Genomic DNA, 115,343 nt, shown 5'->3' on the forward strand with positions numbered 1-115,343 from the left:
TTTGGCTCCAAGGCCAGGGGCGACTCTCGGCCGGACTCTGATCTCGACGTACTCGTGGTCGTCACCGGTGATCGCGTGGGGGCTGAAGACCTGGCCATCGACATTGCGTTCGACATCAACGTCGCGAGCGATCTCTACATCCCGCCGCGCGTCGTCACCGCCGGTTCTCTGGCCGACCCGGTGTGGCGAACCACCCTCTTCGTTCAGACCGTCACCCGCGAGGGCCTACCGCTGTGACCCCAGAAGCCGGCGACATCGCTCGGCACAACACACAAATCCACACAGCCGCCGGTCGCACTTCAGGGTAGGCTCCTCCTCGAGAACGAGAGAGTAGGGTCCGTGGACAACATGGCCTGACGCTGGCTCAGCGACCGCAGAATCGCATCGAGTACCAAGTCCAGGTCTCTTCCTACATCCTCCGCCAGGAATCGCAGCACGAAGTAGCCGTTCTCCTGCAGCAACTGGTCCTTCCTGCGGTCTCGCCGGTAGGCCTCCGGATCTGCCAGGTGCTGGCCTCCGTCCAGCTCAACAGCGACGCGGGTCTCAGCGCTGAGCAAGTCGACTTCCAGCCGCCCCTGCCCGTCGAACGGAATCGGTAGGGACTCGTTCAGCGTGAACCGCCCCTTGGTCTCGATCAGCGTTTCCAACCGTCGGAACAGGAACTCCTCCGTGGCGCTGCGGGCGCGTTCGGCTCCTTCGGCATCCGGTGGCACGGCGCGCGCCGCATGCACGAACAGGCTTGCCAGCGGCACATCGACGCCGTCCCGCACAAGCCTCCGAACGCTGCCTGAGTAGTCGCGCTTCCAGACCGGGTCCGATGGCAGGACCACATCCGCCGGCCACCCCGGTATGGCGCTCGCCGGCAGGAGAATGGTGTAGCCGATCGCCTCATAGCCACGGCAGCGCCGGTCGAACATGCGCGCCAGCATCGGTACGTCCAGGTCCGCGTAGTCGTACACCCGGACCTCTCGCTTCCCGTCATAGAGGCGATGCAGGCGGCCGGAGTATTGCGCGATCGTCCCGCGCCATGAGACCGGCAACGTCAGAAACAGCGTGTCCAGCCGGGGATCATCGAATCCCTCCCCCACGTACTTGCCGGTTGCCAGAATGACGCGGGCGTCCTCGCGCGGAATGGCCTCCAACTGGCCCGCGAGAGCTTGCCGCTGCTTCTTGCCCATCCCCGCACGCAGGACCACCAAGTGCCGCACTTTCCCAACGAGCCCGCTTTCGAGGCGGTCGAGATGGTCGTTCCGCTCTGTCAACACGAGCGGCGACCGGCCGCTGTCCACCGACGCGACGATGTCGTCGCAAATGCGACGATTGCGAGAATCGTCATCGACCAATTCCTGGTAGATCGCCTGGAACTCCACACGCCTGTCGGGATCGGGACTCCTGCTCGACATGAAGGCCGTCGGCTGCACGAGGACGAAATGTTCAAAGGGGCGTGCCGCCGCCTGGGCTCTTGCGTTGTCCCGATAACGGACGGGCCCGCACTGCATGAAGATGATGGGATGGTGGCCGTCCTTCCGCGCAACTGTCGCTGACAGGCCCGCGACGAAACGCGCCTTGGCTTGTCGCGCCACCTGCTCGAAGCTGTGCGCCGACAGGTGATGGCACTCGTCGACGATCAGATGGCCGTACTCGGCCACGCGATCATCGACAACACCCTTCTTCACAAGGCTCTGAATGATCGCGACGTCGAGCAACCCGGTGGCTCGGCTTCGCCCGCCCCCAATGCGACCGATGGATTTCGCCGGCACATCAAGAAACGTCGAGAGCCGCTCGACCCACTGGTCCAGCAGTTGACGCCGGTGCACGAGCACGAGGGTGTTCACGCCCCGCTGGGCGATCAGCCAGGCACCGATGACCGTCTTGCCAAAGGCCGTGGTGGCGGCCAGGACGCCGGTCTCGTGGGCCAGCATCGCACGCGTTGCTGTCAGTTGCTCGGGTCGGAGTTCACCGTGAAAGCTCACATCCAACGGCCGACCGGCGTAGCGCTCGTCCCGAAGGACCGAACAAACGCCGAGGTCGGTCAGGGTCTGACGAACCTCGTCGAGGCACCCTCGCGGCAAGCCGATGTGGTGCGGATGGTCCTCTGCGCAGGCGATGATGCGTGGCTTGTCGTAGGTCGACAGGCGCATCGCCTGGGCTCTGTAGAACTCAGGATTCTGAAACGCCGCGAGACGCAGCAGCCGATTTCGGAGGCCGGGATGTAGACCGTCCTTGGCGATGTAGATCTGATTGCCAAGAACCAGTTCCAGGGTCTGCGGGAGTTCGCCGACGATTGGCGGCTCCTTGCGGCGGCGCGACGGAGGGGCTGTCCACGGCTCGTCTTCTCCCTCATCCTGTGGCGGCAGCCGCACGCCGAGGATGCGACCGCGCCGTTCGGCCTCCTGAACGATCCCCTCAATCTGTAGGCGGCCTATCCTACGCACGCGTGCGAGGAACGCCCATTGGTCGGCCCATGGCGCGAACGCGTCATCGAGGAAGACGCTGTTGCCCTGCTCGCGGGGTCGTTTCTAAAGGGGCAATGCGATCAGGTTGCCAAATCCCCCTTGCGGCATCGTGTCCTGGTTCGGAAAGAGACGCTCATACGAATCCAGTCCGATGTCGGGCCGGCGTTCCATGGTCTCGGTCAGAAGATGCGAGCCAAGCCGGCGGGCCAGCGCAGCAGGAACAGCGTCCTCGAAGAAGATCCATACGTGTCCGCCTCGTCCTGACCGAGAGCGTTCGAGTTCGGCGGGCACATCCAGCCGACGGCACGTGTCGAGGAACGCCGCAGCATCCTCGGACCAGCTGCCCTTGTCGAAGTCGAGGGCAAGGAAGACGCAGGTCTCATCCAGAAGGAGTGGGTAGACGCCCGCGACGAAGGGCTGGCCGTCGTCATCTTGACCAGACAAGTGCCAACGGATGACCTCATCGGTCACCGGAAGGAAGCGACGATGGGGGCACTCGGCGCACTTGATGCGGGGCTTCTCGCAGACGCCGCGCACCCACTCGCTCGCGCATGCGGGCGCATACCCGGCCTTGCCGGTCCTCCGGCTCTCGAATCGACGCGGGTATACGTCTTCGCGCCCGCGGAAGAGCGACCGGAAGAGCCCGATCTTCGCCTCCGATGAAGATCGGCGGTCGACCGATTGAGGGTCATCGCTCATCCCAGCGCCGTCGCCTCTCGCGATCCCCTCGCGGTAGATTCATGCCTTGAGCACCAGCCGCCCGAGCTTCTCTCAGTAGACCTCCCGCGAACCTTCACGCGGCAAACGGATTCCGGATCGTGAGGCGGCCGCCGATAACCTGGCCTGATTGCATATCCTCCGAGTAGAGCGTGCGGCAGTCCGCTTCAAGGGCAGTCGCGACGATGAGAGCGTCGTAGATGTGAAACCCATGGCGCACTGCCAGTCGGAGCGCTGCGTCATGCGTCTCTACGGTCATAGGGACCACTGATGGGCACAGGATCCTGAGCGCGCCCAGCGCGCGAGTAATGTCCTGCCACGTCATCTTAAGCTTGCGATGCGCAACTGAAGCCAGCTCATTCAAAACCTGGACGCTGACAATGCCACCCTGCTGGACCAGTGCCTCAGCAACCGGCGTCCGCACAGCGTCCTGCCCGATGGTGTACAGGAGGATGTTGGTATCGAGGAAGACCTTGTCGCTCATCGTTCGTTCGCCGATTCACGGTCGAACGTGAATCCCTCTGGGAGGGCGCGGCGCAGTCGCCGAAGGCGTTCAATGGCCCTTCCCGCCCGCCGGTCCCGACTCACGCCGAACGCCCGATCGCCCGCGACGACGATCTCGATCTGGTCGCCCTCCTTCAGTTCCAACGCCTCGACGACCGCTGCGGGCAGCCGAACGGCGAGACTGTTACCCCATTTCGCAACCTGCATGAGACGTCCTCCTCGAGTGGATATACACGGATCGAAGTATATCATTTCCGACACACTTCCTCTGTTTCGGCGGATCGACGGGAGTGGCGCTCGCGGCGCCCCCGATGCCCGGGTAGCTGACTCCCTCAGCGCTCCCGCCCGAGAAAGCCGTCGGACTGGCAGCGGTGGCAAGACGACCGGCCACCCGGTGTCCTCAGAGGGGGTCGGCCGGGTTATCCCCTTGGATGCCCGTCATCGTCGCCGGTGAGTTCTCGCTCGAGTTGGTCGAGCGGAGGGAGGGTCGCGAGAACAAGATAGACGCGGGCGTCCTTGGTCACAACGGTCGCGCCTCCTGGAGAATCCGGCGCCGAAGCAGCCAATACAGCCCGTCCTCCGTCACGACGTCGACCTTCCGTCCCAACAACCGCTCCAACTCCGCGACGAGCGCGGCAGGAAACCACGGGCTCGTCTCTTCGCCCGCCGAGACGAGCAGATCGATATCGCTGTGCTCGGTCGCCTCACCCCGCGCGACCCACCCAAATACCCGCACGTCGCGAGCGTTCTGTCGCTCGGCGATCCGGACGATCTCGTCGCGCTCCGTTTGGACGATCTCTGTCGTCGTCATCACGACCCCAACTACACGCCCTGCCGGGTCCAACCGCAGACGTTACGCACGCCGACGTCTTACGCCGAGATCCGGCGTCGCGTGCGGACCGGGTGCCTAAAGGACCCGTCCCGCCGCGCTTATCGGCGACGTGTGCTTCAGGGGCAAACGTGGAGACGCAAGCTCGCGTTTGGACCAATGTTTACGGGCCTGAATCGTCGCTTCGCGGCCGGAACCTTGAGACGGTGTCGGCCCTAGATCCTCGCCGAACCCGGCGCCAAACCGGATCAGGACCCGAGCCCGCCGCGTCAGGGAGAATGCCCTGAGCGATCGCCCGAAGGGCGCGAGTCGAAGGGCAAGACGCCAACAGCCGACTTCGTCTACGTCCTCCGCTGCAGTGACGGCACCCTCTACACCGGCTCGACCAACGACGTCAGCGAACGCGAAAATAGGCACAACGCCGGCCGTGGCGCGAAGTACACGGCGGCGCGCCGTCCAGTGCGAGTGGTGTACTCCGATATCCACGACTCCCGCTCGGCTGCCCAGAAACGCGAGGCGCAACTGAAACGCTGGACTCGTTCAAAGAAGGAAGCCCTCATTGCCGCGAACCCCAGGACGTTGCACCGCCTCGCCATGCGCCGCCAGCCCTGACCTCGACGGACACCTCAAGTCCGGCTCCGGCCGCTCCTCGACTGCGCTCGGGACGGTCCTGAGCAACGTCGAAGGACCGCGCCTTTGCGCAGCGGCACTTCTGAGACCTCACCGACGACATGTGCGGTCCGGATGGCCGAAGCGTGCTGAGGGCCCGTTGCGAACGAATTGACGTGCTATCATCGCCCGTCCGAATCGGGCTGCGCCGCATCCCGGATTCACATTCCTGTCATGCCGAAGTCCGAGCACAAGCGCCCCGTGTCGCGAGAGTCCCGATCCTCTCAGAACGCTGATGACAGCCCGCGCCCGTTCCTGAAATGGGCCGGCGGCAAGCGCCAGCTCCTGCCGCGCTTGCGGAGATTCTATCCGGATCAGTTCGGCAACTACTTCGAACCGTTCGTCGGAAGCGGCGCGGTCTTCTTCGACCTCCACGCTCGCGGTTTGCTGAAAGGGCGCGACGCACTCCTCATCGATAACAGTCAGGACCTGGTCGGTTGTTACCGCGCGGTTCGCGACCAGGCTGAGGTTCTCATTCGCGGTCTGAGAACACTGGCGAAGGAGCGTCAGAGCGACCCGGCCGTGCACTACTACGACGTAAGAGATCGCAGGTTCAATCCCATGCGTTCGCATCTCCGCGATCAGGAACCTCGGCCGCTCGCCGACGCCTACACCCCGGAGCTCGCGGCGATGCTCATCTACCTGAACCGTACCGGCTTCAACGGATTGTTCCGTCAGAACGCTCGTGGCGGCTTCAACGTGCCGGTTGGGCGGTACGTCAACCCTCGGATCTGCGATGCCGCCAATCTGCGCAACGCCGCGGCGGCACTTTCTCGTACGCGAACACGTATTCTTCTCGGCGACTTCTCGACGGTCCTGGGGCAGGCGAAGGTAGACGATTTCGTCTATTTCGATCCGCCATATGCACCGCTGAGCGCTACAGCATCCTTCACGTCCTACACCTCCGGCGGATTCGGAGAGGAGGAGCAGGTTCGCCTTCAGAAGGTGGTCATCGACCTCGCGAACCGAGGCTGCAAGGTCGTCCTCAGCAACTCCACGGCACCACTGATCGAGCGGCTCTACGAGCGTGATGAGACAGCTCGTCGAGCGGGACTGTCGGCCCATCGCGTCCCTGCCAGGCGTGCGATCAACTCGAAGGCTTCCGCGCGGGGACAGGTTCTTGAATACATCATCACGAACGTTCCCGAGCGCGGGGAGTAACGAGCGATGGCCGGAAAAGCGGCGGCCGTTGCGAACGGCGAAGAGAAGATCCCATCCACGATCCTGGACATCAACGCCTGGCCCATTCCCGGAATTCTCGTATTCGCTGGCGAGGGATTCTCCGCCCAGATGCGGTCCTACCTGTATTCGACCGGCAAGGCGGTCGGGTTCGAGGATCTGGAAGCGTGGCTGCGGCTCTTCTTCGGATTGCCCGACGCAGCATTGCCGCCGAACTGTGCACCCGAGGCGACCGCCTGACGGCGCACCCTGCGGTTCGGTCCTCGCGGCCGAACGATGGTCGCGACCGAGGACCAAGACCTTGTTCGCGACGAGCGCCTTGTTCCCGTGCGTGAGCGCGGCGCGCAACGCGGCGACGACACCAAGCTGCTCTCGGTGGTCCGGTGTCCGTCCGTGGACGGCGTCACCGCGGCGAGGTCAGACGCCGGGCCTCATGGTTCGCCACGACCCGTTGGTGTTCCAGGGCTTCGGCCCCCACACGATTCCGTCCTGTCGTTCGTGATTTCCGGATCGTTCCGGGTCTTCAATTCTCCGAACATCGGCCAGGCGGAACGCGGGCTTTGCTGGTTCCAGCACGGGAAAGCGCCCGCGACCGCGACCAGCGTCACGGCCGACGCCCGGACCATCGAACACGACAGCGTGGTCATGAGCGCCTCGGCACACGAACGATGGCCGACCTGCTGCGCAGCGGGCGCGACGACGGCAAGAGGTAGAATGAAGTGCTCGTCCGGTTGGCCAGGCGCCACAATGGTGGAATCATCATGACAAGAACGACTTGGGGATTGCGGTTGGCGATCGGAGCGATCGTCGTGGCGGCAGCATCAGCGGCGGTGCACGGACAGATACCGATGGAACGCGTCCTCCAGCGAGTGGCCATCCCGTCGAACGGCGGCCTCCGCGGCCTGGTCGACATCGTCGGATTCCCGCAGACCGCCGAACAGATGACGGCAATCGGCGGGATGTGCGAGCGCGCGGAGAAGGACGAACTCGCGGCCGTCAGGCAGCGATACGGATGGACGGAGGACGCGAAGCTGGTGGCCGGATGGAGCCCGCACGACGACTACATGTTGGCGGGCCGGGTCTACGCGCACATCGCGCGCTACATCAAGGCTCGAACGGTCATCCTGATCGGCAACGCCCATTGGTCGGAAGCCTTCGGCGTGCGCGGCAAACTCATTTTCGACGACTTCGAACGCTGGCGGGGCCCGTACGCGCCGGTCCGTGTCTCGTCGGCGCGCGCCGAGATCCTGGCGCACCTTCCGGCCTCGAGCCAGACCGTCAGCCGGCCGATCATGGAGACCGAGCATTCGCTGGAAGCCCTCATCCCGTTCCTGCAGTACTACAACCGCGATGTCGAGATCGTTCCGATCCTGGTCCCGTTCATGCCATGGAACGACCTCCACGCCCGGGCGGCCGAGCTGTCGCAGGCGCTGGCGGCGGTGATGGCCGCGCATCGCTGGACACTCGGGCAGGACGTCGCGGTGTTCGTGTCCGGCGACGGTCAGCACTACGGCGACTACGGGTGGAGCTACTACAACTACCATCCGTCCGGCTGTGACGGCGTGGGCTACGTCAAGGCCACCGAGCTCGATCAGCGCCTCGTGTCGAGCTACCTGGCTGGCGCCGTGAGCAGCGACAAACTGAAGGGGCTGTTCTCCGAACTCGTGAACCAGGAGGACATCGACCAGTACAAGGTCACCTGGTGCGGACGGTTTGCCGTCCCCTTCGGCGTCCAATTCGCCGGGCTGCTGACCGAGGCGGTCGAGCATCGAACGCTCACCGGCTATCCGTTGCGGGAAGGGACCAGCCTCTCGTTCCCGTGGCTGCCGCTCGAATCGATGAAACTCGGCCTGACGGGCGACGCCAACCTTCACCACTTCGTGACCTACCAGGCCGTCGGGTTCAAGTGACCCGACCCGGCCAGATTCGGTAAGATTGATGGGTACAGCCCCTAAAGGAGAACAGATGACCAGGCACGTACACCTCGCCGAGTGGGTGAACCAGGTAGCGGCGCTCTGCCAGCCGGACCAGGTTCGCTGGTGCGACGGCTCGCCCGAGGAATATCAGCTCATGCTCCGTCTCATGGTGCAGGCCGGCACGGCCATCTCCATGAACCACGTTCGTCCCAACAGCATCTTCGTTCGGTCCGATCCCGCGGACGTCGCGAGAGTCGAGGATCGGACTTACATCTGCGCGAAGCGCAAGGAAGACGCAGGCCCGACCAACAACTGGGCCGACCCCGAGGAAATGAAAGCGACGCTGTCCAAGCTGTTCGCCGGGTCGATGAAGGGACGCACGCTGTACGTGATCCCGTACAGCATGGGCCCCGTCGGCTCGCCCATCGCGAAGATCGGTGTCGAGTTGACCGACTCACCGTACGTCGTCGCGAACATGCACATCATGACGCGCGTCGGGTCGAAGGTCCTCGACGCGCTGGGCGAGAACGGTGAGTTCGTCAAGGGACTCCACTCGGTCGGTGCGCCGCTCACCGGGAACGACCCGGACTTGCCGTGGCCGTGCAGCGCCGACAACAAGTACATCTGCCACTTCCCGGACACGCGCGAAATCTGGTCGTTCGGCTCGGGCTACGGCGGCAACGCCCTCCTCGGCAAGAAGTGTCACGCGCTGCGCATCGCGTCGGTGCAGGCGCGCGACGAGGGCTGGCTCGCCGAGCACATGCTGATCCTGAAGCTGACGAGCCCGAAAGGCGAGGTGCGGTACGTGACGGGGGCCTTCCCCTCGGCGTGCGGCAAGACGAACCTGGCGATGCTCGTGCCCACGGTCCCCGGCTGGAAGGTCGAAACGATCGGCGACGACATCGCGTGGATGAAGTTCGGCCCGGACGGCCGGCTCTACGCCATCAACCCGGAGGCCGGGTTCTTCGGCGTCGCCCCCGGAACGAGCATGAAGTCGAATCCCAACGCCCTGCTCTCACTGAAGGCGAATTCGATCTTCACCAACTGCGCGATGACGCCTGACGGCGACGTCTGGTGGGAGTATCTGACCGACAAGGAGCCGCCAGAACTCATGGACTGGCTGCGGCGGCCCTGGCGTCCTGGAATCGGCCGGAAGGCCGCGCACCCGAACTCGCGCTTCACCGCACCAGCGAAGCAATGCCCGGTCATCGCACCGGAATGGGAAGACCCGAAGGGCGTGCCGATCTCGGCCATGCTGTTCGGCGGACGCCGCGCCACCGTAGTGCCGCTCGTCACCGAGGCGTTCAACTGGCAGCACGGCACGTTCCTCGGCTCGATCATGGGAAGCGAGACCACCGCGGCGGCCGCGGGCAAGGTGGGTCAACTGCGCCGCGACCCGTTCGCCATGCTGCCGTTCTGCGGCTACCACATGGGCGACTACTTCGCGCACTGGCTGAAGGTTGGCGCCAGCGCCGATCCGGCCGCGCTGCCTCGCCTCTACTACGTGAACTGGTTCCGCCAGGACGCCAACGGCCAGTTCCTGTGGCCGGGCTACGGCGACAACAGCCGGGTGTTGAAGTGGGTGTTCGAGCGCGTGACCGGGACGGGGCAGGCGGTGGACACACCGATTGGCTGCCTGCCCGCGCCGGGCGCTCTGGACCTCAGGAACCTCGACATCACGAAGGCCGCGATGGACATCTTGCTGAAGGTGGACGTCGACGGCTGGCTGGCTGAACTCCCGTCGATCAAGCAGCACTACGAGCGCTTCGGCGACCGCCTGCCCGCAGGCCTCATCGCCGAACTCGGTGCGCTCGAACAGCGGCTCGTCGCGGCGCGCGGGTAACGCGCACCGCGCACGCAGAACGAGGGGCGGAACTTTGCGAGTCGACCAACTCGCCTCGGTTTCGCCCCTTTCCTGTCTGCCCGCTGCCTACCCGCCCACCCGCCTGTTGTACTGCTCCTCGAGCCCCCGATAGTCGGTCTTGCCGGTCCCGAGAACCGGAATCGAATCAACGTGGATGATCTGGCGGATGTTGTAGAGCGGGCTCAGCCCGGCCGCTCGCAGGATCTGGTTGACCCCTTCGCGCGTCGCCTCCCGGCAGGTGAACAGCGCAATCTCCGGATTCTCAGCCGGCCCGACGGTCTCAACCGCAAGCACCGGACCTTCGTCCCGGGCAGTCGCGAGATGAGGGAGCAACACGGCCTCGATTGCCGGGAGCGAGATCATCTCACCGCCGAGCTTCACGAAGCGCTTGAGGCGGCCCTCGAAGAAGATCACCCCGTGCTCATCCTGCCGGACCAGGTCCCCCGTGCGATACCATGACCGCCCGTCCCACTCCACGAAGGGCGACTCGCCGCTGTAGTTCAGGTACCCGCTGAAGATGCTGGGGCCCCGGACCATGAGCATTCCGGTCTCGCCTGGCGCGACCGGCGTGCCCGACTCGAGCCCCAGCACGACGCCGTCCACTGTTGGCATCAACCGCCCAATGCTCCCAGGCACGGGTGCCTCCGGCCGGTTCGCCGACACGATCGGCGAACACTCGGTGATGCCATAGCCTTCCAGGATCGTGGCACCGGGACATTGAGCACGGAGCGCCTGGTAGACACCGTCCGAGCACTTCTCGGCCCCGGTCACCGCCAACCGCAGCGAGGACATCTGCTCGCGCGTGGCCGCCCGGACGATGCCGTGGAGGAAGGTCGGGGTGCCAACGAGCATGGTGACGCGATAGCCGGCAACCACGCGGGCGAGCACCGCCGCCTCGGTTGGATTCGGGTGATACACGGCTCTGAGACCGCTGCACAGCGGCAGGATCGTCGTGACGGTGATGCCGAACGAATGGAACGGCGGCAGCATCCCGATGATCACATCCCTCCGGTCCAGCGGGACGACCGAGAGGACGTCGCGCACGTTCGTCAGGATGTTCTCGTGGGTCAGCGGCACGGCCTTCGGCAGGCTCTCCGAGCCGCTCGTGAACAACACGACCGCCTGTTCCGGCGGCGGGGTTTCCCTGAGTGCGCCCCAACTGATGTAGCTTCGGACGAGCGCCGCGAGCTTCCGCCCCGTCGTGACCGTCGCTCGCAGATCCTCGGCGAAGAGGAACCGGCCGCCCAGCGCCGACAGATCGACGCCGGTGGCTTCGAGCTTCGAGAGCAGCGCCTTGGCGGTGATCACGCGTCCGACGCCCAGCAGGTCGAGGGCGTGGACGAGGTTGCGGGATCCGGTCGTCCAGTTGATCATCACGGGCGTCTTCCCGGCAAAGAGCACCGCCAGGTAGAAGAGGCCCGCACCAACCGACGCGGGGAGCATGATGCCGACGTACTGCCCCTGCAGATCGCGCAGGGCCGGCACGAGCACGAGCAGGCCGATGACGAGCTTGCGATACGTCGTCTCGCCGCTCGTCTGGTCCGCGAGGATCAGCTGTCCCGGCCCGCGCGCCGCCTGGTTCAGGAACACGTCGGTGATCGTCGCGCCGTCGGCAGCGGCCACCCGGTCCGTGCCGCCTGACGCCAGCCACGCCGCGCTGGCACGCCTCAGCTCCGACTCGATCGCCGAGGTGCCTTTTCCGGACGCGGCCAGCACGACGTCGCCCACCGTGACGAGGCTTTCGGGCGTGCCGACGGAGAACCCGAATTCCTTCTCGATCCACATCACCAGTTCCGCGGCGGCGAGGCTGTCGAGGCCGAGGTCCTGTGCAAGCCGATCGGTCAGGCCCAGGTCGGCGCGGCCGGTGAGCCGTGACAGTTCCTCGACCACGATCCGCCGCGTGCCCTCCGGCATCTGCTCCGGGTCACCGGCCATCCGCCGCACCTGCGGATCCGGCAGTTCGCGGGGTCCACTCTTCTCCCAGAAGCCGTAGGGCACGTAGGTATTCCTGGGCGCGCGGGCATTGTAGAACTCCTCCAGGTACCGGTTGATCGCCATGCGGTCCTGGTCGCGCGGAAAGTCCGCCGGTTCGACGAACTCGATGAGAACCGGCCGGCGCGGCATGAAGAGCACGCCGTTCAGCAGCAGGAGTTTCAGACCCCGCAACGCTGTGGCCACGGCATCCGGCATGCGCCCGTTGAAGGCGAGACTGAAGCTACTGCCCCACAGCCCTGTCTGGCGCACCAGCACGACGCGCGCGTCGGGGACCGCCTTGACGAGGATGTCGGTACCGCTGGCGGCCCGGATCTCCTCGAGGTAATGCTGGCGCAGGCGACCGGCCGGATAGAAGAGGAGGTTCTCGCCCGACCGAAGGCCGGCGATCGTGTCGTCGAGGGCACGAAGGGTGGCGTCCATCACCGACAGACCCTGGCGCTCCATGTTCGGGAGCACGCGGACACCGAACAGCCGCGCCAGCGCCCCGATGATCGGGCGCGAGACCTGATACTCGTCCCCGAGCGCACGCGGGTGAAAGCCCCGGTCCAGCACGACCATCAGGATGGCAGGATCGACCAGCGCGAGATGGCTGGGGAGAAACAGAACGGCGCGTGTGCCCTTCGCGCGCACCTGGTCGAGGCCGCGCACCTCGATTCTGTACCGCAGCGAGAAGAGCGCCCGCCCGATCAACGAGAGCAGCAGCCGCAGACCGTTCCGCACCATGGACATCCTCACCGGAACATGAAGGAGGGACCCGGGAAGATTACACCAATCGCTTGTGCATCAGGATCTCTGACGCGCCGTCGATGATGTAGTCGGGGAATTCGCCGACCTGGTGGTAGCCCTGCCGCTCGTAGAACCCGCGGGCGCGGGGATTGAAGGACGACACGCAGAGGAAGAAATGGCGGGCAGGCGGTGAGACGCGGCGCTCGCAGAACTCGAGCAGCGCGGCCCCGACGCCGCGACTGCGCCACGCGGGCGCGACGGCAATCGACGCCAGATACGGCGACCCGGCAAGTCCGCGCGGATGGACCACCGCGAACCCGCAGGGCTCACCAGGCGACTGAGTGGCACGGGCGTCCCGCCCGTGCACATCGCGAGCGACGATCACATCGACGTCGGACCTGTGGCAGACGGCGCGGCACTGCTCCAACCCTCGCCTCAGCGTCACCCACGGATCAGAGGCGGCCATCAACCGCGCGCACCACTCACGGTCCGCGTCGGTGGCCGCCGTCATCTCGAACGTTGCGCTCACTCCGTCTTCTTCTTGGCCCTGGGCTTGGCCGGGGCTTTCGCCTTCCGGTTGGGGCCGGCCGCCTTCCGCGCCCCGCCTGAGGCGCGGCGCCGCTTTGGCGCGGCATCGACCGGCGCAGCCTCGGCGTCCCCGACCACCGGCTCCGCCGAGGTCCCGGTCGTGGGACCGGTGGGTTCCGCATCGATGATGGGCAACTGCTCGGGCTCGAGCGGCAACCGGCCGGTGGATTCAGCCGTCGCGCTGCCCGTCACCACGCCCTCGCCCTCCTGATCGGCGACCGGAGACTCCCCGATCACCGCCTCCTGCACCGTCGCCGAGGACGCGGTCGCCGGGCGCTGCAAAACCGCCCCTGGGAACACGCGCAACACTCCCTGCCGGTCGCGTTCGAGGCGCAAGAGACCATCACGCTGACAGCCACGGAGCAGATCCAGGATGCCGCCGAACCCGTACCGGCGCTCGTCGAAGCCGGCTTCGGCCGCGCGAAGCAACTGCTTGACGTTGCGGACATACATCGGCCACCGCAGCGGCGTGGTGGCGTTCTCGATGACGCGCCGCAGCAGGGTGACGGCCTCGGCCTGCTGCGCCGCCAGCGCTTCGCCCGCACCGGGCACGTATGGTGGCGCTGCCGGCTCTGGCGCGCTCTCGTGAACGGGACGCTCCTCGGCCGGAGCTTCGTGCTCGGGCGGCGGGCGATGAGCGGCCGGTTGTTCCTGCGGCCGTTCGTGCTGGCGGTCGTGATGATGATCCTGGCGACGATCGTGGTGCCTCTCGGCCTGGCGTTCCGGCGCCGCCTGCGCGCCATCGGTCGTCTCGTCGGCCGGCTCGGGCTCCTTGATCTCGACGAGGAGGTTGCGCCCCGACTGGTTGAGACGCAACAGGCCCGCCTGCGCCAGCTTCTCGGCGAAGTCGCGGAACGAACCCGCCCCGTAGCTCTTCTCCGAGAACGTCGAGTCGAGTTGCAGCAGCGTGCTCTTCAGCAGCCCGAGTTGCGGGGTCACCTCGCGTTCCGACAGCACCTTGAGCGCCCGGCGGATCAGCGGGAACGCCCCGGTCACCGACTGCGTGCCCGACGACCGCCCGCGTTCCGGCTGACGTCGAGAGTGTCCAACGCTCACGAGGTTCTCGTACGCGATGAACTCGTGGCAGTTGCGCTGCAGGATGACGCTCGTGAACGCGCGACCGCCGACGACGATGACGGTCTTGTCGTACTGCTTGAGCTTCTCCACCAGGCTGAGGAAGTCGCTGTCGCCGCCGACGATCACGTAGGCATTGATGTGATCGTGGGTGAGCGCCATCTCGAGGGCGTCGAGGGCGAGGTTGATGTCCGCGCCGTTCTTGTCGCCGCCCGGCGTCAGGTTGCGCTGCACCATCTTGATGGCGTGCTGCGTGAGCAGTCGGCTGTAGTCGCCGGCGCGCGTCCAGTCGCCGTACGCCACCTTGGTCACCACCTCGCCTCGTTCCTTGATCGCTTCGAGGACGGTGCCGACGTCGAAGGCGACGCCGAGCGTGGTCTTGACGCCAATCTCGATGTTGTCGAAATCCACGAATACCGCAATCTTCAATCGTTCTTCCGTCACGTTCTCGTCCTCGCCCGTCGCGCCGGTTTCACGGCGGACCGCCCCGTTCTGCCGGCAACCGTCTGGCTGCATCCGGGCATTCGATACGGGGTGGCCCGGCGCGGAATCGCGCCGGCAATTATCGTGCTCCTCCCACTGAGCGCAGTCGGGACAGGGGCAGGCGTTGCAGGATTCAGCCGTCACGCACGCAGGCGGGGCACCGCAGGGCCCACCGGCCGGGACACGAAGCCCGGGTGCGCGCGTCGGCCAGCCGGCCGCTTGCATGCGCTACGCGGCCGGTCTGGGTTACAGGTTCCTCGATGCGGAGTGTCACCGGTAGAGCGCTAGTCCTGCTCCTCGTCCTCGGTACCACTCGCGCTGGTGGCGAAGTCGTCGAACTCGATGGCGGCTTCCTCGCCGTCGTCGATGTCCAACACCCGGCCGGTATTGCGCTCGGGAATGGGCCCGCGCGGACGCGCCTCGACCTTGGTCGGACGACGGGCTGGTCCCTTGCTGGTGCGACGCGGCGCCGGAGGCCCGAAGTTGCGCGCCGGCCGATCGCCGGACGCCGCCCCCCCCCCGTCGCCCATGGGCGCGGACGGCCGATAGGACATCGGAGGTCGCGGCCCCGCCGAACGATCTTCTCTGGCCCTGGCCTCGCTCACCGCGAGGTTGCGGCCCTTGAAGGGCTGCATGTTGAACCGGCGGATCACTTCTTCAGCGACCGCCCGGTCCGTGAACTCGACGAACGCAAACCCTCGTGGCCTTCCCGTCTCCCTGTCGAGCGGAAGCACTACCTCCGATGGAGGTGTGATCACGCCCAGATGGGCGCGTAACTCCGCGTCAGTCGTGTCGTAGGGAAGGTTTCCAATGAACAGACGGACAGCCAATCGTTCCTCTCGCATTGAACCAATTGTGGTCAGCACGCGCCGCACACGCGGCGCACCTCGTGCCCGGACGGGCACGGAACCAGCCCGACGGGCGGACGGATCCGGCAGTCATCATTGCAGAACTGCCCTATCCGGTTCAAGCATATACGGGAATTGGGCGCGCAAGGCGCTGCCCGTCCACGACCCCTCCGCCCCGGCGACGGCCTCCGGCGTCCCGGTGGCCACGACCCGCCCGCCGCCGTCGCCGCCCTCCGGTCCGAGGTCGATCACCCAGTCCGACGCCCGAACAACATCCAGGTTGTGCTCGACGACCACGACGGTGTGTCCCGCTTCGACCAGGCGGTCGAACACCTGCAGCAGCCGGCCCACGTCGTCGAAGTGCAGGCCGGTCGTCGGCTCGTCGAAGAGGAACAGCGTGGCACCGTTCGACTCCTTCATCAGCTCGGAGGCCAGCATCAGCCGCTGGCGCTCGCCGCCGGACAGCGTGTCGGCGCCCTGGCCGAGTCGAAGATAGCCAAGGCCCAACTCCTCGAGGAGAGCCAGCGGTTTCGCTATCGCCCCGTCCCGTGCGAAGAAGCGGTGCGCATCGCGCGCCGTCATGTCGAGCACGTCGGCAATCGACCGGTCCTGGTACCGGCAGGCGAGCGCCGCCGGCTGATACCGCTGTCCGCCGCAGTCGGCACAGGGCACCCAGACGTCGGGAAGGAAATCCATGCTGACGCGGATGCGGCCCGCTCCTTCACAGCGGTCACAGCGCCCGCCCTTCGTGTTCGTCGAGAAATCCTTCTTCAACAGCCCTGCCGCCCGCGCGTCGATCGAAGCCGCGAACAGCTCCCGAATGCGGTCGAACACGCCGAGCATCGTGGCGGGCATGCTGGACGAGGAAGCCGCCATCCACTCGCGGTTGGCCGACACCAGGCGGACGAAGCCGGCCACGTTGGTGACCGACGCCGGCGATGGCCTGGACTCGTCTCGTGCCCACAATCCGGGAGCCAGGACGTCGAAGACGAGCGTCGACTTGCCGCTGCCCGACACGCCCGTCACCGCGATCAGGCCGCCGGAGGGCACCTCGACTGCGACGTCCCTCAGATTGTGCGTGCTCGCATGGGCAATCGACACACCCGGTCCCAGCACGCGTCGGGAATCTCGGCTCGGCAAGCGATTCCCCATCGAGCCGGTGCGGAGGTACCGCCCGGTCAGCGACGCCTCGTTCGCGGCGACGTCCGCAGGCGAACCGGTTGCCACGATGCACCCGCCCTCCTCGCCAGCACCGGGTCCGAGGTCGATAACGTGGTCCGCCGCCCGGATCACATCGACGTCGTGTTCGACGACGATGACCGTGTTGCCGGCATCGCGGAGCGAGGCGACGAGACCGAGCAACCGCTCGGTGTCGCGGGAGTGAAGGCCGACCGTCGGCTCGTCGAGCACGTACGTGATACCCGTCAGCCCGGTCCCGACCTCGCTCGCCAGCCGGATACGCTGCGCCTCGCCTGCCGAGAGCGTCGAGGCCAGCCGGTCGAGCGAGAGGTAGCCGAGACCAGCGTCCCGCAACCGCCCCAACCGCGTGCGCACGTCGCGCGTCAGATCGGTCGTTGCCGGGCCGCCGTCGTAGGTTTCGAAGAATCTCAGGCTGTCGTCGGCGCTCAGGTGCTGCAACTCCGCGATGTTCCGGCCGGCCACTCGGACCGCCAGGCGATCCGCTTTCAGGCGCGCGCCACCGCACGCCGCGCACGGCACCGCGTGCATCAACGGCTCCATGGCTTCACCACGGTGGTCGGCATGCTTCCGCTCGTATTCCTGCCCGACGTAGTCGAGTAGCCCCAGCCACTTCGCGTGGAAGCGATGCACGCCGGCCCTGGCGCCGCGCCGGTAGCGCCACTCGACGTCGAACTCGCGGTCTCCGGCGCCTCGCAGGGCCACCTGTCGGGCGGTCTCGGACAGCGCGCTCCAGGCGACGCCGAAGTCGATCTCGAGCGCAACACCGGCGGCCCGCAGGATCGCCACGTGCTGCCCGTCACGGTCTCCGTAGAACCGGCCGGTGCGGTGGCCGTCCATGGCGCCGTCGAGCAGCGACCGGTCCGGGTGGGTGATGAGCCTCGCCGGATCGCATTCGGTGACCGTGCCAAGGCCCTTGCACGCCGCGCACGCGCCCTGTTCCGCGTTCGGGGAGAACATCGTCGCCGTCAGCGGCGACGGCCCGTGCCAGCCGCAGGCCGGGCAGCGCGCCTCCGGGATCGGTACCGCGCACGTCGGGCACTCGGCCGTACCAACGCGCGCGAACAGCAGCCGGTAGTAGTCGGCAATCTCGGTCATGGTCCCGACCGTGGACCGTGGGTTTCGCGACGCCACCCGCTGCCTGATCGCCACGGCTGGCGTCAGGCCGGACACCGACTCGAACGCGGCATCACCCGTCTTCTCGAGGAAGCGCCGCGCGTATGCCGAATAGCTCTCGGTGAAGCGATTTCGGCCTTCGGCGTAGATCGTGTCGAATGCGAGCGACGACTTGCCGCTGCCCGAGACTCCCGTGATCACGGTGAACCGACCGGCGGGGATCTCGACGTCCACCCGCTTCAGGTTGTGCGTGGTCACACCGGCAAAGCGAATCGGCTCGGCGGCGACCGCCACCGGGCGCTGCGGCAACACCAGGGTTGACGCCTTCGAACCGTCGCCGCTTCTGAGCGCCATTCCGGTGGCCGAGGCCTCACAGGCTGCCACCTCGTCGGGCGTCCCGACGGCGACAAGCCGTCCGCCGCGACGACCGCCGCCCGGGCCGAGGTCGATGACGCGGTCGGCGGCCCGAATGACATCGAGGTGATGCTCGATGGTCACAACGGTGTGGCCCCGGTCGACCAGTCCGGTGATCGCGGACAGCAACACCCTGATGTCGGCCTGATGCAACCCGGTCGTCGGCTCATCGAGCACATAGAGCGTGTGGCCGCGCCCCGGCCGCCCCAGCTCGGCCGCGAGCTTCACGCGCTGGGCCTCGCCGCCGGAGAGCGTGGTGGACGGCTGCCCGAGCCGCAAGTAGCCGAGGCCAAGTGCCCGCATGACCGCCAGGATGCGGGCTGCGCGCGGCTGGCCCGACAGAATCGTTCCCGCCTCCTCGAGGGTCATCTCGAGGACGTCGTGGATCGTATGGCCGCGGTAGGTGACCTCGAGCGTCTCGTCGTTGAAGCGTCGTCCCCCGCAGGCCTCGCACACGACATCCACCGGACCGAGGAAGTGCATGCCGACCTGCAGCACGCCTGCACCCTGGCACGTCTCGCAGCGTCCTCCCGCGACGTTGAACGAGAATCGTCCCTTGCCGAACCCGCGGGCGACGGCCTCGGGCACAGCGGCGAACAGATCGCGCACGACATCCGAGAGGCCCGTGTAGGTGGCCGGGTTGGACCGCGGCGTCCGGCCGATGGGCGACTGGTCGACGTCGATCACCTTGTCGATGCGCGTCCCGCCGCCGAGCCGTCCTTCCCGCCACTGCGCGAGCATCTCCTCGACGAGACTCGACTTCCCTGCACCGGACACACCGGTGACCACGTTGAGCGCACCGGCCAGGAACTCGACGTCAACGCCCTGGAGGTTGTGCCGCATCGCGCGAACCACACGCACGACCCCGGTTCCGGACCGTCGTGCGGCCGGCGGCACAATCCGTTCGACGCCGGTCAGGAAGTTCCTCGTGCGGCTCCGCGCATCGGCGTCGCCGATTCGATCGGCCGGCCCGGAGAACAGCAGTTCCCCGCCATGCTCGCCCGCGCCCGGCCCGATATCGATCAGCCAGTCGGCGCGGCGGAGCACCGCCGGATCGTGCTCGACCACGAGGACGGTATTCCCTCGATCGCGCAACGTCGTCAGCACGTCGAGCAGGCGATTCTCATCGCGCGGGTGAAGCCCAATCGACGGCTCGTCGAACACGTAGAGCACGCCGCGCAGCTCGGATCCGACCTGCGATGCCAGCCGGAGCCGCTGTGCCTCACCGCCGGACAGCGTCGTCGAACGGCGGTCGAGCGTCAGGTGACCGAGCCCGAGGCGGTCGAGCAGGCGGATGCGTGCCAGCATCTCGGCACGAACCGGCCCGCCGACCGGCGTCTCGCGCGCAGTGAACACGACCGACTCGAGGGCCGCCTGGAGTTCCTCGGCGGGGAGCGCCGCGAACTCGGCAATGTGCCGATCGCGGAATCGAACCGCCAGGGCCTCGGGGCGGAGGCGCGTGCCGCCACAGGCCCGACACTGGAGGCTCCTGACGAACCGCAGGATGTTCCGGTTCCGGCTGCGTTTCAGGATCTGCTCCATCACCGGGAGGATGCCCTTGTAGATGCCCTCCTCTCGTGGCCTGGCGGTGATGCCGCTCCATCGGAGGCGCGACTCGAGCGGGTGCTTGCCGTACGGAATGCGGATCCGGTCGGACCCGTCGAGCACCACGCGCCGCTGCTCGTCGGTGAGGGCTTGCCACGGAACGTCCACGCTGAATCCGTGCGCGCGACACACCTGGTCGAGCACGTCGATGGTCACCTGGGAGTAGATGACGTATCCGGTCGGCGTGGTGATGACCAGCGCACCCTCACGGATGCTGCGGGACGCGTCGCGGACGATCAGGTCGGGATCGAGCCGGTCCTCGACGCCAAGTCCCTGGCACACGGGACAGGCGCCAGACGGGGTGTTGAACGAGAAGAGCGCCCGGTCGGGACGAACGCCCTCGGGTGCGTCACCAAGGCGCGCGAACAGCAATCGGAGGTCGTCGTAGAGTCCGCTGAGCGTCCCCACCGTGGAACGCGGGTTGCGGAGGGTCGTCCGCTGGTCCACGGCTATCGCCGGTGAAACGCCCGCGATCGACCGGACGGACGGCCGCGCGATGCGGCCGAGGAACTGGCGCGCATACGAGGAGAACGTCTCGAGGTATCGGCGCTGGGCCTCCCGGCAGATCGTGTCGAAGGCCAGCGATGACTTGCCCGATCCCGACACCCCGGAGACGACGACCAGCGCATCGCGTGGGATATCGACGTCAACGGCCTTCAGGTTGTGCTCGCTCGCGCCGCGGACAGAGATCAGATCCACGCCGCCATTGTACCCGCGAGCCGGGCCGGGGCAGCCAGATCCAATCCGCCGATCCAACCCGGCGTGCCCGTCCACAGCGCCCCATGTTATGCTTCGCAGCCTCAGCGTTCCTACTCAGCACGAGGACATTTATGCATCGACTCCACCGCTCCCGGCGCATCGCGTTCGCAGCCCTGTTGGGACTGATCGTCGCCACCTCGGCACCCACCATTCGCGGAACCGTCGGCCAGGCAGCGCCTGCCGATGTCATCAACCGCGTCAAGGCGCAGTACGCGCCGGACACGCGACTGACCGTCTTCGACGTAAAGGCCGAGGCAAAGGGCAACGCGCTCGAAGTATCGGGCGACGTCGAGCAGACGGCCGCGAAGGACGCCATCCTGAAGGCGCTGCTCGAGGCCGGCTATGCCAACGTGGTCGAGAAGATCGCGGTGCTGCCCGATCCGGCGTTTGCCGCGAAGCCGCTTGGCATCGTCACGGTCAGCGTCGCGGTCATGAAGACCAAACCATCGCACGCGTCCGAACTCGGCAACCAGATGGTCATGGGAAGCCTGGTCAGGGTGCTCAAGAGGGAGAGCGGCTGGTACTTCGTGCAGTCGATGTCGGACCGCTATCTGGGCTGGATGGAGCCCGACCACGTCGCCTTCATGACGAAAGAGCGGGTGGACGCGTACCAGCAGGCGTCACACGCGATCGTCACGTCGTGGTTCACCGTCGTGCGCGAGCAGGCCGTAGACAATTCGCCGGTCGTCGCCGACCTGGTGATGGGCAACGTGCTCGAGACGACGGGCAAGAGCGGCACGTGGCAGGCCGTGACGCTTCCGGATGGACGAGCCGGGTTCGTGGACGGCGCGGCCGTCACCGACTATGCGACGTGGAAATCGTCGAGGGCGCTGACCGGCGAGAACATCGAGAAGACGGCCCGCCTGTTCACCGGCGTCCCCTACCTGTGGGGCGGGACCTCGCCCAAGGGGTTCGACTGCTCCGGTTTTGCGAAGACTGTCTTCCGGCTGAACGGCGTCGAGCTCCAGCGCGATGCCGATCAACAGTCGAACGCCGGCGAGGCCGTCGCCACGGACAACGACCTCGCGCAGCTTCGCAAGGGCGACCTGCTGTTCTTCGGCCCGCGCCCGGGCGTGGCCAGAATCACGCACGTCGGCATCTACCTCGGCGACAAGCGCTTCATTCACTGCGCGGGCATGGTGAAGCTCAACAGCTTCGATCCAGCCTCGCCGATCTACAGCGACACCCTCCTGAAGCGCCTCGTCAAGGTGCGGAGGATGGGGTAACGATCTCGGCCAGCGTGCGCTCGAGCGCGAGCGCCTTCGGAAACAGGATGTTGTTCTCCAGATGGACGTGGCGGTGCAGGTCCGCCTCGAAGGCCTGCAACTCCTGGTACGTCACCTTGAACGTCGTGCACGCGTCAGCCGGAAGGGTGTAGTCGCCGCTCAGCCGGCGGATGGTGGCCATCGTGTCGCCGGCCGACTGGTGCTCGGCCTCCATCATGCGGATGGGATTCGCCACGCTGCCAAAAGGAGCCGGCGAGGGTGCGGTCCGGACGCGCGCAGCCGCCGCCAACTGACCAATGTAGGGGAAGAGCATCCGCTCCTCCTTGAGCATGTGCTGTGCCATCTCGGCGGCAATCGCGGCAAACGCGGCGGCGATCTCCTTGACTTCCGGATGATGCCCGCCGTGAACGTCTGCCACTTTCCGCGTGTGTGCGCCAATCGTGTCGATCGCCTGGCGGACATAGGCGTGGTGGTTGCTGACGATGTAGTTGGCGAGGAAATCGAGGTCCCAGCTGTTGAACCTCGGGACGTCAACCTCCGATGCGAGGGCCTCCTCCAGGTCGGCCACGATCTGTCGCCCGTCGAGACCCTGCTCGCCGCACACATCGGCGATGGGTCGGTTGCCACCGCAGCAGAAGTCGATGCCGTGCTTCTCGAACACGGCCGCGGCGCGGAAGTCGTCGGCGACGATACTGCGGATGGTCGTCGTTGGGTCACTCAGCATGGGGGCCTCCTTTTCGGCCATACCACACGATCTTCCCGTCCTCGATCACGAGGATGTCCTGCAGCTCCATGGCCTTGATCGACCGCACGACCGTCTCGACGCGAAGCCCCGTCATGTCCGCCAGTTGCTGCCGCGTGAACGGCACGCGATAGGGATGGGCTGACAACGCCGGTTCGGTCGAGCGGAAGTACTCAATCAGGGTGCCGAGCCGATGCTCGGCCTCTTCGACGGCAATCTCCGCCAGCATCATCGACTTGTAAACGAGCCGGCCGCTGAGCACCTTCGTGAGCTGAAGATGGATCTCCGGGTGCTCGGCCAGGAGCCTGAGGAAGCCCTCGCGCGAGCACTTCCACACCGTGCTCTCATCGACGGCCACCGCGCCTGCCGGGTAGGGCACGTCGTTGAAGAACGGCGGCTCGCCGAAGCTCTGGCCGTCGGTGAACAGGCCCTGCACGAACTCGCGGCCATTCTCGTTGTAGCTCACCATCTTCACGCGGCCCGTCTGTACCTGGAAGAAACTGCTGGCGGTCGTCCCCTGGTCGAAGAGCGTCTCGCCCTTCTCGAGGTGCACGACCCGCGCACCGTACTGCAGCCACAACGTATCGGAAATCATGTGGTCAGGCATCACTGTAGGTGTCCGCGAGATCGCGTGGTTATGACGTGGATCAGGAAGATAACGATATCGTACGAGGTGCCGGAGGTGCTGGGGGTGCTGAAGGTGCTGAAGGTGCGAGTGCTGGGGGTGCTGAAGGTGCTGGGGGTGCTGAAGGTGCGAGTGCTGGGGGTGCTGAAGGTGCTGAAGGTGCTGAAGGTGAATCCCGGCCCTTGGAGCACCCACGGCAGTTGCCGCGTCCGGTCTATTTTTTCGCCACTCTCCCTACGTCATTCTTGACGGGTTTCACCGTCTTCAGAAACGCGAAGATCGACTCGAAGTCCTTGTCCGGCAGGTTCTGGAACTGGGCAATCGGCATGGGAGGTCGCATGACCTCACCCTTCGGGTTCACGCCGGTTCGCATGAGCTTCTTGAAGTCGGGGAGCGTCCACGAACCGATGCCTGTCTCCTTGTCAGGGGTGATGTTCCGCGACAGCGTGAGGCCCCACGGGCCGCGCCAGGCCGTCAGGAACATGTTGCTCGATACGCCGCCCACGACCTCGGGCGCCAGTGGGGCGTCGACGGGATGTCCGGCCAGGGCGCGCGACATGTCGTTCCCGCCGGTCGACAGTTTGGGCGTATGACAGTCGTGGCACCCGCCCAGCATGACGAGTTGCGCGCCCCGCGCAGCCGTCCCGGCCGGGGCGGACGCCTGAGGCTTGGGGGGCGGATAGGGATTCATCGGCGACTGCTGGGCCAGCGCCAGCGACGGGCATACGGCAACGACGACGGCCACCCACACGGGTGTCATTCTGCGAGACATAGGGGCTCTGCCTCCTTGGATGGGGTATCCAGCATGATTACCGCGAAATCCCATCCGTGCGCAAGCTGATCCATCGCCGAGTTCTCCGCTCGGCCGTCTTGACGTCCCCCAGGCCTTTCGGTACAACCGAGCGGTGCTCGTGCGCCCCACGCTGGACACCCGACGCCTTCCAGGCGCGGTGGGCAGCGGGAAGAAGCACCAGGTATAGTAAGATCGTTCGACGTATTGCCTGCGGTCCGCCCTTCGATGTCCGACCCCGGCAGTCGACATACGACCGACTTCCTCCCGTCAACCGTTCACGCGTCGGGTTTCATCCGTGGTCGCACTACTCCTCTTCCTGCAATTGCACCAGGCCGTCACCGGTACCCCGCCGAGAGGCCCCGTCGTCTCGACGACTCCACCACCTTCGGCCACCGCACCCATCCGTGGCGCCACGTCCGGACAGGGCCGGCCGACGGTCACGATCCCAAGGATAGACGCCACAATTGTCGTGGACGGCGTGTTGGACGAACCAGCGTGGTCGGAAGCCGCGCGTCTCGACGGTTTTTCCCAGTACCAGCCCGTGGACGGGCGCCCAGCCGAAGAGCAGACCGAAGTTCTCGTCTGGTATTCACCGACCGCGCTCCACTTCGGCATCATGGCGCACGACCGGGAACCCGGCGCCATCCGAGCCACTGTGGCGGATCGCGACAACCTCAGCCGCGACGACACGGTCACGGTCTACCTCGACACGTTCAACGATCGCCGCCGCGCGTTCTTCTTCACCGTCAACCCGCTCGGCATGCAGGAGGACGGTGTCCAGACCGAGGGCGCGTTCAACGCCGGAACGATGTTCGGCGGCACATCTGACAAGAATCCCGACTATCAATGGGATTCGAAGGGCCGCATCGTCGAGAACGGGTACGTGGTCGAGATCCGAATTCCGTTCAAGAGCCTGCGCTATCCGGGCAACGGACCGCAGCACTGGGGCCTGAACGTGCAGCGCAAGGTGCAGCGGACCGGCTACCAGGACACGTGGACGGACGTGCGGCGCGCGAGTTCGAGCTTCCTCGCGCAGGCTGGCGCCATCGACGGCTTGCACGACATGAAGCGGGGCGTGGTCACCGAGCTGCAGCCGTTCATCACCACGGCGAGCAACGGCTCGATCGCCGGCGGTGGGGAGTTCCGGCGCGACAAGACCGACTTCAACCCTGGCGCGAATCTCCGGTTCGGCTTCACGAACGTGTCGATCGACACGACCGTCAACCCCGACTTCAGCCAGGTGGAATCGGACGCCGGCCAGGTCACCGTCAACCAGCGCTTCGCCCTGTTCTTCGCGGAGAAGCGGCCGTTCTTCCTCGAGGGAATCGAGCTGTTCTCGACGCCGAATCAACTCGTCTACACCCGACAGATCGCGAGCCCGATTGCCGGCGGCAAGGTCACCGGCAAGTTCGGCCGGACCAACGTCGCCTTCCTCTCCGCCAAGGAGCGAGAGGACTCGAGCGGGGCCTGGTTCAACGTCGCACGCGTTCGTCACGACCTTGGGAGGAACTCCACGGTCGGGATCACGGTCACCGATCGCACCCAATCGAGCGACTACAACCGAGTCGCGGCCGCCGACTCGCGCATCGTCTTCGCAAAGCTGTACTACGTGCAGGGTCAAGTCGGCCAGTCGTGGACCCGTGACCGCGGCGTGGAACACGCTGCGCCGATCTGGCTGGCGGAGTTCGACCGCACGGGGCGCGCGTGGGGCTTCAACTACAAGCTGACCGGCGTCGGCCCCGGCTTCGTGTCGAGGTCCGGGTATGTGCCGCGCAACGACTACGTCGAGTTCCATGCGGCCAACCGGCTCTCGTGGTATGGGTCCCGGGGCGCCGCAATCGAACAGTTCACGGTCTTTTTCGGCCCTTCGCGCATCTGGCGCTACGACGAGTTCGGCCACCAGTCGGCGATCGAGGGGAACGAGAACGTCAACCTGATGTTCAACATCCGGGGCGGGTGGAGCCTGCGCGGGTCGCTCAGCCGGGATTTCGTCCGATTCGAACCGCGAGAGTACGCGGGCTATCAAGTTCGGGTGGGCGACATGCTGCGCCCGTGGACGACGCCGGGCGACCTGTCGGGGCTGTTCGGCGCCGGGCTCACGGTCACGACGCCCACCTTCAGGATGTTCAACGCCTCGGTCGAGACCAGGCGGCAGGCGGTCGCGATCTTCGAGGAGGCCTCGGAGGGGCGCCAGAGGAGCCTGACCGGGAGCCTGAGCCTCCGACCGAGCGGATCGATCCGGATCGACGGAAGCACCACGTACTCGACGATCACGCGCCAGCGCGACGACAGTGAGTTCGCACGGACGATCATCCCGCGGATCAAGGTCGAGTACCAGCCGCAGCGCGCGCTGTTCTTCCGGGTCGTGACTGAGTACCGATCGGAACGGCAAGCCCCACTGCTCGACCCTCGGACCGCCCACCCACTCGTCGTGGACGCCGCGTTGGCCGCGGCGATGCGGTCCGACGGCCTGCGCGTCGACTTCCTGGTGTCGTACGAACCGACACCTGGCACCGTCGCGTTTTTCGGTTACGGGAGTTCGCTTCGCTCCGACCGCGTGCTGAGCCTGTCTGATCTTCGCCGGCAGAACGACGGGCTGTTCCTGAAGCTCGCGTATCTGATTCGGCGCTGACCGGCAGGGACGGATCGAAACCGCGCCCTACTTCCCTGAACTCAGCACGGAAAGGGCAATCAAGGGGTTCTTCCCCCGACGCTCGACCGAGTAGCTCACGCCGCGCGGGATGATCGCGCACGCCCCGGCGTCGAGCGACTGCTCGTGCCCCTTCGCGCGCAGCACGCCTTCACCGGCAATCACGTACAGCACCTCGTCCACATCGTCGTGCACGCGGTCACGGATGGGCTCGCGCACCTGCAGCACCGTGGCCGTCGCGCCGGGCGCACGGCCGACGGTCGTCTCCTTCCTCGGATCGTTGCGACCGATGTAGTTCTTCTCGATCCAGTCGGGCAAGGCCAGGACATCGACCGTGGCGTCCGGATTCGGCGCGAACTTGGTGCCGGTGGGAGCCGGCACGGGCGCGGAAACGGGCGGCGGGACCGGCCGGGCAGGTGCCCGGCCGAGCGTCACGTCGACATGTGCTGGCGCACCGGGCTTGAGCGTCAGTTCCCGCTCCAGCGTCACGAAATCGTCGGCCTCGAACCGAAGGCGGTACGTGCCCGCGCGCAGCGTCTGAAGCGTGACCGACCCTTCACGTGCCGTCGTGCCCTCGCGCGACACGGGACCGGTCGCCATCACACGCACGCCGGGAATTGGCGTCCCCGAGGCATCCGTGACCGTGAGCGCGACCGTCAATCGTGCCGCGGGCGCCGGCACGGCAGCGTGAGTCTGCGGTGGCGGCGCGGGCGCCTGCACACCAGGTGTGGGCGTTTTCGCCGCAGGCGTCGGCTTGGGAGGCGTCTGCGCACGGACACCCAACGTTGCGGTTGCGACCAGTCCGAACACCAACAGCCCTGCGATTCGACTCATCATGTGCTCCGCGGTTGATACGGGCTCCTTCGTGAATTGTAGCCCGTTCGTCGGCGTGGGGCCGAAGTTTGGGGGCAAAGGGCCGTCCTCAGTCCTGTTCCAAGGTCATCCACGGTTGCGAAAAGGAGACATCGCGGCGTTTGGCACGGGTATTTCGCGGAATAGATGGGGGTTCCGGCTGGAATCGGTCTTGCTCCACCATTGGCGACCGTTCCCCGAAAGGCCTGATCATGACTTGCCAACTGCGTCGCTGGTCCGTGGCCCTGCTTGCGCTCGTCCCGGTGATTGCCGCCGCACAGCCGGTGCTGGCAGACCCGCCCACTCGAGTGGCACGGCTCAACTACGTCAAGGGGTCGGTCTCGTTCAGACCAGCCTCGCTCGACGACTGGGGGCCGGCGACGCTGAACTATCCGATCACCACCGGCGACCACCTGTGGACCGACACCGAGTCGTGGGCCGAAATGCACGTCGGATCCACCGCGATCCGCCTGGCGCCCAACACGGCATTCGCGGTCTTCGACCTCGACGACGAGATGACACAGGTCAGCCTGTCGGAAGGCTCGATGGATGTTCGAGTCCGGGACGTGGCGGGCTCCGCGTTCGAGATCGACACGCCGTCGGCGGCGATCTCGCTCGTTCGGCCGGGCGTCTACCGCGTGGACGTCGTCGGTGACGGTGGGACCGTGCGTGTGACGGTGCGGCGCGGGATCGCACAGATCACACCGGATGGTCCGGGCTTCTCAGTGTCCGAAGGACAGGAGGCCGCGATCTTCGCCGCCGGGGAACACGACATCTCGCGTGCGACGGCACCGGACAGCTGGGAGCGCTGGTGCCGCGGCCGGGACGACCGCGAGGACCGCGCGGCGTCGCTCCGCTACGTCTCGTACGAGATGACGGGCTACGAGGATCTCGACGACTACGGCTCGTGGCACTCGGAGCCCGACTACGGTTGGGTCTGGCAGCCCTCCGTCGTCAACACGGGGTGGGCACCGTACCGGACCGGCCAGTGGCGATGGGTGGAGCCGTGGGGCTGGAGCTGGGTCGATGAGGCGCCCTGGGGCTTCGCCCCGTTCCACTACGGGCGCTGGGCGTGCCTGCGAGGCAGCTGGATGTGGGTCCCCGGCGGCTATGTCGTGCGACCGGTCTACGCGCCTGCACTCGTGGCATTCGTTGGTGGCGATCACTGGGCGCTGTCGTTCGGTCTCGGCCGCGAGGGCCCGATCGGGTGGTTCCCGCTCGCACCAGGTGAAGTGTGGATGCCGCACTATCGCGCCAGCCGAGGCTACATCCGCGACCTGAACGTCACGAACGTCAACATCACGAACATCGACATTTCCAACTACGGGGTGTCGCGTGGTACGTACGTGAACCGCGCGATCGACGGCGCCGTCACCGCCGTTCCGCGAGAGGCCTTCGGCAGCGGCGTCGCGGTGGCTCGGCATGCCGTGGCCGTGGCGCCGCGCATGGCCATGACGAGCGACGTCATCGGCACCAGCGCGCTGGTCGTGCCGCGGGCCGAGAGCCTCGTCGGCCGCCATGGTTCGACGGTGCCGCGACCCGGACGCGCCGTGTTCGACCGCGCCGTGGTGGCGCGCACCGCTCCGCCACCAGCCCCGGTGCCCTTCCGGGAGCGCGAACGCTCGCTGCAGGCCAATGGCGGGCGCCCGCTCGACGAGGGGACCCTTGGGCGGCTTCGCGACAGCAGGCCCGGAAGCGCATCGGATTGGTCGCCCGTGCGGCTTGCCGGCCGCGGAGGCCGCCGCCCGGGTGAGAGCACGGGCGGAGAGTCGCCCGCGTCGTCACGCGTTGACACGCCGCCGGCGGCCAGCGCACCGGCGCCATCGGGCGGCGGTCTCGCCATGCCGCGATACGGCCAGCGCAGGCCGGTGGATGAGGATCGCGGGCAGCGCACCCAGCCCGGAAGCGGGGTGACGGTCGCTCCGAGATCCGAGGTCAACGATCGGCCGGACTGGGGGAGGCGGCGGGCGTCGGAGCCCGCCCCGGCGGCGACTCGCCCGACTGCTGACGCGGGGGCTGGGATCGCACTGCCGCGCTACGGGAGGCGATCGGATGACCGCCCGAGTGGTGAGGTCACGCCGCGGCCGAATGCTGACGGATGGCGGTCCGTGCCCGAGCCTGCGAGACCGCGGGTGAGCGAGCGACCGTCGGGCGGCGAGACCACGCAGCCCAACGCCAGCACGCCGCGCGCCACGCCCGACTTCGCGAGGCCCCGATTCGGCGACCGTCCGTCGCCGCAGCCCGAGAATCGTCCGTCGGGTGGCATCGCAGAACGTCCGCGCGGCGCCGACCGCCAGGCAGCCCCGCCGTCGTCTCAACAGCGTGGAGCTCAGGCGCCGACCACCGGCGGCCCGAAGGGCGGCGTCAGTCCGAAGGACGGAAGCAACCCGAAGGGCGGTGGCCGCGAGCGGCCCAAGGGCGGGGATTGACCCTATCTTGCGAAACTGACCGTTGCCGCCAGGAACTGCTCGATCTCAGCCGCCGTGTTGTAGTGGCTCCCCGAGAGCCTGATGAAGCTTGAGATCCCGAGCTGTCTGAGCATGGCGGCGAAGAACGGGTCGTGCCCTGGAGCATGCACACGAATCTGCGCGCGACGGTAGAGATCGCATCCGTCGGTCGACTCGATCCCCGCCAGGTTGAAGCCCACCAGCAGTGACTGCCTGCACAGGTCCTGTCCAATCCCGTACACCGTCACGTGGTCCATGGCCCTCAGGCCGGGGGTTGCGGCCGTCCCGTCCAACAGGAGCGCCAGCAGGCCGACCTGGTGTGCCTTGATCGCCTTCATGGCGGCGACGACGAGTTCGCGCCGGCCAGGTGCCTCGGTGAAGTGTCGACCGAGCCAGCACAGGTAGTCCACGACCGCCGACCACGCCGCGTAGGACTGGTGCTCGACGCCGCCGAGGTCCCAGCTCGTCGCGGGCTTCAGCGTGTACTTCCAGTGCGGCAGACAGGCGAGCCGGTCCGATGCGTGCGCGTAGCCGCAGCCCTTGACGCCGTAGTTCTTGTAAGGCGCGATGACGTAGGCGTCGGCGCCGATGTCCTCGACGTCGATCAAATCGGACGGCGAGTATTGGACGCCGTCGACCATGACGAACAGGTCCGGCTTGATCTTGCGAGCCTCGCGGATGATCGTCTTGACGTCGTACACCTCACCGGTCACGTTCGACGTGTGGGTCAGGACGAGGAAACACGTCTTCGCGTCTATCAGGTCGCAGATGGCGGCGAGTTCCACCGAGGCGGTCTCGCGATTCGGTTCGGCAATCCGCTCCTGCTTCCCGTACTTGGCCGAGAACTGGGAGAGGGCGCTGCGGACCGACGCGTGATCGAGGCCGGTCGTGACGACGTTGGTGCCGGGGATGGTCGAGAGGACCGCATCGGTAATACGGTAGATCACGTGGCTGCTGCTCCAGCCGGGGATCGTCTGTCCCGAACGGGCGCCGAAGAAGGTCATGAGGTCTTCGATGCCCTTGGCCGTCACGTCCACGGCGTGGCTCGACCCTGGATTCGCTCGGCCCTGCTGGTCGGGCAGGCACGTTTCCCGGGCCATGGCTTCGACGACGCGCGTCGGGCGGCAGGACCCGGAGGCGGCGTCGAAGAAGATGCGCTGACCCGAGTAGGGGTCCCAATCGACGTAGACGAACTGGTTCCGAATCTCGTCCATCAATGCGGGCGCGAAGAAGCCCAGTTCGCGAGCGGTACTCATCGTTCACCCTCCGTTGTGCGGCAGACCGACCCGATCGGGTGCTTATTGTATACGATATTTTTCTTCTGGCGCAAGCGTCCCGTCCCTCGCCACCGGAACGGCTCTCGCATCAGCGGTCCCGTTTCCGACATACACTACGCACGCCCCAGGAGACGCCTGCCCGTGTGGACCCAGACATTCGACCCTCTCGGGAACATCCTCGTCTCGGCGCTCGCAGCCGCGCTGCCGGTCGCCTTTCTCTTCTGGGCGTTGGCGGTGAGGAAGATGAAGGGCCATGTCGCCGGACTCTGCACGACCGGAATGGCCGTGCTCGTCGCCGTCGTCGTCTATCGCATGCCCGTCCATCTCGCCGCCGCCTCCACGCTGCAGGGCGCATTGTACGGCCTGTTCCCCATCGGCTGGATCGTGATTGCGGCCGTCTTCCTGTACCGCATCACGGTCGAGACCGGACAGTTCGAGGTGATCAAGAACTCAATCGCCTCGATCACCGAAGACCGTCGCCTCCAGGCGCTGCTCATCGCGTTCAGCTTTGGCGCGTTCCTCGAAGGAGCCGCCGGCTTCGGGACGCCGGTGGCCATATCCGCGGCCATGCTCGTCGGCCTCGGCTTCGAGCCGATCTACGCGGCCGGCCTGTGCCTGATTGCCAACACGGCCCCCGTCGCCTTCGGCGCGATCGGCACCCCGATCGTCGTGGCCGGGCAGGTCACAGGCATCGACGACCGGCTCATCTCCCAGATGGTCGGCCGTCAACTCCCGCTCCTGTCGGTGCTCATCCCGTTCTGGCTGGTGTTCACGATGTCGGGACGAAAGGGCGTCAGGGAGGTCTGGCCCGCCGCCCTCGTGTCCGGCGGCTCGTTCGCCATCGCGCAGTGGTGGACGTCCAACTACCTCGGCCCGCTGCTGCCCGACATCATCTCGTCGCTCTGCTCGATCGTGTGCCTCGTGCTGTTCCTCAGGTTCTGGAAGCCGAAACACGTGTTCCGCTTCGGCGATGAAGGGCGGGCACAGGTCGTCGCCGCCGATGGATTCGGACGCGTCCTGAAAGCCTGGAGTCCCTTCATCGTCCTCACGATCCTCGTAGGGGACTGGGGTATGAAGCCGGTGAAGGCGCTGCTGGAGCGGATGACGCTCGCGATTCCGTTTCCGTTGATTCACAACGCTGTGGCCGCGCCTGGCAGCGAAAGACCGCTCCCTGCCCTCTTCATGGTGAACTGGCTGTCGGCGACCGGCACCGTCATCCTGCTTGCGGCGGTGATCACCGTGATCATCACCCGCATGCGACCGGGCGACGCCGTGCGCCTCTTCGCGCGGACGGTCCGGTCGCTGTCGGCGCCGCTCGTCACGGTGGCCGCCGTTCTCGGTTTCGCCTACATCGGCAATTCCTCCGGCATGACGACGACGATGGGAATGGCGCTCGCCAGCACGGGAGCACTCTTCCCGCTGTTCTCGCCGCTGCTCGGCTGGCTGGGCGTGTTCATGACGGGGTCGGACACGTCCGCAAACGCCGTGTTCGGGCGCCTCCAGGCGGTGTCGGCCGAGCGGATTGGGGTGAGTCCGGTGCTGACGGTGGCGGCCAACTCGTCGGGAGGGGTGACGGGCAAGATGATCTCGCCCCAGTCGATTGCCGTGGCCTGCGCCGCAACCGGGCTCGTGGGTCACGAGGCCAGCCTCTTCCGATTCACCGTCCGGCACTCGCTGCTGCTGGTCGCGATCGTGGCCGTGATGACGTACCTCCAGGCCACGGTCTTCCGCTGGATGGTGCCGCCGGGCGGCGCTGCCGGCACGGTGGTCGCCGTCGCATCGAGCCACGCGGCGACGTCGGTACCAGGCTGGACCGCCCTTGGCGCCTCCGCGCTGGCCATCCTGGCCCTCGTGGCCGCCGTGCGGCGACGCTGACATGAGATCGTCGGGGCAGCCACAGGCACGCCTCGACGCGCGGGCCGCTCGAACCGACGACACTCGCCCGCGCTGGCGGCAGCCGCGCTACAGACTGTCGGGCGTCGCCGGCACCGAGGGGGTCGAAACCGACACGGAGGTCGAACCCGAGTCAGGCGTTGTCTCGGAACGGAACAGCCGCCGCGCGATGATCCGGGCGATCGTCGGGCTGTTGGCCGCCAGCAGCCGCACCCAGTCGAACGCGGTCGACTGGCGGAAGTAGATGCCCCGAAACAGGAGCCGCGACACCAGGAACATCATCTGGGCCGTGAAGTCCTTGTCGTGCGCCACGAGCCAGCGCTGCGTGTCCTTGAAGCGAGCCGAGGTGTAGGCGACGGTCCAGGCCCGGCGCACCTCGGCTTCGGCGGATGCCTGGGTGAAGTGCGTGGGCTCGTATGTCGACTTGAACGCCGTCGAACCGAGCCAGTGCTGCGGCCGGATCATCCGACCGGCCGCCATGAGCTTCTGGTACAGCGGGGTGGCAGGGTACGGTGTGAGCAGGCCGAACACCGGCAGCACCGGCGGCCACAACGCGATCTGCTCCCCGAGCGTCTCGGCCATACCCGGATGGTCGGTATCGAACCCGACGATGAACGAGGTGATGGCGTAGACGTCCTGCTGGGCCAGCCGCTCGAGCGTCCGCGCGTAGTGCTCGGGCCGGTTGAAGCCCTTGCGCACGCTCTTCAGGCTCTCCGGATTCACCGACTCGAGACCCATGAAGATGAAACGGCCGCCGCTCGCGCCAATCAGTTCGACCAGTTCCTCATCGTCGAGGAGATTGATGCTGATCTGCGCGATCCACGGCAGGCACGCGTCCTGTTCGATCATCTCCCGCAGGAGTGCCTTGAGACGGTCGCGGCGAATCGCGAAGTTGTCGTCGATGAAGAAGACGCTCAGGAGCGCATGGTCGCGGGCCGCCACCTCCTTCAGGGTCTTCAGTTCCGCGATGACGCTCTCGTTCGAGCGGAAACGAAGCTGCTGGCCGAAGAAACCCGTCACCGTGCAGAACTCGCAGCCGTACGGACAGCCACGGCTGGTTTCGACCGGCACGACATAGAGCTTCTGGAAGGGCACGTCGAGGCGCTTCAGGAGCCGGCGGATCGGGTCTGGCACGAATCGCATCAGGTTGAAGAGGCTCAGATCGGTGTGCTCCCAATCGTTTGCCTTGTAGTCCTCGAGCGTGGGCTTGCCGCCGTGACCGTCCGGACCGTAGACGTCCTTCAGGGTCCCGCGGGCGGCGTCCTCGACGACTTCGGGCCAGACGTCGTCCGCCTCGCCGAGGACGACCGAGTCCGCGCAGCGCGGGAGTTGATCCCGGCCCAGCGCTTCGTCGGGCACGCTCGTGACGTGGGGCCCGCCGAACACCACCGGCACGCCGGTCTCGGACCGGATCACGGTGGCCACCTGGTAGGCCTTCTCGGCCATCCGCGTCATGAAGCCCATGCCGACCAGGCCCACGCGCTCCTCGCGGATGAATCGCACGAGTTCATCCGCGCTGGTGGGCTGCGCGTTGCTGTCGATGATCGTGACGCGGTGACCCGCGGGCGTTCGTTCACGCAGGAGGAAGGGCCAGAGCTGCGGGACGAAATTGCGGGTGACGTGGTTGTCGGGAACGAACAGGAGAATGTGCATGGATCCGGACCCCTCGCGGCTATCTCCCAGAGAAGCGTCCGGACCAATAGCACCGAAAGCCTCTGCGTGCGCTGTGGCACAGTCAGGACAGTCGCATCGTTTTTGTGTCAGTGCAGTGTATCACTCTTGCGTCAAGGCGCCGGTACGGGATTGCCATGCGGCTCGGCGGTTCCTGCACGTCGCCACCCGCTCGACAGCGCGCCTGCTTGACACCAGCCGCAGCTCAGCACACGATGCGAGCGATGTCTTCGTCCGTGCGCGTGTTCGCTCCGGCCAGCGCCAGCAACCTCGGCCCTGGCTTCGATGTGCTCGGCCTCGCGTTGGAACGCCCTGGTGATGTCGTGGAGGCCGAATGGTCCGACGAGGCTGGAATCCAGATCGTCGAAGTGTCGGGTGAGGATGGCGCCCTCAGTCGGGACCCGCGCGAGAACGTGGCTGGCGTGGCAGCCACGTCGGTCCTCTCGCACCTGGTTGCCTCGGGTCATCCGCCCGCCGACTGTCGCGTGGGTATTCGCCTTCGTGTCCACAAACAGATGCCGCTCGCGAGCGGTCTCGGCAGTTCGGCGGCAAGCAGCGTCGCCGGCGCGATGGCCGTCAACGAACTGCTCGGCCGCCCTCTGGCCAGACGCGATCTTCTCGTCCACGCGCTGGCCGGTGAGCGGGCCGCGGCAGGCTCCACGCACGCGGACAACGTCGCCCCCAGCCTGCTCGGCGGCATCGTCCTGATTCGCGGCTACGACCCCCTCGAGATCGTGGACCTGCCCGTCCCCTCGGCGCTCCGCATCGTCGTGGTCCACCCGCATTGCCGAGTCGAGACATCGAAGGCCCGCGCCATGTTGCGCGGCCACGGGTTCCCCATCGAGCAGGTCGTCGCGAACCTCGGCAACGTCGGCGCGTTCGTGGCCGCGCTGTACCGCGAGGATCTCGAGTTGCTCGGCCGGAGCATCGACGATCGGATGGTCGAACCGCTGCGCATGCCGCTCGTGCCCGGGTATGGCGAGGTGAAAGCCGCCGCGACGAGGGCGGGGGCGCTCGGTTGCGCGATGTCGGGTTCCGGACCGTCGCTCTTCGCGTTCAGCGACAGCGACGTCACGGCTGCGCGCGTGGCCGCAGCCATGTGCGAGGCCTTCCGCGAGGCCGCGCGCCTCGAGAGCGAACACTACGTGGGCCGGGTCAACATCGCCGGAGCTGTGCTGATTGCAGAAACGTAGAACGACGGCATCGATTGTCCGTGCTTGGTCGTCGTCAACCGGTCGTGTGCGTCATGATCCTCGAAAGTACCCGTCACCAGTCGCCGCCAGTCACCTTTCGTGAAGCGGTGCTCCAGGGCCTCGCACCAGACGGCGGCCTGTATCTGCCGTCGGCCATCCCGCCGATCGATCCCGCCACGATCGACTCGTGGCGTGGCAGATCGCTCCAGGACACGGCCGTCGGCGCGCTCGGGCATCTGGTCGGCGACGAGTTCGATCGCACGGCGTTCGAGCGTCTCGTGCGCGACGCCTTCAGCTTCCCGGCGCCCACTGTCGGCGTGGCCGACGACATCTCGGTGCTCGAGCTGTTCCACGGGCCGACGCTGGCGTTCAAGGACTTTGGCGCCCGCTTTCTCGCCCGTGTGTTCGGCTACCTGCTGGCCGAGCGCGCCGATCGCGCGACGATTCTCGTGGCGACGTCAGGAGACACCGGCAGCGCGGTGGCGCAGGGCTTCTTCAACGTGCCGAACGTCGAGGTCGTCGTATTGTATCCGGCCGGCAAGGTGTCGTCGTTCCAGGAAGCGCAGATGGCGACGCTCGGCGGCAACGTGCGCGCCGTGCGGGTGTCCGGCACGTTCGACGACTGCCAGCGGCTCGTCAAGGAGGCCTTCCTCGACCGCGCGCTCGACTCGCTCCACCTCTCGTCCGCCAACTCGATCAACATCGGGAGGCTGCTGCCCCAGGCGATCTACTACTTCCGGAGCTGGCTGGAAACAACGACCCGTCACGGGGACGAGGTGGTCTTCGTCGTGCCGAGCGGCAATCTGGGGAACATCACCGCTGGCGTGATCGCCCAGCGTGCGGGCCTGCGTGTGGAACGGTTCGTCTCGGCGTGCAACGTGAACGAGGTGCTGCCCGAGTTCCTGCGGACCGGCGTCTACCGTGCGCGCCCGTCCATTGCCACCGTGTCGAACGCGATGGATGTCGGCGACCCGAGCAATTTCGCGCGCCTCCTGGCGCTTCACGACGGGTCGATCGATCGGCTGCGCGCGAACATCTGGGGAACGTCGGTGAGTGAGGCGGACACGCGGACGACGATGCGGGACACGTATCGACGAACCGGCTACGTGCTCGATCCTCACACCGCCGTCGGATTCGCGGCCGCTCGGCGCTTTCGTGGCGCGACCGGCAACACGCGGCCGACGGTGGTTCTTGCGACCGCGCATCCAAGCAAGTTCGCTCCGGCCATCCGCGAAGAACTCGGCTTCGAACCGCCGCTGCCTGACGCCTGGCGCGATTGGGCGTCCAAGCCGCTGCTGGCCGATGATCTGCCGGACGCCCGCTATCCGACGTTCCGGAGGTACTTGCTGGACCAGTGAGGAGCCGCGATTCCGGTCACTTCCTCTCGTACACCACCTTCCCGCCCGCAATCGTCATCGTGACCGTGAGATGGCGGATCTCCTCGGGCTTCACGCCGAATGGATCGGCCGAGAGCAGGGTCAGATCGGCGAGCTTCCCGACGGAGATCGACCCCTTCTCCTTCTCCTGGAACTCGGCATGGGCGGCGCCCACCGTGTACGCCTCAATCGACTGCGCAACACTCACCTTCTGTTCGGGCACCCATCCGCCGGGATGCTTGCCGTCGAGCGTGGCGCGCGTGACTGCGGCGTAGAGCGCCTGCAGCGGATCGAGCGGCGCCACCGGCCAATCCGTGCCGAAGGCCATCCGAACCTTGTGATCGAGGAACGACTTGAAGGGATACGTTGTCTTCGCGCGCTCCGGCCCGATCCGCTTCTCGGCCCACTTCCCATCGTCGATCGCGTGGTACGGCTGAACTGAGGCTATGACGCCGAGTTGCGCGTAGCGATCGAAGTCCTTCGGCGCGACGTGCTGCGAGTGCTCGATGCGCGGCCGGCGATCGCGCGGGCCGTTCACCCGCGCGACGTCGGCGAACAGGTCGAGCACCATGGAGATGGCCTGGTCGCCGATCGCGTGAATACACAACTGCTCGCCGGCCTTGTCGATGGCCAGCAACCGGGCTCGCATGTCATCGAGCGGCTGCATCTCGTCTGCCAGCAGGCCGCGCATGCCCGGGGCGTCGGCGTACGGCTCGAAGAAGTACGCGGTGGTCGAACCGAGCGACCCGTCGGCAAACCCTTTCGCGCCGGACACTCGGAGGAATGGGGACGGGCGCCTGGCCACCGGCCCCTGGCCGAGCTGTTTCGCCAGCGTCACCTCGGCAGGGACCGCGCGGATCCGGCTCGTCAACTCACCGTTCGCGGCGAGCGCCGCGTACAGGTCCACGTCGTCGGGATCGGGCCCCATGTCCTGCACGCTGGTCACGCCGAGCGACGCCATGTGCGCGAGCGCCAGCTTCAGCGTACGCAGGCGTCGCTCCTTGCTGGCGGGAGGGATCACCTTGAAGACGTAGCCCTGTGCGGCGTCCTTGAGCACACCCGTCGGGTTCCGCGCGGCGTCACGAACCACGAGGCCTCCCGGAGGATCTGGCGTCGCAGCCGTGACACCGGCCAACCGCAGTGCCGCCGAATTCGCCAGCGACATGTGCTCGTCGTAGCGGTTGACGAATACAGGGACGTCGCCAGTGACCGCGTCGATCATCTGTCGGGTCGGCAACGGTGCGCCCGGCCACTGTTGTTCGTCCCAGTTCCCGCCGAGCACCCACTCCCCGGCCGGCAGGGCCTTCGCCCGTTCGCCGATCCGGCGCCCGAACTCCTCCGGCGTGGCCGCGTCCTTGAGATCGACGCTCTCGAGTTGGGCGCCGCCGGTCATCAGGTGGATGTGCGCATCGTTGAACCCCGGCATGACGAAGCGCCCCACGGCATCCACCACCCGCGTGGCGGGGCCGATCAGGCGCTCGACCTCGATCGTGGATCCGACCGCGACGATCCGGCCGCCGCGGATCGCCACGGCCTCGGCCTCGGGCCTGGCCGGATCGACCGTCCAGACGCGCCCGTTGCGGACGACCAGGTCGGCCGGCGCCTCGCTGGATGTCCGTCCACACGACGTCACGGCCGCAGCCGCACACACCATCGACATCGCGCCAGCCATCGCCCACGCCTTTCGAACGACACAGGAAGAGTTCATTTCTGACTCCGTGGCCCCGGTGGTGAGCTGCGCTCACAAGAGCTCCGCGGATTATAATCCCCGCGGAGGTATCGATGAACGGTCGTTCCGCGCTCGCGCCTGTCGTGTGCCTGCTCGCGCTCGTCGTTGCCTGGCCGGTGCTGGCGCAGCCGCAGCCCGTCCGCGCGCGAGACGGGATGGTGGTGTCGCAGAACGAGATTGCGTCGCAGATTGGGGCGCAGGTGCTCCGTGACGGTGGGACGGCGATCGACGCGGCGGTGGCCGTCGGGTTCGCGCTGGCCGTGACGCACCCGACAGCCGGCAACATCGGTGGTGGCGGGTTCATCGTGTTCCGCCCGGCGGCTGGCCCCCCCGACGCGTACGATTTTCGCGAGATGGCCCCGGCCCGGGCGACGCCCACGATGTTCCTCGAGAACGGCAAGTACAGCGCGACGCTGCACCACGACAGCTACCTGTCGGTGGGTGTCCCCGGAACGGTCGCGGGACTCCATCTCGCGTGGAAGGATCACGGCAAGCTGCCGTGGAAGCGCCTCGTGGACCCGGCGGTGACGCTTGCGCGCGACGGCTTCCGGGTCACCGACGGCCTGGCCCGGTCGCTGCGATCGGTCCTGAAGGAGATGCAGCCGTACCCGGCTTCCGTCGCGCAGTTCTCGAAGGGCGGAGTGCCGTATGAGGCCGGCGACGTCCTGAAGCAGGGAGACCTCGCGCGGACGCTGCAGCGGATTGCGGATCAGGGTCCCTCCGGGTTCTATGAGGGCGAAACGGCTGGACTCATCGAGCGCGACATGGCCGCCCATGGAGGGCTCATCACCCGCGACGATCTGAAGGCGTACCAGCCGAGGAAGCGAATACCGCTCTCCGGCACCTACCGCGGCTACGACATCCTGTCGATGCCACCCATCAGTTCCGGCGGCACGGGTCTCATCGAGCAGCTGAACATCCTCGAGGGGTTCGACCTGAAGTCCGCTGGCTTCCGCTCAGCAGAGAGCGTGCATCTGATGGCCGAGGGCATGCGCCGTTCGTACGCCGACCGCGCGCGCTACCTTGGCGATCCGGACTTCAATCCCCGAATGCCCGTGACCGCGCTGCTGTCGAAAGAGCACGGCGCCGAGCTGCGGCGCACGATCTCGCGCGGCCACGCGTCGAAGTCGACGCCCACGAGCTTCGAATGGCCGGCCGAGAGCGACGAGACGACGCATCTGTCCATCGTGGACGCGCAGCGCAACGCCGTCTCGCTGACCTACACGCTCGAAGCCGGCTATGGCTCGAAGATCGTCGTGGAAGGCGCCGGATTCCTGCTGAACAACGAGATGGGCGATTTCAACGCCGGACCCGGCCTGACGACGGCGGACGGCCTCATCGGCACCGATCCGAACCTCGCGGCCCCGCGCAAGCGCATGCTGTCCAGCATGACGCCCACCATCGTGTCGAAGGACGGTCGGTTGTTCATGGTGACCGGCAGCCCCGGCGGCCGCACGATCATCAACACCGTGCTGCACACGGTCGTCAACGTGATTGACTACGGCATGAACGCGCAGGAGGCCGTCGATGCCCCGCGCTTCCACCATCAGTGGCTCCCCGATCGGATCGTGTACGAACGGTGGGGCCTGTCACCTGACACGGTGAAGCTGCTGCAGAACATGGGGCACACACTCGCGCCCACGACGGTTCAGGGTGTCGCCGAGGTGATCGTGGTCAACAAGGACGGCGTCCTGGAGGGAGCCTCGGACCGCCGCGCCTCGGACGGCGCCGCCGTGGGTGTGCAGAAATAGTCGACCACCAAGGCTCCCGAGGCCACCGACGTTTCCCGCATGGTCGTCGCGCCGCGTTCGCTGTGTCTCGGTGGCAGCCGTCCCTTGTCGTTCACGTCGTGACCTTCGTGATTCGCCGTTCAGTGTCGCCGGTAGCGGCGCAGTTCCGGCGTGAGACCCGCGATCCATCCGGTGGCCAGCAGTGAACCAATCCCGCCGGACACGACCGACACGACGGGTCCCCACCAGTTCGCCACCAGGCCGGCCTCGAGTTCGCCCAGCTGCGGACCGCCCATGAAGAACACCATGTTGACGCCGGTCATCCGGCCGCGCAGGTGATCGGGCGTCTCGAGCTGGCGCGCGAGGTTGCGGAGGACCATGCTGACGGTGTCGGCCGCACCGGTCACTGCAAGGCACGCGAAGGTGAGCCAGAAGCTGCGCGACAGACCGAAGACCACCGTCGCCGCGCCGTAGACGACCACGGCCCACAGCAGCGTCTCGCCCCGCCGATCGATCGCGTCCACGAGTCGCACCATGACCAGACCGGTCACGAGCGCGCCCACGGCCGGGGCGGCGTAGAGCAACCCGTAGCCATGCGCGCCGACCTGGAGCACGTCCTGCGCGAAGATCGGCAACAGGGCGGTGGCCGACGAGAAGAACGTCGCGAAGAAATCCAGGAGCATCGTCGATCGAATCATCGGCGACGAGAAGACGAAGCGCAGCCCGTCGAGAGCCGCGCGCAGACTGATGTCGCTCGTGCCCGCGCCAGTCGTCGACCGCACGTCGCGCATCATGACCAGGCCGACGATCACCGCGACGAACGATGCGGCGTTCAGCGCATAGGCCCACCCGACACCGAGCGCGCCGATTGCAAGGCCGGCCAGCGACGGTCCCGTGACGGAGGCCGCCTGGAACACGATCGTGTTGAGACTGAGCGCGTTCGGCAGATCCTCGCGGGGTACCAGGTTCGGTACGAGCGCCTGCCGGGCCGGCGCGTCGAAGGCGGCAGCCGCGGACGTCAGCGCCGCCAGCACGTAGATGGGCCACGGCGTCGACAGCCCCCTGAACGTCAGCCACGCCAACGTCGCCGCGAAGAGCGCCATGGTCGTCTGGGTGATGATCATGAGCCGGCGCCGGTCGAGCACATCGGCCACCACGCCGCTGAAGAGGGAGAGTACGATCACCGGAAGGATGCGGACCAGGCCCACGAGGCCAAGCGCGATCCCCTTGTGCTCCGGGCGGACCAGCAGCGACACGTGCCAGAGCAGCGCGGCCGTCTGCATCATCGTGCCGGAGACGGAAATCAACTGGCCGGTCCAGAGCAGCCGGAAGTTGCGGTGGCGGAGGGCATACGCGGAGGAGCGAGGCGGTGTCACGGGTCGATTGGTCCGACGGGCATCAGAGACCCTGCATCACCAGATCGAGAATCTCGGCCTCCACCTGGCCGTTCACGATCCTCAGCCGGGCGACGCTTGGCTGATGGTGAAACCGCCGGGGCCCCGCGGCTCCAGGATTCACGACGACGCGCGGTCCAGCCCGGTGGATGAGCGGACGATGCGTGTGGCCAAAGACGATGACGTCCGCCGTGTACCGCTCGAGAAGCCTGGCCGGCGTCGGGCTGCCCAATTCGTGGCCGTGGCTCACGTGGATGGTCACACCCCCCATCGTCTCGGAGAAGTGCGCCGAGAGCCCAGGATCGCCCGGCATGTCCGTATTGCCGTAGACCGCCTGCACCGGCGCGATCTTCGAGAGGATCGAGATGACCTCACGGCCGCCCACATCGCCGGCGTGGAAGATCACCTCGACCCCGTCCAGCGCGAGAAAGCACTCGGGGCGGACCAGGCCGTGCGTGTCGGAGATCAGGCCAATCGCGTGGATGGCGGCCATCCGCGTCCTTTCCGCTACTTCTTGACGGCTCCGGGCGCAGGCGCCGCTGGCTTCGCCACGAGTTCGATGTCCACGGTGATCGCCACCTCGTCACCGACCACGACGCCGCCAGTCTCGAGAGCGGCGTTGAAGGATACGCCGAAGTCCTTCCGATTGATCGTGGTCGATGCCGAGGCCCCAACGCGCTGGACGCCCATGGGGTCCTTGACGGGCGGTGTGGGTCCTTCGACGGCGAAGACGACCGGCTTGGTGACGCCGCGAATGGTCAGGTTTCCCGCCATGCGCAGCTTCCCCGGCCCGGCGGGCTCGATCTTCGTCGACTTGAACGTCAACGTCGGGTACTTCTCCACGTCGAAGAAGTCGGCGCTCTTCAGGTGCGCGTCGCGGCGCGGTTCGCGCGTGCTGATGGAGGCGGCGTCGATCGTGACATCGACGACGGCCGTCGAGAAGTCCTTGCCGTCCCACTGAACCGTGCCCGTGGTCTTGGTGAACTCGCCACGAACGTTCGACACCATCATGTGGCGAACCGAGAACTGCGCGGCGGTGTGCGGGGTGTCGACCTGCCAGGTCATCGGTTGCTGGGCCAGGACGGGGGCGGTGGTCAGGGCCAGCACGGCCAGTGTCTGCACGAATCTGCGGATCATCGTCTGCTCCTTGGTGCGCGTGTCGTCGAACGGATGTGCGGGACGAGGGCGGAAACCATCGCGCCGCGCGTCCAAGTCGATCATCTGCGCACGAACATGATCACTATACGTGTGATAACACCTATTGTCAACAACCCCGGCGTGCCGGCTCGAGCCGCGTGCTTCGCGACCGGTCCGCCGGCACCGACATCCCAGACTGCGCGAGGAGCCATGCGAGCGCGACCTGCGGCGGTGCCACGCCCCGTGCGGCGGTCAGTTCCACGACGCGATCGGCCACCTGGAAATCGGCGTCGCTGTCGTAGAGATTCTGGCTGACGCAAGGCGACAGATCCGTCAGAACGCCGGCGCCGGTTCGGACCACAGGCCCGCCCTCTCACTACGCGGCGACGGTCAGCGCGTAGACCGCCACGAGCGCACCCTCCGGATCCCGGACAACCGCGAACCGGCCGCGGCCCGGTACGTCGCCGGGGGGCGTCACGATGGCTCCGCCCAGACTCTCGACCTCGGCGGCCGTCTCCTCCGCGTTCACCACCTCCACGTACGGGAGCCAACATGCGTGGTCTGCGCGCGGCGTTGGCTGCATCATGCCTGCCACATCGCGGTCGCCGCTGCTGAAGATCCAGTACTGCCCATGCTCGCCCAGGTTCCGCTCGACTGCGGTCCAGCCGAACACGTCCGGGTAGAAGCGGAGAGCGTCGTGAGGGTCGGTGCTCAGCAGTTCGCACCAGCAGAAGTGACCTGGCCCCGAGACGTCGGGCGAAGCAGCCGCAGCGTCGGGCGCTCGCACGAGACCGAACCACGCACCCTGCGGGTCGGCGACAACAGCCGCCCGGCCGATACCCGCCGTCTCGGCCGGCGCGGCCACGACCGTTCCACCGGCGCGTCGAACCAACTCCAGCGCGTCGTCGAGATCCCGAACCGCCGCGTACGACAACCACCGAGCGGCCGACTCGACGTCCCCGGCGGGCGGCAGCAGAAGGGCCACATCGCCGCTGCCCGACCGAAAGGTGCCGGCACCATCGGCACCCAGATCGAATCCGTGTACGGTCCAGCCGAAGAGGCTTCCGTAGAAGGCGTGGGCGCCTGCGCGCCTGCTTGTGGCAAGGCTGTGCCACATGAAACGCCCGACAGGGCAACGAGACGTGTCGGCCACGGTGTTCCTCCTGGTCGGCACCAACGCAGGGATCGAGCAGTTCTATGTCGGCGGATCGTCCCTACGGCAGACAGGCAATCGCGTCGATCTCGACCCGGAGACCCGGGTGCGGCAGCGCCGCCACGGCCACGGTGGTTCGAGCCGGCCGGTGGTCGCCGAACACGCGGGCGTACACGGCGTTCATCGCCGCAAAGTCACGCATGTCCACGAGGAACACTCCGCAGCGCAGTACGTGCGACAGGTCGGTGCCGGCCGCTTCGAGAATTGCCCGGATGTTGCGGAAGACCTGCTCGGTCTGCGTTTCCACGTCGAGCCCGGCGAGTGCGCCGGTGGCGGGATCGGTGGCCCCCTGGCCAGACACGAAGACGAGGCGCTCGAACGCCACGGCCGGCGAGTAGGGCCCGACCGGCTTCGGCAGGCGGTCGGCCAGCACGGGGCGAGGCGAGGACGCGGCGGACATAGATGCTCCGAGGGGTTGGAAGAGATGAGCACTGGAAACGACGAAGGTCGAACGAAGAACCCAGCCGGATTCTCCGTTCGACGTCCCTCGTCGAGACCGATCCAAACGCGCGTTCAGCGGTTCGAGGCGAAGCTTCGCTAGAACCCCACTGTCAGCGACACGCCAAGCAGGTGGGCCTTGAAGCTGAACGTACCGTTGTTGTCCGCAGCCGTCGGCACCGCACCCTTGCCGGCCGTCGTCCGGCCTGCACGGTCCGGCTGGCCGAGGTACAGGTAGCCCACGTCGAACCGCGCACGCTTCGAGATCTGCGAGCCGAAGCCGACGGAGAACTCGCGCCGCGACCCTTCCGGCAGGTTCGGCGTCACGGTCTGATCCGGTGCGGCCCCGCCGTGAAGGTCGATGCCCGCGCGCAGCACGTTCTTCTTGCCCACGAGAATCTCGGTGCCGATGCGAACGCCGTGCGTGTCCTCGTAGCTCTCGAGGACCCCGCTCTTCAGATAGTCACCGTTGACCGGGAGCGTATCGAACGCGCGCCACCGGGTGAACTGGTAGTCGAGGAACAGCTTGGCCGTCGGCGTCACCTTGAACGCCACGCCTGCCACGAACTGGGCCGGCAGCGGAAGCGTCGTCGTCGCGTTCTGGTTGCTCAGCTTCCCGCCCGCCGCAAACTGGCCCTTGACCAGCGCGTCCAGCGGCGTGCCTGCCGGCGCGACGCCGGGGATCGACACCGGCAGCTTGTACTGCGTCCCGTCGGGCTTGACCGCCGAGATCTGCGTCGTGGTGATGGTCCCGTTGGTGACGTCGACCTTCTGCGGCGCGAGGAACCGCATGCCGATCGAGACCTTCTCGCTGGCCTTCATCAGCAGGCCCAGGTGGTAGCCGGCGTGCCACGCGTTTCCCTTGAGCTGGACATCCGCGAAATCGGTGCCCGCCCGGACGCCGAGCGCGGCGAACGTGCCGGCGCCAAACGCCTGCGTCGAGAGGTCCAGACGCTGACGGAGTTCGACGTTCAGGTACGAGAGGTCGATCCCGCCGCCCACAGACACATTCTCACTGAGCTTCACCGAGATGGTGGGCTGCAAGTAGACGCCCTGCACCACGCTCTTGTATCCGAGGAACCGGCCCTGTGACGACTCGGGCCAATCCGTCGTCAACCCGTACGGCGCGAACACCCCGAGGCCGACGGCGAACTTCTTGGCAAACGGCTTCGAGAAGTAGATGTTGGGCACCGGGTACCAGTGGTTGTTCAATGTGCTCACGGTGCCGTTCAGGGAGCCCCCGGACGAGTCCGTGAAAGTGCCGCGCGGGCCGATCAAGACGCCGCCGAGCGTGATCTGCGTCGCCTGCATCGACAGCGCCGCCGGATTGAAGAACGCGCCGGACCCGTCGGCACACGGATCGGCGACGCCCGCGCCGCTGCGCCCCATCATGCAGGCTCCCTGCTCGTACACCCCGTAGCCCTGCGCATACGCCGTGCCGCCGCCGACCAGCGCGCCCAGCAGGATGCCAAGCGCCACAATCGCTGAAACTCGGTACATCGGTACACTTCCTCCAATGCGGGGGCCACGCCTCATCTGAGCCAGTCAGAACAACTCTCCAGAACGCCCGGGAAAGGCTAGCATAGACCGGCAGAGCCCGAAAAGGGTTTCTGTGCGGGGGGCTGCCTCCCGTTTTGGTGCCATAATCTCCCGGGAAGGCACACCCGCCATCTGGATCGATGTCATGCACTCGCACACCCTGATTCCCGCCGCCGTCGTTCTCGCCGCGCTTGCCGTACTCCCGGCCTGTGCGGGTGACCGACAGGCGGGGAGCCCGGGCAAGCGGTTGGTCATCGCGGTCGTCCCCAAGGGCAGCGCGCACCAGCATTGGAAGGGCGTGCGGGCGGGCGCCCTCGCCGCGAGCCGAGAGATCGGTGTCGAGGTGATCTGGCAGGCCCCTGGGAAGGAAGACAGCAGCGAGGAGCAGATTCAGGTGGTGGACAGCCTCAGGAGCCGCGGCGTGTCAGGTATCCTGCTCGCCCCGCTCGATGAACGCGCGCTGCGCGCCCCGGTCGCCAACGCGGTCCACGCCGGCATCCCGGTCGCCTTGTTCGACTCCGGGCTCGACAGCCAGGACTACGTCAGCCTCATCGAGACCAACAACTACCAGGCCGGTCGGCTCGCCGGAGAACACCTCGCGCGGCTCCTCGACGGCAGGGGGCCGATCATGCTGCTGCGTGTGCGGGAGGGGTCGGCCAGCACGACGCAGCGCGAACAGGGATTCCTCGACGCGGTGGGGGCCTTCCCGGGCCTGCAGATCGTCAGTTCCAACCAGTATGCTGGCGCGACGACCGACGGCGCGTACACCGCCAGCCGCAACCTGTTGACGGTGCTGCGGGCGGGCGACGGGGGCGTGGCGGGCGTGTTCTGCGCGAACGAATCGGGCACGAGTGGGATGCTGCGTGCGCTGCAGGAGGCGAAGCTTGCCGGCCGGATCCGCTTCGTCGGGTTCGACGTCTCGGACGTGCACCTGCAGGGCCTGCGCGCCGGGCAGATCGACGCGCTCGTCGTGCAGGACCCCTTCCGGATGGGCTACTTGGGCGTCCGGATCCTCGCCCGCGCCATCGGTGGCGAGAAGGTCGAGAAACACGTGGACACCGGCGTCACCCTGGTCACCAGAGAGAACGTGGATCTCCCGGAACTCCAGCAGCGGCTCCACCCGGGAAGGTGACGACGGCAGCCAGGAGTCAGGAGCCAGCGTTCAGAAGGCCCGTGCGCCGGGACCCTTCAACGCTCGCCCGGGCCGTTCGGTCGTGATCTTCCCGTCAGTCACCACCGCGCGCCCGTTCACCAGGACGTGCCGCACACCCACCGAGTAGTGCATCGGGTCCTCGAACGTCGACACATCCCGGATCGCGGCGGGGTCGAAGATCGTGATGTCGGCCGCCATGCCCGGGCGAAGGATGCCGCGATCGTTCAGGTGCACGCGCGTGGCCGGCTGTGAAGTCATCTTGCGGACCGCTTCCTCGAGCCGGAGCACCTTCTCGTCGCGCACGTACTTGCCGAGGATCCGGGCGAATGTGCCGAATGCGCGCGGATGCGACCTCGACTCGGCCATCGGCCCGTCCTCTGCCTTCGCGCCGGAGTCGGTGTCGACGCTGACCAGCGGATGCCGGAGCGCCGCCACCACATCGTCCTCCCGCATGATCGATGTGACGACAGCCGTATTCCCCCGGTCGGCGATGACGAGATCGATCACGGCATCCCGCGGATCCGTGCCCATCTGCCGGGCAATCTGGGTCAGCGTCATGCCTTCGTACTTCCGAAGTGAAGGGTCGAGCACCGACGACACCATCACGCCGTCACCGCCACCCGATCCGTACCACTGGTTCTCCCAGCCCACCGCGTTCTCGTCGTCCATTTCCTTCTTGATTCGCTCGCGATCGGCCGGATTCTTGAGCCGGGACAACGTCTTCTCGAGACCACCCTCACGCGCCCACATCGGCAGGCACGAGTCGAGGCCGTTCGAGGCGCGCGTGTAGGGATACTGGTTGGCGGTGATGTCGAGGCCGCGCGCGCGGGCCGCCTCGATCCGCGCCAGCACCTGCGGCATCTTGCCCCAGTTCGCCTTGTAGGCCGTCTTCAGGTGCCAAATCTCGGCTGGGATCTTCGCGCGCTCCGCGATGGCGCACGTTTCATCGATCGCGTCGAAGATGCCGGCGCTCTCCGATCGAAGGTGCGTGAAGTAGACGCCCCCGTAGCGCGCGGCGACGCTGGCGAGCGCCACCAGTTCGTCGGTCGAGGCGTAGCGGTCGGGCATGTACTGCAGCGACGAACTCACGCCGAGCGCGCCGTCCTCCATCGCCTGGGCGACCAGCTTCTGCATCTGATCGAGTTCCGCGGGCGTCGCCGGTCGATTGTCCTTGCCGACGACATACGCGCGCAGGCCGCCTGCCCCGACGAACGTCGCGATGTTGATGGCCGGATGCGTGCGCTCGTTCAAGCGTTTGAAATACTCACCGAGCGTCCGCCAGTCCCACGCGACGTTGAAGTGCTTGAAGCCGTCGGCCTGATCCTCGAATAGCCGATCGTTGATCGGCGCAATCGACGTCCCCTCCCCCGTCACCTCCGTCGTCACGCCCTGGAGGATCTTGCTGGCTGCCCGGTTGTCCACGAGCACGTTGAACTCGGACTGCCCGAGCAGATCGATGAAGCCGGGAGCGACGACGAGGCCGGATGCGTCGATGCGCTTCGCGGTGGACGCCTGCGTCAGATCGCCAATCGCCGCGATTCGGTCGCCGCGGACGCCGACGTCGCCGAGATACCACGACGCGCCGGTGCCGTCGACGATGCGCCCGCCGGTGATGATCGCGTCGAAAGCCTGCACGCGCGGCGCCCGTGCCGTCAGGACCACGGCCAGGCCGGCGGTCAGGATTGCGGTCAGGCTCAGGCAGAGAACCGAGGAGAGTCGGAGCTGTGGAGACATGAGGGGGATTTTATAGCAGCGGCGACGAGTTCAGTGAGTGACCGTACCGGCGAGCGTGCGGTAGGCGTCGCAGACGCTCGCGAAGGCGCGGGCGAGGCGGGCGCGTTCCTGGTCGCCGGACCCGGGGTGGCGATCCGGGTGAAACTTGCGGGCAAGAGCCCTAAACGCGCTCTTGACCTCGGCGTCCGTGAAATCGGCGTGGAGCGACTGAGCTCCCATCCCGCGGAGGCAGTCGAGCGCCTGCTGCTCGGTGGCTGAAAGGTGCCGAACTGGCCGTCTGGGCGGTTGTGGCGGCTCGTATGCCGGAAACCAGGTCGGCCTACCCGGCTGAGAAGACAACCGGCCTGCGTCTGCGGTGAAACCGCTGAGGAAATCACCGAACAGGAACACCGGTTGCGGGCTCGGGCGCCATGATGCTGAGGGGGCGTTGGTGGTCCTTGGCGAAGACCAGGCGAAGCTGTCGTCATTCAGCTTCTCGTCGAGGATCCGTCCGAAGGTCACTCCAGCCCGCATGCCCTCCCAATCGGCCCTGCGGGTCCGAGCTTGAGCCGCGCATCGGCGTGATACCCTGTTCGCGAAAACCGTCGTGCTGGTTTGCATCGGTCATCCTCGTGACGACGGTGCCAGCTTCAGGAGGCGTGTGGTGGCAGGTCTCAACCTGGGCGTCGCCCGGTTCATCGGCAACCTCTTCGGCCGTCCGGCGTCGAGGCCAGCGCCCCCTCGGGAAAAGCCCAAAGGGTGGCTCAGCGAAGAAGAGGATAGCCTCGTACCGCCGCGTTCGGTCTGGATCGGCCCCGACGACCCGATCAGCCACTACTACCGGTGGGTCTGGGAGTATCTGGCTTATCTTACGCTCGTCGCCGAACTGGGGCGGCAGGAATCGGTGCTGGAGTTGGGGTGCGGACATGGGCGAACGAGCCGGGGGCTACTGTGCTACCTGCGAGCGCCCGGCAGCTACGCGGGCCTCGACGTCGATCGTGTCCGTGTCGAGGACGCCAAGGCGCGAATCGAGGCGCGCTGGCCGAATTTCCGGTACGTCTGGGCCGATGTCCGGAGCTCGAACTACAACCCCTCGGGGGCGGTGAACGCGGCCAATTACCGGTTTCCGTTCGACGACGCGGCCTTCGACGTCCTGTACGCGGCGTCGCTGTTCACGCACCTCCTGCCTGCCGAAACCGCGAATTACCTGCGCGAGAGCCGGCGCGTGATGAAACCGGGGGGGCGCTGTCTGTTCAGCGTGTTCCTGCTGGACCACTATCGCGGCCCGAAGACGACGATCTCGCCCATGTACGAGTTCGAGCACAGGCTCGAAGGACATCCCGGCGTCGCGACGCGCGATCCGAGATTCCCGGATGCCGCGGTCGCCTACAACCTCGAGACGTTGACGCGCATGGCTGATTCGGCTGGACTTCGCGTCGACCGCGTGCTGCCGGGTCTCTGGAGCGAGAGTCCGGGCATCGCGGTGAACGAACAGGATATGGTGCTGCTGCGGGCGAGGGACTAGCAGCGCACGGGCGAGACGCCCGTGCCACTCGCCATCCACGGCCATCTCTCGACCCGAGTGGGAGTCCTGCCAGACACGTCGAAGGGACTCAAATCCATCACCGCCATGCACGGGCCATCTCTCGACCCGAGTGGGACAGGCGTCTCGCCTGTCCGGGCCGCGCTCGCCTACCGCCTCCCGCCCACCACCGCGCGGAGTGCGCGCAGACGGATGTCCAGCTCTTCGGGCGTCATCGAGGCGTATTTTGGCGGCAGCAGTCGCCGGCTCGATGCCTCGAATACTGCCAGTAGTTCCATATAGTCGAGCAATTCCTGGTCCCGGCTCGGGAAATAGTCGGCCGCCGCGCGCGCGAGGTGGTCGGCCGTCACCTCCGCGTCCCCGCCCGCCTCCCGCGCGGCATCGTCGTTCGCCATGAGGATGACGGCTTCGACGTCCGCGTTGCTGTAGCCGACGAGTTTCTGGGAGAACTGCGCGCGGATCGGCGCGAGGTCCACCGAGGTCGTGATCTTGTTCTTCCGGAGGAGCGCGCGCGCCACCTGCTCGACTTCCTCCGCGGTCTGCGAGTAGAGGAACGGAATCTTCCGGTCGAGGCGGCCTGCACGCTTCAGATCGACGTCGAGCTTGTCGGGCCGGTTCGTCATCACGAGGAACAGGATGCGCCCCCGGTTCGACGTGTCCGACATGAACTCCTTGATCCTCGCGATGACACGCGACGAGGTGCCGCCATCGCCGTCGCCGTCCGTGTTGCCGAACGCGCGGTCCCCCTCGTCGATGATGACGACCACCTGGCCGATCGCTTTGATGACGGTCAGGATCTTCTCGAGGTTGCCCTCGGTCGCCCCCACCCACTTCGACCGGAAGTTCTTCAGCTTGATCGTCGTCAGGCCGCATTCCTTCGCAAACGCCTCGGCCACGAAGGTCTTGCCGGTGCCCATCGGACCGGTGAAGAGGATGCCCATCGGCACGCGGCTGGTGCGACCCTCGCGGATGTTGTCGGCAAGGACGAGGAGGTCCTTCTTCACCTCCTCCATGCCGCCCACGACCTCGAAGCCGTGCTCGGGCTCGACGAACTCGACGAGGCTGAAGCACTCACGCTCGAGGATCTCCCGCTTGCGGCGGGCAATCAGGCGGTCGGCCTCCTGGCGGGCAACGTCGGCTACCGACGCGGGTGAAGGCCCGGCCGGCCCGGGCGAGAGGATCGACGCCAGTTGAATCGCCTTGAGTCCGGCCGTTGTTTCCGCGTAACGGTCCACGTCCTTGTCGCTCAGTCTCGCGTCGGCCAGGCGTGCGGCTGCGCGCCGCGTCTCAAGGTCCGGCATCGGGATCTCGAGGACGCCGACCTTGGGATTGGAGATGATCTTCGGCGAGAGCTCGCTGAGGTTCTCGGTCACGAGCAGCACGACGTTGTCGCCCTTGTCGATTTCTGGCAGGAACGACCACCGCTGCAACGTGATGACCGCGCCGCGATCGCCATCGGCCTGGAACGCCGGGTCGCCGGCCGGTGCGATGGCCTCCGCGTACTCGAGGATCACCGCGACCTTCGACCCGCCAATCAGGACCCGCTCGAGCGCGGCCAGGGCTCTCGGTTTCTCGGTGGCGGTCAGCGCCTCGTCCAGCGCGCCGACACCCGGCTCCCGCCTGGCGAACCGAATGCCGGTCGCGAGGTTGTACACCGCGATCGTCTGACGCGTCTCCTTCAGCAGGACGTCGGTGAGGAAGTCGGTCAGCGTGAGCATCCGCTGTTCGTGCACCACGGCGTCGAACACGTTGCCGTGGAGGACGAACATCGACGCTTCGCCGCGCAGGTATCGGCGCCGCAGGTCCTCGGCCCAGGACGGGAGGAGACGCGTATCGCTCATGGCGGATCCCTAGAGAGTGCCCAGTACGGCCTCGGTCTCGAGGGCCGTCTGGCGAATCGACTCGACGCCGTCGAGGAGCTCGTTGAGCTGCCCCGAGAGCTGTTGGGGTGACTGCATCGTGACGATCTGGTCGGCAATGAGCTGGAAGGAATTCTCGATTAGATCGAGCTGCCCGCGCGCCACCTCGAGGTAGCGGCGGATTTCCTGCATCTTCTCGAGGCGCTTCAGGATGATGGCCAGGTTCTTCTTCGCGAGGTCGATGGTCGGCTCGCCGTCCTTCGCGAGCTTGATGTCCCGCTCGAGCCGCGAGCGGTCGGCGTCGAGCGAGACGACGTCCACCGACTGCAGGTACGACTCGTAGCGAGCGGAGGTGACCGCCATCTCGATGAACGCCTCCACGAGCTTGTCGGTCTTCTTCAACTCGGCGCGCAGCAGATCGCCCGTCAACGACGGGTTTTGCGCGGCCAATCGCTGGATCTCGGCTTGGCGGTAGGTCAGGTCCTCGACGCGCGTTCGTTCGCGTTCGCCGAGGCCCTGCACGCGCAGGGCGCGCTCGCGGTCCTCCGCGTCCCGCCTGAGTTGCTCGAACTTCGGGTCCCAGACGAACCGCTTGAGGAGCACCGAGTCGGCATTCACCAGCCAGATCGTCTCGAGGCCGAGGGTGGCGAGCGCCAGAATCGGGTTGACGGTCAGGACTGCCGCCCCCAGTCCGCCGACGAGCAGCGACAGGTTGAACGGGTTGACGAACGCCCACTTGTGGTAGGTCGGCTTGTCGGGCACGGCTGCCGGTGCCGGGGACGCGGGAGTCGCGGACACCGCCGCCGGCCGCCGGGCAGACGAAGGAATGGGCGGCGGATTCACACGCGATGCGGACGGCTTCGGCCGGTCGGGCGTCGGCATGGGCTCATTCTATGCGGGCTCGGTCGCCGGAGCGTAGAGCATCTCGAGGAGTTTCTTCTCCACGGCCCGGAACTCGTTCGACGACTTCAGGGCGATGTCCCGCACCTGGAAGAAGGGCACGTCCACGCGGTGCAGGATGCGCGCTGGCCGCGGAGAGAGCACGTAGACGGTGTCGGCCAGGTAGACGGCCTCCGACACGTCGTGGGTCACGAACAGGATCGTGTTGTCCTCGGTCCGCGAGACGTCGAGCAGCAGCCCCTGCATCTCCCACCGCGTGTAGGGATCGAGCGCGCCGAACGGCTCATCCATCAGGACGACGCGCGGCTTGTTGATGAGCGTTCGCGCGATCGCCACGCGCTGCTTCATCCCGCCCGACAGGTCCTTCGGGTAGCGGTCGGCGAACTCCTCCAGGCCGACCGCCTTCAGGTAGTGCGTGGACTGCCCGCGACGCTCGGCGCGCGGCACGCCCTGGAGCCGCAGGCCGTACTCGACGTTCTCACGCACGGTCAGCCAGCCGAACGAGGTGTACGCCTGGAACACCATGCCGCGGTCGCGCCCAACCTCGTCGACCCTCTTGCCTTCCAGTTGCACCTCGCCCGAAGTCGGCGCCAGCAGGCCGGCCACGGCCTTCAGGATCGTGGACTTGCCGCAGCCCGAAGGCCCAAGGAACACGACAATCTCGCCGCAGCCCGGCTTGTCGTGCACGTCGAGCGAGACGTCGCGCACGGCCTCGGTGCGGCGTCCTCCCCGATCGATGTAGGTGATGCACAGCTTGTCGAGACGGAGCTTCACGGCCAATTCGCTCATGCGGCCTTCTCCCGCCAGCGGAACAAGATGCTGGCACCGGCGCGAATCAGGCCGTCGGTGGCGAGGCCGATGCCGCCAATCACCAGCAGGCCGGCAAACGACCAGGATGCCTTCTGGTGGGTCCGCGCCAACTCGACCATGTAGCCCAGGCCGTGTTCGGGATTGACCGCTTCGGCGAGGATCACGTAGGTCCACGAGATCGCGTTCATCACCCGGAACGAGTCGAAGATCTCCGGCAGCGCCGCCGGCAGCAGCACCGTTCGCACCGCCTGCCACTTCGTCGCGCCGAGCGTCAGCGCCGTCTGGACCAGTTCCTCCGGCACCGCGCGGATTGCCGTGACCACGACGGGGAGGAGGTAGACGAAGACGCCCAGGAACAGGAAGGCGACCTTCTGGGACTCGTAGATCCCGAACCAGAGGATCAGCAGTGGAATGAACGCGGAGATCGGCATGTAGCGCAGCGGCGCCATGATGGGCTCGAAGATCCGATTGACCGGCTCGAACGCGCCCATCAGGATGCCGAGCGGCAGCGCCAGCGCGGACGCCAGCGCGAATGCGACCAGGATGCGCCTGGTCGACACCCAGATCGCCTGCCCGAGGTCGTACTGCAGGAACAGTTGCAGCGTCCCGCGCACGACCTCGCTCGGCGAGGGTAGGAAGTCAGCCGGGGCCAGTTGGCCGTACGAGATGACGCACCAGGCTCCGAGCACCAGGGTCGGTGCCACGAAGCCCAGGACGACCGCCAGCGGCCGCGGCAACGGTGCGCGGAGGGAGAACAAGTCGGAACGCTTCATCAGGACTCAGCATCCAGGAGCCAGGAGCCAGGAGTCAGGAGGCGCCCCTCCATCCCGACTCCTGAATCCTGCGTTCTTCGTGATCACTGCGAGGCCAGCACCACCTTGATGTCGGTGCGGCGGTTCAACTGGCGTCCGGTCTCGGTCGCGTTCGGAGCCACCGGGTTCGCCGAGCCGTGGCCGATCGTCTGGAAGCGGGTCGCCTGGATGTTCGGGAAATTCTTGAGCACGTAGTTCTTCACCGCCAACGCCCGCCGCTCGGACAGCGTCATGTTGGCCGTCGGCGACCCGGTCGAGTCGGTGTTCCCTTCGACTCGCAGGTACGTATTCCCGAACGACGTCATCGTCTCGCCCAGCGCGTCGAGTACGAAGTACGACCCCGCCATGATCTCGTCCGATCCCGGCGTGAAGTGGACCTGGATCTCCTTGTTGATGATCGCGCGGTCCTGCGGTGACGCCGGCTTGGCGGCCAGTTTCGGCTCCTCGACCTTCTGGCCGGGATACATCACGGCCAGTGACGAGATGAACCTCGTGTCTGCCCAGTCCCTGCCGGATACCGGCCGCGTCACCAGGCCCTTCTTCCGCCAGATCACGAAGGCCGTGTCGAACAGCGTGTCGTAGTGGGCCTTGCCGCCCGTGAGGCCGTAGAATTGCGCGTTGTCCGCGTACGGCGTCAGCTTGAGACCCGACAACATGCCGGAGACCGTGTCGTTGTCGAGCTTCAGCGCGCGGCCGACGAGCGCGTACGACGAGGCGGGGTCGCGCTTGATCGCCTCGATGCCCTCGAACCATCCCTGGACGAAATCACGCACCGTCCCCGGCGCCTGGTCGATGAGCTGCTGGCGTGCGACCAGCGTGTCGGCGATGATGTTGGTTGCCGCGGTCGTCGACACGAGGACATGCGCCTCGTCGCCACGAGCCGTCACTGCCGCCGACAGATCCGGCTCCCACGTCACCGCCGCGTCCACCTGCCGGGCCTTGAACATCGCGGCTGCGGCCGGCGCGTCCTGCGTGAAGATGATGTTCTTCTCCACGACGTTGCGGTCCTCGGACGACAGGCCGGACTGCGCCAGCAGGTACAGCAGCAGGAAGTGCGACGGCGTGAACTGCGTGCACGCCACCTTCCGCCCCTTCAGATCCTCGATCGATTTCAGGGTCGCGAGCGAGACGATGCCGTCACCGCCGCGCGACCAGTCCTGCATGATGACCGACTTGGCCTTCTGCCCCTGCTCCTCGAGAATCGACGCCTCGCGGGCCCAGTTGTCCACCGTATCCCACATGATGTCGATGTCGCCCTTGCGGAACGCCGCCAGCTTGGCGGCCGGGTCCTCGAGCAGCACGAACTTCACGTCGAGACCGAACTTCTTCTTGTAGGCAGACGCCGGATTGGGGTCCATGCCGCCGTTGAACACGATGCCCGGCGAATGGCCGGCCCACGTGTTGATGCCGACAACCAGCGGACGCGACAGCTTTCCGCCAGTTGCCAGGCTCGTCGCGGTGACGCCCGTCGATCCGATGCCCCGTTCGGGATCGGCCGGTGCGTTCTTGAGCGCGTCGAAGTCGCTCGCCGCCGTCTTGTCCGCCTGCGTGGCCGCCGGTTTGTCGCCCACGGCCCATTGCTTCACGTCGGCACCCTTGTAGTGCCAGAACGCGTACCCGACGACCGCCACCACCACCACCGTGACGAACAACTTCGCAAAAGGCGTGAGTTTCATGGCTCGCTCCTTGTTCCTGGCTCCTGCCTAGAGCGTCTTCTGCCCTGCGGCTGCCTGCGCGGCGGCGCGCTTCGCCTTCATCTCGGCGAGTTGCTGCTTGGCCTGCGCCTCGCCGACCTGAGATCGGACGGCCGCCAGCTTCGAATCGAGCGTGGACTCGGACAGTTCCTTGCCCAGGTTGGCTTCGGCAATGGTGTTCTTGATGTGCTGACGCACGTTGTCGAGCGCCTTGACCTCGGCATCGACCGACAGACCGTCGAGCTGCTCCTGAATCTTGATGCGCGCCTGCGCCGACTGCATCTTGGCGAGCATCGACTCGCGTTCGGCCTGGAGCTTCCGGATCTCGGCCTGGACGCTGACGAGCGACGACTTCGCGCCGTCCGCATCCCGCTGCGCGGTGTCCATCTCCGCCCGCAGGTCGGCAACCTCGGTGGCGAGCTGGTTCTTCTTCTGGAGCAGGATCAGCGCCACATCGTCCTGGTTCGTGTCCATCGCGACGCCAAGTTCGGCGTCGGTCTGCGTCAGTTCCTTGGTGGCCTTCTGGTAGCGCTCGCTCGTATCCTCGCGGCGACGGATGATCGCGGCGGTGGCCGCCTTCAGCCTCGAGTACTTCTCGACCATCGAGTTGATCGCGTTCTCGTAGGCGATCTCCGGATGTTCCTTCTCCACGTCGGAAATCCAGATTGAGAGAAACCCCTTCCAGAGGTTTCCGAGACGCGCAAAGAATCCTGCTCCTGCCACGTCAACCCCCTTGATTGGACGGACACATCGGCGATCAGTAGGTACTACGAAGGCCCGCCGCGGGAGTTCCGAGGCGGACAGCATCCTGCTACGGCGTCTAGGCGGACCCCGGCGACGACGGATCGTGGAGGCGCGGGGAGGCCTGCACCACGCGCGCCACCGCCTCCTGGCCGAAGAACTCCAGAACCCGCTGGATGTCCAGCTTCCTGGCATTGCAGGCGACCGTGACGCCCTGCTGCTGGGTGACCTGCTCCTCCATCCGCGTCTTCAGCTTCTTGATTTCGTCCTCGAATTGCGCGATGCGGTGGTTCGACTCCTCGAGCACGCGCTCGGTGTCGCCGGCATTCTTGCGAATGTAGCCTTCGAGCGCCTGGATCTCGGCAACGCCAGCTTCGATGATGTTGTCGATCGGCACACCGAACGCCTTGAGGGAGGCCTCGACGATCTGTTTCTTGACCGGCACGGGTGTCTCGGCCGGCAGACTGCCAAGCAAGTCCCGGGCCTTGCCGACACGCTCCCGCTCGACCGCGTCGATGCCGGCGGCATCGAACACCTCGTCGAACGCCACGTCACCGCCCTTCGGCGCGGGCGGCTCGTTCTTGAAGAACACTGGCGCCGGCTGTTCGGCGGCTGCGGACGCTATTACGGAGGCGTCGGCGTCAGCGGCGCCCGAGGAGGCCGCCGCCGTGGTCTCGGCCGGCTCGCCGTCCTGCACGATGAACCAGCCGAGGACGGTGGAGCCCCAGTTCTTCTTGTCGGTCATGGGTGAACCTCGCGGCGCGTGCTCAGCGGGAATCGAACCGCCGAATGATAGCACCCCTGGCCCCGGGGCGCTTGTCCGGCGGCGCAGCAACCTTGGGCGGCCATTCAACACGGAGTGCACCGCGACTCCTCTCCGCCGTCCCGCCTACTTGATGTACTGCCCGTACCACGCCAGGATCCGGTTCAGACGGTCCAGCAAGTGCTTCTCCTCACGCAGTCCGTGCCCTTCGCGTGGGTAGACGACGAAGTCGGCGGCGACGCCGTATCGTTTGAGACCCCGATAGAGCTGCTGGCTCTGGCCAATCGGGTCGGTGGTATCGGCCTCCCCTTGAAGAATCAGGCTCGGCGTCCTGGCGTTCTTGATGTAGGTAATCGGCGAGCACTTGATGAAGCCTTCGAGCTTCTCGTACGGCGTCCCGAAGAACCACTCGTCGTACGCCGATCCGTTCTCGGTTCCAAACTCGCTGGCGAGGTCCGACAGTCCCGCACCGATGACCGCCGCCTGGAACCGCGCCGTCTGCGTGATCGCCCATGCCGACATGTAGCCACCGTACGACCAGCCGCCGATGCCGAGGCGCTTCGGGTCGGCGATGCCGCGGGCGATGAGATCGTCCACGCCGGCCATCAGGTCCTTGAAATCGCCGCCGCCCCAGTCGGCGCGGTTCGATTCGACGAAGCGATGACCGTAGCCGACCGAGCCCCGAATGTTCGGGTAGAACACGGCGTAGCCGCGCGCCGCGAGCAACTGTCCCCAGGGCTCGAAGGCGTTGCTCCAGCGGCCGGTCGGACCGCCGTGGATTAGCACGATGAGCGGGAGTTTCACGCCGGCGCCGACGTTGGCCGGCTTCAGGAGGGCGGCTTCGATGTCGAGGCCGTCGAAGCTCCGGTAGCGGTAGAACTCCGGCTCGAGCGGAGCCGGCCGATTCCAGTCGGTGTTCACGCTGGTCAGCACCTCTGGCCGGGCCGTCCCCCTGGCGTGCCAGATTTCGGGCGCATCGACAGCCGTCTCGCCGACGAACCAGATGTCGTCGTCGCGAGCCGCGAAGGCCCCCCGGTTCATCTCGACCGCCGGGGCGGAGGTGACATGGCCCTGTCGATCGACGACGGCGTAACGCGTGCGGAAACCATCGGCGAACAGTACGTTCAGGGATCCGTCCTTCCGCCAGGCGTACCCCATCACCGGCCTGTCGACCGAAAGGGTGACATTCCGGGGCGCCGACACGCCGGCCTCGAGCACATACAGGTCGTGCGCATCAGGACCATCGACGCGCGCACCGACCCACGCGAGCGTCTTCCCGTCTGGAGACAGGCGGACCTGCGCGACGGGCCCCTTCGGCGCGGCCAGCGGCGTCAGCGCGCCGCCGGCGGCAGGGATGGAGAGGATCCGATCGGTGTTCTGGTCCACCTCGGGACGATCGGTCGCCACGACGATCAGTCGCTCGCCGTCCGGAGCCCAGCGCGCATCGCCGATCGCCCACGCCCCGGAGGTCAACTGCGTGACCGCGCGGGACTCCCGCACGATGACCCACAACCGTGCGCGTTTCTCGTCCTTGTCGACGACGCGTGCATCGTCTTTGTCCTTCTCGCGCTTCTCCTCGGCATCGGTGCGGGGTTCCTGCGCGAGGAAGGCCAGTCGCTGGCCGTCTGGAGCCCAATCGAACGCCTGGACACTGTTCTTCCCGCCGGTGAGCTTCGTCGCTTCGCCGCCATCGGCTGGCAGGAGGTGGATCTGCGTGCCACCCTCCCGGTCGGACAGGAAGGCGATCGTCTTCCCGTCGGGCGACCATCGAGGAGAACTGGCGCCTTTCGGCGAGTACGTCATCCGTCGAAGCTGGCGCGACGCCAGTCCGAGCATCCAGATGTCCCGCGGCCGGGTATTGCCCTTTGGCGGTTCGGTCACGACGAACACCAGGCGGGAGAGGTCGGGTGAGAGTTGCAGGTCGGAAATCTGCCGCCCGCCGAGGGTCTGCTCGGGTGTGAGCGGAACCGCTGCGACGGCCGGCGTCTGCAGGGCAGCCACCAAGGAAAGCACGAGAAGGACGGACATCGACACCCCCAATGACCTAGAAGACCTCCCGATCGTCGAGCACCATGTCGGCCCGGAACCACCACCGCGGCTGGTAGCCGACGTACACCGGCACTTCCGTCAGCGCGCCCTCGATGCCGCACGCGATCGTGAACGCTTCCTTCCACGACGCCTTGCGGTCGCGCAGTTCGAACTCGGATTGCAGCAAACGCGGATAGGTTCGCGCGCCGAACGTGGCGCTCGTCAGCACCTCGGAGGACGCGCGCGTCAAATCGTACTGCTTGCCGTAGTAGGCATAGGGCACGCTCTTGCGGCCCGGCGCGCGGCGGTCGCGCTTGTAACTCTCGACTGCGTCGTGCAGCAGTTCTGCCAGGCCGATCAGGAAACCGGGACGCCCGCCAGCCGGCACGGCAGTCGTCTTGTGGCGCGGCGGGCCAGGGGATTTCACGAGCGCGTCGTAGAGCGCGTCGAGCTCGCGGTACGAGTAATCGCGCGTCACCTGGGTCATCGTGACAGTCGCCACCGACTCGGTCGCGGTGTTTCTCGACTGGATCATCTTGAAGACCACGCCCCCCTTCGCCTCGTTCGACACGTGCGACTTCGCCTCGTCCAGGGAATCCTCGTCGCTCTTCTTCATGATCCCGAGGATCGCCGTCTCGCCGCCCTTCGTCTCCTCCAGGATGAATCCCCAGCGGTTGACCTGGCGCGGCGCGCGCGCCGGGTCCGAACCGATGAGCAGGTCGTAGCCGACCGCCCCGTCCTCGCCCCGTCGCCACCTCATCCTGGCGCCGCCCACGTTGTCCTTGCCAATCCAGAAGAGCAGCAGCGGGCGGATCTTGGCCGACATCCGGTAGCGGTGCTCGGTCACGACCGGCACGAAACCCTGCAACGGGACGACGGGGAGCTGTCCGACCGCGTCGAACTCGCCGGCCGCGCCGGGGCTGTGGCCGACCACTGGAGTGGCGGCGCCGATCAGCAGACCGACGACCACGGCGGTTCCAAGACCGACGATGGGCGCAACATGTCGATGGGGTGACATCGCTTGGATTATACCCGTCACTTGCGCGCCAGCAGCCGGGTGGGCTACCCTTCGACACGGTTGTGTTGCCCCGGTCGCTCCGCATCAGGAGTCTCTGGAAGAAGCGAGACACCGAAAGACACGTGACATCCGCGCGCTTTCGCCGCATCGGGCGCCTGTTTGCCGTGCTGCTGCTCGCATGGACAGCAGCCGACATCTGCGATTTCGGTCTCTGCCGGCACGACCGCGAGCCGATTGCGCCGGCCGTCCCCGCGGGGCCGCACGGCGCCCGCACGGTCACGGCCTGGGCACCGGACACCGGCGCACCGTCTGACGCGGCGGACCTTGGTGAAGACTGCTTCTGCTGTTCGCCGTACGTCGATGTCCAGACGCGCGTCGCGATCACGGTCACCTACTCGTTCGCGTGGAAAGTCGCCTTCGACCTCGCGGCGCGGCCAGACGTGGCCGCGTCACGTCTCTATCACCCGCCGCTCGCCTAGACTCACCGAGCACACACGCCCCCGCTCCGGCCCGCCGGCCGATTGGCCGCGCTGAATCTTCGGCATCCTGCCCCCAGGTAGTCCGTACAGTCATGCGCACACTGACCGTTCCCTGTATCTGCCTGATCGCATACGTGTCGTTCTCCGGCACCGCACGGGCCCAGGCCGGCGATATCCCGTCGCGGCTCTCGCTGGCTGACGCGCTTGCCCTCGCCGAGCAACGCAACCCGGCCCTGGCATCGGCCCGCCAGCAGGCGGCCATCGCCGACGCCGGAGCGATTGCGGCTCGACAATGGCTGAACCCGGTCTTCAACCTGGCCGGAGCGAAGTACCGCCCTGGTGAGCCTACGGGCACGAGTTTCCTGAACCAGCAGGAGCTCAGCGTCCAGATCGAGCAGCAGTTGGAAACCGCTGGACGCCGCCGGTGGCGGTCGGCCGTGGCCGCTGCGGCACAGGGCGCAAGCCGATCGGGCATTGAGGATCAGCGCCGACAACTGCGCCTCGAGGTACAGCGCGCCTACTTCCAGCTGGTGCTGGCCCGCCTCGATGCCGACGCGGCCGCGACCTCGCTCGCCGACATCGACAAGGTGATCGCGCTCAACCGCTCGCGCTACCAGCAGGGCGAGATTTCCGGCGGTGAACTGCGGCGGCTGGAGGTCGAACGCCTGAAGTTCACCGACGACGTGCTGGCGGCGGAACTGGAGAGCCGACACGCCAGGAGCGCGGTGCTGGCGCTCCTCGGGGCTCGCCGGCTGGATCTGCCGATCGAGCCGAGCGACGGCCTGGTTGCCAGCGACGGCACGGCGGCCGGCCTGCCGGCCGGGAGCGGCACGTCTCTCGATGTCGAGGCGATTGCCGCCCAGGCCCTGTCGGGCCGCCCCGACCTCGTCAGCGCCCGCCAGGATCAGTCGCGCAGCCGGGCTGAACTCGGGCTGCAGCGCGCCATCCGGACGCCCAACGTGTCAGTGGGCGCCGGCCTGCTCCGAGACTTCGGTGTGAACGGGCTGATGTGGAACGTCACTGTCCCGCTTACGCTGTTCGACCGCAACCTGGCCGGCATCACGCGCGCCGAGGCCGAGGCACGCCTTGCCGACAGCCGAGTGCGCGAGCGGGAGCTGGCGGTCTCGCTCGACGTGCAGCAGGCAGTCGATCTCGTCGAGATCAGCCGCCGGCGCGTCGAATACCTCGAGCGCGAGTATGTGAAGAAGGCCCGCGAAGCGCGCGACGCGGTGCTCGCCGCCTACCGATCCGGCGAAACCCCCCTGCTCGATTTCCTCGACGCCCAGCGCGTCTATCGCGACGTGCTCCGCGCCTACAACCGAGCGCTGTTCGATCATCGACTCAGCCTCATCCAACTCGAAGCCGCCGTCGGGACCGCTCCCGGAGGACCGCATTCATGATCCGCCGCTTCTCGTTGCTCCTGTTTCTGCTCTTGGTGGCCGGCTGCGGGCCTGGTGCCGCGCCTCCGGCCGAGCGCACCGCGACGCCACCGGCTGAAGCCGCGCGGCGCGGCGCACCGCGCGAGCTGCGCGTGGCCGGCGACCTGCAGAAGAAATGGGGGCTCGTCACAGGACCTGTCGCGCGGCTCTCGGTATCGGGCGCGCTGACGCTTCCTGGCGTGATCGCGCTCAACCAGCAGCGCACCGCGCAGATTTCGTCGGTCCTCGAGGGCAAGGTGACGTCGATCGGTGCCGATCTCGGGGATCGCGTGCAGAAGAACCAGGTGATGCTGGTGCTGCACTCGCCCGCCTTCGCCCAGGCGCAGACGGCCTTCCTGCAGGCCGCAGCCCGGCGGACGGTGGCACGGCGCGAGCTCGACCGCGCCAGGGAACTTCTGAAGGACGAGGCGATCCAACAGAAGGAATTCCTGCGGCGGCAGGCGGAGTACGAGGCAACCGTCACCGAGTACGGCCTCGCCGAGTCCCAGTTGCACTCGTTCGGGTGGGATCACCCGCAGCTCGACGGACTGTTGCAGCGCGCCGCGCGCGTCACGGGCGATCTCTCCGATCTCGTCGAACCTCTGCTGAAGATCCGCGCGCCGATCGACGGCCGCGTCATCGTCCGTGACGTCGTCGTCGGCGAACACGTGCACCCGGACAAGCTCCTGTTCACGGTGTCGGAACTGTCCACGCTCTGGGCGGTGCTCGATGCCCGCGAGAAGGATCTCCCGGCCTTGGTCGCGGGCGCGCACGTATCGATCGCCACGGAGGTCTACCCGGACCGCCGATTCGAGGGCCGGGTATCGCGGATCGGCGATGTCGTGGACGAGAAACTGCGGACCATCAAGGTGAGGGTAGAGGTGCCGAACCCGGGTGTGTTGCTGAAGCCGAACATGTTCGTGCAGGCCACGCTCGACGGGCGCCGCGGCACGCGCGAGGTGCTCGGGGTGCCCGAAGACGCGATCCAGACCGTGGAGGGCGAGCCCACGGTGTTCGTCGTGTCGCCCGATCGCGGGTTCGCCATGAGACCGGTGGCCCTGGGCGATCGCGTCGGCGCCCAGCGCGTGATCGCCCGAGGCCTCGACGGCACGGAAACCATCGTCATCACCGGCGCGTTCAACCTGAAGGCCGAACTCCTGAAGAGTTCCTTCGCCGGCGAATGATCCCGGGGCGCGGAGCCCGGAATCCGGTGCCGACAGTCTCGAGCCGAAAGCCCAGAGCCTTCCTATGCTCGAACGTCTGATGCTCTTCTCGCTGCGAAACCGGCTTCTCGTCGGTCTCGCGCTCGTCCTCGTCGTCGCGGTCGGATCGTGGGCCGTCGCGACCATTCCGATCGACGCATTCCCGGACGTCACCAACATCCAGGTGGAGGTCGTCAGCACCGCGCCAGGCCTGTCGCCGCTCGAGATCGAACGCGCGATCACCTACCCAATCGAGTCGGCGATGCGCGGCCTGCCCGGGCTCGTCACGATGCGCTCGGTGACCAAGTACGGCATCTCCGTCGTCACGCTCGTGTTCCGCGATGACGTCAACATCTACTTCGCACGACAGCAGGTGTTCGAGCGGTTGGGCGAGATCAGCCGAAAAGTGCCCGAAGGCGTCGAGACAACGATGGGGCCGATCGCGACGGCCATGGGCGAGATCTATCAGTACACGCTCGAGCAGTCCAAACCGGGTGACACCGGCCCGGCCGTCCCTGGGAGCGAGGCTGCCGCAGGCGAAACCGTCCGCCTGACGAAGCTGCGGACACTGCAGGATTGGGTTGTGGCGCCGTTGCTCAAGGGCGTGACGGGCGTGACGGAGGTGAACTCGTTCGGCGGCTACATCCAGCAGTTCGAGGTGCTGGTCAATCCCGATCGTCTGCTGAAGTACGACCTCTCGGTCGAGACCGTGCGCGCCGCGATCCAGAGAAACAACGCCAATGTGGGCGGCAGCGTCGTCACCCGCGGATCGGAGGAGTACATCATCCGCGGCGTCGGGATGATCCGGTCCGAGGCCGACATTCGGTCGATCGTCCTGCGATCGCAGGGCGGCAGCGGCGTATTCGTCGGCGACGTGGCCGACGTTCGCATCGGCCATGCCGTGCGTCAGGGCGCCTCCCTCAAGGACGGGCGGGGCGAGGCCGTGGGCGGAATCGTGCTGATGCTGCGCGGTGAGAACAGCCGCAACGTGGTGGCCGCGGTCGAGGCGAAGGTCCAGGAGATCAACGGGAGCCACGTCCTGCCCGAGGGGACGAGGCTCGTCCCGTTCTACCGGCGGTCGCCGATTGTCGAGGCCAGCACGAGAACCGTCCTGAAGGCGCTCTTCGAAGGGTCGATTCTGGTCATCGCGGTCCTGGTGCTGTTGCTCCGCAGCGTGCGTGGCGCATTCGTCGTCATCCTCGCGCTGCCGCTGTCGATCCTGCTCACGTTCACCGTTCTGCGCGTCGCCGGCATCAACGCCAACCTGATGTCGCTCGGCGGCCTGGCGATTTCGATCGGGATGATCATCGACGCCACGATCATCCAGGTGGAGAACGTGCAGCGCCGGCTCGGCCGGAATGGATCGGCCGGCGGGCGGAATGGACGGCTGACCACGGTGCTGGCCGCCGCGATGGAGGTACGGAAGCCGAGCATCCTCGGCGAACTCATCATCGCGCTGACCTTCGTACCGATCATCACGCTCGAGGGCCTCGAGGGAAAGATGTTCTCCCCGCTGGCCTTCACGGTCGCGCTCGCGCTGCTCGCCTCGCTTCTCCTGTCCATCTTCATCATTCCGGTGCTGTGCCTCGTCGTGCTCCGCGCGGAGACGAAGGAGAGCCCGGTGCTGCACGCGATCCAGCGTGTCTACCTGCCGACGCTGCACTGGACGATCGGGCACCGTGCGGCGGTGATGGCGATCGGCGGCGCGATGGTCGTCGGTGCGCTCGCGCTCGTGCCGCGGCTCGGCACCGAGTTCCTGCCGATCATGGACGAAGGCGCGTTCGACATGGACGTGCAGATGCTGCCGGGTGTCTCCCTCGAGAAGGCACTCGAGACGACCATGGAGCTCGAACGCCGGCTGATGCGGTTTCCCGAGATGGACACCGTCGTCTCGCGAACCGGCCAGACCGGCGTGGCCATCGAGGCCCGCGGAGTGGACAAGACCGGCTTTGTCGGCGCGCTCAAACCACGCGCCGAGTGGCGGACCGCGCGGTCGCGGGAGGAACTTGCGGACAAGATGCGCGGTGCGCTGGCCGACATCCCGGGCATGGTCATCAGCTTCAGCCAGCCGATCCAATGCCGCATCGACGAACTCGTGGCCGGCACCCGCGCCCAGGTGATCGTGAAGCTGTTCGGCAACGACCTGACCGTACTCAAGCGGAAGGCCGGCGACATCGCTCGAGTGCTCGGGCAGGTTCGGGGAGCGACGGATCTCAGCGAGGAGAGGGTGGCCGGCCAGCCGTACCTGACCGTGTCGGTCGACCGCGAACGGATGGCGCGGTACGGCGTCAACGCCGCGGACGTGCTTGGATTGATCGAGACCGCCATCGGCGGCAAGCCCGTATCGCAGGTGTACCTCGAGAATCAGGTCTGCGACATCGCGATCAGGTTTCCTGAGGAGCAGCGACGGTCGGTCGAGGGTCTCTCGAGTCTCCTCATCGACGCCCCTGGCGGCGCGCGCCTGCCGTTGAGTCAACTGGCCAAGGTCGAGATCCAGGAAGGCCCGGCCCAGATCTCCCGCGAGAACGGCCAGCGGCGAATTGGCGTCGAGGTCAATGTGACGGGCCGGGATATCGGCAGCTTCGTGGCAGAGGCCCAGAAACGATTGAAGGCGCACGTGGCGCTGCCGGCTGGCTATTACCTGACGTGGGGCGGCCAATTCGAGAACCAGCAGCAGGCGATGCGCCGGCTGGGGATCATCGCGCCTGCGGTCGCGGCGCTGATCTTCGTCCTGCTGCTCGTCACCTTTGGCAGCGTGCGGTCGGCTTTCCTGGTGATCTTCAACCTGCCGTTCGCGCTGGCGGGCGGGGTGTTCGCGCTGTGGCTGTCGGGGCTCTATCTCTCCGTTCCGGCCTCGGTGGGGTTCATCGTGCTGTTCGGCGTGGCCGTCCTCAACGGCGTCGTGCTGATCTCGTCGATCGCCCAGTTCCGGGCCGATGGGGTCCCCCTGGGCCAGGCGGTGCTGGCGGGGTGCGAGTCGCGGCTGCGGCCCGTACTCATGACCGCGGCGATTGCCGTCTTCAGCCTGCTGCCGATGGTGTTCGCGACCGGGCCCGGTGCCGAGGTCCAGCGCCCGCTCGCGGTTGTCGTGGTGGGCGGACTGATCACGTCCACGCTGCTGACGCTGCTCGTGCTGCCGGCGGTGTACGGGTGGGTCGAGCGAAACGACGGGTGAATCGGGAAAGATGAAGAGGTGACACTCTCCATGTCACCTCTTCCACGCCTTCCCGGATCGCGGGTGATCAGGCGCGCGGCGCCTCGATCCCGGGGCACGGGAAGCCGGCGCAGAAGTCCCGGACCTCGGTCGCCACGCGGTCGAGTTCGGCCTCGTTGGCGACGTTCTCCGCGACACGGTTGAACCATGCCGCGATCTTCGCCATGTCCGGGTCCTTCATCCCGCGCGAGGTTACCGACGGCGTGCCGAGGCGGAGGCCGCTGGGGTCGAACGGCTTGCGCGGATCCCCAGGTACGGTGTTGTAGTTGCACTCGAGGCCGGCTCGGTCGAGGGCTCGCGCGTAAGCCTTGCCGGTCATGCCGCGTGGTGTGACGTCCATCAGAATCAGGTGGTTGTCCGTGCCGCCAGAGATCAGCTTGAAGCCGTACCCGGCAAGCCCCTCGGCGAGCGCCCGCGCGTTGTTCACGATCTGATGCGCGTAGGCCTTGAACGCGTCCGTCGAGGCTTCCTTCAATGCCACGGCAATCCCCGCCGTCGTGTGATTGTGCGGGCCGCCCTGCAGGCCGGGGAAGACGGCCTTGTCGATCGCCTTGGCCATCTCCTGCGTGCACAGCAGCATGGCACCGCGCGGACCGCGCAGCGACTTGTGCGTCGTCGTCGAGACGACGTGGGCGTGCGGGACGGGCGTGGGGTGAGCCCCGCCAGCCACGAGTCCGGCGATGTGGGCCATGTCCACGAGCAGGTGCGCCCCGACCTCGTCGGCGATCGCGCGCATTGCAGCGAAGTCGATGATCCGGGGATACGCGGTCGCGCCGGCGATGATCAGTTTGGGCCGTTCCTTCACCGCCAACTCGCGCACCTGGTCGTACTCGATGAGGCCGGTCTCGATGTTGACGCCGTACTGCACGCTGCGGAAGAACGCGCCGGTGATCGACACGTTCCACCCGTGCGTCAGGTGGCCGCCGTGAGGCAGCGCCATGCCCATGACGGTGTCGCCCGGCTTGAGCAGCGCGAAATAGACCGCGAGGTTCGCGGGCGAACCGGAGTACGGCTGGACGTTCGCGTGATCCGCCGCGAAGAGCGCCTTCGCCCTCTGGATTGCCAACTGCTCGAGGGGATCGACAAACTGCTGGCCCTCGTAGTAACGCTTGCCGGCGTAGCCTTCCGAATACTTGTTGGTGAAGATGCTGCCCGTCGCATCGAGCACCGCGCGGGACGCATAGTTCTCGGACGGAATCAGGCGGATCTTGTCGAACTCGCGGCGCTCTTCGGCCGCGACGAGCGCCGCCACTTCCGGGTCGGCCTGGGCCAGATGCGGATCGATCATAAACGCTCCAGGAAAAGAAAAGGTGCCGACGGGCAACTCGATGAGGGCTGAGAGGGCTCCCTCATCATCGTCCGCCCGTCGGCACCTGGTCAAGATCAGTCGGAACTGACGCCCTCAGTCGGAACTGACGCGGTCAGTCGGACTGACAGGCGACATCGACCAGCATCATCGACCGACCCGCATCGCCGACTGACAACCATCATCGACTGACAAGCAACACCGACTGATTTGCGTCAGCTCCGTTCCGTGAACAGTCCCTTGAACCATCGTTCGAACCGGACATCGACGTGATCGAACGCGGCCGTCGGGACCGGATGCACTTCCGCCGCCGTGGCGTTCGCGATCTTCTCCTCGAGCGGGAACCGACTCGCGTCCCAAATCGCATCCGGCTCCTGGCTACCGACCGCGACGTGGCGGTAGATCGGCGCCACGCGTCGGATCTCGTCGAACACCTCCGCCGGGCTCCCGTACGGCATCTTGAACCGCAGTCCCATCTTCGCCGCCAGCGCCGTGATGATCTGCCACGTCTGGTATCCGCTCCGCGGCGGGATCGCCCGGCCCAGCAACTGCACTCGCCGCTCGGAGTTCGTCACCGTCCCGGACGTCTCCGGTGTGCTGCTCATCGGCAGCACCACGTGCGCCGCCTGTGCGGTCTTGGTCGGGAACAGATCCGCCACAACGAGGAACTCGACCGCCTCGAGACCGGCGCGGATGTCGTCCGGCAGGTCGGCGGCACCGAGCGGATCCTCGCCCAACACGACCGCGACCTTGATCTTCTTGTCGGCAAGCAACCGCGCGACGTCCGCCTCGCCAGTGTCCAGGTCACGGAGCGCCACGCTCCAGCTCTTCTCCAGGTCCTCGACGACCGCCTGGTCGGTAATCGACCGATAGCCCGGATACCACGCCGGATGCGCACCCATGTCGAGGAGGCCCTGCATGTTGGCCTTCTCGTGCATGGGCAGCACCAGGCATCCGAGGGTTCGGGCCGCTGCCGCGAGCGAACGCGTATCGTCGAGATGGCGCACGCCCCGGTAGTCGCGGTTGAAGATCAGCACCTTCCGCTGGCTGCCGGAGAGGATTGCGGCTGCCTCCCGGATCGCCTCGATGGTCACGCCGGCCTTCTCAGCCACCTGCGCGGGCGTGAGCGAGGTGACAGCGCCGGTGGCCTCCAGCCGTGCCGCCGGGTCCTGACCGGCACTCCGCACGCTCTCGGCCACGATGGCCTGCAGGACGAGCGTCTGCGCGTCGGGGGCGCACTGCAGGAACAGTTCCGAGCACTGTGCGGTGCGGTTGTCGGTCGGTCCGATGTACACCAGTCGTGCGCCGTTCCTGATCGCACGCTTCGCGATCAGATCGACGACGAAGTGCTCTGCGTCGAGATCCGAGTTCACCACGAGGATGGCCTGGGCCTGCGCCACGTCGGGATACGTCGCGGTGGCAAGCACGTCGGGCGCGAACAGGTCACGGTTCACCAGGTGGCTGAACGACGTGACGTTGTGCGTCTTGAGCGCCACCCGCGCGAACTTCTGCGCGAGGTAGATCTCCTCGTTCGTCATGCGCGGCGAGACGAACACCGCCATCTCGCGTCCCGCGTACTGCCGCGACAACTCCTTCAGCCGTTGGCCAGCATGCGCGAGCGCTTCGTCCACCGACGTCTCAACGACGGGGTGGCCGTTGCGCACTCGCGCCGTCGACAGGCGGTCCTTGTCGTGCACGTAGTTGAAGCCGAACCGTCCCTTCCGGCAGTGATTGCCGAAGGTCACCTCGTTCCGCTCGTTGCGGGACACCTTCACCAGCGTGTCGCCGAAGGCGTCGTAGTCAATCCGGCAGCCGACGCCACAGTAATGGCACACGCTCCCGGTCGACTCGGTCCTCCACGGACCCGGCTTCGCCAGCGGCAGCCGCTGCTCGATGGCGCCGGTCGGGCAGGTGCCGATGCACAGCCCGCAGGACACGCACTCGGTGTCGAGCAGCGACCCGCCGAGCGCGGGAGCCACGACCGTGCCGAATCCCCTGTTGATGAACCCGTAGGCACTGACGCCGACGACATCACTGCAGATGCGGACGCATCGACCGCACAGGATGCACTTGTTCGCGTCGAGCTCGATGAGCGGATGCGAGCTGTCGCGTTCGTGCTGCCGGGCCTCGCCGAGGAAGTGCTTGACGTCCACGCCGTAGTCGGTCGCGTATTTGCGCAGGTCGCAGTCGAACAGCGCCACGCACCCGCACTCCAGGCAGCGGGTCGTCTCTTCGCGCATGTCGTCGGTCGAGTATCCGAGTTCGACCTCCATGAAGGTCTTCACGCGCTGATCGACCGGGATCAGCGGCATATGGCGCTTCGGCTTCTCTTCCTTGGAGCGGAGGTCGTTGATCGTGATCTTCGAGAACACATCTTTCCGGCTGAGGAAGGCCTCGGGCTCGGGCCGTGCCTTTCCCTCGCGGATGTAGGTGTCGATGGCGTAGGCGGCCTTCCGGCCGGCCGCGATCGCTTCGATCGCCGTGGCGGCGCCGGTGACGACGTCACCGCCCGAGAAAACGCCGTCCGCGGTCGTCTCGAACGTCTTGTCGTTGACCTGCACCGTCTGCCAGCGCGTGAGGCCGAGCGCTTCGCCCTCCGGCAGGAAGCCGGGCACCTTGCCGTCCACGAGGTCCGTGACGGTCGTGCTCTGGCCAATCGCCGCGATGACGAAGTCGCATGGCACGAGGAACTCGGACCCCCGGATCGGCTTCGGGCTGCGGCGGCCGGACGCGTCTGGCTCGCCGAGTTCCATCCGCTGGCACTCGACGGCGGTGAGCCGTCCGTCGGCGTCGGTCACCACCCTGGTCGGCGCGTTGAGCAATTCCAGCTTCACGCCTTCCTCGACGGCGTCGCGAATCTCGGCATCGTTGGCCGGCATCTCGGCGCGCGTGCGTCGATAGAGGATCTTCACCTCGGCCACGCCGAGCCGCAGCGCGGTCCGTGCGCAGTCGATCGCGGTGTTGCCGCCCCCGACGACGCAGACCGTGCCGTGGATGTCGATCTTGCGCCGCAGGCCGAAGTTCTTGAGGAACTCGATGCCCGAGAGCACCCCGGACGCGTCCTCGTTCTGCACGCGCATCAGCGAGCTGCGCCAGGCGCCGATACCCAGGAAGACGGCCTCGAAGCCCTGCTGCTTGAGGCTGGCGATCGTGAAGTCCTTGCCGAGCGTCGTGTTCGTCTTGAGCGTCGCACCGAGGCCGAGAATCTGGGCGATCTCGAGGTCGAGTACGTCCTTCGGGAGGCGGTACTCGGGGATCCCGTAGCGGAGCATGCCGCCCGGCTCCGGCTGGCCCTCGAAGATCTCGCAGGTGTAGCCCTTCGTCGAGAGGTAGTACGCGGCCGACAGGCCGGCGGGGCCGGCACCGACGATCGCGACCTTGCGGCCGTTCTTTGGTGCGACGTCCGGCCGGAACGCCTCCGGGCTGTTCAAGTCGAGGTCACTGATGTAGCGCTTGATGTAGTCGATGCCGACGGCCTCGTCGAGCAGCGTCCGGCGGCAGCCCTTCACCTCGCACGGACGCGTGCAGACGCGGCCGCACACCGACGGCAGCGGGTTGGCCTGCTTGATGAGCGCGATCGCGTCCCTGTACTTGCCGATGGCCGCCAGCGCGATGTAGCCCTGGATGTCGATACCGGCCGGGCACGAGATCTGGCACGGCCCGACGCAGTCGGCGTAGTGATCGGAGAGCAGGAGTTCCAGCGCGGCCTTCCGCGACTGCCTGACCTCGGCGTTGTTCGTTTCGACGACCATGCCGCTCATGACTCTGGTCGAGCAGGCGGGCATGAGCGACCTCGCCCCCTTCACCTTCACCACGCAGACGAAACACGACGCAAACGGCTCGAGCTGCGCGTCGTCGCAGAGCGTGGGAATGGTCTCGATGCCGTGCTGGCGCGCCACCTGGAGAATCGTCTGGCTGCCGTCTGCCATCACCCGCTTGCCGTCGATTTCAAGCTTCACAAGGGACATATGGGTCAGTCCTTCGCAATCGCACCGAGATTGCAGGCTTTGTAGCACTCGCCGCACACCGTGCACTTCGACTGGTCGATGACGTGCACCTTCTTGCGTTCGCCAGTGATGGCGCCCGCCGCGCAGGCCTTCAGGCACAGCATGCAGCCGCTGCAGTCATCGGTGATCGTGTAGGTCAGCAACTTCTGGCAGTGGTGGGACGGGCACTTCTTGTTCGTGATGTGTGCCTCGTACTCCGACCGGAAGTACTTCAGCGTCGTGAGCACCGGGTTGGGGGCCGTCTGGCCGAGGCCGCAGAGCGACGAGTTCTTGACGCGAGCCGCCAGGTCCTCGAGCAACTCGATGTCGCCATCCCGCCCGTCGCCCTCCGTGATGCGCGTCAACACCTCGAGCATGCGCTTGGTGCCGATGCGACAGAACGTGCACTTGCCGCACGATTCGCGCTGCGTGAACTCGAGGAAGAACCGGGCGACGTCCACCATGCAGGTGGTCTCGTCCATCACGACGAGGCCGCCCGACCCCATGATGGCCCCCGTCCTGTTGATCGACTCGTAATCGATCACCGTGTCCTGGAGCTGGGCCGGAATGCAGCCGCCCGACGGCCCGCCCATCTGCACCGCCTTGAACCTGCGGTCATCGCGGATGCCGCCGCAGATGTCGTAGACGATCTCGCGGATCGAGATCCCCATCGGCACCTCGACCAGGCCGCCGTGCCGGATCTTGCCGGCCATCGCGAACACCTTGGTGCCCTTGCTGTTCGACGTACCGAGCGAGTTGAACGCCTTCGCACCGTTCATCACGATCCAGGGCACGTTGGCGAACGTCTCGACGTTGTTGATCGACGTCGGCTTCTCCCACAGCCCCTTGGTGGCAGGGAACGGCGGGCGGACGCGCGGCATGCCGCGCTTGCCCTCGATCGACATCATGAGCGCCGTCTCCTCACCGCACACGAACGCGCCGGCGCCCTCCTTCAGCTTGATGTGGAAGGCGTGCGTGCTGCCGAGGATGCCGTCGCCGAGGAAACCGCGCTCCATGGCCTGCGCAATGGCGATGTTCAGCCGGTCGATGGCTTTCGGGTACTCGGCGCGCACGTAGATGTAGCCGTGGTCGGCGCCAATCGCGAAGCCGGCAATCACCATGCCTTCGATCACCGAGTGCGGATCGCTTTCGAGCACCGAGCGGTCCATGAACGCACCCGGGTCGCCCTCGTCGGCGTTGCAGATGATGTACTTCTGCGTGCCGGCCGCCATGCGCGTGAAGCGCCATTTCATCCCGGTGAGAAACCCTGCGCCGCCCCGGCCGCGCAGCCCCGATTCGATCATCATGTTGACGAGCGCATCGGGGTTCTTGGCGTCGAGCACCTGCTGCAGCCCGCGATAGCCGCCCACCTTGATGTATTCGTCGATCGACTCGGGGTCGATGTTCCCGCAGTTACGCAGAACGATCCGCTGCTGGCGGCCGAGGTAGGCGTGGTCGCTGCCCTTGCCGCTGCTCGTCCAGACGAGCCAGTCGGCGATTGGCGCGCCCTGGCCCACGTGCTCGTCGATCAGGCGGCCGACCTTGTCGGGGCTGATGTGCCCGTACAGATAGCGCTCGCCGTCGCCGTTGCTGATCTCGACGAGCGGCTCCTGGTAACACATGCCGACGCAGCCGGTCTTCAGCAGCTCGGGGGCGTCCGCCAGATCGGTCAACTTGGCTTCGAGCGCCCGGTAGGTGTCCTCGGCGCCAGCCGCGATCCCGCACGTGGAAAGGCCAACCGTCACCCGCGTCATGAGCGCTCCCCCTTCTGGTATTTCTTCACGACCTTCACGGCGGCCGACGGGCTGAGGTTGCCGTAGGTCGCGTTGCTGATCATCAGCACCGGCGCGAGCGAACAGCAGCCGAGGCAGGAGACGGTCTCGATGCTGAACAGCCGATCGGCGGTCGTCTCGCCGTTCGGGATGCCGAGGTGCTTCTCGACGGCCTGGCTCACTTCCACCGCCCCGCTCACGTGGCACGCGGTCCCGTGGCACACGCGCAGCAGGTGCTTGCCGACCGGCTTCAGCCGGAACTGCGCGTAGAAGGTGGCCACGCCGTAGATCTGCGAGAGCGGGATCCCGGAGACCTTGTGGATCTCCTCGAGCCGCTCACGGCGCAAGTAGCCGTCCTCGGTTTGCGCCTCCTGGAGGAGCGGGATGAGCCGCCCTTCCTCGCCGACGAAGTGCTGGTTCTTGAAGTTGTAACGCCGGTGGGTCTGCATGATGACTCCCGTGGTGCCACGTGCGCGTGCCGCGAACCGATTGGACCGGGGCTAGTCGTGAGGGATCTTGAACATTCGGTTGAGCAGGTCGATCATCTCGTCGAGATCGCCGAACCCGCCGAGCGCGTGGCCGCGGCAGCCGCGCCGCCCGCAGAACTCGATCGAGCCACCGCCCGCGAGGTTGAGTGAGGCCATCGACGCGTCGCACAGCTTGCACCGACTGTCGATCGTCAGGCTGCGCTCGCACGTGGGACAGCTGAACTCGGTGACATCCCCGTCACCGATCGGAAGGTCGGTCTCGATGTTGTAGTCGCCGAACATCGCACTCAGGCGAACCACGCCTTCCTGCTGCGTCCCAGCCACCCGGGCGCCCAGGACGACGTGCTCCCCATCTGTGAGCGCAGCCTGGCAGTTCGGACAGCGGACATCGAGCAGGAGCAGCTGCTGGCTCATGACGCTGGGCCTCCGGCCCCAAGAGTGTCGTGGGGCGAGGAAATCGAGAGTCTGGCGGCTGGATCGTATCGATCCCGAGGGGCAGGACGAGTCTACCAACAAGTTGTCGCGGCCGACAAGCTAGGCTATAGCGATTGCTTAACAGTAGACGCTGCCCTCTGACGGCGAGCCACCGGTCATTTCTTTCTCAGTTGTTCCAGCGTCTTCTTCAGCGACTCCAGCCGCAGGCCTGCCTCGCCCAGCTTGCCTTCCGCCGTGAGCCGTTGGTAGTCGGCCAGATCCTTGGCTGCCTGGTCGATCAACGCCTGCACGTCGGGTGCCGCCGCCGCGACAGTCGGGGCCGGGGCCGGTGGCGGGACTGCGCCCGCTCCCGAGGTCCCGCCCCTCGTCGGCACACTGGCAGCGGTCGCGGCCGCCTCGCCGAACAAGCTGGCCATCGCGACATCGAACGTGGGACCGTAGCCGAGGCTGTCCTGCAGCGCGAGCACGACGAGGCGCAGCTGCGGCATCGGGCTGCGCTCGGCCTGGAGGTAGATCGGCTTCGCGTACAGCAAGGCGCGGCCGATCGGGATGACGAGCAGACTGCCCCGCCGCACGTGGGACCCCTGCTGGTTCCACAGCGTCAGCTGCGATGAGAGTTGCGGGTTCTGGTCGATGCGGGCCTCGACCTGCAGCGGTCCGTCGATCAAGCGTGTCTTCGGGAAATCGTAGACGCGCGCCGTGCCATACGCCGCACCGTCGCTCCGCCCCGCGATCCAACCGATCAGGTTGTTCCGGTTCGACGGGGTGAACGGCAGGATCTCAACGAACTCGAGGTCCCGCTCACCGGGCAGGCGCATGAGAACGAAGTTCGGATCGAGCGGGCGCGTCACCTGCTCCCGGTCCTCGCTGAGCGTCACCTCGCTCGCCACGCTCCACAGATCCTCGCGGTTGTAGAACACCTCCGGATCCCGCATGTGGTACAGGCTGAATGCGGCCGCCTGGGCCTTGAGCAGCAATTCCGGGTACCGCACGTGGGCGCGCAGATCCGCCGGCATGCGGCTGGCGTCGGTGAACAGCGATGGGAACACCCGCCGGTATGCCGCGATGATCGGGTCGGTCGGATCGAACACGTAGAACGTCACGGTCCCGTCGTAGGCATCCACCACCACCTTGACGCTGTTGCGGAGGTAGCTGATCTGGAGGTCGCCAAGGCGGTAGTGGCGGGCGTAGGGGAACATGTCGGAGGCGGTGAATCCGTCCAACATCCAGTAGAGTCGGCCATCCCCGCCCACGACGACGAACGGATCCGGATCGAAGGTCAGGAACGGCGCGAGCGCGCGGACGCGTTCCCGGACGTTCCGGCGCATGAGGAGCCGGCTCTCGGGCGTGATGTCGTCGCTGAACGGCAGCTTCGACAGTTCCCCGGTACCGGCGTGCGCCGCGAGCAGCAGGCGCCGGCCGAACGAACCGATCGGAATGCCGCCCTTGCCCTCGTACGAGGTGTAGTTGTTGCTCTCGCCCTGCGGGTAGTTGAACTCCTTCTGCCGCGTGCAGACGTAGACGTCGGTGTTGGTCGCCTGACCGAAGTAGATCTCCGGACGCGTCACCTTGATCTCGGGCGCGGTGCTCTGCACCGGCATGTTGCTCAGCACGAGTTCCGGCAACCCTTCGGGCGTGAACCCGTTCACCGTATTCATCGTCACGCCGTAGCCGTGGGTGTAAATCAGCTTCTCGTTGATCCAGTTGCGGCTGCTCTCGGGCAGCTTCTCGAGACTCAGCTCGCGGGCCGCCACCATCATCTGCCGCACCTCGCCTCCGATGCGGTAGCGGTCGATGTCGATGTCCGGGAAGTCGTAGTAGGTCCGGATCTCCTGGATCTGCCGGAGTGTGTCCTGCAGCGCACGCCAGTCCCACAGCCGGATGTTCTGGACCGTCGCCGAGTTGTCCGCAAGGTCCACCGCCGCCGTCCCGCTCTCGGCGGGGAACGGGCGCTGCTCGAGATGATCGAGGTCGAAGGCGCGCCGCGTGAACTCGATGTTGTGTTCGATGTACGGACGCTCGCGCACCAACTGGTTTGGCTTCACGATGAAGCCCGTGACGTACCACGACACGATGGTCAGCCCCACGTAGACGACGACCGCCGGCGCCACGGCGGCGATCACGACGACGAGCCGGCGCGGGCCGACGGCGTTGTAGACGGCAATCGCGGCGCCGACGACCAGGGCGAGCGCCACGAACAGCAGGCCGGGAATCAGGATGTGCGCGTCCGAGTACCCGACGCCGGAGAAGATCGTGTGGTCTTCGAACAACTGGTCGTACCGCATCAGATAGACGCGCCACGCCAGGACCATCAACACGAACGCCACCGCGAACGACACGGCGCGGAAGCCGCGGCGTGGCGCGGTCACATCGAACAGCGATGCCTCGTCGGGCGCGCCGGACAGCACCAGCGAGATGATCGAGGCGATGAGCACCACGAAACCAATCGTCGTGAGCCACGTGGCCAGCAGCTGCCAGACGGGCAACGTGAACAGGTAGAACGCAACCGGCCGGCCGAAAATCGGATCGGCAACCGAGGCAACACCAGCGGCCGCCTGTCCGTGGTGGTAGAGCGCGAACGTGTTCCACTCGGCCATCATGCCCGACGCGGCGCCGAGCGCGACGACGAGCGAGACGATCCAGGTGACCGCGCGGATGACGGGATCCAGCGAGAAGGACACTGGCTGGCCGTTGACGAACAGCGTCTGTGCGCTCAGCCGGGGAGGGCGCAGCAGGCGCAGAGCGAGGAAGAGGATGGCGAACGTCGCCAGGCCGAAGCCGGTGAACAGAACGGCCTTCAGCTCGAGCGTCCGCCAGAACACGTCCGAGTAGCCGAGCGACCCGAACCAGAGGGACTCGACGTACCACGACAGCATGGTACGGCCGCCCAGGAACAGCAGCACCACGATGGCGAGGAGCGCCAGGCGTGCGTGGCGCAGCCGCCGGCCGCCGGATCCGCCGAACAACAGACTGGAACGTCTTCCGGCGTCTGGAATCTCCATACAGCTCCCCCCGGCGGGGGAGTGTAGCATCCTTCCCCTTCTTTCTCGGCAGGTCTCCGGTTTTGTCGCCTACAGCGCGAACCGGTCGATGGCCGCCGCCACGCCGGCTTCGTCGTGGCCGAGCGTCACGTGCCAGCCGCGCTGCTTCAGCTCTTCCACGGCGTTACCCATCACCACGGGCAGCCCGGCGAACTCCAGCATCTCGCGGTCGTTGAAGTTGTCGCCAATCGCCATCACCTCGCCGGAGGTCAGTCCACGGCTGGCCACCCACTCGGCCAGCGTCGCGCCCTTCGTGCAACCGCCGCGGTTCACGTCCACCAGGGAGAAGTCCCGCGATTCGTACTCGGTGACGGCGATGGCCACCTCGCCGCCGACGGCCAGGGCCCGGACGGTGTCGACCAGTTCCCGCATGCGGAGGACGGTGCCCGAATACATCACCTGGATCGGGTCCTCGGTGAGGGCGGCCTCGAGCGGGATCGACTCGACGATGAAGTCGCGGTTCCGGTCGAAGTAGGAACGACGGTGGGGATCGCTCAGATCGAGGCGCTCGTGCACGACCTGCGCTGAGCGCGGGCGATCGAAGACGAGCGCCGTCGCCTCGCGGAACGCGGCCGTGCCCTCGACCACGATCCTGGCGGTGGCCGCCGGCAGGAGGTGCCGCGCGAGCGTCTCGCCGTTGTGCGCCTTCACGATCGCCCCGCCACTGACGATGAGGGTGAGCGGCGCGTCGATCGCGTCGATGACCGGCCGCGCGAAATCGAATCGCCGGCCGGTCACGAGCGCCACCTCGATTCCGCGGTCCGTCGCCCGCCGGATCGCGTCCCGGTTCGCCTCCGGAACGCGCCACTGGCTGTCCAGGAGCGTGCCGTCGACATCGAGGGCGATGAACCGAATCACTTCATGCCCGCCGCGAACCGGGTCCATGGCTTTGTCGGCATGTCGCGCAGCAGGCCCTTCATCCAGCCGTACTCCGGATGCTGCTGGAGGAACGCATCGGCTTTGAAGTCGGGCGCGCACTGATGGCCCATCGCCGCCCACAGCTGCATCGACGCCGCCATGGTCCCGTCGGCAACCTTCGATTGCACCGTGCCGCCGGGGAAGTAGGGCGGGTAGTTCCACTCGGGGATGCCGCGCGGCGAACCGTCCACGACACCGCACAGCGACCGTTCGTTCGGACCGTCCTTCTTCTCGATGACGTCATACTTGTCGGCCTCGAACTGTTTGGCCACCTCGATGTCGATCCTGCCCTTGAACTGCGCCATGAGCTGTTCCCAGCGCACGCGGCGGGCGTTCGGCGAGCTGTCCTTCTTCTTCGTATCGAACGTCGTCTCGGCCTTGATGAGCTTCGCGTCCACCGGGAAGTTCGCGCCCACGAAGTACCCGTCCTTCGTCCGGCGAAGGCTGTGTTCCTTCAGGCCCAGCTCGAACAGCGCAATCTCACCCGTCTTGTTGTCGGCCAGCAGCCAGTCGTTCGCGTAGCCGCCGTTGTTCCCGTCCAGCATGATCCGGACGTAGTCGTCGATCGAGTTGCTGTACTGCATCGCCTTGCGCGCCCGCATGAACTCGGGGACGCCGTTCGGATCGAATCCCTCGAAGCCCGTGATCGTCGTCTCGGTGATCATGATCCCGTTCGAGTTGATCCCGAAGTCGTCGTCGCTGACGATGACACCGGGCAGGCCGTCCATCAGGATCCGGTTCCCCTTCTCGGGCTTGAGGTCGAAGACGATCTGCCACCTGGAGCCGATCGCGTAATTCGTCCAGTTGTTGTGGGCGATGACGATCTTGCCGTCCTTCGTGTAGCTGCCCGTCGCCACGAACGCACTGCAGTTACCTGGCGCCTTCTGCGTGGGCGACTTGCCCTGCTGCTTCTCGAGCCACGGCACGTAGTAGTCGGGCAGTTCTTCGATGGCGTTGAGCGCGATGACGTCCCAGCGGTCTGCCTTGACGCCCTTGGCGGCGAGACCCGCGACGATGCCGTCGATCTCCTGCTGGTACTCGGCGTCCATCCTCGGCCAGAGCATCTGCTCACCGGCCTGGCGGTAGAACGCCCAGTCCCTTTTGGTCTGGTGCTCCGTGAAGGCGCGGAAGACGCGCAGCAGGTCCGCCGTTTCGGCGGCGAGCAGATACCCGTGCTGGAAGCCGAGCGTCGCCGGATTGCCCTCGAGGTGCACGAAGATCCAGCCATTCTGTTCGTCGAGGCGGTAGCTTCCCGTCAGCCGGGTATCGGGCTGCGCCGTCGCGGCGGGAGGCTGGGGCGGCTTGTCGCTGGCCGGCTGCGGGCCGCGGCACGCTGACAGCACCAGGCCGATGAGCACGAACGGAAGAACCAGCGCGGAACGTCGCCTCACAACACACCTCCCAGAAGGAGTCGGGACCATTTTCCGGGAATCATGACAGAACTGTGAGAAGAATGCCTCATCACGAGAAAATCGTCCCGACCCCAATTCTGGCCAGCCTCAGTCCGCCGGGTGCGGGTAGAATCGTGGCGTCATGAGCGGGCTGCGCCGCATTCTCCACGTGGACATGGACGCCTTTTTCGCGTCCATCGAGCAGCGCGACGATCCCACCCTGCGCGGACGCCCCGTGGCCGTGGGCCGCGACCCGTCCGAGCGGGGTGTTGTGGCGGCCGCCAGCTATGAGGCGCGCCGGTTCGGCGTCCACTCCGCCATGCCCACCGCCCACGCGCTGCGGCTCTGCCCCGCGCTCGTTGTCGTGCCTCCCGACTTCACGCGCTACCGTTCGGTGTCCGCGCTGATCCAGGAGATCTTCCGGTCGGTCACGCCGCTCGTCGAACCGCTCTCGCTCGACGAAGCCTACCTGGACGTCACCGAGAACGCGTGGCAGGAACCGCTCGGCATGAACGTGGCACGACGCATCAAGGACTGTATCCGCGAGTCCACCCGGCTGACCGCGTCGGCGGGCGTCGCACCGAACAAGTTCCTCGCGAAAGTCGCGTCCGGCTGGAAGAAGCCCGACGGCCTGACGGTCGTGGCGCCCGAGCGCGTCGAGAGCTTCCTGCGCGATCTGCCCGTGGACGCACTGTGGGGAGTGGGCCCGGTCACGGCGCGTCGCCTTCGTGCCATCGGCATCGAGAAGACCGTGCAGCTGCGCGTGGTCGATCGGGCGGCGCTGCAGCAGGCGGTCGGCAGTGCCGCCGACTGGCTGATTCAGCTCGCGCACGGCGTCGACGATCGTCCGGTCGAACCGAACCAGCCGTCGAAGTCGTCGGGGACGGAGAACACGTATTCGCAGGACCTTCAGGACATCGGCCGCATCCGGTCCGAAATCGATCAGATGGCACGGGAAGGCGCCGGGTGGCTGGAGCGCGAGAACCTTTACGCCCGCACGGTGACGATCAAAGTGCGGTATTCGGACTTCACCACGATCACGCGCAGCCACTCGGCGTGGCCGGCGACCCGCGAACCGGATCTGATCGCAGGCCGGGCGCTCGACCTGCTCGACCGGACGGAGGCGGGCCAGCGCCCAGTGCGTCTGCTGGGCGCCAGCGTTCACAACCTCGAAGACTCCCCCGCCGAGGCCCCGTCACGCCGTCGCATCCGGCCGCTGCCGCTCTTCGACAACCTGCCGGACGATTCGATGGCGGACGGGTAGAGACACTCCGCTGCCTGCGCGGTGTCCGTCTACTTCTTCACGGGCGGCTTCGGCGGCGGCGGCACGGGGATGACGGGCTTCGGCTTCGGCGCGCCGAAGCGCACCCGCAGGCCACCGCCCACCTGGAACCCGCCCGCATCCACCGGCACCGACACGCCCTGGCCCGTCGCATCCTTCACGGTGAACGTGGCCGACGCGCGCGCATAGCGGACGAGTCCGCCCGCGCCGATGTTCGGCGTGAAGAAGTAGCCGACGTCGGCCCCGAGATTGAACCCCCAGGCCGTCTGCGACGCGTCGGTCGTGTTGCCTCGCACCGAGTTGACGACGTCGTACGGATAGACGTCGGTGAACCCCACCGACCCGGCGAGCGTCTGTTTCACACTGAAGACCGACGGCCCGCCGGACACCAGCAGCAGCATCTTCGGCGACAGCGGAATACCCCACGTGCCGACCAGGTGAATGCCGGTCTCGCTGTGCGACGCCTCGAACTCCCCGGCCAGCGTCCGGGCTCTGTTGAGATAGAGCGGGTTCGGGAGCGACCCGGCAATCGTCGCCGGGACCGAGTGGGACACGGCCGTGACCGCCGCTCCGACCGCCAGGTTCCGCCAGACGCGATAGCCGCCGTTCACGTCGACCCCGGGGCCGTTCTTCGCCGGGTAGCCGATGCTGGCCGAGGCGCCCTCGGCGAAATACGTCCAGGACATTCGTTGATCAATCGCCGAACTGCCGCCCTGATACAGGCCGTTGACGCCGAAATATCCCATGTCCAGCCAGTCGCCCGGCTTCGGCGCCGGCTTCCGCGCCGCGGCCGGGGCCCCCGGCTTGGCCGGCTGGCTGCCCGTCCGCGCGCTCACCGTCGGCGCCGCGCCCGGCTGCATCTCCACGAGCGACGCGAGCACGTAGCCTTCCTTCTTCGTCTGCGGATCCCGCACCTTGTACCAGTCGCGGTTCACGTCGAGCACATCGAGCAGGCGGCCCGCTTCCAGTTGCTGGACGGCGGCCGCCGTCTGGCTCGCGGCGGCGCGCAACACCGCTCCCCCGACCTTGACCTTCACGGTGGCGGCTCCCGCAGGAATCGCCAGCAGCAAGACGAGCACGAACACGAAAGACGCTCTCTTCAGCATGGCATTCCTCCTAGAACACGCCCACGGCCGACCACGCCTGCGTGACCGCCCGCTCGGCAGCGCTCCCCGCCCCGTAGAGGCTGGTCGCCGTCGAGATGGTTTTCGCGCGCGCCAGGCTGAACGTCGCATTCGAGGGAAGCGTCGTGAAGCCCTTGAAGAAGATCTTCTCGATCTGCTCCCGGTTCGCCGCGCCCACGCCCTGCACCGCCAGGCCGGACGTCTTGTTCGTCCCACCCTCGATGGCCAGGTAGAACGCGTGGCTCGCAATCGTCGAGTTCGTGTGCACGCCGCCGTTGTCCGACGTCCCCGTGTAGCGCTTCGTGAAGTGGTCGGGGTCGCCGAAAATCGACGGATCGGCGAGGCTGCGGAGGCCCGCCCGGCTGCCGGGTTTGTACGGGGACGGCTTGAACGCGTCCTCGCCCTCGAGATAGTCCGCCTGGAGCACGCCGTTGCCTGGCGACTGGAAGTAGAACTCCGTGCCGGTTCCCATGATGTCGGAGAACGCCTCATTGAGCGCTCCGGACTCGTTCCGATAGATCAGCCGGGAGGTCAGGCCCGTCACGCCGTGCGAGATTTCGTGGGCGACGATGTCGAGCGCCGCGGCGAAGTAGTCCACCGACTGGCCTTCGGGCACCGTGTAGTAGTTGCTCGGCAACCCTTCGCCCAGCACCATCAGGTCCTCGAAGTTCGCCCCGCACGACCCGCAGAAGAATGCGTTGAGCAGGTAGGTCCCCGTCTGGTCCGACGTGTACTTCGCGATGTCCGCGCGCCTCGCCGGGTGCACCATCGTGTAGATGGGACGCGAATACTGGTAGCCGTGCCGCTTGTAGTAGTAGTCGATCGTGTACCCCACGTAGGTATGCCCGTCGACGACGACGCTGTCGGTCCAGGTCGAGGCCGTGTTGACGGCGATGTCGCCGGTGACCAATGGGGTGATGCCCTCCGCGATGAGATCCGCCCGGGCCACGTCGCCCTTGATGTCGTAGCTCCTGATCGCGACCGGACGCATCTGATCCCACGCCTGGAACGTCGTGCCCTGCTGGGTGACGCTCAGCTTCTTCAGGTCGCCAAGCACACCGTTGCCGGTGACCCCTGTCGCGGTCTGGGTCTGCAAGTCGTTGTACTCCAGCTCGACCACGCCGGTCTGCGCGTTGATGAACAGGACCGGTCGCTTCTGGTTGTGGAACGCGGTGAGCCGGTAGGTGAGGACGAAGGACCCGTCGTCGCGCGGCAGGATCGTCAGCGCGGGTCTCAGCCGACCGGACGTTGGGATACCGGTCTGGCGCGTGAAGATGCTGACCGCCTCGGCCTCGCTGAGTTTCGGCGTCGTATCCAGAGCCGTCACGGTATAGAGATTGGTGGTCACCGAGAGCGTCAGCTTGCCATCCGTCTCACGGATCGCTTCCCCGCCGAAGACCGAGACATTCTGGAAGTACTGGTCGTATCGCTCGTGCCGATGCCCCGGCACGGTCGAGTCGTCCTGCACCACGCGGAGCCGCAGTTCGTGCTCCCGCTCCATGGCCGTCAGGCGGTCGTCCCACTCTCGGAGCGCCCGTCCGCCATCGGCAACGACACGCACCGCTCCCCCGCGGCCCGGTTGATCGGAACGCGCGGTCACGAAGACACCGAGCGCGATGACCAGCGTCAGTGCCACGGTCACGACGCAACTGATTCTACTCATGAGAACCTGTGACTCCATTCTGACCGAACGGTCCACGTCCAGTCGCCGGTCATTCTAATCCGGATCGCCGTTCCGTTCACTCGGGTTGGGGGAAGGAGCGTTGCACGAAAAGAGCGACGGTCACTTCGTTCCGGCGCGGAGTCCTGTCGGACAACTCACGCCGGTGCCGCCCAGACCGCAGTACCCGCCGGGGTTCTTGGCGAGGTATTGCTGGTGGTAGTCCTCGGCGTAGTAGAACTCCGGCGCCGGCGCGATCTCGGTGGTGATGGCCGCATGGCCCGCCTCCGACAGGCGGCGCTGGTAGGCGTCGCGCGAGGCCGTCGCGGCCCGGAACTGCCCGTCGTCGAAGGCGAAGATTGCGGACCGGTACTGCGTGCCGATGTCGTGGCCCTGCCGCATGCCCTGCGTCGGATCGTGATTCTCCCAGAACGTGCGGAGCACGTCTTCGTACGTCACTCGGGATGGATCGAACACGACGAGCACGACCTCGGCGTGACCGGTGCCTCCGCTGCACACCTCGCGGTACGTGGGATTCGGCGTGAACCCGCCGGCGTAGCCCACGGCGGTCGTCACCACGCCCGGCAGTTGCCAGAACTTCCGTTCTGCGCCCCAGAAGCAACCCATGCCGAGGAGCGCCCGCGCGGAGCCCGCCGGAAACGGTGGACGGAGGCCTGCGCCGTTGACGAAGTGTGCCTCCGGCACTTCCATCGGCTCCGATCGGCCGGGCAGCGCCTCGCCCGGCGTCGGCATCCGCAGTTTCATCGATTCCAGTCCCACGGTCTTCTCCCTGCCGGCCCACTTCTGATGATAGCAAAGACCGGACGGCCGCTCTCGATTGACAGGACAGGCCGGGCGTGGTTTCATCAGCCATCCGTATGGATCAGCCTCCCCCGCCTGCCGTGGAGCGCCTGCTGGCGGCCATCCGCAAGAGCGGAGACTTCCCCGCCATGGCCCGGAGCATCGGCCTCATCAGCACGCTCACCGCGTCTGAAGCCACATCTTCCGGCCTGCTCGCCGACACGATCCTGCAGGACTACGGCCTGACCCAGAAGGTCCTGCGGCTCGTCAATACGGCGGCGTTCGCGCAGTACGACGAGGTGACGACGATCACCCGCGCGGTGCTGCTGATGGGATTCGACCGCGTCCGCAGCGTCGCGACCGGCCTGATGCTCTTCGAGCACCTGGCCAAGCACGCGCGCACGGCCAATCTGGCCGACGTCATGAACATGTCCTTCTACAGCGCGGTCCTCAGCCGGAACATCGCGGAGGACTCGGGCTTCGCGGATGGCGAGGAAGCGTTCATCAGCGCGCTGTTCCACAAACTCGGGCGGATCCTGGTCGCGTTCTATCTCCCGAAGGAATTCGCCGAGATCCAGGCGGGCGAGGCCGGAAAGGAACCGGCGACGATCCGGAGCGTGCTGGGGCTGTCGTACGAAGCGATGGGCATCGCCGTGGCGCAGGGTCTGAACCTGCCGGCGAAGCTCACGGAGAGCATGGTACGCGTGCCAGGCGATGCGTCCAGTCGCGTGCTGAGCCCGGGGGAACGCCTCGGCTGCCTGGCGACGCTGGCGAACGACATCACCGAAGTCCTGGCTGCGGATGCCGATCCGCACTTCAAGCAGGCCGAGATCGAACGCCTGGTCGGCTCCTACGCCAAGGTGGTCAAGATCGGCAAGAAGATGGGCGACCTCATCGCCCGGTCGGTCAAGGAACTCAAGGAGTCGTCCTCGACCTTCAAGCTCGAGTTGCCGGGCAGCCGGTTCATCGCGGGGTTCGGGGAGATGCGCGCCAAGTCGGTCGTCTCGGCGGCCGGGCGCGCCGCGGGCTTTGCCGAAGCGTCGAGCGCCGGCGCGCTCGTGCCCGATGAGTCCGAGGACCCGTCCGGCTTGGTGGCTGGCCCGATGCAGCCTGAGACGATCCTCACCAAGGGCCTCCACGAAATCACCTCTCTGCTCGTCGCCGAATACACGCTGGACGATGTGCTGCGCGTGGTGCTCGAGACGATCTACCGTGCGCTTGGCGTCGAGAGAACGCGTGTGTACTTCCTGCTGAAGGATCCGTCGTTGTCCGTGGCGCGGTTCCGGTTCGGGTTCGGCCAGTCGGCCACCGAGATGAAGGGCTGGTTCGAGATTCCGATCTCCGGAAGCGAGGATCTGTTCAGTCTTGCGCTCACCGAGCAGAAGGACATCGTAGTCAAGGATGCGACGGCCATGGAGGTGCTGGCCGCGCTGCCCGATTGGTATACGCGCAACGGCGTCGCCGATCGCTATCTGGTGCTGCTGCCCCTGGTCGTCGATCAGAAGTCCGTCGGCCTCTTCTACGTGGACGGCGAGAAGGAAGTGCTGCCTCTGCTGACGCCGCCCGTGCTCAATTACCTGAAGGTGCTGCGCGGCCAGGTCGTCCTGGCCATCAGGCAGAAGGCCACCCGCGCCCCGGGACGACGGTAATCCGGCCCGGCACCCCACCACCATGAGCACCTTCGGCATCGTCGGCACCGCGCGCACCCCTGGCACCCCCAGCACCTTCGGCACCGTCCGCACCTCCAGCACCCCCAGCACCCCCAGCACCTTCGGCACCGTCCGCACCCCCAGCACCCCCAGCACCTTCGGCACCTCCAGCACCTGATTCCCATGTCCCTCCGCCTGCTGGTCATCGGTGACATCGCCTGGGATGTGCTCGTGCGGCCCGTCGCGGACTTCGTGTGGGGTGCGGACGTCTACGGGTCCGTGGACCTCCTGCCGGGAGGATCGTCGGCCAACGTGGCAGTGTGGGCGCACAGGCTGGGTGCGCACGTGACGCTGGTCGGCAAGGTCGGCCACGACCGCATGGGACAACTGATGCGGGGCCATCTCGAGGACGAAGGGGTTGCGGAGCGCGTGGCGATGGTCCACGGCGAGACCACGCGCATCGGCGTCATCGTCCGGCCCGACGGGGAGCATGCGTTCGTCACCGATCACACGCACCCGCTCCATGTCGAGGCGACCGATCTGCCGCTCGCGATGCTCGACCGCACCGATGTCGTCTTCCTGAACGGCTACTCGGTGTTCATGGCGCGGTCGGCGTCCTTCGCCAGACCGCTGTTCGACGAGGCGCGGAGGCGCGACATCCCGGTGGCGTTCGATCCCTCATCCGCCAGCCTGATCGGCGTGTACGGCGCCGCCCGCCTGCTCGACGAACTCGGCGCGCTCGACGTCCTCCTCGCCAACGAGGACGAAGCCCGCGCACTGGCGCCTGGCCAGCCGGCCGTGTCACTCCTGTCGCGGGCGCGGCTCGTCGTGATCAAGCAGGGCGGCCTGGGCGCGACCGCGATCGGGGCGACCGGCACCACCACGGCGCCTGCCGAGTCGATCAGCGCGGTGGACACGACGGGCGCCGGCGACGCGTTCGACGCCGCGTTCCTCGTGGAGTACGGGCAGCACGGAAACCTCGACGTGGCTCTCGCCGCCGCCAACCATCTCGGCGCCCGCGTCGCCTCGCGCCTCGGCGCCCAGACGTTGTAGCGTTCGCCGTCATCCAACACAGAGATCGCGGAGGATCGCCGTTGAATACGCCTCGGCGGGCTCTGCGCGCTCTGTGTCGAATCCTCCGATCACTCGTATCGCAGCGCTTCGATCGGGTCGAGGCGGGAGGCGCGGAGGGCGGGCCAGAGACCGCTGATCAGGCCGGTCACCGAGAGGATGGTGGTTGCCGTGACGAGAATCGCCGGGGAGAGGATCAGGTGGATGTCGGTCGAGCGAGACGCGTCGCCGATCAGGCTCGCGATGAACGGCAGGACACCGACCGCTTTCACGATCGCGCAGGAGAGCACGATGCCGGCCAGGCCGCCGGCGAATGTGATGGCGATGCCTTCGAACAGGAACTGCGCGAGGATGTGGCCGCGGCGCGCGCCGAGCGCCTTGCGGACACCGATCTCGCGGGTCCGCTCCTGCACCGACACCAGCATGATGTTCATCACGCCGACCCCGCCAATCATGAGCGTCAGCGTCCCGATGAACAGCAGGACGACCATGAGGCCTCCCGCCATGCCGTCGACGATGGCCATGATATCGGCGCTCGAGTCGATGCGCAGCGCCCGCTCGTCGCGTGCGTCGAACCGGTGCCGCAGCGCCAGCACCTCGCGGACCTGCTTCTCGGCGATGTTCTGCTGATCCGGCCGGACGGCCTGGTACACGAGATAGTCGAGGTACTCCTGCGCGAACATCGACTTCATCGTCGTGTGCGGGATGAACACGGACATCGAGTCGGGCCAGAAGTACGACGACAGCTGGGCCTTCTGCGCGAGCACGCCGACGACCTCGAACGACAGCCCGCCGATGCGGATGACCTGCCCGACCGGCGGGATGTTGCTGAACAGCTTCTTTGCAACATCCGTCCCGACGAACGCCACGCGGCGGTGCTTCTCGCAATCCTCGTCGTTGATGAACCGGCCGTTACCCGCCGTCTCCGAGCGCATCACGCCATACTCCGGCGCCACGCCGCGCACGCCGGCCGTCGTCGATCGCGTCCCATAGATGAGCGGCAGCGACTCGAGGTACTCGGGGCTCGCGTACTTGACCGTGCCGAGTTCGCGCAACGCCTCGACGTCTTCCACCTTCAGGAAGATCCGGCGTCCGGCCCGCTCGCCGCCCACCTGTGTGCTCGTCTGGCCGCCGCGCATCCGCGCGGTGCCGTCCGAGATTGCGTTCCGGAACCCGACGACGAGCGCGGTTCGGAAACCCTGCCCGTACGCCATCAGGATGACGACGGTGACGATGCCCCAGGCGATGCCGAGCATGGTGAGGCCGGCGCGAAACCGGTGGTCGCGAATCGCCGCCGCCGCCTGGAGCATAACTTCCTTGAGGAGCATCGGATCTCTCTCGCCCTACATCTCGTACCGCAGCGCCTCGATCGGCGTCAGCGCCGCCGCGCGCCGCGCCGGATACGTGGACGCCGCGACGCCAATCAGCGTCAGCACGCCGATGGCCAGGACCGTGGTCTGCCAGGTCGTCACCATCCCGGAGAAGCGTTCGGGCATCGGCGCCAGGTTGACCAGCGCACACAGCCCGTATCCGACCGCGTACCCCATGACGCCGCTCAACAGCGTCAACGAAAAGCCCTCGCTGAAGAACTGCCACTGCACATTCCGCGAGGTGGCGCCTGTCGCCTTTCGGATCCCGATTTCTCTCGTGCGCTCCTTCACGGCCACCAGCATGATGTTCATGACACCGATGCCGCCGAGCGCGAGCGTGATGAGGCTGACCCACACGAAGAAGGTGTGCATCGCCCCGATCATCTTCCCGAACATCACCGACTCGATGGCGGTGTTCCACATCGAGAGCGCTTCGGGGTCGCCCGGATCGAAACCGTGGCGCGGCCCGAGCACCGACCGGATGTCGGTTTCGACCGGACCCTGTGCCTCGAGGCCGAGAAACCCGCCGATGCCCTCCCGTTCGAGCCACTCCTGCAGCTGCCTGGCCACCTCGGCGCGCGGCGCGGCGATGATGGCCGACAGCGAGTCCGCGGTGCTGCCGTTCGTCGTCATCGGGAAGTCGGCGCGCGCGGCTTCGTACGGGAGGAAGAGCCGTTCGTTGTCGGCACCGGTGTAGTTCGAGTCCTGGTCCTTCTTCCGGATGCGCCCGATCACGGTATACGGGATGCCGTTCAGGCTGAGTTCACTGCCCACCGGGTCGCGCTCGGCGAACAGCTGCCGGGAGGCCTCCGACCCGATGACCAGCACGCGGCGTCCCTCGTGACAGTCCATCTCGGAGATGAGGCGCCCGCGGTCCACCTCGATCGTCCGCATCCGCTGAAACGACGGCCAGATACCGCTCAATTGGAGCGTGCTCGCGTTGAAGGGACTCTTCGCCTTCACCGCACCGCGCATCAGCTCCGGTGACACGTCCTCGAGCAGCCGCGAGCGTTCGGCCAGCAGGCGAACGTCCTGGATATCGAGACGAATCGTCCGGCCGGCGCGCGCGCCACCCGCCTGCATCGCCGTCCGGCCGTTCCGGATGATGACGACGTTCCTGCCGAGTTCCTCGAGGACGTGCTGGTTTCCGCGCTGGAACCCTTCGCCGACCGCCGACAGCAGCACGATGGAGATCACGCCCCACATGATCCCGAACATCGTGAGGAAGCTGCGCAGCTTGTTGGCTGCCAGGTTCGACCAGGTCTGACGAAGGAGTTCCATATGGACTCGGGCTTTCGACTCTGTGCCGGACGAGGACCGACGGACCCTGCGTTACTGCAGGATCACGCGATCCCCGGCCGCGAGCCCCTTGACCACCTCGGTCCTGGTACCGTTGCTGACGCCGAGCGTCACGGCCACGCGCTCGCGACCGGTCTTCGTGCCGGCGGCAACCTTCTCGGCGTACGCATTCCGCTTGGCGTCGTAGATCACGGCGCGCTCGGGCACGATGAGCGTGCGCTTGTGCTCCTCGAGGACGATCTCCGCGTTCGCCGTCATGTTGGCGCGCAGTTCGCCCGACCCGTTGTCGATCGACACCCGCACCTCGAAGTTCACGACGTTGTCCTTCTCGACGCCCATCGGGGCGATCTGCGTGACCTTCCCCTCGAACTGGCGATCCTTGAACGTCTCCACCTTGATGCGCGCCGGCTGTCCGAGGCGGACCAGGCCGATGTCCGCCTCGTCCACCTTGCCCTTGACGTACACCCTGCCGATGTCGCCCAGCACCATCACGAGCGTGGCCGAGGAGCCGAGGTTGAGGATCGAAGACACGGGGCTGCCGATCTCGATGTCCCGCGACAGGACCGTGCCGTTGATGGGCGACCTGATGGTCGCGTTGGTCAACTCCTCTTCCGTCCGGTCCACCGTCGCCTGCGCCTGCGCGACGGTGGCCCGCGCCTGGGCGACGCGAGCCTCGCTCACGCCGAGCTGCGACTTCGCGGCCGCCTGCTTGTTGGACGCCTGGTCCAGCGCGTTTCTCGCATCGTCCAGATTCTGCGGTGAGATGAGTTTCTCGCGGGCGAGTTGGTCGGCACGCTCCAGGTTGCGTTTGGCGAACAGCACCTCGGGGCCGGCTGCCTCGATCCGGTTCTTCGCGAGCTCCGCCTCGGCAGCCTTCAGATTGGCCTGCGCGCCGGTGAGCGCGGCACGCGACTCGCGGAGCCGGGCGGCCAGGTTGTCGCGGTCCAGCTCGGCCAGGATTTGCCCCTCGCGCACGACATTGCCGACCTCGACCTTCAGTTCCTTGATGATGCCGTTCGCCTTCGACTTGATCTCGACCTTGGTAATCGGCTCGACCTTGCCGGTTGCGACAACCGACCGCGCGAGATCGCCGCGCTCCACGGTCGCGAGACGGGCAGGATCGACTGCGGTCGCCGGACGGGCGAGAACCGTGTACCCGAACGTGCCGACAATGCCGAGCGTGACCACGATCACGCCAATCCACACCACCCTGCGTCGCTTTGGCATCGCCATACCCGGAACCTCCCGCAAGCGCAGGCGGCCTGCGCCGTGAAACACACGCGTCCGCTCTGCTTCTCCATACGCACGCGGCGAGAACAGGGTTCCATTTCCGTGCCCGCGTGGCAGCCGGGCCCGCGGCGTGGTAAGGTAGTGGGTATAACTCACAATTGAGAGCTCGCCGGGGGCCATCGCGGTCCGCCGGCCCAGGGCTCGTTCAGGAGATGGTGTCAGGATGGCGAAGAGCAGCAACGGGAGCAGCACCAACGGAGAACCCAAGGCCCGCCGTGCGCCGGAACGACGGCGAAGCACCAAACCCACCGCGAAGGCGGCCTCCCAGGCGCCCGACATGGCGCGATCGCAGGAACCGAGTGGCCAGCCGATCGAAAGCCCGGCGAGATCCCTGGAAGGTGTCGGGCACACGCCTGCTCCGGAAGAGGTTCGCCGGCGAGCGTACGACATCTACGTCCGGCGCGGACAGGGAGACGGGCGGGACCTGGACGATTGGTACGAAGCCGAACGCCAGCTGATGGAACGCCGACACCACTAAACGGTCCGCGGACTCCCTTTTGCCCGCAGGAGTAGCACCGGCATCCGAACGCGATGGCGGACGTGGTCTACGGTCTGCCCGTGGATCACGTCGCTCACGCCGCGGTGGCCGTGTGTCGCCATCGCAATCAAATCGACGCTCTTCTCCTCGGCGACGCGGCAGATCTCCTTCGCCGGATCGCCCATGGCCAGCAGCGCGTCCACCTCGAGGCCCTCGGCCGTGAGCTGTGCCTGCACGCGCCCGAGGTACGCGCGGTCCTCCTGCATCTCCTCGGATTCGCGCAAGTTCAGCTCGTCGTAGTGGCGCGCCGCCCATCCGTCCGCCACGTGCACGAGCAGCAGCCGCGCCCCGGTCAGTTTCGCAAGCGGCGCCACGTGCTCGACGATTGTCTGATCGGCGTCCGAGTTCTCGATTGCCACGAGGATGTGTCGGTACATCTAGAACCACCCTCTCACGGTTTCCCACAACAGCCAGGCGTTCAGCAGGGTGATCAGGGCGGCGCACGGCCACGCAATCAGCTTCAACCATGGGCCAATCGCCAGCTTCCCCATGCGGCGCCGGTCGCTCACGAACAGGATCAGCGGGATCACGGCAAACGGCAACTGCAGACTGAGGATGACCTGGCTGAAGATCAGCAGGCTCCCGCTGGCGCGCTCGCCGAAGAGGATGACCGTCATCAACGCCGGAATGATGGCCACCAGCCGCGTGATCAGCCGCCGCAGCCAGGGCCGCATGCGGAAGTTGAGAAACCCTTCCATCACGATCTGTCCGGCCAGCGTGCCGGTCAGCGTTGCGTTCTGCCCGGAGAACAGCAGCGCGAGCGCGAACACCGTGGAGGCCACCGTCGTGCCGAGCAGCGGCGTCAGCAGCTTGTAGGCGTCAGAGATGTCCGCTACGTGCTCGTAGCCGGTTCCGTGGAACGTCGCGGCGGCGACGACGAGGATCGCGCCGTTGATGAACAGCGCCGAGGTGAGCGCGACCGTCGAGTCGAGGCTCGCGAACGAGACCGCCTCGCCCCGGCTCTCCTGCGAATCGCCATACTGGCGCGTCTGCACGATCGACGAGTGCAGGTACAAATTGTGCGGCATCACCGTCGCGCCGAGGATCCCGACGGCAATGTAGAGCATCTCCCGGTCCCGAAACAGCTGCGTCGTCGGCAGGAGGCCTCGGGCGACCGCGACGAGATCCGGCTTCGAGAAGAACAGCTCGACCGCGAAGGCCCCGGCGATGCCGGCGATGAGCAGCACGACGAGGCCCTCGACGTATCGGAAGCGATGGTGCTGGAGGTAGAGAACGATCAGGACGTCGGCCGACGTGAGACAGACGCCGACCGCCAGCGGGAGGCCGAACAGCAGGTTCAGCGCGATGGCCGAGCCGATGACCTCGGCGAGGTCCGTCGCCGCAATCGCAATCTCGGCCAGGCCCCACAGCAGCAGCGTCGTCCGGCGGCTGAAGTGGTCGCGGCAGGCCTGCGCGAGGTCGCGGCCGCTCGCGATGCCGAGGCGGGCGGCGAGCGCCTGCAGCAGGATCGCGAGGAGGTTCGAGGCGAAGACGACGCAGAGCAGCGCGTAGCCGAAGCGGGCGCCGCCGGCGATGTCGGTCGCCCAGTTGCCGGGGTCCATGTAACCAACGGCGACCAGGTAGCCCGGACCCGAGAACGCCAGCAACTTCCGCCAGAAACCCGCACCAGCGGGAACGGCGATCGTGCCATGCACTTCCGGCAGGCTGACCTCGCCTGCTGAGACGTGCGACGTCAGTGGACGGTCGCCAGGAGAGGGAGAGGAGGCCACCCCGGCATTTTCGCACCGATCGGGGCGTGGAGCGAGGGAACTGGAGACAGGAGCCAGGAGGCGGGAGGCAGCAGTCAGAACGCGCCGCTGCTCGACCCACGGCTGCAAGCGCGCCAGCGAGGTTGTGGTGCGCGCCCCCGTTCCGAGGATGGAGTTCGAGAGCACGCTCGAATGCGGCGATGACCTCGTGCGGCCTGCCGGTCAGGGCGAGCAGGCCAACGACGACACCGGCACGGCGGCCGAAACGCCTCGTCGCCTCGACGGTCATCAACGCGCACGACAGCGCCCCGACGAGCGCCCAATCGGCCGTGCTATCATGACGACGGCGTGCGCCCGTAGCTCAGTTGGATAGAGCGTCGGCCTTCGAAGCCGCAGGTCGGGGGTTCGAGCCCCTCCGGGCGCACCAACCTTCGCTCATGGCTGCACGCGAAGGCGGACTCCCAACCCAAGGGTCATCCACTGCGGCGGTAGCCCTGCCTTGGTCGTCCTCCCCGTTTCTGACGGATTCGAGTTGTCCCGATGGGCTGCCGTGGCTGAGGCACGGAGCCTCCCGATTCGAGACGACCGCCACCAGGTGGATGATCCTCCCGTCGTCCGAGTTGCTGGCGCAAGCGCTGTTTCTCGGGCCTCTACGCGTTCTTCCGTGGCCTCAACTTGTCCGGCGAGACCAGGCGGCGTAAGGACAGCAGCGACTGGTCACCATCGAGGTGACCGCGCCAGCGGCCGAGAACGGCGTGGAATAGAGGCCCATGGGCAGCAGGTCATAGGCCGGCAGGGTTCGTCGTGCAGCGGGAGAAACGTGTCGAACGTCGCAGCGGCAGCTTTGCGCTTCTTCTCGCCCGGGTCCAGGCCGTGAGCGAGATCGCCGAGCACCTGGCGCGCCAGCTCACGAGCGGCCGCAGGAGTCAGCACGGTCCTCGATCCGAGCGTGTACCATCGTCCGTGACCGAGCAGCGCGCAATAGCTGTGCCTGGCGGCTCGCGTGCGTGGCCAGGTGACCAGCGGCGTGAGGCGTGAGGCGAGTAGGCGTGCTCGCAAGAGCGCGGGCGGCCGCCGGGCGCGGCGGCCGCCCCACCACAGATGGAGTCGCAGACTGCCGTCCAGTCCGCGGCGCACCGGAGTGCGTGATGGAACAGGAGGTGGTGAAGTGGGGTCGTCAGCCCTCGAGGGTCTTGATCTTGGCTTCCGTCCCACCCGCCTTGATGGCCACCTTCACCGCGTCTTCCATGGGGTCCTTGAAGGGCACCTCAATGCGTAGCAATCCGTTCACGTAGGTCGCTTCGGCCTTGTCAGGCTTCACCGGCCAGCCCAACGCCAATGCCGACACGTACTCGATGTCCCTGGCCGGCGCCAACAAATAGACGCTGTCTGCGAGAATCTTCACATCGATGGTCTCCGTTGGCGCTCCTGGGATGGCGAACTCCACGATCAGCTTGTGCTGCACACCGTCGGCGTACGCAACGGTATCAGGCGCAACCTTCATTCGTTCTACCTGCATCTCGACACCCTCCTTTTGCCCCTCTGTCCCCTTCAACCACCACGAGAATCCGACATGTCAGTAACCTACCAGCCGCGACGAGGCGCGTCTGTTCAAATACGTACACTCGTTCTCCACGGTGACACCCGTTTGATCTGCAGCCGCACGAGCCAGAACGCGCGGGAGAGTCCGGACGGCCAGGCACAACATCTCGCGGGTGTCATCGTCGTCTTCCACGACGAGCACGCGCAGCGGCGGTCGATACGCTCTGAACATGGCCCTGAGGCGACACCACGCACTGCGTGCTCCCGTCGAGCGTCTTCACGTCGTTGAGCCCGTCCGTCGCGCCGGACTCCAATCCCGGCAGGGCTTGCTGATGCCAGCCGGTCTGCCCGATAGCGGATGAGAAACTCAGGATGAGCAGCAAAGCCATCGACAGTAAGGCCGGAACCGTCGGCGCCAACTCAAATGCCTCGTCGGCCGGGAGCTTGTCTGGCAGAATGGCGTCCGGAGGTACGGCGTCCCCGCTCTCGCCAATGGAAACACCCGACCGCCAGGAAATCCGGCTACTGTTCGACGACTACCTGCGGATGTACGCCGGGCGCGACGATCGCCTCACGACCTACTTCAGCCAGGATTTCTCCGGCTTCACGGGTGGAGGGGATTTCCTGGTCAAGGACAGGGAACAGTGGGTTGCGATCACTCGGCAGGACTTCGCCCAGGTCAAGGATCCACTCCGGATTGAACTCAAGGACGTGGCCATCCAGGTGCTGGCCGACACCCTCGGTGTCGCGACCGGCTTCTTCGCGATCCACCTGCCGATCGAAGACCACATCCTGTCGCGAGAGACCGCGCGCCTCGTGCTGATCTTCCGCAAGGAGGAAGGCGGATGGAAGATCTCGCACAGCAGCATCTCGATTCCGTACCACCTGGTTCGCGAGGGCGAAGTCTATCCGCTGAAGGAGCTGGTGGATCGCAATCGGTTCCTGGAGGAAGTGGTTGCGGACCGGACGACGAAGCTGTCCGAGGCCAACGATCAACTGCGCCGGACGAATGACGATCTGACGAGAGAGATTGCGGAGCGCCAGCAGACGGCCGAGGCACTGCAGAGAAGCGAGGAACGGTACCGCTCCGTCGTCAACGCCTCCCCCGACGACATCACGATTACGGATGCCGAGGGCCGCATCCTCATGGCGTCGCCCACGGCATATGGGATGTTCGGCGGTGACCCGACCGACGAGTTCCGCGGGCGTCCGCTCACCGACTTCATCGTCCCCGCAGATCGACAGCGCGCACTGGGCCAGGTCGCGCAGAAGCGCCAGGGCGTCGTCACCGGCCCGAGCGAATACCGCGGCCTGCGCCTCGACGGAAGCACCTTCGATATCGAGGTGAACAGCGAGTTCATCGGTGACGCTGCCGGATCGCCCACGGGCATGGTCGTGATTGTCCGAGACATCACGGGGCGCAAGCAGGCGGAAGCGGAAAAGGAACACCTGCAGGCGATCAACCGACAACTCCAGAAGGCGGACAGCCTTGGCCGCCTCGCCGGGGCCATCGCTCACCACTTCAACAACCAACTCGGAGCCGTGATCGGGAACCTGGACCTGGCCATCAGGGACCTCGATGACGGAGCGAACCCGCGCGCGGAGCTCGCAGAAGCGTTGACGGCATCCCACAAGGCCGCGGAGATGAGCGGCCTGATGCTGACCTACCTGGGTCAGTCATTCGACAAACGTGAAGCGCTCGACCTGTCCGAGACCTGCCGCCGGAGCCTGCCCATTCTTCGAGCGGCCATGCCGGCAGGAGTGGCGCTCGAATCCGACCTGCCCATGCCGGGCCCGGTCGTCGTCGGGAACGCGAACCAGGTGCAGCGGATGCTGACCAACCTGGCCGCCAACGCATGGGAAGCCATCGGTGCGAGCCCGGGCGCGATCCGCCTGAGCGTGAAGACGGTGTCCGCCGAGGTCATCCCACCCACCCATCGTGTTCCGCCGGACTGGCAGCCGCAGGACAACGCGTATGCGTGCATCGAGGTGACGGACACGGGCTGCGGCATCGAGGACAAGGACATCGAGACGCTGTTCGATCCGTTCTTCTCCAGCAAGTTCACCGGACGAGGGATGGGCCTCGCGGTGGTCCTGGGGATTGCGCGCACCTACGGCGGTGTCGTCATCGTGGAGAGCGAACCGGGTAGGGGCAGCACGTTCCGCGTGTGCCTCCCGGCGTCGATTTAGCCGGCCCGTGACGCCGGCTTCATCCGGCGGTTACATGCGCCGGCTATTGTGTGATCACGGGCGCACGGATAGAGCCTGGTCAGTCGCGTCGGGAGCATCCTCCTGCGCGCCGCGGACACGGGCCCCTCTGAGCCGGGGCCCGGAGAGTACTCCAAGAGTCACACCTACATCGCTCGCCTCGACGACGACGCAGGGCCCGAGGGAGCAGGTGCACCGACCACACCTCAACGCCGAGACCTGTCGAGCGCGGCGGCCGTCCAGCAGTTGCCCGGCATGTGGCTCATCGCCGGCGTCTCGGTCGGACTGATCGCTGTCGCGGGCGAGGAGGAACGCCCGCTCGTCGCCGAACGCCTGCAACACTTCCCGCACCACCGGCAGACAGGTGACGATCTCGTCGAAGTCGGCCAGGTCTTCGAGGAGCACGCGCGCCGGCACGCAAGAGGGACACGGCACCGGACGGGTGTGGCTCCCCAATCGACGTGCTCGGTTGAACGGGACGGGGCATAGTCGTCGGGTAACAATGGTGACAATAGACACTCCCTGCGGCGACTTTGCACGGGGTGGCAGCAGGAATCGCTTGCAGAACCACGTGTTTCCGCTGGTGCGCAAGTTGCGTTGCTCACCGTGACGCATTCCTTCACCGTTCTCGCTGGGTGGTGCCTGAGAACCGGCGTCCAAGCCATGAGGGCTCGTTCCTGCGCTCTGGAGCCTACCGGCTGCTCAGCCCGCCCGCCGCCCGCAAGGGATTCCGGCGCCTATCTCACCCGACAAGATGGAGGATTGAATCATGCGCATCTTCCGTTCCGGCGTGAGCGTCATCGCGCTTGGGGTGGCGACCGTCGGCCTGGCGGTGGCCTGCTCGTGCCCGGCCGCAGCCGACCCCATCAACCTGGCCCTGAACCCAACTGCTACGGGGCTTCCGAGCCCGCTCGAATCTGACGCGGGGTGGGGAGGCGGAGGTGGATGGGCCGGCGGTCCGTGGGAAATCGTCGATGGCCAGCGAGGATACCCCGAGTGGTACCACGGCTTGGCACTTCCGTGGGATGGCGGGCAGCACCAGGCGACGATCGCGCTGGCCTCATCGTCCTGGTTCAACGAAGTCATCATCTGGCATCACAGCTACTATCCCGTCACCAACCCGTTCCTCGATTACTGGGATGGCACGGCGTGGAATCCGATCAGCTACACGCGGCTGCTGGGCTCACAGCAGGCGCTGGGGTCGCTGTCGGACATCTACTCCTTCGACGCGGTGCTCGGCAGCAAGGTGCGGTGGACGGTTCCGGCGGGCGCGGCTTTCTGTTCGGGATGTCCAAACCACGCATGGATATACGAGTTCGAGGTATACGAGGCCCAGCCGGTCCCCGAACCGGCATCCCTCATGCTGCTGGGAACCGGCTTGATCGGCTCGGCAATGGCTGTCCGCCGTCGCCGCCGGCACGAGTAGCGGGAGTGGGCCAAAGGCATGTGATGGCGCAGGCTTCCTCGCAGGCACGGTATCCGGGTCTGCGCGCCGGCACGCCACAGGGACACGGCACCGGGCGTGTGCCCTGGCCGATCAGCGACAGCACGAAACTGCTGACGCTGTGGCCGTCCTATTCGGGTCCCGCAACTCGGTTCCGTGGAGGTGCTCGTCAAGATCGTCCAGCGGAAGCGCGCGCGGAAATCCGGATGCGTTCCGGCGCCCAAGCTCGGCGGCGTCGGTGACGGTGCCGCGAATCTCACTGCCTGCGGGTGTGAGGACGGCCACGCGCGCGCGCGCCCGCCACGGTGCCGCCGCTCGGGTCCAGGATCAGCCCGGTGAGGCCACCCGGCGCCGAGATGCTGGCGGACGTCGGGATGGCGAGGACGGCCGACAGGAGAATCGCCACCAGGGCAGCCACGAGTGGGTTCCACTGGGGGCGCATACCGGTCTCCCCGCTTACTCCAGCCCAACGAGCCGCGCGGGCTTCAACGTCCACAGGGCGCCCACGTCCCGGCGCGGCCGGCCCTTGGGGAACATCTCGGCGGCGGAGGAGAACATGTAGTTCATTCCGGTCGTCAGGCTCCGGCCTGGTTCGGGGGCTGCCAGCGCCTCGACCATCAGACGGAGGAACTGGCTGGCGTTGAGCCGGAGCGCACCGACGGTCACCCACGTCGGCACCACGTTGTCGGGCACCGGCTTCCAGGCCTGGTCGTTCAGCGCCTCCGCCAGCCCTGACGCCGCGGCGGCCACTTCGCGCACGGCCACCGTCCGTCCGAGCGGTCCAAGGTCGTCGGTCATCTCGAGCGGGCCGTAGACATGCTGCAGCGTGACCGACGGGGGCCACGCGCCGTCGCGATGCCACGTTGCAAGCGCCGTCGCCAGCATCTGGAACATGTCCGCCAGAGAGAAGTACTCATCGCCGGCACGTGCCGTGAATGGTGGATAGTTCCCGGCCCTGCTCCATTCCGTCAGCAGATCGTTGGCCGCCGTCCGCAGGATCTCGAGCGACACCGACGCGCCGACGCGCGTCGGTGCCGCGTGTTTCAGATCCGCCATGGCGATGAACCGGCTGCCTGGGTTGGCGGGGAAGAACGAACCGGCCAGCCACTCGAGGACGGCATCCTCCCGTTTGAATGCCGCGTCGATTTCCTCGCGCGACTGCAGGCCATCCTGCCCCAGGTGGGCCGATTTCGGATTGTCATACGCCCACTCGATGGGCGTCGTGTAGCGCCCGCCGCCGAAACCGGGCTTGAGATAGACGTCGCTGTGAGCCAGCTGGACACGGATGACGTGTGGCCGCGAGCGATCGAGACCGTCGAGGATCTTCTGCAGCGCCTCCGGCCCCTGGTTGGCCACGACGACCTTCACGGGCGCCCCACTCGTGTTCGACAGGCGAAGCACGTTGTCCATCCAGAACAGCTCGGGCGCCGAGGTGGGCGCGGGACTCATCAATCTGCCGACGGTCGCGGCCGAGACGCCGTATCCATGGAGCAGCCGTGCCGCGTACACCGTGTTCTCCGGCACACCGGGCAGGATGGCGTCGACCGCGGAGCGGTGGACGTGGTGGACGATCTCCGAGTCACCCCCAATCTCCTGGCTCACGCCAGATACGTACGCCAGCCGTCCGAACACCTCTGCGGTTCGCATGACGCCGCCGGAGCGATCTGGATCGGGCAGCCCGGTGACGGGATCCTTGTACTCCGTCAGGAACCACTCGGCCGCCTGGCTGCGCGCCAGCCACCGTTCCGCGCCGGTCGTTGCCCTCCTCATGTTCGGCCTGGGCCACGTCAGGAAGGTCGGTTCCTGGGCGCCGTCGTAGCCCATTTCGATCAGGCCCGCCCTGGCCGACTCGCGCACCCGGGTCAGCAGACCGTTCGCCTGGTCCCTGGTCTGCAGCGCCTCGCTCGTCGTACCGGAGAACAGCATCAGGCAGGTGGGTCGGACGCCGGGATGCTGCTGGCGCAGCCTGCGCATCGTATCCAGCGTGCGCTGCAGACGCTCCTCGCTGATCTCGATGTTCAGATGATCTTCGATCGTGCTGAACAGCGAGATGTAGACCGGCTGCTTCGACTCCGGGCCGTTGGCAGCCGGCGAGGTCGTGCCGCCGGTCGTCCCGGTGCCGAGCATCGGCAGCGCCACCGCGAGGAACACCGCCGCAAGATATCCGCTCATACGTTGATCCCGGCTCAGAAGCTCACCCGCAGCGCCAGCTGAACCTGCCTTGGCGCCTTCGCCGCGAAGATCCGACTGAATGTGGCGGGCTCGTCCACGTAGAGTTCCGGCAGCTCGTAGTTCGCCCGGTTGAACAGGTTGAAGACCTGCGCCTCGAGCGTGAGTTCGCTGCGATTGCCAAGCCGGAACCTGCGCGCCAGCGACAGGTCCACCGATGCGTAGCCAGGGCCACGGAGGATGTTGCGTCCTGCGTTCCCGAAGGTGGCGGGCTCCGGCACGGCGAGCGCGCTCGTGTTGAACCAGCGGTCCGCGGTCGGATCGGAGGTCGCCGGATCGCCGACCAGGTTGGGATGATCCGAGCCGCTCTGCTGACCGGTGTTGCCCGTGTTGCTGTTGTCGAACCGCAGGAGCGGAGTGAACGGCTGCCCCGACTGCAGCGTGACGATGCCGCGCAGTTCGGTGTGACGCGTGATGATGCTGCCCGACGGCAGTTGGCAAATGAACGACGCCGAGAAGCGGTGCCGGATGTCGAAGTTCGACGGCCCCCACTGCGCGGCCATGTTCCGGCTGTCCTGCGGGAAGTTCGGGTCTCCCTTCGTGCCCAGGAACGACGAGCCGTCGTCCATCGACCTGGAGAGCGTGTAGGCGGCAGATACCGCCACACCGCTCGTCATGGGGCGGCTGAACAGCACCTGGAGGGAGTGGAACGTGGAACGACCAGCGCTCTCGATGAAGAAGATGCTTCCGTACTCCGGGTATGGCCGCCGGTCCTGCACGTCGCCCGTGCCCGGCCTCGGCTGATTCAGGTCGCGCGGCCGAATCAGGTGGCTGCCCTTCGAGCCTGCATAGCTGACGGTCGCGGTTCCGACCGACCCGAGCTGGCGCTGGACGCCGACATTCCAGTGTTGCATGACCGACGTCGTCAGATCCGGGCTCAGCGTGCTGAGCGACGGAGGCGGCGCGAATCCCCCGGTTGAGGGGAACGGGTTGGCGAGGGTCAGGAGCGAGAACTGCGTCGGGAAGTAGACCCTGAGCGTGAACTGCGGTGGGTTGAAGTACTGTGCGGAGTTCACTTCGAACATGCCCGAGTCGTAGTACACGCCGTAGCCCCCTCTCACCACCAGGCCGGCGCCAGGACTCCAGGCGATGCCGACCCGCGGCGCGACGTTGTTCCAGTCCGGCTGGACGCCCGAAGGCGAGATCGAGCCGCTGCCCACTGGGATCACCGTGCCCGTTGCAGGATCGAAGCTGGACATGTGGTTCGCCGGGTCGACGGAGGGGGTGTTGTACTCGTAGCGCACGCCGAGGTTCAACGTGAGATCAGGACGGATCTTCCAGTCGTCCTGCACGTAGGCGCTGTAGGCCGTGGTGCGCAACTGCAGCGTGTTGTCGGCCCTCGACTGCATGCCGAAGGACGGCAGGCCGAGCAGGAGGTCGCTGATGCCAGTGCCCGAGACAAAGCCGGAGAATGTCAGCGATCCTCGCGCCAGCATGTCCAGGTTGCCGTCGAGCCTCTGGTGACGGATCTCCGCGCCGAGCCGCCATAGATGTCTTCCGCGGTCGAGCGAGAGACTCTGGGCCAGCTGGAGGGTGGTGGTGTGCCGCCGGATGGGCAGGGTGATGGCGTCCCCGACCTTCGAGAACCCCGCGATCGTGATGGTCGGGTAGCCGAAGTCACGCTCGGGCACCTGCAACCAGTTCACCCCCCACAGCCGCCCGACGTCCACTCCCGCGTGCTCGGAGAGAATCTCCCGCGAGTACCGGTTGAACCCGAACCGCGTCGAACTGAACGCGTGGCTGCCGAGGACGTGCTGGTACTGCAGAAGCGCGTTGTGCGCGGGATCCCTGTAGGAGTTGCCGAAGCCGGACACCGTGTCCGTGTCTTCCGCGTATGGGTCGAAGGCGTCCACCATGCCCCTGTTGTAGCGCACGGTCAACTGCCCGGCGTTCGACAACCGGTGGTCCACCCGGATCGCCATCTGGTCCTGGTCTTCACGGACGGGCGCGTCGTGCACGTAGTTTCCGGAGAGGCCGGCCCGGTTGGCCCGCGGAAACAGATCCAGCACCTTGAGCGCGACCGGATCGATCCGGCCGGTCGGAATGATGTTGCCGGCGTAGGGCTGTCGCGTAAAGGGATCGATGACGGGCGTGGCCAATTCTGACAGGTTGCCGCTCCGCTGCAGGTCGGTCGGGACCGTCGACAGGCGCGTGGCCGTGCGCCGTTCGCGCAGGCGGTCGACGTTGGCGAAGACGAACGTGCGGTTTCGCAGGAGGGGCCCACCGACGCTGAAGCCGAACTGATTGCGTTCGAACACCGGCTTGTCCGGCGCGGTATCGAACACGTTGCGGGCGTTCAACGCCTGGTTGCGGAAGTACTCGTAGGCCGTCACGTCGAATCGGTTGGTGCCACTCCTCGTGATGACGTTCACCTGGCCGGACGCGCTCCGTCCGTACTCGGCGCTGTAGCTGTTCGTGGCGATCTTGAATTCCTGGATGCTGTCCACGGGAGGCTGGACCACGAAGCGGTTCACGTAGGGGTCGTTGTTGTCCACGCCGTCGAGCAGGAAGTTGTTGTACTCCTCGCGACCCCCGTTGGCGTGCATCGCAAACGAGCCGCGCGACGACAACTCGGAGCCCTCGGCGGGTGGATTGACCCCGGAGGTGAGCATCGCCAGTTGCAGGAAATCGCGGCGGTTGATGGGCAGTGCCTGGATGCGCCGCTGGTCGAGGATGCTGCCCAGTTCGGCCGACTCCGCTTGCATCGGCTCGAGGGGCGCGGTCACCAGGACGGTTTGGGCGATGCCCGCGAGGGGCAGGTGGAAGTCCACCCGGACCTGGCTGTTGACCGCCAGCGGCACCTGCGCGCGATGGATCCGTTCGAGCCCCTGCGCCGCCGCGGAAACGTCATAGGCCGCCGGCGGCAACTCAGCGAAGCGATACAAACCGGCGTTGTCGGTCGTGGTGGTGCGGGCGACGGCGTGAAGGTTGTCTGAAACCGACACCTCAGCATTGGCGATCAGCCGTCCGCTGGGGTCGAACACGTAGCCGCTGATGATCCCCGTGGTCACCTGGGCCCGGGCAACGACGCCGGCGCCGAGGACGAGCAGCAGCGCCAAAGAGACAGTCTTCGTGCGTGCCATTGGTCCCATGACATCCCCCTGGTTGTTCTGCTGCTACTTCTTCTCGTTCTCCTTCGGCTGTTCCTTGTTCAGGCGAACCTTTCCGGTCCACGAGTGGCCGTGGTCGTCGACCGACACGTCACCTTCCATCCGCTCGGCACCGACGGTGAGACTGAACCGGTAGGCCGCATCCTCGCCGGAGACCTCAAAGGCGAGCGTGGCGCCTTCGTACTTGACGTTCGTGATGGGCACCTGTCCCTCGCCGGGCCAGGCGAAGCCGGTGACACCCTTCGTTGTGTCCTCCAGCTTGAACGACACTTGAATGGGAGAGTAGGAGACAGCCGTCCTGATTTCTCCCGCCCATTGGCCCGACACCCGTACCTGGGGTAGCGGGACCTTGTCCTGCGCCATCGACGCCCACGAGGCACACGCGATCAGCACGATCACGGCAACGCCGGACTTCATGCGCATCGGTATCCTCCCCCGGGGACCGGGTTCAGTGATGCTCAGATAGCGGCTGGCCGGGTCCGGCATCCGCCGGAGCCCGGCCAGAGTTCAGCCTGAGACGATCGTCATCGAAACGGCGGTGCTACCGCAGCGCCCGTGGGAGAGCCGACACCTGGTTGGACTGACACAACTCGGTTTCGCCCAGCGTCGTCGGCCGGACCACGTAGTAGTAGGTCGTGCCGTTCACCACCGTGGCGTCGAAGAACACCGTCTGCGTCGCAATCGCGACCGCGATCTTGCTGTAGGGTCCTCCATTGACCGTCGATCGGTAGACGTTGTAGTGATCCGCGCCCGTCAGCGTCCAGGTCAACTGCACGAGTTTCGACTTGGCCGACGCCTTCAGGTTCGTGATGCACGCCACGCACGCCGGGTCGGTGGCGGACTTCACGTACACATACCCGGACGCCGTGCTCGACAGGTTTGGCTGGCCACTGCTCGGGTACGCCGTCGCGGTCGTATCGGTCACCTTGAGCTGGACCAGGTAATTGCCAGGCCCCTTCGCCGTGAACCAGGCCGTCACGTCGGGCTTGATGCCAATCGCGTCGCCGAACGCCGTGCCGAGGTTCCACGTGAACTGGTTCGGATTGGCGTAGATGGTATCTGCCGGCTGCCCGGGCTCGCTCTTGCCCTCGTCCGGGTTCACCGACTTCGAGCCGTCGAGGAACCAGGGCTTGGCACCCGGGCAGAGGTTGTAGGGACCGCCGGCATTGGCCGTCGGCGCCAGCGGCGGAATCGACACGATGACGGTCAGGATCGAGGAAGCCGTTGCCGGCGTGCCCGCGTTGTCGGTGACCTGGAGCGTCACCGGATAGGTGCCCAGCGCTGCCCAGGTGTGGGTCACGATCGGGCCGTGCAGCTCGAAGATCCCGTCGCCGTCGATGTCCCAGTCCCACTGAACAATGGTCTTTGCGACATCCTGGTGGAACGAGCCGGTTCCGTCGAGCGTCACGATGGCGCCGGCGACCGCCGGGTTCGGCGTGGCCACCGCGACCGCCACCGGAGCGCCGCCGGCAAACACCGTGCGGTTCAGCATGATGATCGCCGACGCGGTCTCGAACCGGTACTGGTTGCCGTCATTGTTGTGGCCGTACCAGTAGCCCCACGTCGTGTTCTGATCGTTGACGAGCGTCCTCGCGATCCCATCGGTCGGGGCGCCCTTGGACGTCTCGGCACCGTACCAGTCGATGTCAGGGACACCCGCCGTCGCCGAGTGCAGCATCTTGATGCCGTACGGGGTCGTGTCACTCGCGTCCCGGCTGCAGGCCGCCGGTGTGGGGCACGGGTGCAGCAACAGGGACTTCACGAACGAGAACAGGCCGTAGTAGTAGTCCTTCACGGCGACCGTCGCACCACCCGAGTTGCCGAAGTTGTTGCGCATCCACGTCTCGACGTTGTCCCACATCGGGTTGCCGCGGCCGACGCCGTCCATCACCATCTGGACCATGCCCGATGGGGTGACCGCGTACGGGCCCCACGGGTAGTAGCCCGCGCTGGTGTACCCGAACCCGTGCCCGTCGTAGCTGTACTGCAGCCAGACCTTGTTCCATTCCTTCACCAGTGGTGAGATGTTGACCGGCCCAGGAGGTGTGTGCTCGGTCCCCCACTCACGGAGTGCGGGAATGATGGAGATCGCGGCCCACTGGCTGGGCGAGTTGTCCGGGGCTTCGCCGCAGCTGTACCGCCAGCCACCGCCTTGTGGGCTGTTCCTGTACTGACAGTTGACGTACCCGTCCACCAGGTCCTGGACGACGTTGACGTAGGTCATGCCATCGAGGGCGGCCGGCCCGGCCTGGACGACGGCGTTTGGCGTGCCGCTGCTCACGATCGCATCGACGAAGAACCCACCCTGATAGAACGGGTAGCTCTGGTTGACGTAGATGGCCTTGGTGTTGCCGTTTCCATCAGGACTGAACGTGCCCTTGGGGTTGGTGATGGATGCGGGGATGGCACTGCCCGTCAGGCAGTAGAAGAGCTGGCGCATTCCGCGAGCCACGGTTTCCACGTACGGATTGTCCGGGTCTCCGTTCTCCAGGTGGCCGTTCACCTCGAACGCATTCACGTTGGCGGCCCAGATCGTGTAGTAGCCCGAGAACGCCGCCCCGCCGAACCTGGATCGGTCCCACGCCCCAAGTTCGCTCTCCTTGTGTGACGTTGGATCGACGTAGTGGTAGCGGTATTGCTCCTTGTGGAGTTCCCACAGTCCCTCGTCGATGGCCACGTTCACCTCGACGGACAGGGACTTCGTCTGGAGCTTGACGTAGTACGGTTTGCTGGCCGACTCGCCGGTCGTGGTGTTCTGGATGGTCAGACGGGCCGTGAACACCGTGCCGATCGTGCCGGCATACGTGTGGGTGGCTTCGACGACGTACATGTCGCTGACCGTTCCGGTCGCCACCGGCGTCCCGTCGCCGTAGTCCCAGGTCCACGCGATGTTGGCTCCCTGGACGCTGGACGTGCCCTTGAGTTTGACTGCTTTTCCAGGATAGGTGTCGTGCGGGACCAGCGAGTTGCTGGCGACCCAAGGCACGACCTTGACGCCCGGTGGGGCCGCCTGCGCCGGCGCAGCCAGACCCGCACCGACCAGGGCGATGGCCAGAAGCAGGATGAGTCCCATCGACCGACGGTTGTGAGCTCGGTCGCTGTGCATGTTGTCTCCTCCTCGGCTCGAGCAGAGGCGGTCAACGCGAATTGTGAGCGGCGGCCTCGTTGGGACGACACGACGCGACGAAGCAGACGGCCGCCTCGCATTGGCGACCCTGCTTCGCCGCGTCCGTGGAACTGCGGCAGGGCGGGTGCTGGGGCACCCGTTCCTGCGAGCATCCGACTGACTACTTCTTCTTGCGCCGCCCGAGGCGCGCAAGACCGATCAGGCCCGTGCCGACGAGCAGCATCGTGCTCGGTTCGGGTACGACGCCGGGACCGGTTTCGACGATGTCCAGGGTGCTCGAGTAGTAGATGTCCTGGCCCTGGGTGCCGGCCGGCAGCGGATCGTGCTGGTTCAAGAAGAAGGCTGATGCCGGCAGGGTCTCGCCGATGTGGAACGTCAAGACGGCGCGGTGGTCCGCGTCGAGAGAGAAGTTCCACCCCAACGCCATCGCCACGTCGAATAATCCAGGTGAGCCCACGTGGTTTGTGTTGTCGAGGGCGCCAGCCGTGATGTTCGGGTACAAGCTACTGAGCGGCACGCAGTGGTCCCACACCAAGGGGTCGCATCCGGGCACATCCATCTGATATGACTGCCCGGCCACTGGCGCTCCGTGAACCACTCCCCACTCGTTGTCCCACGGGTTGTTGTCACCGGTGATGTCGTGGTCGAAGTACCCGATGAGCGAGTAGTTACCGGGGGTGCTCAGCGACACGACGATCGTGCCGAGTCCGGTCCCGAAGTCGAATCCAGCCGCGTTGACGTTGCCTGGGAGGATCGGGTTGCCGATCGCGTCGTAGGTCGCGCTGTTGATCTTGAGGATCCAGTCATTGAGTCGGATCGTGTCGGCTGACGCCGCCGACGCGCCGAACCCAAGAACCAGGACCGCGCACAAGACGAGAACGAGTTTCCTCATATGAGTCTTCCTCCAAGTCGAGGATGGCTGCCGACAAACGACTGCGCCGGCCGATTGCCGCGAGGCACGGGCCGGCCGTCCTCTGCACGTCGGCGCCAAAGGCGGTGCGCGGCCAGTCCATTCCATGGACAAACGGCCTCCGCTCGAGGGGAGTGGTGTTCCTATGGGTTCGGCCGACTAGATGGACGACGAACGCCGAACGGCGAACGCCAACGACGCGACCGTGGAGAGAAACAGGCAGACCGCACGCGCGGATACGAGCGCTCGACCCCATTGCGGCGGCGGCTGCCACGCGGGGCTCGTGAACCTCGACTCCAAGGCGTCCGCCGGGATGGACGCGCCAGGGATCGGGCCTCGCGAGCGACTCCGAACGTCAAGCTGAAGCAAGAGTCCAACCAGGCGGGCCGCTGGACACCCGTATTTCGTATGTTTCAGTGTCTTCAAGTAGATACAGTGCAATTGGTGCGCAGCGAAAGAAACTGAAATCACCCCTCAGGTTGACTTTCTTGGCAGATTCTGCCGAGAGGCTGAATTCGCTACCGCGTCAGCGTGACGACCGCACGGTCATTCAGGGTCGAGCCAGCCGCCAGACGGCATCGGCGATCCACCAGGCGCCGACCAGGCGGAAGACCCAGAGCGTGCGGCCGATGCCGAGCAGGGCCAAGTTGTGGCTCGGGAAGGGGCAGCGAAGGGGACGACGAAGAACGGCGCGGAATGACGAGGCGGCGCGGGCGTGCGACGTGCATTCGGTGGAGCGAATCGGAGGCACCGCGAAACTCCCCGACAAGGTGGACCTGATCGATTCCGACGGCATGTTCCGGGGAGCCACGATGTGCTTCGACAGTGCCCGCCAGCCGATCTGGATCGTCAAGCACGAGGGGCCGGCAAACGAGCTTCGCGGCGTCTTGGCGTCCGCCTTTGTCGGTGAGGTCCTCTGGACCGGCCAGCTGAAGTCCATCCGGGTCGACCCGAAGACCGGAGATGGCCGGCTCGAGTTGATGCTGCCGTAAGCTGGAGCTCTTCCGAAGGGGATGATTCTGATCGATGCGGCCGAGGCCCAGGTTCTCCCAGTTGGACTTCGGCACGAACAGCAGCGCCTGGATGGCGAACGGCGCGTCGGCGGGCTACGGTGCCAGCACCCGCTCGAGCAGTTCGTTGAGCCTCGCCAGCATCGCCCGCGGATCGTCGAGAAGCCCCGCCGCCACCAGCGCGTTGTCGAGCAACTGCTGCGCCACCTTCACCGCCAGGACGTTGTCCGACCCGCGCATCTTCTGCAGCCCGACGATGATCGGGTGGCGGGGGTTGACTTCGAGATCCTGCTTGGCGTCAGGCACCTCGTCCTTGTCCTTCTGCACCGCCCTCAGCATCCGCCTCATCCCGCTGGTCATCATGCGATCCGCGTCGACGACCACCGCGGGGCTGTTCACGAGGCGCTTGGACGGCCGTACGGCGCCGACGCGGTCGGCGAGCGTCTCCTTGAGCCACCCGGCGAGTGCCTCGGCATCGAAGTCCGAGAGCCCCACGCCGGCGACGAGCGGATCCGCCACGGCGAGGTCGGCCTTCTCGGCAGCCCGCAGTGGCTTCCTGTCGAATTCGTGGAGGTGCTCCATCACGAACTCGTCGATCGGATCCTGGAGGAACAACACCTCGTAGCCGCGTGACTGGAAGACCTCGAAGTAGGGGCTGCTCTCGGCCGCCTCGCGGCTCGGCGCCAGCAGATAATAGACGTCCTTCTGATCGCCCCGCATCCGCTTCACGTAATCGGCCAGCGAGGTGAGCGTGCCCTTCGGTTGCGCGGACGATTCGAAGCGGAGGAGCCTGCCGAGCACCTCCCGGTGCACGAAGTCGGTGGCCACGCCCTCCTTGAGGAAGCGCGCGTACTGCGCGTAGAAGCTCTCGTAGAGCGCGGCCTCCTTCTCGGCGGTCTCGTCGAGGAACTTCAGGAACCGCCCCGTCAGCACCTTGTTGATCTTCTCCAGCAGGGCGCTATCCTGCATCGTCTCGCGCGAGATGTTGAGCGGCAGATCCTCGCTGTCGACCACGCCCTTCAGGAAGCGGAGCCATTCGGGGAAGAGATTCGGCGCGTGGTCCTGGATCAGCACCTTGCGGCAATACAGGTTCACGCCGGGCTCGGTGCGGCCGAGGCCCAGGTTCTCCCAGTTGCTCTTCGGCACGAACAGCAGCGCCTGGATGGCGAGCGGCGCGTCGGCGGTGAAGTGCAACCGGAGCACCGGGTCTTCGTGATCGTGGCCGACGTACTGGTAGAAGGCGTTGTAGTCGGCGTCGGGGACGTCGCCCTTGTTCCGGGCCCAGATGGCCTGAATCGTGTTGAGGCGAGAGCCGTTCAGTTCGATCGGGAACTGGATGAAGCTCGAATAGCGCTCGACGATGCGCCTCGTCGTATCGGTCCGGGCGAACTCCTTCGCATCGTCCTTGAGATGAACGACGACCTGTGTGCCGCGCGACAGATCGGCGGCCGGCTCGATCTCGAAGCCCCCGGCGTTCTCGCTGGTCCAGCGCCAGCCCTGCTCGTCGGGCAGGGACGATCGGGTGAGGACCACCACCTTGGTGGCGACCATGAACGCCGAGTAGAAGCCGACGCCGAACTGTCCGATGAGACGCGCATCGGGACGCTGATTGTCGGCCAGTTGCTTGAGGAACGCCTTCGTCCCCGAGTGCGCGATCGTGCCCAGGTTCTCCACCAGGTCGCCGTGCGTCATGCCGATGCCAGTGTCGGCAATGGTGATGGTGCCCGCCTTGTCATCGGTGGTCACCGAGATCGCGGAGCTGACATCGGGTTGGAACACCGTGCTCCCCGACGTCTGGAGGAACCGGAGTTTCTCGCACGCGTCCGCCGCATTGGACACGAGTTCGCGGATGAAAATCTCCCGGTCGGTGTAGAGGGAGTGGATGACGATGTCGAGCAGTTGCGAGATTTCGGCTTGGAAGTGATGTCGTTCGCTCATGGTTCAGTGATTGGCAAGAGTGGGCTGACCCGGCTGTTGCAAGGCGCGCAGGTACTCCTTGCAGGCGAGGCGCGCGCGAACGAGGTCGCCGTGCTCGAGCTTCAGCGATTGGGCGATGCGGCTGATCTCGTTGTCCTCGACCCCGGTAATCGACTGGAGGGACATACCGTATCGTCTCACAGGGCCGGGGCGACACAACAGGAGATACGTCCCGTTCGCCGTCGGCGCCCACCGTCACGCGCCCCGTTTCGATCACGAGCGGCGAGCCGCCCTGTGACGCTGCTCTGGGCGGCCACGAGTCCAGGGCCCGACCGCTTTCAGTCATCCACGGCCGAGCGCGTTGATTGCGGCGAGGTCGGCGAACAGGCGGGCCGGTTGTTCCCACCGCGCGCCACCGCGTGGCTCGAACCGACCGGGCGGGTGTGCGCCGGCCACCAGCCGACGGCCGTCGTCGAGCGAGCCGATCGTCCCCGCCGAGATGGCCTGCACCAGCAGGTTCCCGGTGGCGGTGGCCTCCACGGGCCCGGCGAGCACGTCACGTCCGGACGCATCGGCCGTTGCCTGATTCAGGTAGCCGTTCATCGACCCGCCGCCGACGACGTGAATGCCCGGAACGGGCCGACCCGTCACGCGCTCGATGGTTGCGACCGCCGCCGCATAGCGGAGGGCGAGCGAATCGAGGATCACCTTTGTCAGCCGCACCGGGTCGTCGACGTCGTCCTGCCCGGTCGCCGCGAGCGAGGTGCGGATCGCGCGCACCATGCTGCCTGGCGCAAAGAAGCGCTGGTCGTCCGGGAAGATGACGCCGGCGAAATCCGATACTCGAGCAACGGCTGCGATGAGCGCCGTCAAATCGTGCCCCCGGCCTTCTGCGGCCCATTCGCGCCGACACGACTCGAGCAACCACAGGCCCATCACGTTTGTCAGCAGGCGCACGCTCCCGAACACGCCGGCTTCGTTCGTCAGGCCTGCCTCGGATGCCTCCGCGGTCAGAAGCGGCGCATCCCGTTCCACGCCGACCAGCGACCAGGTGCCGGACGAGATGTATGCCCAGCCCGGAGCGAGCGGCGTGCCCGCGACGGCGCTGGCCGTGTCGTGCGTGCCGGGCGCCACCACGGCGGCGGGTGCGACGCCCAGCCCGTCGCAGAGTTCCGGCCGAAGTGTGCCAATGGCGGTCCCGGCATCCACGACGTCCGACATCAGGCCGCGCGGCAGGCTCAACCGATCGAAGAGCTGGTCGTCCCAGCAGCGAGTACCGGCAGCGAGCAACTGGGTGGTGGATCCGTTCGTCCGCTCCGTGACGATCGACCCGCACAGTTCGTGATGACAGAAGTCGGGGATGAGGAGGAGGTGGCGTGCACGCTCCGGCAGCCCGTCCCGCACGTGTGCCCGGAGCTGGTACAGGGTGTTGAACGGGAGAGACTGGATACCGGTGCGCGCGAAGAGTTCGTCACGCGGCACGGCGGTGAAGACCGAGTCCATCGCACCGGACGTTCGTTCGTCGCGGTAGCAGACCGGCTCTTCCACGAGGCGGCCGGCCTCGTCGAGGAGGGCGTAGTCAACGCCCCACGAGTCGACGCCGACCGAGGTGATCGGTGCGCCCGTCGACGCGGCCGCGTCGTGCGCGAGCCGGAGGCCCATGCGGATCCCGTCAATCAGGCCCGCGACGTCCCACCGCAGATGCCCGTCGACGCGGCGTGGAGCATAGTGGAAGCGGTGCACCTCGCTGACGTGGAAGCCCGTGGCATCCGCACCGCCAATCAGGGCCCGTCCGCTGCCGGCCCCGAGGTCGATCGCGACATGCCGAGCGCCGTGTGTGCCGATTGGATGCGCAACGCCCACAAATGCTCTCCGCGGCTACCTCGGTGGTCGCGGCGGTTGGCCGGCGACGAGCGCCTCGCGCGCGCCGATGCCGGGCGCGTCTTCCTCCGCCGCGCCTTCATGCACACGCATCCGGAACGCTTTGCGAATCACCCTTCACTCCCCTCCGGGCGCGCTCGGGCGCGGGAGCCGAATTCGACGAACCGGAGGACGCGGGGCCGAACGGTGCCCCCCACGATAACTCAGGGCCAGAACGGGATCCAGCGTGCACGTCGCGCGCAGGGAGTTTCACCGTCCGAAACACTCTGCAGACCGCCGGAGCGGGAGCTGCCGATGACGAATCGCCTTCCAGCAAGCCGGCCAGCGCCACGCCGGCGATCGCACCATCGAGTACGCCGCACCGCCCGACGTGATGCCGCTCACGCTCGACATCCATCCTGCCGGCCACTCCTCGTGCTGGCTCCAGGAAGACGATGGGATGAGCCCCGAGTATCAGAGGCAGGTCGTTGCGCAGACCGAACTCACCGCCGACCTGCGGCCGGGTGCGTTGACGATCGAGGTGCACGCGCCCACCGTGCCCTTCCACGTCGATTCGCGGGCGGTCGATCGGTGGTGACCGTTTACGGGTGTGCGCCCAGGTAGTTCCCGTAGCCGACGACGATT

General features: G+C 66.7%; 90 protein-coding genes and 1 tRNA gene (1 of these 91 running past the window's edge). 28 read left to right on the top strand and 63 right to left on the bottom strand.

Going from position 1 to position 115,343, the window contains the following annotated elements:
- Nucleotides 1-237 (top strand): nucleotidyltransferase domain-containing protein (locus tag VGK32_08035; GenBank protein ID HEY3381702.1); only part of this gene is annotated, 237 nt, incomplete at its 5' end.
- A gap of 62 nt (nucleotides 238-299) precedes the next feature.
- Here VGK32_08035 and VGK32_08040 read toward each other — a convergent pair.
- From VGK32_08040 to VGK32_08060, 5 genes are all read right to left on the bottom strand, one after another.
- A complete protein-coding gene (locus tag VGK32_08040) occupies nucleotides 300-2,435 on the bottom strand; it encodes a DEAD/DEAH box helicase family protein (protein ID HEY3381703.1) in 2,136 nt (711 codons plus the stop codon).
- Nucleotides 2,436-2,519: 84 nt separating this feature from the next.
- The gene (locus tag VGK32_08045; GenBank protein ID HEY3381704.1) at nucleotides 2,520-2,993 is read right to left on the bottom strand and encodes a hypothetical protein; all 474 of its coding nucleotides are present in this window, start codon (nucleotides 2,991-2,993) and stop codon (nucleotides 2,520-2,522) included.
- A 256-nt stretch (nucleotides 2,994-3,249) separates the two neighbouring features.
- On the bottom strand, nucleotides 3,250-3,657 hold the full coding sequence (locus tag VGK32_08050; protein ID HEY3381705.1) for a PIN domain-containing protein: 408 nt from the start codon (nucleotides 3,655-3,657) through the stop codon (nucleotides 3,250-3,252).
- Entirely contained in the window at nucleotides 3,654-3,884 is a 231-nt protein-coding gene (locus VGK32_08055; protein ID HEY3381706.1) for an AbrB/MazE/SpoVT family DNA-binding domain-containing protein, read from the bottom strand. The genes VGK32_08050 and VGK32_08055 overlap by 4 nt, the downstream gene beginning before the upstream one ends.
- 313 nt (nucleotides 3,885-4,197) lie before the next feature.
- Nucleotides 4,198-4,488 (bottom strand): nucleotidyltransferase family protein, encoded by a 291-nt coding sequence (locus tag VGK32_08060; GenBank protein HEY3381707.1) that lies wholly within the window; start codon nucleotides 4,486-4,488, stop codon nucleotides 4,198-4,200.
- A gap of 861 nt (nucleotides 4,489-5,349) precedes the next feature.
- Here VGK32_08060 and VGK32_08065 point away from each other — a divergent pair.
- The 4 genes from VGK32_08065 (at nucleotide 5,350) to VGK32_08080 (ending at nucleotide 10,113) form a co-directional block, all read left to right on the top strand.
- Entirely contained in the window at nucleotides 5,350-6,336 is a 987-nt protein-coding gene (locus VGK32_08065) for a Dam family site-specific DNA-(adenine-N6)-methyltransferase (protein HEY3381708.1), read from the top strand.
- A 6-nt stretch (nucleotides 6,337-6,342) separates the two neighbouring features.
- Nucleotides 6,343-6,594 carry a hypothetical protein gene (locus VGK32_08070; protein HEY3381709.1) on the top strand — a complete coding sequence of 84 codons (252 nt, stop codon included), beginning with the start codon at nucleotides 6,343-6,345 and terminating at the stop codon, nucleotides 6,592-6,594.
- A gap of 521 nt (nucleotides 6,595-7,115) precedes the next feature.
- On the top strand, nucleotides 7,116-8,264 hold the full coding sequence (gene amrB / locus VGK32_08075; GenBank protein ID HEY3381710.1) for an AmmeMemoRadiSam system protein B: 1,149 nt from the start codon (nucleotides 7,116-7,118) through the stop codon (nucleotides 8,262-8,264).
- Nucleotides 8,265-8,319: 55 nt separating this feature from the next.
- Nucleotides 8,320-10,113, top strand: coding sequence for a phosphoenolpyruvate carboxykinase (GTP) (locus VGK32_08080; GenBank protein HEY3381711.1), 1,794 nt, complete (start codon nucleotides 8,320-8,322; stop codon nucleotides 10,111-10,113).
- Between the two features lie 87 nt (nucleotides 10,114-10,200).
- Here VGK32_08080 and VGK32_08085 read toward each other — a convergent pair whose 3' ends face one another.
- From VGK32_08085 to uvrA, 5 genes are all read right to left on the bottom strand, one after another.
- Entirely contained in the window at nucleotides 10,201-12,852 is a 2,652-nt protein-coding gene (locus VGK32_08085; GenBank protein HEY3381712.1) for an AMP-binding protein, read from the bottom strand.
- 40 nt (nucleotides 12,853-12,892) lie between these two features.
- Nucleotides 12,893-13,384 (bottom strand): N-acetyltransferase, encoded by a 492-nt coding sequence (locus VGK32_08090; GenBank protein ID HEY3381713.1) that lies wholly within the window; start codon nucleotides 13,382-13,384, stop codon nucleotides 12,893-12,895.
- Nucleotides 13,381-15,033 carry an NYN domain-containing protein gene (locus VGK32_08095; protein ID HEY3381714.1) on the bottom strand — a complete coding sequence of 551 codons (1,653 nt, stop codon included), beginning with the start codon at nucleotides 15,031-15,033 and terminating at the stop codon, nucleotides 13,381-13,383. The genes VGK32_08090 and VGK32_08095 overlap by 4 nt, the downstream gene beginning before the upstream one ends.
- Before the next feature lie 251 nt (nucleotides 15,034-15,284).
- Entirely contained in the window at nucleotides 15,285-15,830 is a 546-nt protein-coding gene (locus VGK32_08100) for a hypothetical protein (protein ID HEY3381715.1), read from the bottom strand.
- Between the two features lie 111 nt (nucleotides 15,831-15,941).
- Complete coding sequence (uvrA, locus tag VGK32_08105) at nucleotides 15,942-20,879, bottom strand: excinuclease ABC subunit UvrA (GenBank protein ID HEY3381716.1); 4,938 nt, start codon at nucleotides 20,877-20,879, stop codon at nucleotides 15,942-15,944.
- Between the two features lie 131 nt (nucleotides 20,880-21,010).
- Between uvrA and VGK32_08110 the strand changes: the two genes are divergently transcribed.
- A complete protein-coding gene (locus VGK32_08110) occupies nucleotides 21,011-22,165 on the top strand; it encodes an NlpC/P60 family protein (protein ID HEY3381717.1) in 1,155 nt (384 codons plus the stop codon).
- Here the strand turns inward: VGK32_08110 and ric are convergent.
- Nucleotides 22,143-22,889 carry an iron-sulfur cluster repair di-iron protein gene (ric, locus tag VGK32_08115; GenBank protein HEY3381718.1) on the bottom strand — a complete coding sequence of 249 codons (747 nt, stop codon included), beginning with the start codon at nucleotides 22,887-22,889 and terminating at the stop codon, nucleotides 22,143-22,145. The two genes, VGK32_08110 and ric, sit on opposite strands and share 23 nt — an antisense overlap.
- On the bottom strand, nucleotides 22,879-23,502 hold the full coding sequence (locus tag VGK32_08120) for a Crp/Fnr family transcriptional regulator (GenBank protein HEY3381719.1): 624 nt from the start codon (nucleotides 23,500-23,502) through the stop codon (nucleotides 22,879-22,881). The genes ric and VGK32_08120 overlap by 11 nt, the downstream gene beginning before the upstream one ends.
- Nucleotides 23,503-23,544: 42 nt before the next feature.
- Here VGK32_08120 and VGK32_08125 point away from each other — a divergent pair, with 42 nt between their 5' ends.
- The gene (locus VGK32_08125; protein HEY3381720.1) at nucleotides 23,545-23,781 is read left to right on the top strand and encodes a hypothetical protein; all 237 of its coding nucleotides are present in this window, start codon (nucleotides 23,545-23,547) and stop codon (nucleotides 23,779-23,781) included.
- Here the strand turns inward: VGK32_08125 and VGK32_08130 are convergent.
- On the bottom strand, nucleotides 23,747-24,304 hold the full coding sequence (locus VGK32_08130; GenBank protein HEY3381721.1) for a hypothetical protein: 558 nt from the start codon (nucleotides 24,302-24,304) through the stop codon (nucleotides 23,747-23,749). The genes VGK32_08125 and VGK32_08130 overlap by 35 nt on opposite strands.
- Nucleotides 24,305-24,803: 499 nt before the next feature.
- On the opposite strand from VGK32_08130, the gene VGK32_08135 reads away from it, so the two are divergent.
- The gene (locus VGK32_08135; GenBank protein ID HEY3381722.1) at nucleotides 24,804-26,957 is read left to right on the top strand and encodes a DUF5916 domain-containing protein; all 2,154 of its coding nucleotides are present in this window, start codon (nucleotides 24,804-24,806) and stop codon (nucleotides 26,955-26,957) included.
- Between the two features lie 27 nt (nucleotides 26,958-26,984).
- Here VGK32_08135 and VGK32_08140 read toward each other — a convergent pair whose 3' ends face one another.
- Complete coding sequence (locus VGK32_08140; GenBank protein ID HEY3381723.1) at nucleotides 26,985-27,812, bottom strand: carboxypeptidase regulatory-like domain-containing protein; 828 nt, start codon at nucleotides 27,810-27,812, stop codon at nucleotides 26,985-26,987.
- A gap of 227 nt (nucleotides 27,813-28,039) precedes the next feature.
- Here VGK32_08140 and VGK32_08145 point away from each other — a divergent pair, with 227 nt between their 5' ends.
- Nucleotides 28,040-30,256: a DUF6600 domain-containing protein gene (locus VGK32_08145; GenBank protein ID HEY3381724.1), complete on the top strand. Its 2,217-nt coding sequence runs from the start codon at nucleotides 28,040-28,042 to the stop codon at nucleotides 30,254-30,256.
- Nucleotides 30,257-30,258: 2 nt separating this feature from the next.
- Here VGK32_08145 and VGK32_08150 read toward each other — a convergent pair whose 3' ends face one another.
- On the bottom strand, nucleotides 30,259-31,530 hold the full coding sequence (locus tag VGK32_08150) for an aminotransferase class V-fold PLP-dependent enzyme (GenBank protein ID HEY3381725.1): 1,272 nt from the start codon (nucleotides 31,528-31,530) through the stop codon (nucleotides 30,259-30,261).
- 162 nt (nucleotides 31,531-31,692) lie between these two features.
- On the opposite strand from VGK32_08150, the gene VGK32_08155 reads away from it, so the two are divergent.
- The gene (locus tag VGK32_08155) at nucleotides 31,693-33,426 is read left to right on the top strand and encodes a lactate permease LctP family transporter (GenBank protein HEY3381726.1); all 1,734 of its coding nucleotides are present in this window, start codon (nucleotides 31,693-31,695) and stop codon (nucleotides 33,424-33,426) included.
- Nucleotides 33,427-33,513: 87 nt separating this feature from the next.
- Here VGK32_08155 and VGK32_08160 read toward each other — a convergent pair whose 3' ends face one another.
- Complete coding sequence (locus tag VGK32_08160) at nucleotides 33,514-35,097, bottom strand: radical SAM protein (GenBank protein HEY3381727.1); 1,584 nt, start codon at nucleotides 35,095-35,097, stop codon at nucleotides 33,514-33,516.
- Between the two features lie 242 nt (nucleotides 35,098-35,339).
- Here VGK32_08160 and VGK32_08165 point away from each other — a divergent pair, with 242 nt between their 5' ends.
- Both VGK32_08165 and thrC read left to right on the top strand, forming a co-directional pair.
- Complete coding sequence (locus VGK32_08165; GenBank protein ID HEY3381728.1) at nucleotides 35,340-36,308, top strand: homoserine kinase; 969 nt, start codon at nucleotides 35,340-35,342, stop codon at nucleotides 36,306-36,308.
- Between the two features lie 53 nt (nucleotides 36,309-36,361).
- Entirely contained in the window at nucleotides 36,362-37,666 is a 1,305-nt protein-coding gene (thrC, locus tag VGK32_08170; GenBank protein ID HEY3381729.1) for a threonine synthase, read from the top strand.
- A 16-nt stretch (nucleotides 37,667-37,682) separates the two neighbouring features.
- Here the strand turns inward: thrC and VGK32_08175 are convergent, their stop codons facing one another.
- Nucleotides 37,683-39,392 (bottom strand): amidohydrolase, encoded by a 1,710-nt coding sequence (locus VGK32_08175; GenBank protein HEY3381730.1) that lies wholly within the window; start codon nucleotides 39,390-39,392, stop codon nucleotides 37,683-37,685.
- A 74-nt stretch (nucleotides 39,393-39,466) separates the two neighbouring features.
- Between VGK32_08175 and ggt the strand changes: the two genes are divergently transcribed.
- Nucleotides 39,467-41,164, top strand: a complete 1,698-nt coding sequence (gene ggt / locus VGK32_08180; protein ID HEY3381731.1) for a gamma-glutamyltransferase — start codon at nucleotides 39,467-39,469, stop codon at nucleotides 41,162-41,164.
- A gap of 119 nt (nucleotides 41,165-41,283) precedes the next feature.
- Here ggt and VGK32_08185 read toward each other — a convergent pair whose 3' ends face one another.
- The 7 genes from VGK32_08185 to VGK32_08215 all read right to left on the bottom strand — a co-directional run bounded on the left by VGK32_08185 (nucleotide 41,284) and on the right by VGK32_08215 (nucleotide 46,825).
- Complete coding sequence (locus tag VGK32_08185; GenBank protein HEY3381732.1) at nucleotides 41,284-42,519, bottom strand: MFS transporter; 1,236 nt, start codon at nucleotides 42,517-42,519, stop codon at nucleotides 41,284-41,286.
- A 22-nt stretch (nucleotides 42,520-42,541) separates the two neighbouring features.
- A complete protein-coding gene (locus VGK32_08190) occupies nucleotides 42,542-43,030 on the bottom strand; it encodes a metallophosphoesterase family protein (protein HEY3381733.1) in 489 nt (162 codons plus the stop codon).
- A 14-nt stretch (nucleotides 43,031-43,044) separates the two neighbouring features.
- Nucleotides 43,045-43,674: a YceI family protein gene (locus tag VGK32_08195; protein ID HEY3381734.1), complete on the bottom strand. Its 630-nt coding sequence runs from the start codon at nucleotides 43,672-43,674 to the stop codon at nucleotides 43,045-43,047.
- A gap of 127 nt (nucleotides 43,675-43,801) precedes the next feature.
- A complete protein-coding gene (locus tag VGK32_08200) occupies nucleotides 43,802-44,035 on the bottom strand; it encodes a hypothetical protein (GenBank protein ID HEY3381735.1) in 234 nt (77 codons plus the stop codon).
- 15 nt (nucleotides 44,036-44,050) lie between these two features.
- Nucleotides 44,051-44,827: a VOC family protein gene (locus VGK32_08205; protein ID HEY3381736.1), complete on the bottom strand. Its 777-nt coding sequence runs from the start codon at nucleotides 44,825-44,827 to the stop codon at nucleotides 44,051-44,053.
- A 61-nt stretch (nucleotides 44,828-44,888) separates the two neighbouring features.
- Nucleotides 44,889-45,287, bottom strand: coding sequence for a Rid family detoxifying hydrolase (locus VGK32_08210; GenBank protein ID HEY3381737.1), 399 nt, complete (start codon nucleotides 45,285-45,287; stop codon nucleotides 44,889-44,891).
- A gap of 137 nt (nucleotides 45,288-45,424) precedes the next feature.
- Nucleotides 45,425-46,825, bottom strand: a complete 1,401-nt coding sequence (locus tag VGK32_08215) for an outer membrane protein transport protein (protein ID HEY3381738.1) — start codon at nucleotides 46,823-46,825, stop codon at nucleotides 45,425-45,427.
- A gap of 184 nt (nucleotides 46,826-47,009) precedes the next feature.
- Here VGK32_08215 and VGK32_08220 point away from each other — a divergent pair, with 184 nt between their 5' ends.
- A complete protein-coding gene (locus VGK32_08220) occupies nucleotides 47,010-47,996 on the top strand; it encodes a substrate-binding domain-containing protein (protein HEY3381739.1) in 987 nt (328 codons plus the stop codon).
- A 30-nt stretch (nucleotides 47,997-48,026) separates the two neighbouring features.
- Here the strand turns inward: VGK32_08220 and VGK32_08225 are convergent, their stop codons facing one another.
- Both VGK32_08225 and VGK32_08230 read right to left on the bottom strand, forming a co-directional pair.
- Nucleotides 48,027-49,751, bottom strand: coding sequence for a D-aminoacylase (locus tag VGK32_08225; GenBank protein ID HEY3381740.1), 1,725 nt, complete (start codon nucleotides 49,749-49,751; stop codon nucleotides 48,027-48,029).
- A 30-nt stretch (nucleotides 49,752-49,781) separates the two neighbouring features.
- The gene (locus VGK32_08230) at nucleotides 49,782-50,252 is read right to left on the bottom strand and encodes a J domain-containing protein (protein HEY3381741.1); all 471 of its coding nucleotides are present in this window, start codon (nucleotides 50,250-50,252) and stop codon (nucleotides 49,782-49,784) included.
- A gap of 142 nt (nucleotides 50,253-50,394) precedes the next feature.
- Here VGK32_08230 and VGK32_08235 point away from each other — a divergent pair, with 142 nt between their 5' ends.
- Complete coding sequence (locus VGK32_08235; protein ID HEY3381742.1) at nucleotides 50,395-51,255, top strand: class I SAM-dependent methyltransferase; 861 nt, start codon at nucleotides 50,395-50,397, stop codon at nucleotides 51,253-51,255.
- Nucleotides 51,256-51,422: 167 nt separating this feature from the next.
- Here VGK32_08235 and VGK32_08240 read toward each other — a convergent pair whose 3' ends face one another.
- From VGK32_08240 to VGK32_08280, 9 genes are all read right to left on the bottom strand, one after another.
- Nucleotides 51,423-53,114 (bottom strand): AAA family ATPase, encoded by a 1,692-nt coding sequence (locus VGK32_08240; protein ID HEY3381743.1) that lies wholly within the window; start codon nucleotides 53,112-53,114, stop codon nucleotides 51,423-51,425.
- A 9-nt stretch (nucleotides 53,115-53,123) separates the two neighbouring features.
- Entirely contained in the window at nucleotides 53,124-54,014 is an 891-nt protein-coding gene (locus VGK32_08245) for a hypothetical protein (GenBank protein HEY3381744.1), read from the bottom strand.
- A gap of 9 nt (nucleotides 54,015-54,023) precedes the next feature.
- Nucleotides 54,024-54,821, bottom strand: a complete 798-nt coding sequence (locus VGK32_08250; protein HEY3381745.1) for an ABC transporter ATP-binding protein — start codon at nucleotides 54,819-54,821, stop codon at nucleotides 54,024-54,026.
- Entirely contained in the window at nucleotides 54,818-55,615 is a 798-nt protein-coding gene (locus VGK32_08255) for an ABC transporter permease (protein ID HEY3381746.1), read from the bottom strand. The genes VGK32_08250 and VGK32_08255 overlap by 4 nt, the downstream gene beginning before the upstream one ends.
- 83 nt (nucleotides 55,616-55,698) lie before the next feature.
- Nucleotides 55,699-57,330 (bottom strand): phosphate ABC transporter substrate-binding/OmpA family protein, encoded by a 1,632-nt coding sequence (locus VGK32_08260; protein HEY3381747.1) that lies wholly within the window; start codon nucleotides 57,328-57,330, stop codon nucleotides 55,699-55,701.
- Nucleotides 57,331-57,357: 27 nt separating this feature from the next.
- On the bottom strand, nucleotides 57,358-58,071 hold the full coding sequence (locus tag VGK32_08265; GenBank protein ID HEY3381748.1) for a PspA/IM30 family protein: 714 nt from the start codon (nucleotides 58,069-58,071) through the stop codon (nucleotides 57,358-57,360).
- A 97-nt stretch (nucleotides 58,072-58,168) separates the two neighbouring features.
- Nucleotides 58,169-58,834 carry a hypothetical protein gene (locus VGK32_08270; GenBank protein HEY3381749.1) on the bottom strand — a complete coding sequence of 222 codons (666 nt, stop codon included), beginning with the start codon at nucleotides 58,832-58,834 and terminating at the stop codon, nucleotides 58,169-58,171.
- Between the two features lie 144 nt (nucleotides 58,835-58,978).
- Nucleotides 58,979-60,880, bottom strand: a complete 1,902-nt coding sequence (locus VGK32_08275; protein HEY3381750.1) for a S9 family peptidase — start codon at nucleotides 60,878-60,880, stop codon at nucleotides 58,979-58,981.
- Between the two features lie 16 nt (nucleotides 60,881-60,896).
- Nucleotides 60,897-61,898: a hypothetical protein gene (locus tag VGK32_08280; protein HEY3381751.1), complete on the bottom strand. Its 1,002-nt coding sequence runs from the start codon at nucleotides 61,896-61,898 to the stop codon at nucleotides 60,897-60,899.
- 122 nt (nucleotides 61,899-62,020) lie between these two features.
- Here VGK32_08280 and VGK32_08285 point away from each other — a divergent pair, with 122 nt between their 5' ends.
- The 4 genes from VGK32_08285 to VGK32_08300 all read left to right on the top strand — a co-directional run bounded on the left by VGK32_08285 (nucleotide 62,021) and on the right by VGK32_08300 (nucleotide 68,172).
- Nucleotides 62,021-62,377, top strand: a complete 357-nt coding sequence (locus VGK32_08285) for a hypothetical protein (GenBank protein HEY3381752.1) — start codon at nucleotides 62,021-62,023, stop codon at nucleotides 62,375-62,377.
- Nucleotides 62,378-62,469: 92 nt separating this feature from the next.
- Nucleotides 62,470-63,777: a TolC family protein gene (locus VGK32_08290; protein HEY3381753.1), complete on the top strand. Its 1,308-nt coding sequence runs from the start codon at nucleotides 62,470-62,472 to the stop codon at nucleotides 63,775-63,777.
- Nucleotides 63,774-64,979 (top strand): efflux RND transporter periplasmic adaptor subunit, encoded by a 1,206-nt coding sequence (locus VGK32_08295; GenBank protein ID HEY3381754.1) that lies wholly within the window; start codon nucleotides 63,774-63,776, stop codon nucleotides 64,977-64,979. Before VGK32_08290 ends, VGK32_08295 begins: the two co-directional genes overlap by 4 nt.
- Before the next feature lie 64 nt (nucleotides 64,980-65,043).
- Entirely contained in the window at nucleotides 65,044-68,172 is a 3,129-nt protein-coding gene (locus VGK32_08300; protein ID HEY3381755.1) for a CusA/CzcA family heavy metal efflux RND transporter, read from the top strand.
- 67 nt (nucleotides 68,173-68,239) lie between these two features.
- Here the strand turns inward: VGK32_08300 and glyA are convergent, their stop codons facing one another.
- From glyA to VGK32_08340, 8 genes are all read right to left on the bottom strand, one after another.
- Nucleotides 68,240-69,499: a serine hydroxymethyltransferase gene (gene glyA, locus VGK32_08305; GenBank protein ID HEY3381756.1), complete on the bottom strand. Its 1,260-nt coding sequence runs from the start codon at nucleotides 69,497-69,499 to the stop codon at nucleotides 68,240-68,242.
- A 233-nt stretch (nucleotides 69,500-69,732) separates the two neighbouring features.
- Nucleotides 69,733-73,485: an FAD-dependent oxidoreductase gene (locus tag VGK32_08310; protein ID HEY3381757.1), complete on the bottom strand. Its 3,753-nt coding sequence runs from the start codon at nucleotides 73,483-73,485 to the stop codon at nucleotides 69,733-69,735.
- Nucleotides 73,486-73,490: 5 nt separating this feature from the next.
- The gene (gene nuoF / locus VGK32_08315; GenBank protein HEY3381758.1) at nucleotides 73,491-75,257 is read right to left on the bottom strand and encodes an NADH-quinone oxidoreductase subunit NuoF; all 1,767 of its coding nucleotides are present in this window, start codon (nucleotides 75,255-75,257) and stop codon (nucleotides 73,491-73,493) included.
- On the bottom strand, nucleotides 75,254-75,724 hold the full coding sequence (nuoE, locus tag VGK32_08320) for an NADH-quinone oxidoreductase subunit NuoE (protein ID HEY3381759.1): 471 nt from the start codon (nucleotides 75,722-75,724) through the stop codon (nucleotides 75,254-75,256). The genes nuoF and nuoE overlap by 4 nt, the downstream gene beginning before the upstream one ends.
- 51 nt (nucleotides 75,725-75,775) lie before the next feature.
- Nucleotides 75,776-76,177: a hypothetical protein gene (locus tag VGK32_08325; protein ID HEY3381760.1), complete on the bottom strand. Its 402-nt coding sequence runs from the start codon at nucleotides 76,175-76,177 to the stop codon at nucleotides 75,776-75,778.
- Between the two features lie 176 nt (nucleotides 76,178-76,353).
- Nucleotides 76,354-79,200 (bottom strand): UPF0182 family protein, encoded by a 2,847-nt coding sequence (locus VGK32_08330; GenBank protein ID HEY3381761.1) that lies wholly within the window; start codon nucleotides 79,198-79,200, stop codon nucleotides 76,354-76,356.
- Between the two features lie 69 nt (nucleotides 79,201-79,269).
- Nucleotides 79,270-80,124 (bottom strand): HAD-IIB family hydrolase, encoded by an 855-nt coding sequence (locus VGK32_08335; GenBank protein ID HEY3381762.1) that lies wholly within the window; start codon nucleotides 80,122-80,124, stop codon nucleotides 79,270-79,272.
- Nucleotides 80,094-81,548, bottom strand: coding sequence for a C45 family peptidase (locus VGK32_08340; GenBank protein ID HEY3381763.1), 1,455 nt, complete (start codon nucleotides 81,546-81,548; stop codon nucleotides 80,094-80,096). The genes VGK32_08335 and VGK32_08340 overlap by 31 nt, the downstream gene beginning before the upstream one ends.
- A gap of 142 nt (nucleotides 81,549-81,690) precedes the next feature.
- On the opposite strand from VGK32_08340, the gene dinB reads away from it, so the two are divergent.
- Nucleotides 81,691-82,812 carry a DNA polymerase IV gene (dinB, locus tag VGK32_08345; GenBank protein HEY3381764.1) on the top strand — a complete coding sequence of 374 codons (1,122 nt, stop codon included), beginning with the start codon at nucleotides 81,691-81,693 and terminating at the stop codon, nucleotides 82,810-82,812.
- 29 nt (nucleotides 82,813-82,841) lie between these two features.
- On the opposite strand, the gene VGK32_08350 is transcribed toward dinB, so the two are convergent.
- The 3 genes from VGK32_08350 to msrA all read right to left on the bottom strand — a co-directional run bounded on the left by VGK32_08350 (nucleotide 82,842) and on the right by msrA (nucleotide 86,394).
- Nucleotides 82,842-83,936: an SH3 domain-containing protein gene (locus VGK32_08350; GenBank protein HEY3381765.1), complete on the bottom strand. Its 1,095-nt coding sequence runs from the start codon at nucleotides 83,934-83,936 to the stop codon at nucleotides 82,842-82,844.
- Nucleotides 83,937-83,946: 10 nt separating this feature from the next.
- Nucleotides 83,947-85,617 (bottom strand): M4 family metallopeptidase, encoded by a 1,671-nt coding sequence (locus VGK32_08355; protein ID HEY3381766.1) that lies wholly within the window; start codon nucleotides 85,615-85,617, stop codon nucleotides 83,947-83,949.
- 120 nt (nucleotides 85,618-85,737) lie between these two features.
- Nucleotides 85,738-86,394, bottom strand: a complete 657-nt coding sequence (msrA, locus tag VGK32_08360; GenBank protein ID HEY3381767.1) for a peptide-methionine (S)-S-oxide reductase MsrA — start codon at nucleotides 86,392-86,394, stop codon at nucleotides 85,738-85,740.
- A 98-nt stretch (nucleotides 86,395-86,492) separates the two neighbouring features.
- Here msrA and VGK32_08365 point away from each other — a divergent pair, with 98 nt between their 5' ends.
- Nucleotides 86,493-88,064 carry an HDOD domain-containing protein gene (locus VGK32_08365; protein ID HEY3381768.1) on the top strand — a complete coding sequence of 524 codons (1,572 nt, stop codon included), beginning with the start codon at nucleotides 86,493-86,495 and terminating at the stop codon, nucleotides 88,062-88,064.
- 183 nt (nucleotides 88,065-88,247) lie between these two features.
- Nucleotides 88,248-89,117 (top strand): PfkB family carbohydrate kinase, encoded by an 870-nt coding sequence (locus VGK32_08370; GenBank protein ID HEY3381769.1) that lies wholly within the window; start codon nucleotides 88,248-88,250, stop codon nucleotides 89,115-89,117.
- An 89-nt stretch (nucleotides 89,118-89,206) separates the two neighbouring features.
- On the opposite strand, the gene VGK32_08375 is transcribed toward VGK32_08370, so the two are convergent.
- The 3 genes from VGK32_08375 to VGK32_08385 are packed head-to-tail and all read right to left on the bottom strand — an operon-like array spanning nucleotide 89,207 to nucleotide 93,031.
- Nucleotides 89,207-90,463 carry an ABC transporter permease gene (locus tag VGK32_08375; GenBank protein HEY3381770.1) on the bottom strand — a complete coding sequence of 419 codons (1,257 nt, stop codon included), beginning with the start codon at nucleotides 90,461-90,463 and terminating at the stop codon, nucleotides 89,207-89,209.
- Between the two features lie 15 nt (nucleotides 90,464-90,478).
- Entirely contained in the window at nucleotides 90,479-91,786 is a 1,308-nt protein-coding gene (locus tag VGK32_08380) for an ABC transporter permease (GenBank protein HEY3381771.1), read from the bottom strand.
- 51 nt (nucleotides 91,787-91,837) lie between these two features.
- Nucleotides 91,838-93,031 carry an efflux RND transporter periplasmic adaptor subunit gene (locus VGK32_08385; GenBank protein HEY3381772.1) on the bottom strand — a complete coding sequence of 398 codons (1,194 nt, stop codon included), beginning with the start codon at nucleotides 93,029-93,031 and terminating at the stop codon, nucleotides 91,838-91,840.
- A gap of 226 nt (nucleotides 93,032-93,257) precedes the next feature.
- On the opposite strand from VGK32_08385, the gene VGK32_08390 reads away from it, so the two are divergent.
- Nucleotides 93,258-93,572, top strand: coding sequence for a DUF2934 domain-containing protein (locus tag VGK32_08390; GenBank protein HEY3381773.1), 315 nt, complete (start codon nucleotides 93,258-93,260; stop codon nucleotides 93,570-93,572).
- Here the strand turns inward: VGK32_08390 and VGK32_08395 are convergent.
- Both VGK32_08395 and VGK32_08400 read right to left on the bottom strand, forming a co-directional pair.
- Nucleotides 93,569-94,009, bottom strand: coding sequence for a universal stress protein (locus VGK32_08395; GenBank protein ID HEY3381774.1), 441 nt, complete (start codon nucleotides 94,007-94,009; stop codon nucleotides 93,569-93,571). The two genes, VGK32_08390 and VGK32_08395, sit on opposite strands and share 4 nt — an antisense overlap.
- Nucleotides 94,010-95,527 carry an Nramp family divalent metal transporter gene (locus VGK32_08400; protein HEY3381775.1) on the bottom strand — a complete coding sequence of 506 codons (1,518 nt, stop codon included), beginning with the start codon at nucleotides 95,525-95,527 and terminating at the stop codon, nucleotides 94,010-94,012. It abuts the gene before it with no gap.
- A 164-nt stretch (nucleotides 95,528-95,691) separates the two neighbouring features.
- Here VGK32_08400 and VGK32_08405 point away from each other — a divergent pair.
- Nucleotides 95,692-95,768, top strand: a tRNA-Arg gene (locus VGK32_08405).
- A 750-nt stretch (nucleotides 95,769-96,518) separates the two neighbouring features.
- On the opposite strand, the gene VGK32_08410 is transcribed toward VGK32_08405, so the two are convergent.
- Nucleotides 96,519-96,845 carry a hypothetical protein gene (locus tag VGK32_08410; GenBank protein ID HEY3381776.1) on the bottom strand — a complete coding sequence of 109 codons (327 nt, stop codon included), beginning with the start codon at nucleotides 96,843-96,845 and terminating at the stop codon, nucleotides 96,519-96,521.
- Nucleotides 96,846-97,255: 410 nt separating this feature from the next.
- Here VGK32_08410 and VGK32_08415 point away from each other — a divergent pair, with 410 nt between their 5' ends.
- Nucleotides 97,256-99,073 carry a nuclear transport factor 2 family protein gene (locus VGK32_08415; GenBank protein ID HEY3381777.1) on the top strand — a complete coding sequence of 606 codons (1,818 nt, stop codon included), beginning with the start codon at nucleotides 97,256-97,258 and terminating at the stop codon, nucleotides 99,071-99,073.
- 54 nt (nucleotides 99,074-99,127) lie between these two features.
- On the opposite strand, the gene VGK32_08420 is transcribed toward VGK32_08415, so the two are convergent.
- Nucleotides 99,128-99,496: a hypothetical protein gene (locus VGK32_08420; GenBank protein ID HEY3381778.1), complete on the bottom strand. Its 369-nt coding sequence runs from the start codon at nucleotides 99,494-99,496 to the stop codon at nucleotides 99,128-99,130.
- A gap of 364 nt (nucleotides 99,497-99,860) precedes the next feature.
- Here VGK32_08420 and VGK32_08425 point away from each other — a divergent pair, with 364 nt between their 5' ends.
- Entirely contained in the window at nucleotides 99,861-100,517 is a 657-nt protein-coding gene (locus VGK32_08425) for a PEP-CTERM sorting domain-containing protein (protein HEY3381779.1), read from the top strand.
- 274 nt (nucleotides 100,518-100,791) lie between these two features.
- On the opposite strand, the gene VGK32_08430 is transcribed toward VGK32_08425, so the two are convergent.
- From VGK32_08430 to VGK32_08455, 6 genes are all read right to left on the bottom strand, one after another.
- Nucleotides 100,792-100,977: a hypothetical protein gene (locus VGK32_08430; protein ID HEY3381780.1), complete on the bottom strand. Its 186-nt coding sequence runs from the start codon at nucleotides 100,975-100,977 to the stop codon at nucleotides 100,792-100,794.
- Nucleotides 100,978-100,991: 14 nt separating this feature from the next.
- Entirely contained in the window at nucleotides 100,992-102,707 is a 1,716-nt protein-coding gene (locus VGK32_08435; GenBank protein ID HEY3381781.1) for a hypothetical protein, read from the bottom strand.
- 14 nt (nucleotides 102,708-102,721) lie between these two features.
- Nucleotides 102,722-105,847, bottom strand: a complete 3,126-nt coding sequence (locus VGK32_08440; GenBank protein ID HEY3381782.1) for a TonB-dependent receptor — start codon at nucleotides 105,845-105,847, stop codon at nucleotides 102,722-102,724.
- A gap of 33 nt (nucleotides 105,848-105,880) precedes the next feature.
- Nucleotides 105,881-106,297, bottom strand: a complete 417-nt coding sequence (locus VGK32_08445) for a hypothetical protein (protein HEY3381783.1) — start codon at nucleotides 106,295-106,297, stop codon at nucleotides 105,881-105,883.
- A gap of 118 nt (nucleotides 106,298-106,415) precedes the next feature.
- Nucleotides 106,416-108,980, bottom strand: a complete 2,565-nt coding sequence (locus VGK32_08450) for a PKD domain-containing protein (protein ID HEY3381784.1) — start codon at nucleotides 108,978-108,980, stop codon at nucleotides 106,416-106,418.
- A gap of 181 nt (nucleotides 108,981-109,161) precedes the next feature.
- A complete protein-coding gene (locus VGK32_08455) occupies nucleotides 109,162-109,893 on the bottom strand; it encodes a PEP-CTERM sorting domain-containing protein (GenBank protein ID HEY3381785.1) in 732 nt (243 codons plus the stop codon).
- Nucleotides 109,894-110,642: 749 nt separating this feature from the next.
- On the opposite strand from VGK32_08455, the gene VGK32_08460 reads away from it, so the two are divergent.
- Nucleotides 110,643-110,903 (top strand): hypothetical protein, encoded by a 261-nt coding sequence (locus VGK32_08460; GenBank protein ID HEY3381786.1) that lies wholly within the window; start codon nucleotides 110,643-110,645, stop codon nucleotides 110,901-110,903.
- 114 nt (nucleotides 110,904-111,017) lie between these two features.
- On the opposite strand, the gene htpG is transcribed toward VGK32_08460, so the two are convergent.
- The 3 genes from htpG to VGK32_08475 all read right to left on the bottom strand — a co-directional run bounded on the left by htpG (nucleotide 111,018) and on the right by VGK32_08475 (nucleotide 114,701).
- Nucleotides 111,018-112,859, bottom strand: coding sequence for a molecular chaperone HtpG (gene htpG / locus VGK32_08465; protein HEY3381787.1), 1,842 nt, complete (start codon nucleotides 112,857-112,859; stop codon nucleotides 111,018-111,020).
- A gap of 3 nt (nucleotides 112,860-112,862) precedes the next feature.
- Nucleotides 112,863-113,024: a hypothetical protein gene (locus VGK32_08470; GenBank protein ID HEY3381788.1), complete on the bottom strand. Its 162-nt coding sequence runs from the start codon at nucleotides 113,022-113,024 to the stop codon at nucleotides 112,863-112,865.
- 156 nt (nucleotides 113,025-113,180) lie between these two features.
- The gene (locus tag VGK32_08475; protein HEY3381789.1) at nucleotides 113,181-114,701 is read right to left on the bottom strand and encodes a rhamnulokinase family protein; all 1,521 of its coding nucleotides are present in this window, start codon (nucleotides 114,699-114,701) and stop codon (nucleotides 113,181-113,183) included.
- A 391-nt stretch (nucleotides 114,702-115,092) separates the two neighbouring features.
- Here VGK32_08475 and VGK32_08480 point away from each other — a divergent pair, with 391 nt between their 5' ends.
- Nucleotides 115,093-115,296: a DUF5110 domain-containing protein gene (locus tag VGK32_08480; GenBank protein ID HEY3381790.1), complete on the top strand. Its 204-nt coding sequence runs from the start codon at nucleotides 115,093-115,095 to the stop codon at nucleotides 115,294-115,296.
- A 4-nt stretch (nucleotides 115,297-115,300) separates the two neighbouring features.
- Here the strand turns inward: VGK32_08480 and rhaT are convergent, their stop codons facing one another.
- On the bottom strand, nucleotides 115,301-115,343 hold the end of the coding sequence (gene rhaT / locus VGK32_08485) for an L-rhamnose/proton symporter RhaT (protein HEY3381791.1). Its footprint extends 1,109 nt past the window's final position; the window shows 43 of its 1,152 coding nt (coding positions 1,110-1,152); its start codon lies off the right edge, out of view — the gene reads right to left on this strand; its stop codon occupies nucleotides 115,301-115,303.

The organism is Vicinamibacterales bacterium, from assembly GCA_036504215.1.
Taxonomy (GTDB): domain Bacteria; phylum Acidobacteriota; class Vicinamibacteria; order Vicinamibacterales; family Fen-181; genus FEN-299.

Coding starts and splice junctions, on each gene's coding strand:
- amrB (HEY3381710.1), top strand. CDS start 7,116: ATGACAAGAACGACTTGGGGATTGCGGTTGGCGATCGGAGCGATCGTC.
- VGK32_08415 (HEY3381777.1), top strand. CDS start 97,256: ATGAGCAGCAAAGCCATCGACAGTAAGGCCGGAACCGTCGGCGCCAAC.
- VGK32_08060 (HEY3381707.1), bottom strand. CDS start 4,488: ATGACGACGACAGAGATCGTCCAAACGGAGCGCGACGAGATCGTCCGG.
- VGK32_08195 (HEY3381734.1), bottom strand. CDS start 43,674: ATGATCCGCAGATTCGTGCAGACACTGGCCGTGCTGGCCCTGACCACC.
- VGK32_08130 (HEY3381721.1), bottom strand. CDS start 24,304: ATGTCTCGCAGAATGACACCCGTGTGGGTGGCCGTCGTCGTTGCCGTA.
- htpG (HEY3381787.1), bottom strand. CDS start 112,859: ATGAGCGAACGACATCACTTCCAAGCCGAAATCTCGCAACTGCTCGAC.
- VGK32_08175 (HEY3381730.1), bottom strand. CDS start 39,392: ATGAACTCTTCCTGTGTCGTTCGAAAGGCGTGGGCGATGGCTGGCGCG.
- ggt (HEY3381731.1), top strand. CDS start 39,467: ATGAACGGTCGTTCCGCGCTCGCGCCTGTCGTGTGCCTGCTCGCGCTC.
- VGK32_08335 (HEY3381762.1), bottom strand. CDS start 80,124: ATGGACCCGGTTCGCGGCGGGCATGAAGTGATTCGGTTCATCGCCCTC.
- VGK32_08290 (HEY3381753.1), top strand. CDS start 62,470: ATGCGCACACTGACCGTTCCCTGTATCTGCCTGATCGCATACGTGTCG.
- VGK32_08255 (HEY3381746.1), bottom strand. CDS start 55,615: ATGAAGCGTTCCGACTTGTTCTCCCTCCGCGCACCGTTGCCGCGGCCG.
- VGK32_08275 (HEY3381750.1), bottom strand. CDS start 60,880: ATGTCCGTCCTTCTCGTGCTTTCCTTGGTGGCTGCCCTGCAGACGCCG.
- VGK32_08300 (HEY3381755.1), top strand. CDS start 65,044: ATGCTCGAACGTCTGATGCTCTTCTCGCTGCGAAACCGGCTTCTCGTC.
- VGK32_08370 (HEY3381769.1), top strand. CDS start 88,248: ATGTCCCTCCGCCTGCTGGTCATCGGTGACATCGCCTGGGATGTGCTC.
- VGK32_08425 (HEY3381779.1), top strand. CDS start 99,861: ATGCGCATCTTCCGTTCCGGCGTGAGCGTCATCGCGCTTGGGGTGGCG.
- VGK32_08270 (HEY3381749.1), bottom strand. CDS start 58,834: ATGACCGACAAGAAGAACTGGGGCTCCACCGTCCTCGGCTGGTTCATC.
- VGK32_08480 (HEY3381790.1), top strand. CDS start 115,093: ATGCCGCTCACGCTCGACATCCATCCTGCCGGCCACTCCTCGTGCTGG.
- VGK32_08220 (HEY3381739.1), top strand. CDS start 47,010: ATGCACTCGCACACCCTGATTCCCGCCGCCGTCGTTCTCGCCGCGCTT.
- nuoE (HEY3381759.1), bottom strand. CDS start 75,724: ATGCAGACCCACCGGCGTTACAACTTCAAGAACCAGCACTTCGTCGGC.
- VGK32_08095 (HEY3381714.1), bottom strand. CDS start 15,033: ATGCAGCCAGACGGTTGCCGGCAGAACGGGGCGGTCCGCCGTGAAACC.
- VGK32_08225 (HEY3381740.1), bottom strand. CDS start 49,751: ATGTCTCCACAGCTCCGACTCTCCTCGGTTCTCTGCCTGAGCCTGACC.
- VGK32_08455 (HEY3381785.1), bottom strand. CDS start 109,893: ATGAGGAAACTCGTTCTCGTCTTGTGCGCGGTCCTGGTTCTTGGGTTC.
- VGK32_08240 (HEY3381743.1), bottom strand. CDS start 53,114: ATGAGCGATACGCGTCTCCTCCCGTCCTGGGCCGAGGACCTGCGGCGC.
- VGK32_08430 (HEY3381780.1), bottom strand. CDS start 100,977: ATGCGCCCCCAGTGGAACCCACTCGTGGCTGCCCTGGTGGCGATTCTC.
- VGK32_08395 (HEY3381774.1), bottom strand. CDS start 94,009: ATGTACCGACACATCCTCGTGGCAATCGAGAACTCGGACGCCGATCAG.
- nuoF (HEY3381758.1), bottom strand. CDS start 75,257: ATGACGCGGGTGACGGTTGGCCTTTCCACGTGCGGGATCGCGGCTGGC.
- VGK32_08325 (HEY3381760.1), bottom strand. CDS start 76,177: ATGAGCCAGCAGCTGCTCCTGCTCGATGTCCGCTGTCCGAACTGCCAG.
- VGK32_08065 (HEY3381708.1), top strand. CDS start 5,350: ATGCCGAAGTCCGAGCACAAGCGCCCCGTGTCGCGAGAGTCCCGATCC.
- VGK32_08445 (HEY3381783.1), bottom strand. CDS start 106,297: ATGCGCATGAAGTCCGGCGTTGCCGTGATCGTGCTGATCGCGTGTGCC.
- VGK32_08295 (HEY3381754.1), top strand. CDS start 63,774: ATGATCCGCCGCTTCTCGTTGCTCCTGTTTCTGCTCTTGGTGGCCGGC.
- VGK32_08260 (HEY3381747.1), bottom strand. CDS start 57,330: ATGAAACTCACGCCTTTTGCGAAGTTGTTCGTCACGGTGGTGGTGGTG.
- VGK32_08215 (HEY3381738.1), bottom strand. CDS start 46,825: ATGTACCGAGTTTCAGCGATTGTGGCGCTTGGCATCCTGCTGGGCGCG.
- VGK32_08385 (HEY3381772.1), bottom strand. CDS start 93,031: ATGCCAAAGCGACGCAGGGTGGTGTGGATTGGCGTGATCGTGGTCACG.
- VGK32_08210 (HEY3381737.1), bottom strand. CDS start 45,287: ATGTCCGCCGCGTCCTCGCCTCGCCCCGTGCTGGCCGACCGCCTGCCG.
- VGK32_08450 (HEY3381784.1), bottom strand. CDS start 108,980: ATGCACAGCGACCGAGCTCACAACCGTCGGTCGATGGGACTCATCCTG.
- VGK32_08120 (HEY3381719.1), bottom strand. CDS start 23,502: ATGATTTCCGATACGTTGTGGCTGCAGTACGGTGCGCGGGTCGTGCAC.
- VGK32_08055 (HEY3381706.1), bottom strand. CDS start 3,884: ATGCAGGTTGCGAAATGGGGTAACAGTCTCGCCGTTCGGCTGCCCGCA.
- VGK32_08050 (HEY3381705.1), bottom strand. CDS start 3,657: ATGAGCGACAAGGTCTTCCTCGATACCAACATCCTCCTGTACACCATC.
- VGK32_08280 (HEY3381751.1), bottom strand. CDS start 61,898: ATGTCACCCCATCGACATGTTGCGCCCATCGTCGGTCTTGGAACCGCC.
- VGK32_08140 (HEY3381723.1), bottom strand. CDS start 27,812: ATGATGAGTCGAATCGCAGGGCTGTTGGTGTTCGGACTGGTCGCAACC.
- VGK32_08160 (HEY3381727.1), bottom strand. CDS start 35,097: ATGCACATTCTCCTGTTCGTTCCCGACAACCACGTCACCCGCAATTTC.
- glyA (HEY3381756.1), bottom strand. CDS start 69,499: ATGATCGATCCGCATCTGGCCCAGGCCGACCCGGAAGTGGCGGCGCTC.
- VGK32_08150 (HEY3381725.1), bottom strand. CDS start 31,530: ATGAGTACCGCTCGCGAACTGGGCTTCTTCGCGCCCGCATTGATGGAC.
- VGK32_08245 (HEY3381744.1), bottom strand. CDS start 54,014: ATGCCGACGCCCGACCGGCCGAAGCCGTCCGCATCGCGTGTGAATCCG.
- VGK32_08470 (HEY3381788.1), bottom strand. CDS start 113,024: ATGTCCCTCCAGTCGATTACCGGGGTCGAGGACAACGAGATCAGCCGC.
- VGK32_08350 (HEY3381765.1), bottom strand. CDS start 83,936: ATGCTGAAGAGAGCGTCTTTCGTGTTCGTGCTCGTCTTGCTGCTGGCG.
- VGK32_08080 (HEY3381711.1), top strand. CDS start 8,320: ATGACCAGGCACGTACACCTCGCCGAGTGGGTGAACCAGGTAGCGGCG.
- VGK32_08440 (HEY3381782.1), bottom strand. CDS start 105,847: ATGGCACGCACGAAGACTGTCTCTTTGGCGCTGCTGCTCGTCCTCGGC.
- VGK32_08085 (HEY3381712.1), bottom strand. CDS start 12,852: ATGGTGCGGAACGGTCTGCGGCTGCTGCTCTCGTTGATCGGGCGGGCG.
- VGK32_08145 (HEY3381724.1), top strand. CDS start 28,040: ATGACTTGCCAACTGCGTCGCTGGTCCGTGGCCCTGCTTGCGCTCGTC.
- VGK32_08365 (HEY3381768.1), top strand. CDS start 86,493: ATGGATCAGCCTCCCCCGCCTGCCGTGGAGCGCCTGCTGGCGGCCATC.
- VGK32_08110 (HEY3381717.1), top strand. CDS start 21,011: ATGCATCGACTCCACCGCTCCCGGCGCATCGCGTTCGCAGCCCTGTTG.
- dinB (HEY3381764.1), top strand. CDS start 81,691: ATGAGCGGGCTGCGCCGCATTCTCCACGTGGACATGGACGCCTTTTTC.
- VGK32_08435 (HEY3381781.1), bottom strand. CDS start 102,707: ATGAGCGGATATCTTGCGGCGGTGTTCCTCGCGGTGGCGCTGCCGATG.
- ric (HEY3381718.1), bottom strand. CDS start 22,889: ATGCTGAGTGACCCAACGACGACCATCCGCAGTATCGTCGCCGACGAC.
- VGK32_08125 (HEY3381720.1), top strand. CDS start 23,545: ATGACGTGGATCAGGAAGATAACGATATCGTACGAGGTGCCGGAGGTG.
- VGK32_08375 (HEY3381770.1), bottom strand. CDS start 90,463: ATGCTCCTCAAGGAAGTTATGCTCCAGGCGGCGGCGGCGATTCGCGAC.
- VGK32_08355 (HEY3381766.1), bottom strand. CDS start 85,617: ATGAGTAGAATCAGTTGCGTCGTGACCGTGGCACTGACGCTGGTCATC.
- VGK32_08190 (HEY3381733.1), bottom strand. CDS start 43,030: ATGGCCGCCATCCACGCGATTGGCCTGATCTCCGACACGCACGGCCTG.
- VGK32_08070 (HEY3381709.1), top strand. CDS start 6,343: ATGGCCGGAAAAGCGGCGGCCGTTGCGAACGGCGAAGAGAAGATCCCA.
- VGK32_08250 (HEY3381745.1), bottom strand. CDS start 54,821: ATGAGCGAATTGGCCGTGAAGCTCCGTCTCGACAAGCTGTGCATCACC.
- VGK32_08310 (HEY3381757.1), bottom strand. CDS start 73,485: ATGTCCCTTGTGAAGCTTGAAATCGACGGCAAGCGGGTGATGGCAGAC.
- VGK32_08330 (HEY3381761.1), bottom strand. CDS start 79,200: ATGGAGATTCCAGACGCCGGAAGACGTTCCAGTCTGTTGTTCGGCGGA.
- VGK32_08380 (HEY3381771.1), bottom strand. CDS start 91,786: ATGGAACTCCTTCGTCAGACCTGGTCGAACCTGGCAGCCAACAAGCTG.
- VGK32_08165 (HEY3381728.1), top strand. CDS start 35,340: ATGTCTTCGTCCGTGCGCGTGTTCGCTCCGGCCAGCGCCAGCAACCTC.
- thrC (HEY3381729.1), top strand. CDS start 36,362: ATGATCCTCGAAAGTACCCGTCACCAGTCGCCGCCAGTCACCTTTCGT.
- VGK32_08390 (HEY3381773.1), top strand. CDS start 93,258: ATGGCGAAGAGCAGCAACGGGAGCAGCACCAACGGAGAACCCAAGGCC.
- VGK32_08410 (HEY3381776.1), bottom strand. CDS start 96,845: ATGAAGGTTGCGCCTGATACCGTTGCGTACGCCGACGGTGTGCAGCAC.